The sequence below is a fragment of the Alteromonas sp. Cnat2-8 genome, from assembly GCF_022348355.1.
GTDB classification, from domain to species: Bacteria; Pseudomonadota; Gammaproteobacteria; order Enterobacterales; family Alteromonadaceae; genus Alteromonas; species Alteromonas macleodii.
In genome coordinates, this window is record NZ_JAKREX010000007.1 from 1 (window position 1) to 115,343 (window position 115,343).

A 115,343-nucleotide genomic window follows, 5' to 3' on the forward strand; every position below is an offset into this window, starting at 1 on the left:
CCAGCGTTCAATCTGAGCCATGATCAAACTCTTCAATTAAATATATCGAAATATGAATCGTCGTTGTGACACTCTTAACGAGTGCCCACACAGATTGTCTTGTCTAAATTTTTAAAGAACATTCACTTGAAGCCGCTGCTTCTTAGTGACTCACCCTGTTCGAGTGAGGTGCGCATTATACGCTGGAAGTTTTCGTTGTCAACACTTTCTGAAAATTTATTTTCTGAAGCGTTTCTTCTAAACTCCCGTCTTTACTGGCCTATAAAGGTAGTAGAGACTTACTTCAGGATGCTTGCTGTTTTGCTTTTCCCCCGAAGCGGATGCGCATTTTAGGGAAATGAACGCTCACGTCAACAAGTATTTTAAAAAAATCCTTATTTTTCGATCGTTTGCATAAACAATGCGCAATACGTTCATAAAAACCACTAATTCACCGCGCTTTTCACGATCTATAAGGTTAGTTAATTGGTAAGTCACGCTGTGTACTATAAATTAATAGAACAGTATTTGAACGTGTACGTGGATTATTGAGGGGTTTGCATGAAGGTTTCTGAATTTAAAACCGCTGGAAAACTCATAACGGGTCTTGGCGCTATTAAAGCCCTCACGGATGAAATGGCGAGATTACCCATAAAGGAATGTGCCATCGTTACTGACAAGGGCGTTTCTTCATCTGGTCTTCTTGATCAACTACTCACACTATTACCCTCTTCACCCTTACTTATTATTGATGACATTCCACCTGAGCCTAAAGTGAATATCATAGAAGATAAGTTAGCGATACTTCGTGAGAAGCAAGTAGACGGAATTATTGCTCTTGGTGGAGGTAGCGCTATTGATAGTGCAAAAGTACTTGCAGCTACATACGATCATACTGGCTCCCTCAGTGAACTCTTCGGTGAAAATACGCTTTCAAAACGGCGTTTGCCTCTTATTGTTATTCCCACTACTGCCGGTACAGGTTCAGAAGTTACCAATATTGCTATCTTGTCAGATCCGATAGCACAGATGAAAAAAGGAATTGTTAGTCCCTGCCTTCTACCCGATGTTGCGATCGTTGCACCTGAAATGACAAAAACCTGCCCCCCGTCCATTACAGCAGCGAGCGGTATAGACGCATTCGTTCACGCGCTTGAAGCTTATATAAGTGTAAATGCCAGCCCAATTACCGACGCATTAGCAGAGAAAGCACTGAAGCTTATCTTTAATTCATTACTTCACGCTTATAATAACGGTGAGAACTTATCAGCACGTGAAGATATGGCCACCGGCAGTTTAATGGCCGGTCTTGCGTTTGGAAACGCGGGCGTGGGGGCAGTACATGCCTTAGCTTATCCACTAGGGGGACGGTTTCATCTGTCACATGGCATGAGTAACGCGGTAATGCTACCTCATGTATTGAAAGTAAATGCGCCGTTCTGCCAAGACAAACTTTATTGTGTGGCTAAGCTTTTAAAGGTATGTGAGCGCCACCACTCAAAAGAGGAAGCAATTAAACTGTTATTAGTTGCTATAGAAAAACTGTGTCGCGACGTAGGCATTCCCGCTTCACTCACCCACTTTAATATTCCACCTTCTTGTGTAGGGGAGTTAGCAGAAGAGGCGAGTAAAGTAACTCGCCTTCTTCGCAATAATCCCAAGCAATTGAGTATTGAAGAGATTGAAGATATCTATCGGCTAGCTTTTTAAAGTGGTCTTACCCACATATTCTTAAAGCTTACTAAGTTGCCGTGATCTTGTAATTGAAGCGGTGCGCATCCGTGAGCTTTGTACTTAGGTGCACCGATCCATTCTGTTGTCCCTTGAATTTCAGTATGATTCTGAACCACTACGCCGTTATGTATTACCGTAACATAACCTTTCGTTGCTAGCGCTTCACCGTTAAAGGTAGGCGCTTTATATATGATGTCGTAAGTTTGCCATTCGCCAGGCGCCTTCATAGCGTTGACTAAAGGAATAGTTTGCTTATATACGCTTGCCGCTTGTCCATTGGGATAGGTCTTATTCTGATATGAGTCTAAGACTTGAATTTCATATCGCTGCTGCAGGAAGATACCACTGTTATTGCGCTGTTGTCCTTCCATACCTGCTTCTGGCTGTGGCGCTTTCCACTCTACGTGCAACTGAACATCACAGAACTCTGCTTTCGTTTTGATATCGCCTGTTCCCGGCTTCACTGTTAGAACACCGTTTTCCAGCGTCCACTTAGCATCACCTTCCTTTACTGAAGTCCAGTTAGATAGGTCATCACCAATTAAAGAGATGGCATCAGAGGGCACGCCTGCCTTATCAAAAGAAACCACTTCAGGAACAGGTTCCCAAACTTCTGTTTTAGCGGCCTGTTGTTCGCGGGTTAACCGCGATTCGCTTTTCTCAGTATCTGCATCTGTCGTTGCGCATGCAGAGAGTGGCATAAGTAAAGCCACAGTTGAAGCGACGAGTGTTTTATTCATAGTGTCAGCACCTTGTTTTATCCGTTGTATAACTGTGTTGTGTTTGGCAGCTCGATAGCGCAGGCTTAGGTTGCCCACGCTTTGTCGCCCTTTTTATAAGGGAATGCACCGTCGTAACGTCCAGGAATAGCCACATATCGAAGTACTTTAGTCGCGCCAACTTGAGACGTGAAAAAGCAATAAAGTGTTAGCTGTTTTAATAACGTAAAGTAGTGAGGGGTTGGCTCATCGGTGCCTGGCTCCCACTGACTTGGCTTTCCTGTTTCAACACCTTGATAAACACCGTTAGCAAGATTCGCCGCTTTCGCTTCTACATCCAGGTCGTTAAATAAAGCCTCTCGTTCTTGCTTGGTAAGCTGAACAAATTGCTTGTTGAAACGACTTTGACTTAACGAAGATATTTTCTTAATGCCATCAAGAAAGGTTTTCTGAAGCAAAGGTGTGTAGCAATCGGTTATCAACACAGCCATTGTCGCGCCAACGTTGGCCGCTTTTGCTCCAGGCGTGTCAGTTTGAGGAATGATCACCTCACCCATTTCATTCAGCAAGGCCACATCTTTTTCATTAAATAATGTGTCGCTAAGCGGTACAGCGGGCACATCTGTGTAGGCAAGTACATTACCTGCGAACAATGCTGTGCCTGTAGCAGTTGCGATGAGTTTAAGTAGTTCTCTGCGTTCCATTATAGATTTCCTCGCTTTAACTCTTCTACGGCAAAGTCTGCGGCTCTTGCCGTTAATGCCATATAGGTCAGTGAAGGGTTAACACAGCTGGCCGATGTCATTGCCGCACCATCGGTCACGAATACGTTCGGTGCATCCCATACTTGGTTATGCGCGTTAAGCACAGAGCTTTTAGGATCTCTTCCCATACGCGCCGTACCCATTTCATGAATGCCCATACCAGGTGCGTAGTCTGCATCCCAGCCTTGAACATTTTTAAGGCCAGCCGCTTCAAACATCTCAATAGCGTCTTGCTGCATGTCCTTACGCATCTTAAGCTCGTTTTCTTTAATCTCTACATCCATTGCGAGTACTGGTAAGCCCCATTTGTCGGTGACTTTTTTATTCAAGTACACTTTGTTTTCGTGATACGGAAGAATTTCACCGAAGGCTGTCATGCCTATTGTCCAAGGACCTGGCTCGGTTATCGCATCTTTAAGCCCAGCACCTATACCAAGTTCCGCTATGTCTTTGCTCCAACCTGAACGGCTTGCACCGCCTTGATAACCAAATCCACGCAAGTAATCTCGCTTATCACTTCCCCAGTTTCTAAACCTTGGCACATAGAAGCCACTCGGTCTGCGACCGTAGGTATATTTGTCGTCAAAGCCTTCTACGTCTGCCGAAGCACCTACTCTAAAGTGGTGATCCATAACGTTGTGACCCAACTCGCCGCTGCTGCTTCCTAAGCCACCGTCCCATACGTCTGTGGCAGAGTTCATCAGTACCCACGCCGAGTTAAGTGCTGACGCATTTACAAAGATGATCTTGCTTTTAAATACATAGGTCTCGTTGGTTTCAGCATCGATAATTTCAACGCCAGTCGCGCGTTTCTTGTCTTTGTCGAACAAGATCTCTTTTACTATCGAAAAAGGTCGAAGGGTTAAGTTACCTGTTTTAACCGCAGCTGGAAGCGTAGATGCTTGTGTACTGAAGTAGCCACCGAAAGGACAACCCAACCAGCACTTATTGCGGTATTGGCAATGAACACGTCCTTCTTCGGGCTTGCTTTGTGTCATGTTTGAAGTGCGGCCATGCACCATGTGCCGCGCGCCTTCATAGGCCTTTTTCACCCGCGCCGCGACACTTTCCTCTACAATGTTCATTGGCATTGGTGGCTGGTATACACCATCAGGCAATACATCTAAGCCATCGCGATTACCACTGATACCCGCGAATTTTTCTACGTAGTCATACCATGGTGCCAAATCGTCGTAGCGAATAGGCCAGTCGACTGCAATGCCTTCTTTAGCATTGGCTTCGAAATCTTCTTTGTTCAAACGGTAGCTTTGGCGTCCCCACAACAGTGAGCGTCCACCTACGTGGTAACCTCTGTACCAGTCGAAGCGCTTGTCTTCGGTATAAGGGTTTTCTTTTTCATTTGCCCACATACCGTACGTTTTTTCATTTAGCGGGTAGTCGCGCTTAAGCACGGGATAATCCACTTTCATTGCTTGAGTAGGCAAGTCTCGGTGAGGAAAATCCCAATCTTCTTTGTGCGCATTTTTATAATCTTTAATGTGCTCGATATTTTGGCCACGTTCTAACATGAGCACTTTTAGGCCCTTCTCAGTTAGCTCCTTAGCAGCCCAACCGCCACTGATACCAGATCCAATAACTATTGCATCATATTCGTTACTCGCCATAACACGTCCTTAAAACTTAATTCGTCGCTGTGCCTGTTCGCACGTTACACATCACAGATATGGATCGCTTGTTGTAGCGACGCTATTCTGTTGGCTTTGGTTTTCGGTGTGGGTATAAACTCTTGTGCTAAGTAGCCTTTAAATCCGGTCTCGACAATGGCTTTAGCAATTGCTTCGTAATTGAGTTCTTGTGAAGCATCTATTTCGTGACGCCCAGGTACGCCGGCCGTATGGTAATGGCCAAAGTACTGATAGTTATCTCGAATAGTTCGGATGATATCTCCCTCATTAATTTGCATGTGGTAGATATCGTAAAGCAGTGAGAAGTGCTTAGAACCTAGGCGTTTGCAAAGTTCTATCGCCCATGCAGAATTGTCGGCCATGTAATCAGGGTGGTCGACTTTGCTGTTAAACAGCTCCATGAAAATCACTACGTTGCGTTTTTCAGCATGAGGTAAAATGCGTTTTAACCCTTTAACCGCATTTTCCAGTCCATCTTCTCGTGACATGCCTCGGGCATTGCCGCTAAAGCAGATAAGGTTTGTATAACCTGCATCAGCGACCAAATCGATGTGCTTTATATAACGCGCTTCTAGTTCGTCGTGGAGCTCACTGTGAATGAAGCCGTCTTCAAGACTTATCTCGGCGCCGTTACACATAGAAGAGTCGATGCCGTACTGCTTTAGCACAGGCCAATCTTCAGGGCCTACCAAGTCAATGGCTCCAAATCCTAATTGCTTAACGGTTTGGCACAACTCTTCAATGCTTAAATCGCCGTAGGTCCATCGGCTTACCGAATGATTTACATTTCCTTTAAGCGGCGTATTCATGGTGTTGCTACCTTTCGTGCCGTTTGTACTCGCTATAGCAGGCATCGCAGTGGCTAAACCAGCTGCTGCTAACCCTGTTCCGGCAATGCCTGCCCCTGTCATAGCCATACTTTGAAGTAATTTTCTGCGGGTAATGTTATGCATCTGCGTTCACCTTTTCCTTTCTGAACAGAATGGCGAATAGCACTAACACAACCGCGGCAAACCCTGCTGGGAATAACCAGACCTGCTGCCAACTATGCGCACCGGTTTCCATCGTGTAGGTGTCGGTAATTGCGCCTGCCACTGCAAAGCCCACCAGCATACCTACCCCATATGTCGCTAAGGTAATTAGCCCCTGCGCTGCACTTTTTACGTTTTCTCCCGCCTTTGCATTGGTATAGATTTGCCCTGATACAAAGAAGAAGTCGTAACAAATACCGTGCAGTGCAATACCAACAATAAGCATGAACAAACCTTCGTCAGCGTTTCCGAATGCGAACAGTGCATAACGTACTACCCACGCCGCCATACCTATCACCAACGTGGCTTTAATACCGAAACGGTTCAAAAATACTGGCAGAGCCAACATGAACAACACTTCGGAAACTTGACCTAGTGTCATTTTGCCCGTTGCATTTTCAACGCCTATTTCAGTAAGGAAAGGGTTTGCATTCTGATAGTAAAACGCCAGCGGAATACAAATAAGTACAGATGAAAGAAAGAATACAAAGAAGTTTTTGTCTTTTAACAGTGCCAACGCGTCCAAGCCAAGAATGTCGCGAATAGTTACCGCTTTACCGCTAGATTGAGGTGGCGTGTTTGGCAGTGTAAAACTGAATACGCCCAACATTAGCGAGGCAACGCTGCACAATAAGAACGTGTTTTTGAGCATACCATCGGCAATAGACTGTGCAGAATCCCATGAGAAGACATAGCTAATCATAAGGCCTGCCACAATCCAGCCGATAGTGCCCCACACACGAACTTTTCCGAACTCTTTTGACGGGTCGACCATTTGTCCGAATGACACTGAGTTAACCAATGCAAGCGTAGGCATGTATGCAATCATGTATGCCAACACATAAGGGTAAAAGCTGGCAAAATCATTCGCTTGGTACATACAGTACATAAGCACGGCGCCAACAATGTGTAGTAATCCGAGGATCTTTTCTGCATTAAAGAACCGGTCAGCAATAAGGCCCACAATAAAGGGGGCAATGATGGCGCCCCAACTTTGGGTTGAGAAGGCCATGCCAATTTGCCCACCATTGGCAGACAGGGTATTCGATAGATACGTGCCTAATGTTACAAACCAGCCTCCCCAAATGAAGAACTGGAGGAACATCATCAAACTAAGGCGTAGGGTTATCATAGTTATTGTTATCCTATTGATGGCGCTTAGCGCTCAAGGCCTAAAATACGATTATTCTTCGCTTCGCTTACGTCTCCACCAGCAAAGTCGTCAAACGCATATTTGCTTGGCTCGATAATGTGTGAAGCGATAAACGGTGCGCCTTCTGCCGCGCCTTGCGCACTGTCTTTTAAGCAGCATTCCCACTCTAGTACTGCCCAACCTGTGAAGCCATACTGGGTAAGCTTGCTGAAAATACCTTTGAAGTCGACTTGGCCGTCGCCAAGGGAACGAAAACGTCCTGCGCGGTCTTGCCAGTCTTGATAGCCGCCGTACACACCGTTTCTACCGTTCGGATTGAACTCGGCGTCTTTGACGTGAAACATTTTGATCCGGCTGTGGTAGCGGTCAATGAAGTCAAGGTAGTCAAGCTGCTGTAAAACAAAGTGACTTGGATCGAAAAGAATATTTGCTCGTGGGTGGTTATCTACAGCTTTTAAAAACTGTTCGAACGAAGCGCCATCGTGCAGGTCTTCCCCAGGGTGAATTTCGTAGCATACGTCAACACCCGCATCGTCGAATGCATCGAGAATGGGTTTCCAACGCTTGGCTAATTCAGCAAAGCCTTGCTCAACCAAGCCAGCAGGACGCTGAGGCCACGGGTAAACCAAGTGCCACATTAGTGCACCAGAAAAGGTAGCGTGAGCTTTCAATCCCAAGCGCTTACTGGCAATAGCCGCACATTTGAGCTGATTAATTGCCCATTCGGTTCGCTCTTGTGGCTTGCCGTGTAAGTGTGCCGGCGCAAAGTTATCGAATAACTCGTCGTAAGCGGGGTGAACCGCCACTAGCTGACCTTGTAAGTGCGTAGAAAGCTCAGTGATTTCTACCCCTGCGTCTTTACAAATTTTAGCAATGTTGTCGCAGTACTCTTGGCTCTCGGCTGCTTTTTCTAAATCAAACAAGCTAGGATCAGTAGGCACCTGTATTCCCTTGTAACCAAGCGACGCTGCCCACTTCGCCATATTTTCAAGCGTATCGAACGGCGCTTCTTTTCCCATGAACTGAGCAAGGAAAATAGCCGGCCCTTTTATAGGTTGTTGATTAGTAGCCATAAACGCTCACCTTTTTCATTGTATGTTTTAATTGCATTACTGCGTTCCTTCCTGACTGACCGACTCCCATTTGGTGTCGCTGTCAGTACTGGCAAGCATGGCATCTATAAATACCATTCCGCGTATACCTGAATTTATTCCTGGAACGCCATCAGCTTTGCCTTTTTGATTCGCGCGTACCGCTTTAGCAAAATCGGTATACAGGTTTGCCATTGCTTCTAGGTAGCCCTCTGGGTGGCCAGCTGGAACGCGACAACGTGCAGATGCAGCATCACATAACCCTACTTGACCTTGGCCGGCTCTGTACACTTGATAAGGGGCATCAACAGGGCGATAGATAACGGAGTTTGGTTCCATTTGACGCCACTCTAAACCGCCCTTGTCACCGTAGACGCGGATCTTCAACGCGTTTTCTTCACCAGCACATACCTGCGAAGCAATCAGCACACCCGATGCGCCCTTTTTAGTTTTAATAAGCGCGGCGCCGTCGTCATCTAAACGACGTCCTTCAACATGGGTGTTTAACTCGCCACATAACGAGGTAACACTATCGTTTAATACAAACTCAACAAGTCCAAAGGCATGAGTGCCGATGTCGCCCATTGCGCCCGTTGCCCCAGAAATTGCTGGATCGGTACGCCACTGCGCTTGCTTATTGTGCGTTTCTTCTTCGCCAGACAACCAGCCTTGCGGATACTCAACATACACTTTTCGAATTTTGCCCAGCTTACCGCTTTCAACGAGATGACGTGCTTGCCAAACCATAGGATAACCAAGGTAGGTATGAGCCAAGCCGTATAGCGATTCACTGGCGTGAATAACATCTTGAAGCTCTTTTACTTCTGCAAAACTAACGCCTGCTGGTTTTTCACAGAAAACATGAAAGCCCGCCTTAATTGCGGCAAGTGAAATAGGTACGTGAAGATGATTAGGCGTTACGATAACCACAACCTGCATGCGCTGCTGCTCAGGTAGTTTGGCTTCTTCTTCTAACATTGACTGCCAGCTATCGTATGTACGCGATGTTGATACGTTCAATGCAGCAGCAGTACGCGTATTATTTTCTTCGTTGCGGCTAAATGCGCCACACACCAACTGGTAGTTCCCATCTAACCCTGCGGCATGACGATGCACGGCACCGATAAACGCGCCTTCCCCGCCTCCGATCATTCCCATTCGAATTGGTTGCATTGAAATTCCTCTGAGTGCAAACGCACTATTGGTGTTACTAATGCCACAAAATGTAACCCGTTACATTTTAATGGTCAATACAAAAAACAGCATTTTATTAATCTAAAGTTTACAAATGGCAAGGTAATACCGGGGCTTTACTACCTTTAACCGCCTATTCCTGCACCAAATTTGAACATAACACTAGCTCAAATTTACATAAATCCTACAAATAACCTTTGACGTTTTAATGAAAGTGCGTATTCTTTTGCTTAAAATGAAAACGGTTACATATTAATTTCGCGTAAATTTTGAATTCGCTACCATCGTATAGACCACACCTCTACTGGGTTAGGTTTACAATGCGCGAGTGAATTAACAAACAACAACAACGTACATGGCAAATATTAGAGATGTAGCAGATAGTGCCGGCGTGTCGGTCGCTACCGTATCAAGAACATTACAACAACCAGAGCGTGTTTCTCCCAAAACGCGCAATAAGGTAATGGCCGCTGTTCAAGCAGTTGGATATAAACCTAACTTAATGGCGGTAAAGTTTCGCTCGGGAAAAACGCACAATTTAGTAGTATTGGTGCCCACAGTAGCGAACGTATTTTTTGCCCGTGTTATTAGCGGTATGCAGGAAGCGGCAGCCGAACTGGGCTATTCCATTTTACTTGCCAATACGCTTGGTAATAGTGAAATAGAAAGCCATTATGCCAAGATGGTAAGCACTTCTCAGGCTGATGGGCTTATACAGTTACGTGCGCACAACCCATTTGATGCCACGATGATCAACGACAATGGCCTGCTTCCCATGGTGAATGCCTGTGAGGTGATTGACGATGGCCAATATCCTGTTGTGTCGTTAGACAACCGTGCTGCAGCCAAAGCAATGACCGAGCACTTAATTTCATTAGGTCATACCCGTATAGCCATGATCAAAGGACCTAATTCAAGTCCGCTTACCCAAGAACGCTTGGTTGGATATAAAGACGCATTAGCGCAAGCCAATATTGCCTTTGATGAGAGCTTGTTGTTCCCGGGGGATTTTACATTACAGGCCGGATACAACGCAGGGGAAACCATTAGTCACCTTGAAAATAGACCCACCGCCGTATTTTGTGAGAACGACGAAACGGCTATTGGTGCCATGCAAGCCTTCAAGCAAGCCAACCTACATGTTCCTAATGACATATCGGTGGCAGGTTTCGATGACATTGCGTTTTCAGCATTTGTCGACCCACCGCTAACCACTATTGCCCAACCTGCAGAAGAATTTGGTAGAACGGCGGTTACGCTACTGGTGGACCTTCTTAACGGAAAAATTCGCAAGGCCCCCAAAGTTATTATGCCGTTTGAACTTATTGTGCGAGAGAGCACGGGCAAAGCTTTGGGTTAATTGATGATAGCAATGCGTCATCACCAATGTACCACTACAGAAAAGGAGCAAGCAGTGAATTTAAGTAAAACAAACTTAAGTAAGACAGCAATTTTAGACGCGGCCAGTAATATTGGCTCTGGCGTTTCAAGACGACAGTTCATTAAATATTCATCTGGTTTACTGGCGGCTATGAGCGCTCCTGCTGTTTTGGCGCACGGGCATGGTAGTGATAAAGGAGCTATGATGAAGGGCATGCACAAAAGTGCTGTTGGTCTGCAGCTTTACACGCTTAGAGATATTATGAAAGTAAGTGTGCCGGCTACACTGAAACTGGTTGCAGATGTTGGTTATTCGGAAATGGAATTTGCAGGCTACTTTGACCATAGCGCAAAGGAAATTAAGCAACTGCTTGATGACAATGGCCTTACTGCGCCTTCGGCTCATATTCAGTTAGACGCGTTCGATACTAACCTGTCACAAATTTTAGATGACGCACAAACCGTTGGTCACAAGTACTTGGTAGTTCCTTGGCTTAGCGAAGCCCAACGTGGTACGGGCATTGCGCCATACCAAGCCCTTGCCGATAAGCTAAATACCATTGGTGAAGCCTGTAAGAAGGAAGGTATTACTCTTGCCTACCACAACCACGATTTTGAATTTGAAGTACGCGACGGTAAGACACCATTAGACGTGCTTATAACTCAGACCGACCCAGACCTTGTTGCCATGGAACTGGATTTATACTGGACGGTAAAAGCAGGTAAAAATCCCATTGATTACTTTAAGCAGTACCCAGGCCGCTTTAAACTTTGGCATGTAAAAGATTTGGCTGAAGACGGCAGTTTTGCTGATGTGGGCACAGGCACCATTAACTTTAAAGAGATATTCGCGCACGGCAAGTTAGCCGGTATTGAACATAAATTTGTAGAGCGCGATCAAACCACCGACCGCATTGCCACTATTGAGCAAGGCTTTAAAGCAGTAAGCGCACTTAATAAAGGCGTTAGCTAACGCTTTTGACCTTACCGTGGTTATAATGGGCACACAGTAAAAACGTCATAATAGTAGTAATTTTATGAGTGAACTTTTCAGTGCCCTTTCTCGCGCCCTAAGCCCCTATTACACCGAAATGAGCATTATGCTTATGGCCACTATTCTAGTGGTGTACGGCGACCTGATTAACGGCCATGTGAAACGCATACTGGCACCTTACCATTTCACCATTCGCGTTAGTTTGTTTGTAGTGCTGTGTGCCTTCGGCTATGGCGCACTAACCTTGTACGGCGCACCATTCCTAAAACACACCCTAGCCTACTTGCCCTGGCAGTACCAAGGCGCAGGCTATGTGGCATCATTTCTATTGATTGGTTTTTTGGCGGAGAGACGTAGGTATATTTAGTTCTTTTAGATACTACCTTTACGCTACTGTTTTATTGTATTGCTCCACAAACTTTTTGGGTGGTAAGCTCATAACCTTTTTAAAGGACGTCGAAAAATAAGCTGCGGTGCCGAAGCCAACGTCTAGGCAGGTATCTAGAATGCTATTTCCCTCTAACAGTAACGGAATAGACTTTTCGATTCTGAAGCGTGAAAGAAACTCGCTGAAGTTGTATTCAAACAACTCTGACATTCTTCGGTTCAAACTTCTAGGACTTATCAATAACTGCGAGGCAGCTTGGTCTCTATTGAATGATTCATTGTGGTAGTTCTTTTCCAATACTGCGATAAAGTTCAAAAAGAACGCCATATCCTTTTCGTTATCAAACTCGGGGATTTTCAGGCATCCAAATTTAAATGCAGGCTCTTCGCTTTCCTCTTCCTCGCGCTCTTTTGCCTCTCTAACCGACAATAAATGCTCAACCCTAAGAGTAATTTCCTCTTTTGATGCAGGTTTTGCCAAAAAGTAGTCCACTTTTTCTTCTAGCGCTGATTTTTCTAATTCAGTTCCGGTTTCCGCAGTTAACATCAATATGGGAATACTGGCATAGCTTACATTACCGCGAATTTCTCTTATTAAACTCAGCCCGTCCATTTCGTGCATCATTTGATCTGTGATAACTAGATCGACAAGGTAATGCTGCATAACGTCTAACGCCTGCACACCATTTCGCGCAACTAAACAGCGATATTTGCTAGAAAACAAATCAAATAGATAAGAGCGGAACTCTCTGCTGTCATCAACTATTAATAGTGATTTCTTGTTCGATTTGGCATTTGCGGGTGACAATTTTTCAGCATGCGAATTTACATACTCAATATCATCAATGGGTAACGTTACGGTAACTTTAGTTCCAATGCCTTTTTGACTCTCTAACGCAATGTCGCCCTGGTTCAGTTCAACTAAGGTTTTCACCATTGCTAAGCCAACACCATGACCTTCATGCTCACTGCTCCCTTTAGTGAATCGCTCGAATACTTTTTTGTGAAAGTGCTCATCAATTCCTTCTCCGTCATCACTAACGATAACTTTAAGTACTTTACTATCTTGTATAGCGGCTACTTTTATTGTGCCAAGTTCTGGTGTGAACTTAATTGCATTTTGAATTAGGTTTGCCAGGATTTTCTCTAAGCTGTCGTTAATGAGCGAAATTTCTTTTTTCCCTTTAATACGCAATTCTAAATTCTGCCGCTTCTGCTTGGCTAATGGCTCTAGCGATAAGACGATGAATTTTATGTTGTCTGGCGAGTAGGACCTGTAGTAGTCAGCAGCAGCCAAGGCTTTAGGGACATCTTGACTCATTTGATTAATCAACTGTTCGACCCTTTTCATATTGTCCTGAACACATATCAGTTCTTTGCTCGCTGCATGAGCTGTTTTGGATATACCTTCTAACGATCCATTGATGAGCTGAATTGGGGTGCGAAGTTCGTGGGTGATTTCGTTAATGAAACGCTCTTTGCTGCGAAGCATCTTTTCAAATTTAGAGTGCCCGTCGGTTATTTCGTAGCGGGTAAGATGGTTGTAGAGTTTAGTAGTTTTGAATTTGTTATATAGCCTGCCTAAAACCCCTATTCTCCACAAACCCAAAACCCCAGCCAATATAAATAAATATATAGTAAAGCCGATATAAGAAGCCCAAATAGGTGGATCTATATCAAAACTAATTGTCAGTTCATTTGTAGTACTTTTATCTGCTGGAACACGGACTCTAAGAGTATGCACACCAACGTTCATATCACTTAATGTTAAATTCATTACAGGTTTATTGTGAGAAACCCAAGCGTCATCATCTAATTTAAATTCAATACTGCTGCTTTCATTGTAGAAATCACTGACGATAAAGTTGAATGTTACTTCCTTAAAGCTACTTTTAAACTTGAAGTCAAAGTCCTCAGGAAAATATGTGATATGTCGTCCTTCTCCATCTCCCCATTGAACATAACTAAGAATAGTAGACATCTCCCCAACTGAATTTGCATTGAGACTCTCAATTAGCTTTTCTTCATCCAACAGGTAACTATATTTATCCCCCTTAACTAGCACTTTCTCACCAAGCGCTTCAAAGCTCTTATACTCAAAGTCTGTATCGAAGAGTCCATAACGAATACCCACTTTAGAAGCTGAGTTGCTTATATTGGGCTTAACAAACAGGCCCATGTTAGACGCTACCCAGAGATTTTTCCCTTCGGTAACCATGGCACCTCTAATGAACCTTAGTTTCTCTAGGCCCAATATCGTGGAAGAGCTAACTTTTCCATTTTTCTTGTTGATTTCTTTTAGTCCAGCACCTGATGTACATACCAAATAGTTTTCTTGGAACTCTATTAAACATTGAAGCCCGAACCAGCCACCTTCTTTAGAGGTAACAGTACGCCAGTTGAATTTGGACAATTGAAAATGAACGTCATCAAATTCATCAATCGCAACGATTTCTCCACCACTCAACAAAGAGCTGAAGACCACTTTTTTAGGGGCTTTAATTGTGTCACGTATGGTGTTGTTAGCGATATAGTAGTAATTGGCATCGAGTCCATCATCAAAGTAGAAATAAAAGGCATTTTTACCGGCTTCTATATAATGGGAAAACTCGCTATTGCAGAGAACAGAAGGGTCTATTTCATTGAGACGTATAAAAGCTCTTTCCTGCCAAGAGGTACAAAACTCTGCCTTGTCTTTATCCAAATGAGTATTGACTAACTCCCCACTCTTCTCGTTTAACTGAAAGAGACCTTTTTCAGTTCGAACTATAGTTCCGTTTTCATTTATTGATGTCTTTTGAATATTTTCCCTTACAACGCTCCCATTAAATGACACTAGGTTTGTCACTAGCTTTGTTTTAGGTAATGAAACTAAGCCTAATTGTGAGGAGGCGATGAGGATGGAATTGTAGGGGTCTACAGCTATTTTGGTTACTGACCTTATCGCTTCAGACGTCAATATAGGATTCATGAAAGGGGGAGCCGATAGTTTTTCATCTTCTAGCAGTAAAAGGCGACCGTCGGAAACCCAGATCACCCCATCTTCACCTTTAACCACATCTTGGATGTAGGTGCCACTAATTCCCTCGGTTGGAACGAAGCGCTCGTTACTTCCTAATATGTACACCCCTTGTGGACCGCCGATATATAATTCATCATCAATTACTTTAATAAAAGTTGCATTTGATAGTAATGGTAGCTTGCTACTCAATTTAAATTCTTGCAGATTATCTAATGCCCCTTCAATTGAAAGATAGCCCTTATTAGATGCTATATACGCATTGTGATTGTTTGCAAAAAGCGAGTAAGTGCCGTTTAACTTGAAAGATTCTAATTTGGAATTTAGGCTTGTCGATTGCCCTGTAGTTCTATCTACTGCAATGACATCGTCAATGACTGAGAAATATAAATGAGTAGATGTCATTGCCATAGTCCAAATAGAACTCGACCATTCACGATCACTAAATACTTGCTGCGAGTTTTTATTTTCTAGATTAACTTTAAAAACACCAACTCCATATTCAACAACCCATAGGTCCGTTCCATTCAGTTGAATATCAGAGATAACCCCTGTGGCGTGATTAGAAGTGTTGAAGTCTAATTTCTCAGACTCGTGTCCAATAACTTCAAACACCCCGTTTTCTGCCGCTACATAAACTACTTTGTTTGAAACCTCTAAGTCTCGAATTACACCTGATGGAATTCCATCAAATGATGTCCTCCCCTCTAAGTTAATACCGATAGCATGGCTCAATTTTGGAATAACCAAGAAAAAAATAAGAAATATTGGGACACAAGTATGGATTTTCTGTCGATAAGGACAAACTGTCTCAGTAAACATGTCTTACATCCCTGTTTAATTATTACTTTATGTGTGCTCATTCGAGCTTGAGAATCAAAAAACAAAAAGGAAAAGACATGAATATCGAACAAAAAACAAACATGCAAGAGCTTGCCGAGGCAGAGTATACTAAAGTATATGCTGGAACTAATGCACCAACGTTGGAAATAGACTTTTACGTGATATTACCAATTGGGCCTATCAAGCCAAAGAAACCAGATGTAAATAGTTAATACCTAAACCAAAAACCACTTCATCCCAGCATTCTCGGCGGCTTGCTGGTCATAAATAAAGTCGCCTACATACAGGCAGTCTTCAGGTTGAAGCTGCCATGTGTTCGCCACCATCAATAATGCGGTTGGGTCGGGCTTGGCTGGGGCATCTTCGCGGGTTAGCACGTAGTCGATGGGTATGCCGTTATTAGCTACCTTAATTGCGGTGGCTTGGCGGCAGTTGCGGGTAACTATTGCCATGGGGAGCTTGTGTGCTTGCACCTTTTCTACCATGGCTTTGCCAATGGGTAACCACTTCGCATTTTGCGCATCGTCTAGTTCGTGCTGCAAAATAGCTCGGTGTGCATTCGCTTTGGTTTTAGCGCAGCTTAGGGCATTAACAAAGGTGAGAATGTCTTCGTTTTGTGGGCAGCCTACGTCGGCGCGCATTTGCGTGAAGTTAAGGCTAGACTCTACCAAGGTGCCGTCTAAATCGAATATTACACCTTTAATGCCGGTTAAGTTCATCTGCTCTACGCTCACGCTTTTCTCGTCCTTTTACTTCACTGTTATTCTTAAAGTTTGGTTAACGCTTACTTAATTGAGCACAGCGCTTAACTTACTCATAAATCTTACCGCCAACATAATGCCACGAAAGCCATTAGCCTTCAGTTACGTTTGCTTAAGGCTTCAATATATTTAGTTAAAAACTACTGATGTGATTTAAGTTTACCCCGCCCACACCTTGCATTAGCATAGCCGCTCTTTTTGGCAAGCTACTTATTTGCCCCAGCGTTTTTGGGCAAAATTTTAACAGGTAATTTATGGGTGTTTTTGCTGCGCTAGGTACAGCGCTTTGTTGGGCAATTGCTGCGCGTTTATTCCGTGGAACGGGTAACGCATTTTCGCCGCTTACCATGAACTTTTGGAAGGGGCTTATTTCTATTGCCATTTTGGCAGTGGTTTTAGTGGTAGTTCAGCCTACGGGGTTTAGCACTCATGCAGTTTTGTGGTTATTGCTTAGCGGGCTTATTGGTATAGGCATTGGCGACACTTGCTTTTTTAAAGCCTTACAAAGCATTGGCGATAGCCAAGCGGTGCTGGTCGCCGAAACCCTTGCGCCTTTATTCACTGCCCTTTTTGCTATGGCGTTTATTGGCGAATGGATTACCTGGCAGCAGTGGGTTGGCGTTGCAGTAGTACTGTTTTCGGTAGATATGGTTATAAAGGTACGCAAACGCAGCACTACACACGTGTTTGCAACCAGTGGCTATTTGTATGGTGTGGGCGCGGCGTTATGTCAGGCGGTTGGTGCCGTAGTTAGCCGCGACATTTTAAGTGCCGGTGAAATTGACGCTGCCAGCGCTGCGTTCTTACGCTTAGTTGGCGGTATGATCTTTGTGGTGCCATTTATAGCCATAACCAAAACGCGCTACATGCCCGTTATTAACTATGAAAGCGACAGTGGAAAACGTGTATGGCCTGCTTTTGTGTTAGCCACGTTACTTGGCACTACTGCTGCTATTTACCTACAAATGTTTGCGTTTGCTTATGCGAAAGCGGCCGTGGTTCAAACCCTTATTGCTACAAGCGCATTAATGTCGCTAGGGGTTGCATGGGTACTTGGTGAGCGGGCGACTAAGGCAACTATTGTATGGTCTGCCGTTGCCTTGGTTGGAGTAGCTATATTAGTTAGTTTTGGGTCGCCTACCCACTAGCAGGCATTGCTAACGCGCTGCACGTACTTACCTAGCTTAACGATTGGAAAACAGTAGACGCATTAAGATACAAAAAATAGCTAACTTTTAGGTGCTCCGTGTAGTAGTTCGGGGTTCAAATCGATATTATGAAGAAAAAACAAAAACGTTATTTCTCATGGTTCAAAGGTTATCCTTAACAGTATTCTCTTTCTTGAGCGTTGCGCTAGCTTCTTTTGCCGCGTTGGCAAACGACAACATCGATGCCGTTATCGAAAAGGTACGCACGCCTTCGTATGATTGCCCCAATCAGTCTCTACTTCCAGAACTTGAAGACACACTTGCGCTTGAGTCGCTTACATCACAACAACGTTTTGCCTTAACCGTAGCCAAAGGGCAGTTTTTAATTTGCCGTGGTAAGTACGAAGAAGCTGAAACTATGCTGCTTAAAGCCATTATGCAAAGCAATATTGATGAAAGCTCTTATGCGTTTGCATCGGCTATTTATCAAATTGGCTTTTCTTATGACGCCAGAGAAAACCCTGCACGCTGTAAGTACTACCAACAAGCCCAAGAACTATCATCGCCCGAGCGCCACAGCGATATCTTTACCAGCTCTTCTTTAGGCCTAATTAATTACTGTTCAGAAACCACTTCACCTGAAATAAGATTAGGTAAGATGTTTGGTGTGCTTAAGCGTTATTCAAACGACGGCAGCCCCGGTGAGTTAGCGCATATTCACAACGCAATTGGTTTACTATATGGCGATTTAGAGCAACATGCCTTAGCAGCAGAGCAATATCTAAAAGCACATGAAATGGGCTTGCTTGTATATAAAGGCAGTAATAAGGTAAGTATTCTTATCAGCGCCATTGTGTCATTGCTAAGCAGCGGTCAAACTGAGCGCGCCTACCAAAGCATTCTAGAACTAGGTGTACTCAATAGCGAAATAGACACACCGCTAACCAACTTCTTGTATCAGTATGCACTGTCTATTTACTATAGAAAAACAGAAAACTACAACCGACTTACCTACACCCTTCCCGATTTAGAAAAAGCGTCTTCGAACATCTCGAGTTCGTTAGGCGAACTTCTTGTTAACTGGCACAAAGCTGAGATTTGCTTACATGACAACGATCTCACCTGTATTAAGCAGTATATATCAGGTATTGAAGCGTTAAATGATGACGCGATACCGCCGGTCTTTCGTTCAAATTTGGATTACCTTAGCTTCAACGTGTCTATGTATATCGCACTGCAGGACTTAGCTAAGGCGAAAGAAGCGCACGAGATTTATTCTAAAGAAGTGACTAAGCGCCGTGAAGTTACTCAAGACTCGGCCTTAATTATTGGTGCTGCTAACTTGTATACCCGTATTTATGATTTGGAATCTGCGATTGAACAAGCGGAACAGCAACGAAAGAACACGCTGTATACCGCTATTGTTATTTTCCTTCTGGTAAGCGGTATTACTGGCTACGTACTTCGTAGAAAACACCTTGCGCGCAAAGCCATCGATCCCGTTACTCTGCTACTTAATGCGAATTCTGCGATAGCCCGCATTAACAAGCTTGATGCGCCGAAAAAAGGCCGGGCCATTGCCATTGCTATATTCGACATTAGCAACCTGCGTGAAATAACGCGGAAAATGGGGTCAACAAAAGGTGATTTAGTATTACGACAGATTGCACAAACTCTTCAAAATGTTACCCGCGGTAACGATATTTTAGGGCGATTTGGTACCGAGCAATTTATTTTATGTCTGCACAATATTGAAGAACGAAGTGCGCGACAGTTTTTCGACCGCGTACAGAACGCGTTAGACAATACCTTTGAAAACGATGCGACTTCCGACCATATTGTGCTTGAATCGCAGATGAGCGTATTTATCGCTAACGAGAAAATTACGGGACTAAACGACATACTCGATGATATTGCCATGTCGATTGATATGGGTAACCGCTCAGGGAACAATTAATATCTACACTACCAAAAAACGCGCGGCCCGTTGTTACGGTACCGCGCGTTTTTGTTTTAACCGAAGCGTGTTTACTGGTTCAGATATGTCTGAAAACGGGTATACACGCCATTGGTCCACCCGAAACCTAGCTGTACGTCGTATTCACCGCCACCTGCTTTTATTTCCGGTTCGCACACATTGTACTTTTCAAGTAGCACACCGCTTGATGCAAAGTGACGCTCAATGGTTTTACAAAAGCGCAGCATGATGGTTTGAGCCTGCATTTCAAACCCATAGTTGCGCAGCCCTTCAACGGCAAACAGTTGAAGCGGTGCCCAGCCATTTGGCGCATCCCATTGTTGCGACGTAGCGTTTGAAGTGGTTACCACGCCACCTTCTTTTAACAAGGAGTTCATTACCGCAGCGCGCACTCCCTCTGCCTGTTGTTCATTTGCAATACCAACGAACAACGGCACACACATAGCCGCTGACACTACATCGGTTTGAGTTTTTGTGGGGAAGTGATAGTCAAAATAGCCCGCCTTTTCAGCATTAAACAAATAGGTGTTTATTGCCTTAATTCGTGCTGTAGATGCCGCACTATAGCGAGCTTGCTCGGCACCTTTAGTCACGCTTGCCAGAGTCTGTTCAAGCGTTACCAAAAGCGCATTTAAATCTACGGGAATAATTTCAGTTGTACGAATACTTGCTAGTGAATTGGGATTAGCTAGCCAGCGCGAACTAAAGTCCCAACCCGATTCGCAAGCCGCGCGAACATGCTGGTAAAACTGACTTTTGTCAGCGCCTATGTGCTCTGCTGTTTCTATGTCTTCTCGATAAGACTCAGGGCGAGGCGTAGGCTCGGTGTCGAAGTAACGATTAAGTGTAGCGCCACACGGCATGGTAACCGTGCGCAGTTGTGCTGCGCCCTTCTGTGACGCGTTCTCGCCCGCTTCATTCATCCAAAACTGGTATTCTTTCTTTAAGCCCCAGATAACGTATTCTTTTTGCTGGTCGCTTAGTGCGTCTTTAAGCAAATTATAAAACAACGCCAAAATAGGAGGCTGACTGCGAGAGTAGTAATAGGCGCGGTTGCCATTAGGAATGCAGCCTACTTCATTTAAAATATCTACAAAATTCACCAACATGTTAATTGCCATGTCGGTGCGCCCCGCGTCAATTAGACCTAACGCGGTAAAATATGTATCCCAGTAATAGATTTCGCGAAAGCGTCCACCCGGCACTATGTATGGGCGGGTAAGCGCTATTAAGCTGTCTTTCTGCTCAGTGTCGGGGGTACGCGTTAGCACCTGCCACATATGCTCAATATAATCGGCTACATTTTCAAACTTGGTTTGCGATGTTGCGCTAATCATTTCTGGAATATCGAAATGGGTATTAACAAACGTAGCTAAGTCTACTGCTTCACCGCTTTTCTCAGCATCTAAACACGCTTGTTCATAAGCCGCTAAAACGGTGTTGAGATCGGTTTTAACAATAGCGTCAGCGAAGGTTTTGCTGTCTGGGAATAGCTGTGCCATTTGCACATGTTTAAACAGGTCGCTGGCAAAAAACGACAAGCTGTCGCGCCAGTTGTGTGAAAAAGAACTCATAGTTACTGCGCACCTTTAGGCGATAGAGAAGAAGACGCTCGTTTAAAGAAGAATAGGGTTACCACTAATGCACCGATTGGAATAAGCGATAGATAAAATGCTTGTTGGCCCCCTACTGCGTCGAAAATAAATCCAGTCACGATAGAACCTGTGGTTCCCCCAAGAGCCGAAAATACAACAATTAGCCCTGTCATAGGTGCATGTTGATGTTGAGGGAGCGCGCTTAGCATTACCGAGTTTAATACAGGGTAAATAGGCGCCATCATCAATCCAATTAATGGAATAAGGAACGCAGCTATTGGTGCGTCAGCCCAGCTGGCTATTGTGCTGTCTGCCACGTTTTCGGCAAGCGGTAAGCTTAGTAGCATTACCGTAGCCATACCCGCCAAACAGATATTTAAGAAGGGATACCAGTTCATTCGCGTAAGTACTGCGCCCGCAGTTAAGCGCCCAACGGCCAGCGCTATCGCAAAGATACTGGTTATTTGAATGCTGACTTGAGTAGGTAAGCCCAGCACCTCTTTGTTAAAAGTTGGCAGCCACGAACCTATGCCCTGCTCTATTAACACGTATAAGAAAATAGAGAAGATAAACACCAGCACTAAAGGCTTATACGCCAGTTTCAGCATGCTGAAGAACTCGCTTGCAAGGCCTTCTGATTGCGCTTTTTCCACAGGCTTTATAGGAGCCAATGCCACAACGATTAACGTAAAACCAACCAGCGCAGCTAGTAAGTAGTAAACGTTCAGCCAAGATAAAGAAGCATCGTTATTGGGGTCGATAAACCCAGCAAACACCCAGTAGCCAGACAACACGCCCAACATAAAAATACCTTCAATGGTGTTCATTAACGATGAGTGCGCTTTAGTGGTAGACGACAGCTGCCCAATAATGGCGTACACCGACACTTTCACTAGCGCAAATGCAGTACCTATGCAGGCAAACAACACTTTAATGAACCAGAAACTTGCGATAGAAGGCGTCAGCGCACAGGCAACGGCCACTAATGCTAAACCAAGTAACATTGAAAGCTTGTAGCCAACTCTTGGAATGAAGCTGGCCACTAGGAACGAGACAACAGCAATAGAAAGGTCTTTAAAGCCTTCTAGTGCGCTTGCCTCTGGCTTACTAATGTCGAAGCTATTGATCGATTGCAGAATAACAGTACCCACACTGTTAAGTAGTATGGCAAATACGTAGTAGCTAATGGCAATGGCTGCAATGACCATGAATCGGGACATGTGTAAACACTCTGTTAACTGAATTATGCAGGAGTGTAGTCGTAAGAAAATAAAAATGCAAACGTTTGCAAAACGCTTTTATTTTTTCGTTAGAGCTTAATATCGTCACCCTGTTACCGTTAAATAATAGCGTTTATGCGTTAAAAAGCTGATAAAAAAGCGAAATATTAGTCGCTGTGCTGCGTAGAGCGACGGGCAATTAAGGTTGTTTCCACTACCTGGCTTTCTGTAGGTTTGTTTTCAAACTGGTTTAATAGCTGCGTAACCATCTCTATTGCGGCTTGCTGAGTATTCTGACGCACCGTTGTTAACGACGGGTGCATAAGTTCAGCTAAAGAAATATCGTCGTAACCCACAATGCCTACATCGCTTGGAATACCTACATAGCGCTCTTTTAACGCTTTTAACGCGCCTAATGCCACCATATCACTTACACAAACGATCCCGTCGAAATCTAACCCATTCGCCTTTATACGCTCGTTAATGTATTGGTATGCTGCTTTCGACGTAATATCGATGGCGCAGGTGCACTGCGTGTCTATTGGCACATTCGCATCGCGGTGGGCTTGCGAATATCCCTTGTGACGTTCCTGCATTTCCGCGTGTTCAGAGTCTCCAAGAAACAAGATGCGTTTGGCGCCGTGGCTCAGCAAATGCTGGGTTGCCGTATAGCCACCCAAATAGTTGTCGCCGCCGATAATGGGATATGGCGCGTCTGTTTTTGCATCGCCCCACACGACAATGGGAATGCCCGACTGTGCTGCTCGGTCGATTTTGGCCGTGGATTTGCCTTGCCCAATGACAATAATGCCGTCGGCGCGCTGGCTGCGAATAAAGTAGTTCGCCCAATCGTCAGATGCCATAAATGAATTAGACAGCAGTAGCTCGTAGCCTTTGGCATTTAGCGCCTGATTTAGCTCTCCCACCAGCTTAAGCAGGAATGGGTCTGTAGTGCTTTGTTCGGTGTTGTCGATTAGATTTAAAATCACCGCTATCACGTGAGTTTTCTGTGTTCTTAAGCGGCTAGCGGCCGCGTTAATACTAAAATTGTGCTCTTTAGCTAGTGCCTGAATTCTGTTTCGGGTTTCCTGCTTAATAAGCGGGTTGTCTTTCAGTGCCCGTGATGCTGTCGATGTTGATACACCAGCAATATCAGCCAGCTTCGCTAAGGTGAGTTTTGTTTCAGAAACCAATGTGACCATTCTCTAATAATTTTCGGTATATCGGGTTACCCGTGATAGCACTACAAAATATAAGCGTAAAACCGCTACCTAAACCGGATAAATCGTCGACTCTACAGCCGAATTCACAATATAGCGCGAATCGTCTTGGCGTAAAACCATGTTAACAACAATAAACAAAAAATTTGCAAACGATTGCATTTTATTCTTGCAATCGTTTGCAAACAGATCTATTTTGTTTCGCAATCGTGATGCGTATAACAATTTTTAAACCTGTTTAACGCATTCAGTTAACAACGCAATAGAACATTTTCGGGAGCACACACCATGAAAACGTTGTTTACAAAAGGAATGCTGGCGAGTGCAGTAGCGGTAGCACTAACGCAGCCTGCCATGGCACAAGAAGACGTAAAACAACAAGCGAAAGACAACGCAGAGATCATTGTTGTCAGCGGTACGCCAGGCGGCGCAGGGATTAGAAAGATTGACGCAAGCTTCGCGGTAACCAACATCGACGCTAGCGACATTGAAAAATTGGCACCTAAGTCTACGGCCGATTTGTTTAAGGCCATTCCAGGTGTTTGGGTTGAAAGCTCAGGCGGTGAGTCAGGCGCGAACGTATTTGTGCGTGGTTTTCCAGGTGGTGGCGATGCGCCGTTCTTAACGATTGCGCTTGAGAACTCTCCTATCTACCCTGCACCTACGCTATCTTTCCTTGAGAACTCTCAGCTGTTTCGCATAGACGATACCATTGAAATGGTTGAAGGTTTACGCGGTGGTCCAAACCCAGTAGTAAGCAACGGTCAACCAGGCCTTACAACAAACTTCCGCCTCAAACGTGGTGGCGAGTCGACAGAAGCGTCAGCGAAGTACACTATCTCTGACTACGGCCTAAACCGCATTGACGTGGTTGCAAGCGGCGCACTAGATGACGACTTGTACTACATGGTAGGTGGCTACATTAAGAGCTCAGAAGGTATTCGTGATGCCGGCTTTAACTCTGAGCAGGGTAACCAGTTCACCGTAAACATCACTAAAGTTTTCGAAAAAGGCGAGCTTAACCTTTATACCCGTCAAACTGACGATCGCGGTACTTGGTACTTACCTACACCTTTAAACGTTGAAGGTATCGACGCAAACTATACGCAAATTGGTCCATTGAATCGCCAAGGCACCATTACGTATGGCCCTAACGATACCACTGAGTCATTCGACTTTGGCGAAGGTCGTGGATGGGACGGACACGTAAGTGGCGGTAGCATTAAGCTTGACTTAGGCAACGACTGGCAGCTAGTTGACCGCTTTAACCTTACCAAAGGTGAAGCCAATACTTTTGGTCTTGTACCGAATGGTTCTGCAACTACCGTTGCAAATGTTGCCGACAATGGCGAATCAGCCACTGGTGCAGTAACTGGCACAGTGTATGACGGTGATACGCCTATTCAGCAAATCGGTCGTTGGGTAGTACTTAAAGATATTGAAGCTTTCACTAACGACCTTGCTGTGTCGAAAAGCTGGGAAGACTTCGATACATCATTTGGTATTTACAGTGCATCAACCAAAGCTAATGACTGGTGGAGCATTGGTAACACGGCTTACCACGTGTTGCAGCCAGGCGGCGAATTGTTAGACGGGATCGAATGTAACACTGACGCACAAGGCTGCGATTGGAACTACGACATCAGCTCTGTAGGTGATGCAAGCACGTTCGCACTTTATGCAACGGGTACGTGGTACGCAACCACAGACCTGAGTATCGACTTAGGGCTACGCCGTGAAAATCACGAAGTGAACTATTCAGTAGATGAAGATCTTGATGGCAAAATAACTAAAGCGCTTGAGTACGACGAAACCAAAACATCGTGGACAGTGGGCGCAAATTACGCGCTTAATGACACCAGCGGTGTATTCGTTCGCATGAACCGAGGCTATAAAATGCCTTACTTCGACGACTTCAGAGACAACTGGGGTGCCTACACTGGCGGTAACGACTTGATTCAAGAAGTTACTCAAGGCGAGCTTGGTTATAAGTTCATGAATGACAACATCCAGTTCTTTGCAACTGCATTCGCAAACGAAGTAAAAGGCGATACGTTTGTACGCCGTCCGGGCGCACCGGCTGAAATTCTTACTAACGAAGCTTACGGTATAGAACTTGACGGTCGCTATAGCCACGATTCAGGCTTCTCGTTAAGCGTGAACGGAACTATTCAGGAAACTGAAATTACTGCCAGCGCCAATAACGAAGGCAATGAATCTCAGCGTCAGCCTGGTTGGCAAGTACGTGTAACACCAAGCTACGGCTTCGATATCGGCGATATGTATGCCACGGTATACGGTACATTATCAGCGGTTGATGATCGCTTTGGTAACAACGAAAACACAGTTGTACTAGAAGGATACGAAAAGATTGATGTGGGTCTAACGCTAGAGCCAACTGAATCACTTCGTCTTCAGTTCTCTGTTGATAACCTGACCGACGAACAAGGTATTACCGAGGGTGACCCGCGTAATCCAGATTCACCAAACGGCCGCTACATTATGCCTCGTAGCATGAAGCTTAGCGTTTCTTATTTGTTCTTCTAAGAACAAAATGCGCAACACCTAAAAATAAAGCCGGCCTTAGTGCCGGCTTTTTGTTGTTCATTTTTCTCAATATATTTCGTTCAGGATTTATGAGGCTATTGCTGCCTTTTCTTGCACCCCTTTCTTGTTAGATTCTTCTTATATCCTGTCAGCGTTAATTCATCGACATTGGTCGTAATGTGCTTTAGCAAAACCAATTCTGTTTTACAGTGGTATAAGCAACGAACAAGCTAAAAACGAAACGTACCGTTTACTATCATCAACTATAGGAAGGTGAATCGTGACGCCAAAGGTTATTTTCTTCGATATTAATGAAACACTACTAGACATGCAGGCCATAAAAACAGGCTTAGCGTCGGTGCTAAACGGCGATGAGACACTGGTAGACTTATGGTTTGCTAACTTATTGCATCACAGTTTAGTGGATGTTGCGTCTGGACAGTTTCACGATTTCATTGATATTGGAGCCGCAGCGCTTACCATGGTAGCTCACAGTAAGGATATATCTGTTGATGAGGCTACCGCAAAAGATATCATCAAACAGCATATTACCCGATTGCCAGCGCACGACGATGTTGTTCCTACATTAAAGGCGCTTCAAAGTGCTGGTGTAACCTTGGTCGCCCTTTCAAACTCATCTAAAGCCGGACTAGACGCACAGCTTGAGTTTGCCAATATTAAGCCCTATTTTTCCCATATATTAAGTGTGGAAAGTGTACGTACCTACAAACCACATGCAGCGGTTTATCACTGGGCCTGTCAGCAGGCTAACGTAAAGAACGAAGATGCCATGATGGTGGCGGCTCATGGTTGGGATGTAAGTGGTGCTAAGGCGACAGGTATGCAAACCGCATTCGTAGAACGCTCGGGGAAAATGATGTACCCGTTAGGTCTTGCTCCCGATCACAGCATTGCTTCGCTTACTGCGCTTATCGAAATGATAAGTTCGTAACGTGTTCTGTGTGAGGGCACAACGACCTCACTGTGCCTGAACGCTATAAATCTAGCGTAGTTGCAAAATAGTTAGGCGCAAACAAAAAAGTCTTACCGAAGTAAGACTTTTTTCAAATCGAAATACAAAACAATTAAACTTTTGCTAGCTCGGGCTGGTTTGGCTTAAAACCTTGTGTGCTGCAAGAATTGCGTTTCGTTTCTAGTGCGCTTAATTGACGCTTAAGCCATGACTTCTGAATACCTGACTTAGCTGCGTCCATTTCAGTGCTTACGCGAGTGATTTCTTTTCCGACGTTCACGCATGCTTTCTTATTCGGTTCAAAGCCGCCATTAGCCAAAACAGAAGAAGAAAACATTAAAGCTGATACTGCTATAAGCGTTTGCTGTTTCATAAGAGTCCCCAACTACTCGTTATAATCCCGGGTTAGTGTCATACCGTAAGAATGAGCATATATTTGCTCTCAAATCTGTAAGGAATATAGCAGGCCTTTTATTCTAGTTAGGTACTACAAAACATACGCAGTAATAAAACTTTGCCTACCTTGTTCTTGCTAACGCACATAAGCCATTGTCTTTTATATTATTATGTCGACAATGATTTACCTTACCATTCCACTTACGTATCGATTTTTATATTTTTACGCACTAAATAGTGAGCCTATCCATAGTATCGGCTACAGCAACAGCATTCTGCAGCAGCATTACTCACTATTAAGCGTTGCTATTAAAACACCTTAGCTTTTCTGGAACAAGAAAAGTTATAACAATCCTTTTACAGGTTTTAGGACAGAAATTGCATTCTGTAAGTATTTACTCACTATACTTACAAGCGACTACCTGCCGAGAGCTTTTCTACGGTTTGCATAACACTTCTGCCCATATCATCTAGGCTTATTACGCGCTTAGCGGCGCCCTTTTCTATGGCTACTTTGGGCATACCAAAAACTATACAACTAGCTTCGTCCTGACAAAATGTTTCGCAGCCCGCGTTAAACATTTCGTGAAGGCCGCTTGCGCCGTCGCTACCCATGCCCGTAAGTAAAACGCCTAACGCATTGCTACCAGCACTTTTACAGATAGAATTAAATAACACATCCACCGAGGGCTTGTGACCCGATACGCGCGCGCCATCGGTCAATCTAATCCGGTAATCAGCCCCGCTTCTTTCAATTTCCATGTGTTTATCGCCAGGTGCAAGGTAGGCTTGGCCTGGTAGTAAACGTTCTCCGCCTTTCGCTTCTTTGACCTGCATTTGGCACACGGCATCTAGTCGTTTAGCGTAAGTCGAAGTAAACCCTGCTGGCATGTGTTGTGTGATCACGGTGGCAGGAGCGTTCGCCGGAAAGGTGCGTAACACCTCTTTTATGGCTTCTGTCCCACCGGTCGAGGCACCAATTGCAATGATTTTCTCAGTACCCGAATAATTGACTTTGCTCACGGTAGACACTTTCGAAGGCGCTGATTTTTTCACTTTAGAGCGCGCAGCTGTACGTATTTTCTCAACAATCAACTGGTGATAGTCTGCCATGCCTTGCGCCACACCTATTTTGGGCTTTGCAACAAAGTCGATAGCTCCTAACTCCAAGGACCTCAGCGTGGCATCAGCGCCTTTTTCAGTTAGCGTAGAAATCATGACTACGGGCGTTGGCCTCGCATTCATCAGCACTTCTAGAAAGCGTAATCCGTCCACTTTAGGCATTTCTATATCAAGCGTAATAACATCTGGCGACTTTTCTAGAACCAGCTTTTTTGCCACGAAAGCATCGGGAGCAGCACCCACTAATGCCATGTCTGGCTCACTTTTTATAATTTCACTTAGAATTTGCCGGATCAGTGCCGAGTCATCTACCACCAAAACTTTTATCGTCATTGTTAGTCCTCGAAGATATCTACGCTACCAGTAGGTGCACGTCTAGACAGTTCCCACCGATGCTGACTTTCTCTTTCAATAATAGTGGCGTTATTAAGCTCGTGAATTCGCTTCATAAAGACATTGCCGTTGCTTGGAAAAAAGTAAACCTTGCGCGCGTAAACATCACATAAGTCACTGGCCAATATCGGTATGCCTTCCGTGCTTAAAAAGTCTGTTACGAATTCTGCGTTGAACTTCCCAACATCGTGCTGCACGAAGGACGGCACCACTTTTCCACCACCAAACACTTTTGCTTTTATTCGGGCTTTATTGGCACCGGCTTTCACTAAGTCGTTGATAAGAATTTCCATGGCATGCACGCCGTATTTGGCAGCCATACCTTGTGTTTTTTCGAACTCACTGGCAGTTTTATTTACTGTAGGCAACATAAAGTGATTCATGCCGCCAATGCCCGTTTCAGGGTCGTATAAACATGCCGCCACACACGAGCCCAATACCGTAACCAACATTTTATCTTGTGTTGTTACGAAGTATTGTCCAGGTAATAGCTTTACTGCGTCGATAGAAAAACGTTTGTCGTAATAGCTAATAGGTACTTCGAAATTACAAGATTCCACACGTGCTCCTAATGAACCGGGCGATATATAGTTTTACCTACCGGTCTCACAAGATTAGTACACATATTGAAGTTTTCAGAATGCCCTGCCATATAAAGTCCTGCAGGCTTTAACATACCCACCATTCTTTGTAACACGTTTAATTGCGTGGGCTTGTCGAAGTAAATCATTACGTTTCGACAAAAAATGATATCGAGTGGACCTTTTACATCCCACTTTGCATCGGTAAGATTGAGTTTTTTGAACTGCACCATATGTCTTAGCTCATCCACTACTTTCACTTTTCCCTCGTTTGCACCTTTACCTTTATGGAAGAATTGTTTTTGTCTTTGGACGGGTATTTTCGCGATCGATGCTAAAGGATAAATACCCGCTTTGGCTTTTTGCAGTACCTTACTGTCTATGTCTGATGCAATGATTTTCACAGGCGTTTTGAAGCTTCCAAACGCCTCTGCGACGACCATGGCAATAGAGTAAGGCTCTTCTCCGGTGGAGCTGGCAGCACACCAGATAGTGGTTACTTCTGGATGTTGTTTTAAGTGCTCGGCCAGTGCAGTGAAGTGGTGTGGCTCGCGAAAAAACGACGTAAGATTGGTCGTCAATGCATTGATGAACTGCTCTAGCTCAGGTTCAGACTTATCAACTACGCCTAGATAATCGTTAAAGCTTGTGAGCTGAAGGGCTCTGATACGCCGAGCCAATCTGCTGTATACCATCGCTTCTTTAGCGTCTGACAACTTTATACCTGCTTTTTTGAAAAGCATGTTTTGCACTTTGTGGAAGTCCGCCTTTTCAAAGGCGAACTCCCGAGTGCTATCGCGTGATGAAAGAACCGTTGTCATTAGAACGACTCCCACTCGGCTTCATCAGGCAGTGCGGGTTTCAGTGCTTGTGCTTGAGGCGCGTTGTTAATCACTGAGGCTACGCGTGGCTGCTTGAAGTCGGTGTGAGAGAGCGCAGCGATGTGCTTTTGCTCCATTGACAAGCCCTTTCCAACTTCAAATACCGATACCCGTTCATTAAGTTGCAACGACTGCTGCTTCAAACTGTCCGCGGCGGCGGCAGCCTCTTCTACCAGTGCTGCATTTTGTTGGGTCATTTCATCCATTTGAATGACCGCTTTGCTCACCTCTTCAATGCCCGCCGCTTGCTCGGCAGACGCAGCGGCAATTTCAGACATAATGTCGTTTACGCGCTTAATGGAAGTTACTACCTCAGCCATGGTGTCACCCGATTTCACAACCAGCTCGTTACCGCTGGCTATTTTGGTTACAGAGTCAGAAATCAGTTCTTTGATGTCTTTCGCTGCTTCGGCTGAGCGCTGAGCTAAGTTTCTTACCTCTGAAGCAACTACCGCAAAGCCTCGCCCCTGTTCGCCCGCGCGAGCAGCTTCAACGGCTGCGTTTAAAGCAAGAATATTAGTTTGAAAAGCGATGCCGTCTATAACACCAATAATGTCAGAGATCTCTTGTGCCGAGTCGTTGATTTGGGTCATGGTTTTCACCACTTCACCTATAACCTGCCCCCCTTCTGAAGCAATTTTACTCGCCTGTGCGGCTAGGCCATTCGCTTGCTCTGCATTCTCTGCGTTGAGTTTTACGGTTCCCGTTAGCTCTTCCATACTCGATGCAGTTTCTTCCAGACTGGATGCCTGCTGCTCGGTGCGGCTTGATAAGTCAGCATTGCCCGTTGCAATCTCACCCGACGCCACATTAATGGTTTCTACTGCTTCGTTAATACTTGTGATGGTGCCTCGCATTTCGTTGATGAACTGATTAATGGCCTCGCCCAATACAGCAAAGTCACCGTCTAAAGCATGTTCAATGTTGACCGTTAAGTCGCCCTCAGTCAGCTTGGTCATTACGTGTTTAATTTCATCAACAGCTTGGGTTCTACCCGTAATATCGGTAGCAAACTTAACTACACGGAAAGGCTTACCGTTGTGGTCTAAAATAGGGTTATACGTGGCTTGAATAAATATCTCTTTGCCGTTTTTACCCAATCGACGATATTCACCTGAAGAAAAAGTGCCGCTGCGTAGCGCATCCCAAAACGCCGCGTATTCAGGGCTAGCTCGGTGAGCAGGGTCGACGAACATGCTGTGATGCTTACCTTTGATTTCATCTAAGGTGTAGCCCACCGTAGTTAGAAAGTTTTCATTGGCATGCTGAATAATGCCATCCATATTGAACTCTATGACGGCCTGAGACTTTCCTATTGCAGCTAACTGCCCTTCAAAGTAGGCATTTTTAACTTTCTGTTCGGTGATATTACTGGCGTACTTCACCACTTTAACTACATTCCCACTCATGTCTAAAATAGGATTGTAGGTCGCTTGAATCCAAATATCTGAGCCGTCTTTCGCAATTCTGTGAAATTCACCCGAGTAAAATTGGCCTTCTGCCAGTTTTTTCCAAAACGATTGGTACTGTTCAGATTCTCGCTCTTGTTTAGTGACAAAAATGCGGTGGTGTTTGCCCTCAATTTCATCTAGGGAATAGCCAACCGTTGCCAGAAAGTTATCGTTGGCGACGAGAATATTGCCCTTTGTATCAAACTCGATCACCGCTTGTGATTTACTTATTGCGTCTATTTGCCCTGTGTTAAACGCGTTTTGTAGCTTTTGTTCAGTCACATCAGAGGCATATTTCACCACTTTTATTGGCTGGCCGAACTCGTCAAAAATAGGGTTATAAGACGCTTGGATCCAAAGCTCACTGCCATCTTTTTTTACCCGTTTGAATTCGCCTGACTTAAAGTCACCTTTCTTTAAGTCACGCCAGAACGCTGCATACTCAGGGCTCATTTTATAGTTGGGTTCAACAAACATACTATGATGCTGACCTTTGATTTCGTTCAGCTCATATCCCGTTGTTGCGCAGAAGTTTGCGTTGGCGTTTTGAATAACGCCTTCAAGGTCGAACTCAATCACAGCAAGGGACTTGTCGATGGCATTTATTTGGCCTTCGTAGTCTGCATTTTTGCGTTTTTGCTCCGTTACATCGGTAGCAAATTTTACTACACGAACAATATTTCCGAGCTTGTCATAGATAGGGTTGTAAGAGGCTTGAATCCATACTTTGTCGCCGTTTTTCGCTACGCGGCAATATTCACCGCTGCTGTGCTCACCGTTTCGCAGCGATTCCCAGAATGATTTATATTCTTCAGACACGCCGTAGTCTGGCAATACAAAAAGGCGATGATGCTTACCAACAATGTCTTCTTTCGAATAGCCTGTAACCTTCAAAAAGTTTTCATTGGCGTCTTCTACTATTCCCTCCGGCGTAAAGGAAATAATGGCTTGGCAACGATCTAACCCTGCCAGTAAACCTGTTTTATATTGCAGCTCCTGATCATTAAGCCATTCCACCATGGTGCCGAGCTTGTCGCCTTCAACGCTTTTAATGGTAGATAACTTAAGGGTAAAGAGTAAGTCGCCCACAGGCAGTAAAAAGGTATCGCTGCTATCACAGCTTTTGTAACGCAAATTCAGGTCGCTATTGTTGGCGAAAAACGCGGCCATAGTAGAGCCCGTCAGGCCTTGAAAATTAATGCCTGGTAAAGCACGCTCGAACTGCGTTTGATGCTCGTTGGCTAAAGCATAAAATGCTTTGTTGGCGAAGGTGATCGTTCCCTCGGCATCGACCAACATCAAACATGCGGTACTTTCGCTTAGCGCTTGCTCTTGAAAGCGTGAAAGACTTTGTGCCGCTACTAACTCTTCATTATGAAATATATTAAATACGCCCATTATTCCATCCACCTGATTTGCGACGCTCTGTTCTAAAAGCGTCAAACTAAATGCCGTGTAATAAAAAAGGCGAATTCCTTTTCAAGAATTCGCCTTCGCTTTTTTAGAACGACTCCCAATCGTCACTGCTTGGTACTTTTGGAGCCAGTTTCTTTTGCGTTTTAATTGCTGTAACCGGTGCAACGTGTTTATTCTTGTTTACTGATGCAACCTTTATTGGCTTTTCTTCACTGACCGTCGCTTTATCACCGATGTTAAATGCTGATACGCGTTCAGATAAACTTCCCGCTTGCTGCTGCAAACTTTCTGCGGCAGCCGCAGCCTCTTCCACCAGCGCTGCATTTTGTTGCGTCATTTCATCCATTTGCACAACGGCTTTACTTACCTCTTCAATTCCAGAAGCTTGCTCAGAACTCGCCGCTGCAATTTCCGACATAATGTCGTTAACTCGCTTAATGGAAGTCACCACTTCTTCCATGGTGTCGCCTGACTGATTGACGAGTTTGTTACCGCCATCAATCTTGCTTACCGAGTCTGATATAAGCTCTTTGATTTCTTTTGCTGCTTCGGCAGAACGCTGAGCCAGGCTTCGTACCTCTGACGCAACTACCGCAAAGCCACGGCCCTGCTCACCTGCTCGTGCAGCTTCTACGGCAGCGTTTAATGCCAGAATATTAGTTTGGAATGCGATGCCGTCGATTACGCCGATGATGTCTGAAATTTCCTGCGCAGACTCGTTGATAGACGACATGGTGTCCACAACCTGACGGATTAGCTCACCGCCCCGCGACGCGATTTCACAGCTCTGAGACGCTAAGCTATTGGCTTGTTCCGCATTTTCAGCGTTGAGCTTGACGGTACCGGTAAGCTCTTCCATGCTCGACGCCGTTTCTTCAAGACTAGACGCCTGCTGTTCGGTACGACTTGATAGGTCTGAATTCCCCGTGGCAATTTCAGACGAGGCCGTATTGATTGTCTCTACTGCTTGGTAAATTGAACCGATAGTGCCAGACATTTCACTAACGAATTGATTGATAGCATCGCCTAGTACTTGGAACTCTCCCTCGAACTGTTCATCAAGCTCCGCCGTTAAATCACCGCCAGATAAGCGGGTCATCACATCACTGATAGAACCGATAATGCGACGCATATCGTCGATAAAGCGGTTTATTGACGTGCCAAGCTCTTTGAATTCACCCTCGAACTCATGCTCAATGCGGCAATCTAAATTACCCTGAACCAATTCATTCATGGCGGTTTTGATATCGCTAATGGCCTGTTTTCTACCAGTAATATCAATGGCATATTTCACCACACGGTGAGGTCTACCGTTTTGATCCAAAATAGGGTTATAAGACGCTTGGATCCAAACTTCTTTCCCACCTTTGCCCACGCGCTTAAATTCGTCAGTGAACTGCACGCCTTGGCGCAACTGTTCCCAAAACTGACTGTACTCAACACTGCGCTTATACTCATCTTCCACAAACATACTGTGATGCTTGCCTTTAATTTCATCTAGGCTGTAGCCAACCGTGTTTGTGAAATTCTCGTTGGCGTTTAAAATTTTGCCCTCAAGGTCAAATTCAATAACGGCCTGCGCTTTGTTTATTGCGTCTATTTGTCCTTCGAAATAGGCATTGCGTAACTTAGATGCAGTGATGTCGGTGGCGAATTTCACAACGCGAATAACTTTACCTTCGCCATCGAAAACCGGGTTGTAGGTGGCTTGGATCCAAATCTCTTTCCCCATTTTGTCGAATCGACAAAACTCGCCGTTTTGTGACTTGCCCTCTTTGAGGTCGCGCCAAAATTGGGCGTACTCTTCTGAGCGAATGTATTGTGCGTCACAGAACATTTTGTGATGGTTGCCAACAATTTCATTGAGGCTGTAGCCAAGCGCATTAAGGAAATTGTCGTTCGCATTTTGGATAACACCATCGGCGTTAAATTCGATAACAGCCTGGGCATTATTCAATACGTTTAGCATTGTGCTTTTGATGAGTAATTCTGACTGATCAACCCACTCAACCATGGTGCCTATATTGTTATTCTCTTGGTCAAAAAACGGCGTAAGGGTGAGTTTGAAGTTTAAGTCGCCAATGCTAATCGTAGAGGTCATTGTCGATTTCAATTCAGCAAGGATATTGCGCTGATGCGAAGGATTACGATGAAACTGGTCGATGTTTTGACCTTCCAAGTTGTCAGCAGAAAAACTGGGGAGGACAGCCTGAAGTTTCTTCTCGTTTTCTTTGAGCAGCGACTTTACAGACTGATTAGCATAGATAATATTTCTGTCAGCGTCGGCCATCATGATGCAACAGGTTGTAGCATCAAGTGCCTGTTTGTTTCTTAATGCTTGGTTAACGTCCGTTGCTTTTGTGAAGTCTTCTAACCACGTCATAATTCCCATTTTCTCAGCCCTCAACCACTTGTGCTTTTGTTTCAACTAAACCCAATTCGTTACTTGTAATTAAGCTTTCAATATTGACTAAAATAACCATGTGCTCATCGACATCGGCCAGTCCGTGAAGGTACTTGCTATCGAACGCCACACCGAACTCTGGTGGCGGCAGCATGTCTTCTTCGGAAAGGCGAATGACGTCAGACACGCCATCTACCACAATGCCAACGATCCGCTCGTGAACGTTAAGCATAATGACGATAGTAAAATCGTTATAAGTGGCTTCACCTACGTTGAACTTAATGCGTAAGTCGACGATAGGTACAATGTCGCCACGAAGGTTTATCACGCCTTTAATGAAGTTTGGCGCATTGGCAATTTTGGTAACCTGTTCGTAACCACGAATTTCCTTCACGGTTGTGATATCAAGGGCATAGTGCTCCTCGCCCAAGACAAAACTTAAGAACTCGTTCTCTTTCGATGCGCTAACGGCTTGTTGTAAGGCTGCTTCGCTCATAGTGAAACCTCTTCATTTGGAACATTTGTACAGTTAGTAGCCACCGAGTCTGCATCCAAAATCATGGCTACCTTGCCATCCCCCATAATGGTTGCACCTGCGATCCCTGCTACTTTTTTGTAATGTTGCTCAAGGCTCTTAATTACGACTTGTTGTTGACCCACAAGCGAATCCACCAGCACGCCATAGCGCTTCTTACTGCTTTCTAGTAGCACGACGATGCCTTTGGTTGGCTCAGTGATGCCGTCGTCTACCTGCATAAGTTGAGTAAGTGACACCAGCGGCCAGTACTGGTCTCTAATCCACAGTACTTTGTCATTGCCAAGGGTTTTCACTTGAGATGATGTGGGTTGAAATGATTCGATAACGTTAAGTAGTGGGATAACGAAAATTTGATCGCCAACCGATACACACATGCCGTCTACGATAGCGAGCGTGAGTGGTAAGTGAATATAAAACGCAGAGCCCTCACCCTGCGATGATTCAATTTCAATGCGCCCGCCAATAGACTCGATGTTTCTGCGAACCACATCCATGCCGACACCTCTGCCCGACACATCAGTAACTTCTGCAGCAGTCGAAAAGCCCGCTTGAAAGATAAGCTGCCAAATTTCACTGTCGGGCATATCTGGCGTAACCGTGAGGCCGTTTTGTGTGGCTTTCTCTACAATGCGTGCTTTGTTTAAACCGGCTCCATCGTCGATAATACCAATGATGATACTGCTACCTTTCTGCTCTGCACTTAAGATAACTGTGCCGTTTTCGGCTTTGCCAGCTTCAAGGCGTTTTTCAGGACTTTCTATACCGTGATCGATACTGTTCCTTACTAAATGCGTAAGCGGGTCGACCAGTTTTTCGATTAGGCTCTTATCTATTTCGGTGTTGCCACCTTGAATCACCAAATCCACTTTTTTGCCTAGCTTCGAAGACAAATCACGTACCACACGAGGGAAGCGATTAAACGTCATGTTTACCGGCAACATGCGCATAGACATGACTGATTCTTGAATTTCACGGGTATTGCGCTGCAACTCGTCTATAGCAAGCTGGAGGCGCTCTCCGACTTGCCCTTCAACTTCCTGCCCCACGTTTGAAAGCATGGATTGAGTAATCACCAGTTCGCCGACCAGATTAACCATCGCATCGATTTTGGTGGTATCGACACGAATTGATGCTGCCTCTTTCGTCGCTGCTTTTGGCTTGGTTTTAACGGGCTTCACAATAGGTTGTTTTGGTGTAACTTGTTGCGAAGAAGTTTCAGTAGCGTCTGTTTTTACAGGAAGGGGGTCGGGTTCGAAAAAGCCAAAGCCCTCATCAGCTATGCCGACCTTGGTATTCGCTTCACCTTTAGCCTGCGTCTCTTCTGATGCTGCTTCATCTTCGAAAAGTCCGAAGCCTTCAATGTCATCTGAGGTATTTTGACTTTGAGAACTTTCTAAATTGGTTTCTTGAGATTCAGTCTCGCCTTCATCAAAGAATCCAAATCCATCAATCTCGTTGTCTGTATTAGCTTCACCTTGAGCAGTTTGATCACATGTTTCTTCTGCGTTTTGTGGCATTTGTCCTGACGCACTTGCGAGGGTATCTTCAAGGACTTTTATGCTTGCATCAATTTGTTCTTGGGGAAGATCTGTTTGTTCTTTATATGCAGATAAGGTGTCTTTCAATACATCAAGGGTTTGCAAAAATATGTCGACGATGTCTGCCGTAACCTGAATTTCCTGGTTTCGGGCTTTGTCGAGCAAATTCTCCATTACGTGAGTCAGATTCATTAGTGCATCAAACCCGAAAATCCCACTGCCGCCTTTGATAGAGTGCGCCGCTCTAAAGATACTGTTCAGCTCTTCGGGGTCGGGCGCATCCACATCCAAGGTCATGAGCAACTGCTCCATATCTTGGAGATGCTCATCACTCTCGTCAAAAAACACACCGTGAAATTGGTTTACATCAATGGTCATGACTGACTCCCATTTACCCTATTCAAACCGACTCTGTTAACCTAGAACGCGCTTCATCACATCGAGCAGCTTATTGGGGTCGAAAGGTTTCACCATCCATCCGGTTGCTCCCGCGGCTTTGCCTTTGGCTTTCATGTCATCACCGGCTTCAGTGGTCAGCATGACAATTGGCGTCGACTTGAAGTTCGCTAAACCTCTGAGCGATTTGATAAGCGTTAATCCGTCCATGCGAGGCATGTTTTGATCGGTAAGCACGAAGTCAAAACGCGCGCCTTGGCATTTGTCCAGCGCATCTTGGCCGTCTTGTGCAGTAGTAACGTTGTAGTTCGCTGACTTAAGGGTCATTTCTACCATCTGGCGGATGGACACAGAGTCGTCCACAATCAGTATGCTTTTGCTCATAACTCAATCACCTATAAAAATGTCAGGGTTAATCACACATCGTTGTGTAACTATTTATTCTTGCTGTTAAAAAAGTTCTACGTCACCTGCGTCCATTGACGTTGACGAAACAGGGTTGTGATCTGCTTGCCCTTTTTCCGTCAACGAAATCTGGTAGTTAGCTAGGTTGTCTTTCACTTTTGTCGCAGACTCAGGGCTTAGTTCTGAAAGCTGCAACACAATGAAATCAATAATCTCGCGGGTGTAGGTAAGGTTTTGACCGTTTATATCGCCGAATTGTAAGCCGCGAATAGCGGCAGCAGTTGAGTCTGCAAGTTGTTGGCGAATAGCTTCAAGCTCACTTGCGCCCTGTATGTCGGCTTCGGCTTTTTTGATAATGCCTTTTAGCTGCTCGCTAATGGCGTCTTTCGCGTTGACCACGTGAGAAATGTCCTGAGAAGCAACCACTTCTGCAGTTTCCGTTAGTTTATCGATGAGCGATTTGATGTTTTCTATTTGCGTTTTTATAACGTCGCTAAACTGTGTAGAGCGGGTAGATAGCGCACGGACCTCATCGGCAACAACAGCAAAACCGCGTCCTGCTTCACCAGCACGCGCTGCTTCAATGGCAGCGTTTAGCGCCAAAAGATTGGTCTGAGAAGAAATATCATCAATACCACTTAACGCCTCAATGACAGTAGGCATGGCCTGCTGAATGGTTTGTACTTGGGTTTCTAACGCCCTTGTAGACTCGGTCATTTCAGTTGTTGAGGCGATGAATTGCGTTAGTGTGATGTCAGTATCAGAAGCAAATGTCCGCATTTTATCGGCATAGGCACAGTCGCTGTCGTCATCATCTGTCAGCAGATTATTGATGCTAGTTTCTTGTTGGCCTAGAAGGGTTTGTAGCGAAATAAACGAGTCGCTTAATGTGGCAACCGCGTCATTTTGTGTTGAGAATATGTCGGCCAGGTTTGATGAGGTGATCGTCAATATGCTGCTTGCTTCAGAGACAGCAACATCCATAGAGTCATTGGCTAACGAGTTTGTGTTTGAATATGAAAAATCTTGTGATGGCCTGCTTGTGCTATTGGCTGCAGAGTCCTGATTACCCTTTGTCACTTTGAGAAGTACGAAAAGCAAAAATAAAACGCAAACAGAGCTGATAGCAAGCCCCAAGTGCGCTATCGAGGTGAAAGCCAGACTCCAACTCGCCAACATCATAAGAAACGCGATAATAAACGCGTTGCTCTTATTAGAGAAAAAGTTATCCAGATAATTTGCTGCAATGGCGACCACAATCCCACCTCAATTGTTACTACCGCGTTAACGGATGTACAAAACACAATCAAATTATGGTCAAGTTTCCAGCCTCAACAATTATACTTTTGAATATTTTTGTTAACTTATTACTTTAGTGACATTTGCGACAACCAATCATCAACATTGCGCTAGACTAAAAAGCTCCAATAGTTCAGCACTGTGGGCATTGCCTTAAGATTAAAGGCGCGAGCCCGCGCCCAATGCTTCTAGCGTATCTAGAATTGCATCTGAGATATCTTCTAACGGCTTGATAAAACTAGCGGCTTTCATTTCTACAGCCACTTTAGGCATACCGTAAACAACGCAGGTTTTTTCATCCTGACAAAACGTAACAGAGCCTTTTGTGTGCATACTCTTAAGGCCTTTTGCTCCATCCCGTCCCATGCCTGTAAGCAGCACACCCACCGCGTTTGCGCCAGCATGCTCAGCCAGCGAGTCAAACATCACATCAACAGAGGGCTTGTGTCCTGATACCTTAGGGCCATCATCAAGGCTTAAACGATAGTCAGCGCCGCTACGCTCTACTTTTAAATGTTTATTACCTGGTGCCAAGTACGCAAATCCAGGCAATAAACGCTCCCCTCCGTGCGCTTCTCTCACGGTTATTTCACAAAGGCTATCGAGCCGCTTGGCGTAGGTGGTTGTGAACCCTGGAGGCATGTGTTGGGAAATAATGGTGGCCGGTGCATTGCGGGGAAAATGCATGATGACGTCTTTTATTGCTTCGGTTCCCCCAGTTGATGCGCCTATACCAATTAACTTTTCGGTTCCTGTGTAGCGCATAGAAGCATGTTTTGTGCAGCGTGTTTGCGTTGGTTGGCCTAACCTCGAATGCGCTGCTGCTTTTATCTTTTCAACAATAACCGCCGCATATTCAGCCATACCTTGCGCTACGCCGAGCTTTGGCTTTGCCATAAAATCCACAGCGCCTAGTTCGAGCGCACGCAGTGTTGCGTCGGCACCTCTTTCAGTCAGCGTAGATATCATCACAACTGGGGTCGGCATCGCCTTCATCATTACTTCTAAAAAACGTAACCCGTCTACCTTCGGCATTTCAATGTCCAGTGTAATAACGTCTGGCCTAAACTCTTGCACCATTCGCTTCGCCGCATAAGCATCCGGCGCTGCACCCACAAGCGTTAAACCTGGATCACGGGTTACTATTTCTGAAAGAATTTGGCGGATTAACGCAGAGTCATCAACTACGAGGACTTTTATAGGCATGTGACTGTTCCGAAAATGAGATTACACCCGTCTTAGCTTGTTCAGAAAGTAGAACCCGGTGGGTAGATTCGCGCTCGTAGAGGGTAGCATTGTTAAACTCGCGAATACGCTTCATATAAACATTACCGTCGGCAGGAAAGTAATAAATTTTGCGAGCATAAGTAGACATTAAATCACTACTTATTAACGGTATGTGCGCGTCATCCAAATACTCCAAGACAAATTCAGCGTTGACTCGTCCAATGTCTTGCTGCACAAACCCAGGAAGCACCTTTCCTCCCCCGAATGCTTTAGCCATCAACTTATTTCGCCGTGCGCCAAGGTGCACAAGCTGATCAATTAACATGTTCATCGCGTGTACACCGTACTTTGTGGCTAGGCAAGCGTCGAGATTGGTGGTGAAGTTGAGGTCGGGCAACATAAAGTGATTCATACCGCCAATCTTCTTTTCTTGATCGAAAATACACGCTGCTACGCAAGAACCAAGAATGGTTACCAGCGCTTTGTCTGAAGCAGTGGCATAGTACTGACCCGGCAATAGTTTAACGGCTTCTTTTTGAAGGCGGTTATCAAAGTATCGAATGGGGTTTTCGTCCTGACTCATACTGCAAATTCCTTTTAAACGACTGGCCGATAAATGGTTTTCCCCATGGGAGCGACCAGTTCAGGATACATCGTGAAGTTCTCAGAGTGCCCTGCGACATACATCCCGTCATTGCACATCATTTTAACCATTCGCGCTAAAATTTTGCGCTGCGTGGGTCGATCGAAATAAATCATGACGTTACGGCAAAAAATCACGTCCACTGGCGCATCTACACACCAGTTTGGCGACATCAAATTTAGTGGTTCGAACTGCACCATTTTTCTCAGCTCATCCACTACTCTTACTCTTCCGGTTTGTGCGCCTTTTCCCCTATAGAAAAATTGCGTTTTATAATCGTAAGACAGCTGGCTGATACTGTTTTGGGCATACACTCCTTCCCGAGCCTTTTGCAGTACTTTACTGTCGATATCAGTGGCAAGTATTTGTACATTGGGAGTAAAGGTGCCAAACACCGACGCCACTGTCATTGCAATACTATAAGGCTCTTCGCCAGTGCTGCTTGCGGCACACCAAATACGCTTGGTTTGAGGTCGCTTTGTCAGGTAATTGGCGAGTGCGTCAAAGTGATGTGGCTCTCTGAAAAATGCCGTGAGGTTAGTAGTGAGCGCATTAATGAAGTGTTCCATTTCATCTTTACAGCTTCCTACATACGCTAAGTACTCTTTAAAGCTGTGTATCTCTAGTGCACGCAGCCGCCTGGCAAGGCGGCTGTATACCATCGCATCTTTTGAATCAGCTAAGTTAATTCCGGCTTGTTTAAACAGCAAGCCTTTTACCCGTTCAAAATCTCTTCGGCTATATGGAAATTCCCTTTGCGCATCCGTGCTTTGTAGAGCGGTCATACACTAAAACGCCTCCCAATCTGACGCATCTGGTGCCGCTGGATTCAGCGCTTTCATTCGCTGCTTGGGCACTTCACGCTCTTTAGGTAATGCTTTGCTGCCGTTTAGCGACTGAATGTCAGCATTCTGAGTGGGCTTGCGACTACTTCCCACTTTGAACACAGACACCCGTTGGGCTAGTTCACCCGATTGCTGTCTCATACTGTCTGCAGCCGCTGCTGCTTGTTCAACTAACGCAGCATTTTGCTGAGTCATTTCGTCCATTTGAACCACCGCATTGCTCACTTCCTGTATTCCGGTGGCTTGCTCAGACGATGCCGCTGCAATTTCAGACATAATGTCGTTAACGCGTTTAATTGCAGTGACGATGTTGGCCATGGTTTCCCCAGACTTATTCACCAACACGTTGCCATCACCAATTTTATCGACCGACGCAGAAATTAGTGCCTTTATGTCTTTTGCCGCCTCGGCAGAACGCTGTGCCAGCGTTCTCACCTCAGAGGCAACAACGGCAAACCCGCGACCTTGCTCGCCCGCTCTTGCAGCTTCAACTGCTGCGTTCAGTGCGAGTATGTTCGTTTGGAAAGCAATGCCATCAATAACGCCGATGATGTCAGATATACGCTGGGCAGAGTCGTTAATTTCACCCATGGTATGCACTACTTGTTCAATGACCTTTCCGCCCTCTGATGCTACTTCTGATGCCTGGCTTGCCAAGCCTTTTGCTTGATCGGCATTCTCTGCATTTAGCTTCACTGTGCCCGTTAACTCTTCCATGGCTGACGCTGTTTCTTCTAAGCTAGACGCTTGCTGCTCGGTACGACTAGACAAATCGGCGTTGCCGGTGGCGATTTCATTTGAAGCCGTATCGATGGTTTCCACAGCGGTGTGAATTTTCACTATGGTGTCGCGCAGTTCACCAATAAAGTGATTAATAGATTCGCCAAGCACCTTGAAGTCACCTTCTAATGGCTCTTCTATCGTTTTCAGTAAATCACCGTCTGTCAGACTTGCCATAATAGACTTAATGCTTTCTACCGCTAAGGTTCTTCCTGTCACGTCCGTGGCATATTTCACGACTCTAAACGGCGTGCCGTTTTGGTCTAGGATTGGGTTGTAAGAGGCTTGAATGTAAACTGGTTTTCCTGACTTGTTGAAACGCTTGTATTCTCCGCTAGCATAAACGCCTTGGCGCAATTGCTCCCAGAATGCTGCGTATTCAGGGCTGTTTTTGAAAGCAGGGTCCACAAAAATACTGTGATGCTTTCCTTTCACTTCATCTAGGGTATATCCCATCGCGGCTAAGAAGTTGCTGTTTGCGTTTAAAATTACCCCCTCAAGGTCAAACTCAATGACAGCCTGTGACTTGCTAATGGCATTTAACTGACCTTCAAAGTAGGCGTTTTTCAACTTCTCTTCGGTAATGTTAGTCGCGTATTTGACCACCCTAAACGGGCTGCCATTCATGTCTTCTATAGGGTTGTAAGAAGCTTGGATCCAAACGGCTTTTCCTGCTTTGCTTACGCGCTTAAATTCTCCTGAGAAGAAATTACCTTCTTTAAGTTCAGACCAAAAACGCTGGTACGACTCTGACTGTCTGGTTTCTTCATCCACAAATAGTTGGTGATGTTTACCTTTGATTTCGTCTAGTCGGTAGCCCATGGTGTTGAGGAAGTTGTCGTTAGCAGTAATGATAGTGCCGTCGACATCAAACTCGATCACAGCCTGAGATTTACTGATAGCGTTAATTTGTCCTTCGAAATACGCATTTTTTAACTTGTCTTGCGTTACATCGGTGGCAAATTTAACGACTTTAAATGGCTTACCCGAGCTGTCGAAAATGGGGTTGTACGATGCGCGGATCCATATTTCCCTGCCACCTTTTGCAATGCGTTTATATTCACCCTCACTGTGCTCTCCGGCTTTTAAGCTTTGCCAAAAAGCAGCATATTCAGCGCTTAACTTATAGCTTGGGTCAACAAACATGCTGTGATGCTGACCTTTAATTTCAGACAGGCTGTAACCCATTGCGGCGAGGAAGTTTTCGTTGGCGTTAAGAATATTACCTTCTAGATCGAACTCAATAACGGCCTGTGACTTATTAATGGCAGTAATCTGTCCTTCGTAATCGGCATTTCTTTGTTTTTGCGCTGTAATATCAGAGGCAAACTTGATGATGTAATCTACGTCACCGTTGTCATCAAATACTGGGTTGTAGGTCGCTTGGATCCACACCTCTTCGCCTTGCTTGTTAATTCTGCAAAACTCGCCGCTGTGTACGTCGCCGCTTTTTAGTTTTTTCCAAAACTGCTGATATTCTTCGCTTTGAGCGTAATCACTGTCGACAAAAATGCGATGGTGCTTTCCCACCACCTCACTTTCGCTATAACCCATTGCGGATAAAAAGTTATCGTTGACCGACAAGATTTCTCCGTCTTTCGTAAACGATATCACCGCCTGGCTTCGCATAATGGCATCGACCATACCTTTGTTGCGTTTATTTTCAGTGTTGTCCTGCCACTCAGTGACATAAAGCTGAGTGCCATTCTCGTCTATCGTTATTGTAGATGCACTTACACAAAAGCCGTGCTCAGCAAGAGAAACGAGGTGCTTATCGCCCGAAGTATGGGTAAGTAAATAAGACAGGTTTTCTGAAGCGCTTGCCCCATTTGCAATGTCGTCTATGTGCTTTCCTGATAGTGAAGACTCACCATCGTTGACAGTAAAGTCCTTAGGGTAGGCCTTTGTCATTCGCAGGAATGCGGGAGTGTGGTAGTGAATAACCCCCGACTTGTCGATAACCAACAAGTTTGAGGCACTGGCCTTTAGAATATTCGACTTCAATAGCGAGTCGTGCTTCGCTATTTTTAACTCTTCGCCGTTCAGAAAATTAAATACGCCCATAACTAATATTTCCCAATGTCAGGTGTTTCCGTTTAGTGAAGGACCTTGTAACTACGCGTCGTCTTTTACGCTCTCAGGTGCGACTAAACCCAGCTCTTCGCTGGTTATTAAGCTTTCTATGTTCACCAGAATGACCATGTTTTCATCTACATCAGCTAAACCGTGTAGATACCTGCTGTCAAAAGCTACGCCAAACTCTGGTGGCGGAAGTACTTGTTCTTCAGACAAGCGAATAACATCGGATACACCATCTACCACGATGCCAACAATACGCTCTTGAATGTTCAGCATTATCACTATTGTGAAGTCGTTATATGTGGCCTCGCCTACGTTAAACTTAATGCGCAAGTCCACGATAGGAACGATGTCACCACGCAAATTAATCACGCCTTTTATGAAGGCTGGCGCATTCGCAATCTTAGTGACTTGTTCGTACCCTCTAATTTCTTTTACTGTGGTGATGTCCAAGGCGTAATGCTCATCGCCAAGCACAAAACTTAAATACTCTTTGTCCTGTCCGCCGGTAACCGCTTGATGCAAGGCAGTTTCACTCATGAAAGTAACTCCTCTATTTGACTGGAGGTATACGTTGTAGCAATGGAGTCTGCATCGATAATAAGTGCGACTTTTCCGTCGCCCATAATGGTTGCCCCCGCTATTCCAGCCACCTTACGGTAGTGCTCTTCTAAGCTTTTAATCACCACCTGCTGCTGACCGACGAGTGCATCAACCAAAACACCAAAGCGTTTTTTACTGCTTTCAAGCAACACCACAATGCCTTCTGTGGGAGAAAGCGCGGCATCCTCTACTTCCATGAAGTCGTAGAGGGGCACCAAAGGCCAGTATTGATCTCGTATATAGAGAACGGTGTCGTTGCCCAAGGTCTTCAGCTGCTGCTTAGTAGGCTGGAAGGATTCAATAATATTTAAAAGTGGGATCACGAAGATTTGCTTACCCACCGACACACACATGCCATCAACTATGGCTAGCGTAAGCGGCAGGTGAATGAAAAACGCTGAACCTTCACCGGCGCTAGACTCGATATCGATACGACCGCCAATCGATTCGATATTGCGGCGCACCACATCCATACCTACCCCTCTTCCCGATACATCGGTAATGGCTTCGGCAGTTGAAAACCCAGGTTGGAATATAAGCTGCCATACTTCTGAATCAGGCATGTCATCAGATACGGTGAGCCCGTTACTTCGCGCTTTATCGAGAATTTTGTCGCGGTGAAGACCACCGCCATCATCAATAATGCTGATAATAATGCTACCGCCTTTCTGCTCGGCACTTAGAATAACCGTGCCTTTCTCTGGTTTGCCAGCAGCGACGCGTTTGTCGGGCATTTCTATGCCGTGATCGATGCTGTTGCGAACGAGATGGGTAAGGGGGTCGACGATCTTTTCAATTAAACTTTTATCAATTTCCGTGCTGCCTCCCTGGAGCACCAGTTCTACCTGTTTACCTAACTTACCTGCCAAATCTCTTACTAAACGCGGAAAACGATTAAAGGTTGCGGTTAGCGGGAGCATGCGCATAGACATCACTGATTCTTGAATTTCCCGGGTGTTTCGCTGCAGCTCATCAATAGCTAGCTGCAACCGTTCGCCAACTTGCCCTTCAACGTCTTGCCCTATCATAGACAGCATAGACTGGGTGATAACCAGCTCTCCGACTAAGTTAACCATGGCATCAATTTTAGTGGTGTCTACACGAATAGAGGCCGATTCACGGGCGGTGCTCTTTTTCGCTGGCGGTTTTAGTGGCGTTTTGGCTTGTGTTGTCGTGGGGGCAACGCCAGTAGTTGGCGCTTTATCATTGTTAGATGTTGTTGCTGTATTTAATTGAGTACTCGCGCTTTGCGCGTTATTACTACTCGCAATTTCTAGGGAAGTATTGATATTGGTAGCTGACGGTGCGTCTTCAAAAAAACCAAAACCCTGCTCTACTTCAGCTGTTTCGGCTTTAGTCGTTTCAGTTTGTGCGTCGACGGTATTATTCGATATTTCATCATCGAAGAAGCCAAAGCCGTCATCGTCATTATTCTCACTTTTAGTGTTGTCGCCGTGAGAGAGCGCTTCGTTAACTGGTTCGTCGTCGAAAAAACCAAAACTGTCGTCAGCGGCTTCAATAGCACTATTAGGCTCATCGTCAAAGAAACCAAAGCTGTCGTCCTGAGCGCTTTCGTTTTGCGCATTCACGCTTACTTCTGAAGCATCGTCACCATCGCCTGAGGCTGCGTCTGTAGATTGACCGTTGATTACGCCATTTAGAATTTTAATGCGCTCGGCAATACTGTCTTCTGGTACGGGGGTCTCATCGCGGTAGGCGTTAAGCGTGTCTTTTAAAACATCGAGAGTTTCTAAAAGCACATTTACAATGTCAGCGGTAACACTAAGCTCATTGTTGCGGGCTTTATCTAACAAGTTTTCCATCACATGCGTTAAATTCATCAACGCATCAAAACCGAAAATACCGCTGCCACCTTTAATCGAATGGGCAGCGCGAAAAATGCTATTTAGCTCTTCAGGATCAGGGGATTCAACATCTAAACTCATCAATAGCTGTTCCATATCGTCGAGATGCTCATCGCTCTCGTCGAAAAACACGCCATGAAACTGTTCTATATCGATGCTCATTCCGAATCCTTCCAGATTTTAGGAGTGGGTGGGCGATTTAGCCCAGCACGCGCTTCGTTACATCAAGAAGCTTGTTTGGATCGAAAGGCTTTACCATCCAGCCTGTGGCGCCAGCGGCTTTACCTTTTGCTTTCATATCGTCGCCTGCTTCTGTAGTAAGCATAACAACAGGCGTTCTGCTGTAAGTCCCCAAGCCGCGCAAATTTTTTATAAGCGTAAGGCCATCCATTCGTGGCATATTCTGATCGGTTAAAACAAAATTAAATTGCTGACTTTTGCATTTATCTAACGCATCTTGCCCGTCTTGGGCTGTCGTAACGGTATAGCCCGCACCTTTTAGGGTCATTTCTACCATCTGACGAATGGACACTGAATCGTCAACAACTAGAATGTGTTTGCTCATATGCTCACTTCTCCAAAGTAGGTCATTACTGACTGTGCTTCCTGTTCCTTGCTTAGCTAGAACAATTCGACTTCCCCAGCGTCCATAGATGTTGCAGACACAGGGTTGTGGTCATTTTTCCCTTTCGCAGCGAGTCCTTTTTGGTACTCGTTTAATGCACTGACGAAACGCTCGATATTGTTGACATCTAACGTTGCCAACTGCTCTAAAATGAACTTGATCATATCTTGGGTATACTGAATGTGTTGGCCGTTGATATCGCCAAACTGCATACCCCGAATGGCCGCATTTATCGACTCGTCAAGCTGAGAGCCAATGTCTTCAATCTGTTTAGTGGTTACAAGGTCAGCCTCCGCTTTCTTGATAATCTCAGACAACTGCTCACTAATATGTGATTTAGCATTAACCACCTGAGAAATATCCTGAGACGCTACAAATTCAGCAGTGTCTGTGAGCTTATCTACCAGACTTCTTATGTTCTCGACCTGGGTTTTAATCACATCACTAAACTGAGTGGAGCGAGTTGAGAGCGCCCTGACTTCATCAGCAACAACAGCGAAGCCACGACCAGCCTCACCTGCTCGCGCCGCCTCTATAGCCGCATTCAAAGCAAGTAAATTAGTTTGTGCAGCGATGTCATCAATACCACTCAGTGCTTCAATTACCGTAGGCATGGCCTGTTGAATGGTTTGCACTTGCTCCATTAGGTGCTTTGTCGACGACGACATCTGTTCTGTAGAATCAATGAATTGCGTTAGTGTTCCATCGGTTTCGCGGGCGAAATTGCGCATTCGGTCGGAGTAAGACTGCGTATGCGCTTCGTCCACACTTAGCAGATCTTCAATACACTCAATTTGTTGAGAAACTAGTGATTTCAAACTGCTAAAGGCGTGAGACAAAGTTTCTACTGCGTCATCCTGCGTTGATTTGATGTCCGATAAATTGGCGTCACAAGTGCCAAGTGAAACACTTAACCCCTCACTGGCTTTTTCAATATCAGCATTTCTGCTTGTCGCCATATCCGCAGCACTATTCTCTGTCGGGTATATCTCGTCGCTTTCTCTGTTATTTTTTGAGTGAATGAGGGCACAAATCACCACTGCGCCGGTTAGCACAGCGAGAGCGGCTAACGCCGATACTGAAAAGTAGAGCACCCACGAAGCGATAACTCCAATACCTGAAATAGCAAATATGGTGTTTACTGCGCTCTGCTGATTTGAAGATGTGTTGTTAGCTGACAAAAAACTCTCCTTGAGAATTACGCGCGGCTTAGTTTCACCCTGAACATTCAACTGCCGGTTGCTTCTTTTAGACAAAGGCAGTTGAACGAAGCAGCTAGCTTCCTATCATTATTAACAGTTCGAAGTTTCTCACTCCGCTTAAAATCACAGGTGTTAAGCCAAAAACTATCTCTTTAAAACACAGAGCAATGGCGCGTTACCTCTTTTAAAAAGTAACAACGTTATATTTCGCTGCGTTTTTAACATATGAAGTAAGCGTAGTACCCATTTTGAAAAGTAGGCAAGAACATGCATAAGTTTTTTATTAAAAAAGCGTTTTTTGGCTTTAACTGCGCCTAAAAAGCGCAAACTAGTTCTTATCAGGCTTGTTTTCAGAGTATTTGGCGTAATTCCACTATGCGACAAGTGCGCGACTATGCAGGTTGCTCTTTCTGAAATCGAAACATTCATGTGCGACTATGGTGCACACCACTCCCTAGTAATTTATCCATACATGCCATTAATTATTTTTGATCTCGACAACTGCATAGCTCCGGGCAATAGTGTAGGTGAAGACATATTGCTACCTCTATTCGATGTCATCGAGTCAGATAAGAGTAACGATTTAACTCCCTCTATGAGACAAGAAATGCGTTTGGATTTTTGGCGTAAACCTTTGGACTATATTGTTGAAAAATATAAGTTCTCTGAGCATTCAAAATCTGCGAGTTATGCTTACTTTTCGCAGTTGAGTATTGCGCACCCTATAGAAGGCTATGAAGACACTCATTTAGTTAATGCGTTTGAAGGGGTGAAGCTACTTGTAACTTCTGGATTCCAAAAATTTCAACATTCGAAAATTCGCCAATTAGGCGTTGAAGATGCTTTTGAAGACATTTACTACGATGACCCAGGTAACCCGCCTAGAAAAGGCAAAGCATTCTACTTCGACATTATTGCCAAAAAATATAATACAGCTCCGAGTGAGGTATGGGTTATTGGAGACAGTGAGGAGTCAGAAATTAGTGCGGGTAATAGTTTAGGTATGAAAACGGTTCAAATACTTCGACCGGGCGTTAAAAAGTCACCAAAGGCACAATTCCATGTGTCTTCGCTTCAAGAGTTTTTAAGTTTGGTACAGATGTCTTAGCGCCTGTTGGACTAGGTCTGCGATTAGCGCTAGAAAAGACATAAAGCGGAAACAAAAAAGCCCCGCATTTCTGCAAGTGCTTAAATAATGGTGCCTCGACCCGGGATTGAACCAGGGACACGCGAATTTTCAATCCAAAATTGAAAGTAAAATCAAAATATTGATTTATATACACTTTAAATCATAAACCTTCCAAATAAATCCCTAATTAAATGCTCTGAAAACCGCATAACTTCATCTTCCTGTTATGCGTTATTGGAAAAAGTTTTAAGGGGAATTAATCGCATGAATTTTCACTGGGGCTAAAAAGCAAAAAACCGAGCTTCAAGTCGGGTTTTAGATATCAGTCAATTTTCGCAAGACGACCAATCAAATTTCAGTTTCATACTAGCTGAGGGGAATCCTTACATACGACTCAGAGTGCGACGCGCACCGCGACACTCTGAGTTCGCAATTCAGAGGCGCTTACACACTAGTGGGCAACGGGGAACCAACCACGGCCACCACATAAAAACGGCGCGGCAGTCTAGTCAACAGACGGGGGTTAAAGTAAGCGCAGTTCGTCATAGGTGTGTCTCTCCAACGCGTAAGGGGGGCAAGAACCTAGCAGGTTCTACCAATAGTGGAGAGCAATGCGGACTATCCTAAAATCTTTTGGTTGCAGGAGGTCGAGCCTATCTTGGAGCGCAGCGAAAAGATAGGCTTGACTGCTAATCCAAAGGAGTCTTAGCTTCGTAAAGCCGCATTGAAGACTATACTCCCTCTATGAAGCATCTTTAATATCATTCATTGCGGCTACAACGGTTTCAATCTTGAGGAACATCAGAGTCAATTCGAAGTCACCAACTGTCTGTTGGCCGATAGACACCATCCCGAGCTTTTGGTAAAAGCCTAAGGCTCTAGGGTGGGACCATAACGCTATGCCCGCTAAGCCAGCTTCTTCACTAATAATTGCTGCACTTTTAAATGCTTCTGCTAACAGATCTCTTCCAATACCCATCCCTTGATGCGAACTATCCGTAGCAATTTGATCTATCATCAATACGGGAACTTGGTTTGGATGGCTTCCCATTTGCACAAACCAGTCTTTTTCAAGGCTGTGTACTTGCAGAGTAATATACCCAACTACTTTACCGCTGTTTAAGGCAACATGGCCTCTAATTAAATTCTTCTGTACTTTTTTCGCACAACTCTTTTTTAAGAATTCGTTAAGGAATTTGTCACCGCAGTCAAATTCCTTCGTCATGCTTTTTTCAAGTTTTACTTTTGTTAGCGGCAAAATTGCCAACTGGCTTGCTTCGGGCATATTGTTATTACCTTCTTTTCATTAAGGCCCTCAGTTCAGCAGTTGGTTCGGCAGGTTTAGCCATAGCTCTATCTAATGCATCCCAGGAGTCACGCGTTAATCTAGTAACATGGCTAGATTCAATAACCTGTTGAGCTTTTTCTTGAGCAATTGACAACATAAACGCTGTCAGACTAATTCCTTTTAAATCTGCCGCCATTTCCAAAACTTGCTTTACTGTTGGCGTAGTTTTAAGTTCTATACGCGCTGGCTTCTCAGTACCAAACGGTTTCTCAAATTCTTTATTTGCTATTGCACTCATATTTACTAATCCTATTTACTTTTGATTTAAGTCATAAATACCTCCAAGGACTATGTACCCATTACAAGTACTTCTATTAAATTCATCATGGTTAATCTCCGCTTTTTAGTTAATTAAAATGATTTTTTTCAGTTAATTATGAATATTTTTAGTAATTTTCTATTATTTTTAAAATCCGTACAATTTACGGATTTTTAGATAATAATACAAACACCTACAACATGTCAACATTCCGTACTATGTACGTCTTAATCCACACTGAGACACTGATTACGTATAACTCGAGGGAATCCACATCTATGGGCGTTGGTAGATTCAACCAACAACCTCAAATCTATTGCTGGAGCACAGGCTGTCGAAAGAAATGACAATTTAAGTATCCTGTACTAGAATCGCCTAGTCGTTAGTTGCTCTAACTGCTGCGTTTATTTAATCCAGCATATTGTTGATGCTTCGGTAACCTTGCCATTAGGTAACTTTCTATATAACAGGCCCTCATCCGATACCAAACTGAAACATACAAGTATGCCTACGATGACTCTATCTACTTTTTTAAGGTGAATTGTGAGGGATAATTTAAAACCCTTTTTGTTTCTCTTACCCATGTCGGCTTTACTCCACTATTTGTTAACCGACTCCTATTGTACACACGTTTTTATACCCCCTTGTCCATTAGCCTCCCTAAATTTCTTTCTTAAATGCCTAATGACAGCATTAAATTATGTTACGGGAGGTCTTTATCAATAATTTCATGTTATTGCCACATCGCTACAAGTATTGAAGAAAAGTATTATCCCATTTGTGAACCTCAGCCCATTGAAATAATTCGCGTCAAAGTTGGGTAAGCAGGCATCGTACGGTGTGACTTAGTGCCTTAACAAGAAAGACTAGTCGTGCGAAGGCGTTTTTGAGAAGTTTTAAGAATCGAGTGTTTCTCTGTTCATTCAGAAGTCTGAAGTCAAAGCTGTTGAGAGGAAGTTGAAAGGATCCAAATGTACACTGGCGATGGATTTCACAGCATTTGGCATAATTGGATGGTGAAAGCGCTAGATAAAGAACTCTTATCGGAAAGGTTTCAAGAACGAGACATTCGTAAGAATACAGCAAGTGAAGTCGAGCTTGAGCATACACAATTGCTCTTGGGCCATGATAGTGTTAAGACAACTATCCGAAACTATAGATTGCTGCCCATTAAGGTAAAGCTTTCTAAATAGTTTTTGGAAAAACCGGATTTATTTGGAAACTAGGGACTGGCTGGCAGATACAAAAAAGCCCCGCATTTTCATGCAGGGCTTTCTGAATAATGGTGCCTCGACCCGGGATCGAACCAGGGACACGCGGATTTTCAATCCGCTGCTCTACCAACTGAGCTATCGAGGCTGAAACTTGTTAGCGTTCTAGGCATTTACTGCCTGTCCTGCTGTGGGTGCGTATTAAACGGTTTTCGCCTTCACAAGTCAACCGTTTTTCTCGCTTTTTTTGCGCTTTTATTACTGTTTGCGCATTGTTTGCTCAAAAAACGCTTTTTTGCTTATTTTTCAGGCGGAACGTAGCCTTCAATCGTAGGCTCTACGTCGTCAAACAAGTATGCCGACATCTTTTCTTCTAAAAACTTACGGGCATTCGGTTCCATCATATTCAACTTGTGTTCGTTAATTAGCATAGTTTGCTTTTTCTGCCATTCGGCCCATGCTTCTTTAGAAATGTTGTCGAAAATATGCTTACCCAGCTCCCCCGGGTAAAGTTGGAAATCTAAGCCGTCAGCTTCTTTTTGAAGCTTGCGACAAAATACCGTTCTTGCCATGTTATTTCCTTTCGTTCGCTATCTGCTTAGCAAAAAATATTGCGTTGGGCTTAGAACGCCTAACGCATTAACTGCTGAATAATCTTGGTTGTAGGTGCCGCCAAACCAACTTCAATAGGCTCGTTCAACGAAAACCAACGAAATGGCGTTTCGGCTACGCGCTTTGTTGGAGCAGAGTTTACCACGGCCACTACTGGGGTGATATCTAAATGAAAATGGCTAAAGGTATGACGGAACCCTTCAAGCGTTCGGGTTTCGTCGACACTGATACCTCGCTTGGCCAACTGCTCAATCCCCTCTTCTATTGAATACACCTCAATAAAACCATATAGGCCACCCCACAGCCCTGTTGAGGGACGCTGCTCTAAATACACTTGGCTGTTAAACTGTGCCACCATCATATAGGTGGATTTCTCCGGTAGCGCCTTTTTCGGCTTCTTACCCGGGTAGTCGGCTTGCGCGCCTTGGGCGTAGGCAATACAGTCGGCTTGAAGCGGGCACTCATCACACTTTGGCTTGCTTCGCGTACAGATCATCGCGCCCAAGTCCATCATCACCTGCGTATAGTTGGCACAACGTCCGCCTTCTGAATTGGTAGGCGTGTTTTTCTCGGCCACTTCCCAAAGCTGATTCTCTACCTTTTTCTGTCCCGGCCACCCGCCGATTGCATAGTATCGGGCCAACACACGCTTCACATTGCCATCTAATATAGGAAAGCGCATATTGCGAGATAGCGAAAGTATCGCCCCAGCGGTAGAGCGCCCTATGCCGGGCAAATCCATGACTTCTTCCAGACTATAGGGAAACTCGCCGTTGTATTTTTCTACCAGCGTATTCGCAGCTTTGTGAAGATTTCTTGCTCTTGCGTAGTAGCCAAGCCCAGTCCAATGATGAAGCACGTCGTCTTGAGAAGCCTTAGCCAAGTCGTGCACGGTGGGAAAAGACGCCATAAAGTGTTTAAAGTAGGGAATTACCGTGGTGACTTGAGTTTGCTGCAGCATTATTTCCGACACCCACACCTTATAAGGCGTAACGTCTTGTTGCCAAGGCAAATGCTTTCGCCCGTGTTTATCAAACCATGCGAGTGCTCGCTCTGCAAAGCTACCTGTATATTGTTGTTCTGTCATAATCGTCTGTATGGGCAGTTACTACCGCTTGGTCGTTTTCTACTTAGCGACCATTCATTAAAAAGCGCGCTATGGTAGCATGTAACTAGCCAGTTTATTGTTAAGGAGCACACGTGTCTGTGCAGCACCCTGTTTTATTTTTTCCCGGTACGCTCTGTGACGAGCGCGTATTTCTACCGCTTTGGCGCGAACTAAATATTGCACAACGTCGTTATGTACCGCTTCAATGGGCAGCATCGCTAGAAGAAATGCTGGCATTAAGTGAAGATCGTATTCTTGATAACGAAAAAGTGCACCTTGTGGGTTATTCGATGGGCGGGTTTATAGCTGCATTAGTAGCACAGCGCAACCCTGCCAATATTGCTTCGCTAACCTTAATCGGTTACAACCCAGAAGGGTTATCAAAAGAAGAAATTGCAAAGCGCAAGCAGCTTACTACTATGCTCAAGCAAGGTAACTTTAAGCCCGACAACGACGCTTATCTTTCGCGATTTATCCACCCTTCCCGCTTAGCGGATGAAAACGTGGCTGGTGTTGTAAAATCGATGGCGCAGGATTTAGGTAAAACAACGTTACTCAACCACACGCTAGCAACCACACCACGAGAAAGTACCGTTAAAGCGCTCGCAAAGATCAACGCGTCAGTAACGTTTATTACTGCCCAGCAAGACGCCATTGCACCAGCAGAAACAATTAAGCAGCTAAAAAATGTACTACCCAAAGCGACGTTCCACACCATTAGTGACGCCGGGCATATGGTAGTACTTGAGAAAACTGACGCCGTAGCGTCTATTATTGCGAAACAAATTGGCGTATAAAATTACAGCATTTTTGCCACGATAGCGTTGCATAAGCCGTGGGTAAGTGGATAATGCGCCACCATAAAATTGGGTAAGAAAGGCATTGCAAATGAGGCAATTCAAAAGTCAGGCGGAAGCAGAAGCCGCTGGAGTATACGTAAGCAAGGTAAAAAGCTTCGTGAAACGCGAAGGTAGACTTACTAAAGCACAAGAAAAAGCGCTAGAAGATCACTGGCCAACCAAGGGCATTGACTACGCTGAAACACCGTTATCGTTGTCAGAAATTTTTGGCCGAAGTGCGCCTGTTGTTGTAGAAATTGGCTTCGGTATGGGCAAGTCATTGGTTGAAATGGCCGCAAACGCACCTGAGAAAGACTTTATCGGCATTGAAGTTCACCGTCCAGGCGTTGGCGCATGCTTAGCTGAAGCAAGCGAACAAGGCGTCGAGAACTTGCGTGTAATGGACCATGATGCAGTAGAAGTGCTTAAGAATATGATCCCAGACGGTTCGTTGTCTCGCCTACAGCTATTTTTCCCAGACCCTTGGCACAAGAAGCGTCACCACAAACGCCGTATTGTTCAGCCTGAATTTGTTGAGCTGGTTCGCACCAAATTAGCTATTGGCGGTTGTTTTCATATGGCGACGGATTGGGAGCAATATGCTGAGCACATGTTAGACGTTATGATCAATGCCGACGGTTACACTAATACTGCACCTGACGGCGACTATGTACCTCGTCCAGACTACCGCCCAATTACTAAGTTTGAAACCCGTGGCCAAAAATTAGGTCATGGCGTTTGGGATCTAATTTTCGAGCGTACTAAGTAATGATTTTATCTCCTCAAAGCCAACTGTTAGAACGTAATATCGCGCTTTTCGACGAAGGTCAGTGGGCATTTATCAACCCTTCTGATGCGTATTTTCTGGACGGTCTTAAATCGCAAGAAGTCACGGTAATTCACCAATATTTCGATATTTTTTCAGAGTGCGTAAGAGTCGTACCCTCGGTATCGTTTGATAGCCGAGATATTACGCGCACAGGTTTTGAGGTGACGCAAAAAGTCGGAAATCATACTCATATATTTACGCCTTTCGTTGCACTAGAGAAATCTCACACTGACGTGATGATTTTCTTACCCAAAGCAAAAACCCATTTTCAGATGCTATTGCGAATGGCAGCCAGCATGGTGGGCCAAAATGGTCGTATTCACGTGGTGGGTGAAAATAAGGGCGGTATAAAAAGTGCTGCTAAGTTGATGGACCAATACGGCCCAACCCAAAAGGTTGATTCTGCTCGCCACTGCAGTCTTATCACCGTTTTAGTTGAAGAGCCACATCTTGCCTTTGAACCGGATGCATGGCTTGACATGAATACGTATCACGTTGAGGGCACGGCTTGGCAAGTGGCCTCTATGCCTGGCGTATTCAGCTACAAGGAACTGGATGCGGGAACTGAGCTTTTACTAGAAAAACTCTCAACATCATTGAGTGGTGAAATTCTGGATTTCGCATGCGGCGCTGGCGTGATTGCCAGTTATATAATGCTTAAGTATCCGCATTTGAAGCTTCATCTTACTGATGTTAGCGCACTTGCAGTTTACTGTAGTGCACTCACCCTAGCAGACAACGGATTATCAGCAACACTCTATGCTGCAGATGGATTGCACGGTTTTACCCAAAAAGTACAGCATATTGTCACCAACCCGCCATTTCATACTGGCATTAAAACTGACTACACCATCACTAAGCGCTTTATTTCTGACGCTAAAGCAAGCTTAAGTCGTGGCGGCACTATGCAGATGGTGGCAAACCGATTCTTACCCTACCCAGGTTTACTCGCTGAGCACTTCCAAACGGTCTATACCACAGCACAAACGTCGCAATTTTCTGTTTATCAAGCGGCTTTGTAATTAAAAAAACCATTAGCTTGTGCTAATTTAGCTTTTCTACCTGTTGCTCATGCCATTGCGTACTCCACGCAATGGCATACGGCGCTTTTTCCGTACACTATATTTAAGCATTACAAGTGCACTGCACGTTACGCTCTGGGGGATCACCTGTGAATATTGTATTTGCTATTTCAGAAGTTGAAGAATTGGTAAAAACCGGCGGCCTTGCAGACGTTGGAAAAGCACTCCCACTCGCGCTTGATACCTTGGGCGAAAGCATCACCATTGTTATGCCTTATTACCAAGTACTGGCTGAACAGTTGAACCTACCAACTGTAACCGAGCAACAAACCCTGTTTACTGAAGGTCAGGTGTACCATTTTGATATTCGCTACATGCAATGGCACGGTATTCCTATTTACTTTGTAGACTCGCCCGAATACTTTATGCGTGAAGGGCTATACGCCAACGCATTTGAGGCCTATGAAGACAATGGTGAGCGCTTTAGCTTTTTCAGTGGCGCCGTACTTCAAACGCTAAAAGCTATTGATAAAAAGCCTGACATTATTCACTGTCACGACTGGCATGCGGCCATGCTGCCGTTTTTACTTACCCACGACAAATCTGGGTATTTTGACGGTACTAAAACCATATTCACTATTCATAACGCGGCTTTTCAAGGCGTGCATAAGCTTGAGAGCATTCCCTTTCTTCGCCATCATCCAAACATTCTGGCGCAAGTGCACGGCGGTTACATCAATATGCTGCAAAGCGGAATTGAGTTTGCCACGAAAGTGACAACCGTAAGCCCTAACTATGCGAGCGAGTTACTTACTGACCTAGGTAGTCATGGCCTGCACGAGCGGCTTGTAAATCGTCAAGCCGACTTAAGCGGTATTCTTAACGGATGTGACTACACGCAGTGGAACCCCGAGACAGATACATTCCTACCTGAGAATTACAGTGTAGAGAATCTTCATCCAAAGACCGCATGTAAACGAGCATTACAGGAGAAGTCGGGATTACCTGAGAATGGCAACGTACCGCTTATTGGAATGGTGTGCCGGCTGACTGAACAAAAAGGCTTTGGCTACATACTGCCCATTTTGGACGATTTAATTAAGCACAATGTTCAAATGGTAATTGTGGGCACGGGCGACCCTAAAGTGTGTATGGACCTTGGCGAATTCGCTCAACAACACCCTGACCAATTCGCGTTTATAAATGGGTTTAGTTCCGAACATGCCCATTTGGTAGAAGCCGGCGCTGATTTCTTCCTAATGCCTTCTCAATTTGAGCCGTGCGGATTGAACCAGATGTACAGCTTAGCTTATGGAACCATCCCCATCGTACGTTCGGTAGGCGGACTCAAAGACACGGTTATCGATTACAGCAACGATAGCGAAGGTACGGGTTTTGTGTTTGATGATCCTACGCCATATGCACTGCTATCTTGCATTCGTCGAGCTCTGCTGGCGTTCTACGAAGATGCCGGAAAATTCAGGGCGATGCAGCAACGTGGAATGCGAACGCGATTCACATGGGAAGCAGCGGCGAAGAATTACCAGCAACTATACGTTTCAACCCTCAACTAAAGGGCTTTGCGTACATTAATTATTGTTTATGGGCGTCTTCCTTTTTGCGCATTTTTGCGCCACTATGAATATATGGAAGACGCGAATGGACAATACGCAAAACGGATATGACGGATAAAGTAGTCAAGCTTACGATTAAAAGCCTTTTCATTTGGGTGGTAATGTCAATTACTACGTTTTCGCTTGCAGTGTTATCCAGTCTTGCCGTCTACACGCAAATTAAAACCTACCGTCATGAACTTGAGTCTAACGCACTCATGTTGGCCAAGTTGGTCGCAAGCAGTTCAGCTATGTATCTTTATGACGAAACGCCAGAGCGCATTGAACTTGCCCTAAGTAACCTTGCTGCCGCCGACCATGTTTTAAATGCCCATGTTTACAAAGCGCAAAGCGGTAACCTAGAGCCCCAGATTTTCGCCTCTTATAACAAGGAAGGCCAGTTATTGTTAGGAGGCAAGGAAAATCAACTGGCGTCCATGTTTATGACACCTCAATTGGCCGACAATGGTCAATACCTTGAATTAAGTGCAAAAGTCTTCGACACTGAGACGAACATTCAGTTGGGCTGGATTTATTTACGAATTTCCTCAGAGAATTTTAACCAGCTTGTTGGAAAGTCGATTTGGCTTAATTTGGCAGTAGCCTTGGCGCTATTGGCTATTAGCTTTTACTTTGCAGTGCGTATGCAGCGTATTGTAACTGGCCCCGTTGAGGACATTGCCAACTTCTTGCAGCGTACTTCACGACAACGTGATTATTCAGCCCGTGCCAGCGGCTCCACCATTAGAGAACTCGATATCTTGGCTGACGCCGTGAATGTGATGCTGTTTCGCATGCAAGAGTACATGCAAAAGCAACGACAGGCGGAGGAGCAACATAGAAAGCTCAATGCCAGCCTAGAAGATATGGTAAGTCACCGAACCACCGCCCTTAAGGATGCAAACCAGGAACTTATTCAAACGTTAGAAAAGCTACATCAGTTCCAGCGTCAAATTGTACAGAATGAAAAAATGGCCTCGCTTGGTGATATGGTTGCGGGCGTTGCGCACGAGGTAAATACTCCGATAGGTTTAGGCGTTACTGCGTCGACAATGATGTTAGACAGGTTAGCGGTTATTCAAAAAGACTTTGAAAATAAGACGCTGAAAGCCAGTGCAATGAAACGCTTTTTGGATGAAAGTAACGAAAACCTCAACATTATTTACCGCAATTTGAACAGAGCTGCCGAACTTATTAGCAGTTTTAAGCAGGTTGCTGTAGATCAAACCTCAGAATCTAGCCGAAGTTTTTGCGTTGTACAGCTAGTTAATGAGATACTATTGTCATTGCAGCCTCGACTCAAAAAATTAAAACACAACATCAACGTAGATTGCGACCCTACCCTTAGCGTTGAAACGAAGGCTGGCCCAATAAATCAAATCTTGATTAATTTAATCATGAATTCGGTTATTCATGGGTTTGAAACCATGGATGAAGGCACTATTGATATTCGTGCCGAAATGGTGAGTAGCAATAAGCTCAAGCTTGTTTATACCGATAACGGAAAAGGCATTTCCCCAGAAATTCGCAAACGGATATTTGACCCCTTTGTCACTACGAAGCGTGGGCAAGGTGGTTCCGGATTGGGAATGCACTTGGTATACAACTTAGTAACGCAAGCCCTTAATGGTTCAATATCGATTACCAGTGAGGAAGGCAACGGCGTAGAATTTGTAATTATCTTCCCCGTTGTTAATGCGAAAACGTCAGAATAGTTGTATAAAGTATGAACTTTTCTTGATTTTTATTGGCTAACCCCAATACCTTAACAGTAAGAATATTCACAAGTTGCTTGCAATCAAGTACATGAATATTAAAATTTAACCAGTTAGTTGCTTAAATCGTATTTTAGAAAGAGTGTAGAACACCATGCAGACGCCAAATGTGTTAATTGTTGAAGATGAGGTGGTAACCCGTACCACGCTTAAGAGTTTATTTGAAGCGGAAGGGTATAATGTGTTTGAGGCCGAGAACGGTGATCAAATGCATGATTTCTTCGAGAATCACGCTATCAATTTGGTTATCATGGACATTAACCTACCGGGTAAAAATGGCCTTATTTTGGCACGTGAAGTACGTGACCGTAAAAACGTCGGGCTTATCTTCCTAACGGGTCGTGATAACGACGTTGACCGTATTCTAGGTCTTGAAATTGGCGCAGACGATTATCTGACTAAGCCATTCAACCCTCGTGAATTGACTATTCGCGCGCGCAACTTACTGTCTCGTACTACAAACTCTTCAGAAGACGACGATTTACCAAGCCGTGTAAGCTTCAACGGTTGGACGCTTGACGGTGATAGCCGTTCACTGATTTCGCCTAGCGGGAAAGAGTTCCGTCTACCACGCAGTGAATTCCGCGCTCTTCACCTTTTCCTAAGCAATCCAGGTAAGATCCTTACCCGTGAGCAGCTAATTATGGAAATGACGGGGCGTGAACTTCGTCCGAATGACCGTACGGTTGACGTAACGATTCGTCGTATTCGTAAGCACTTCGAATCAGATCCTTCAGATGAAGAATTGATTGTAACCATTCACGGTGAAGGTTACCGTTTCTGCGGTCAGGTTGACGGCTAAGACGTTGTCTGAACGAGTTTTGAATTAATGAAAAGCCGCTACTGTGTAGCGGCTTTTTTATATGTAGACACTTTATCCCAATGACGGCATAGCTTAGCTATGCCGCGAATTGTCACTTGAGATATCGAGTGCTAAATGATCGACTTCACACTGAGGATTAACTGTCAGCAGCGCTAAAGCAAACTGAGTAGCGGTATTGCTTCTCTTCCAACAAGAATGCTTTATGTGTACTTGGGCTCCATGAATCATCGCCGCCTACGCCCATGTGAGCATGATCAATGTACACAAACACACAATCTTGAGATGTTAAATCACAGGTGTGTTTTGCCTCGTCTAGCTGGGATTGACCATATTCGCTCACGTTAAAATAGAACTGTCCTTTTGCTTTCAGGCCGCTAACTTCAAGTTGTTTACAGCCACAGCGCAAGCCGTTGTCCGTTGGGAATATGTAGCACGTTTGCATCTCTTCTATAGGTAAGGTGTAGCGACCATAACGCGCTGCCGCTTTTCTGTCAGGATAGTTCTCAAATGGCCCTAGTCCTTGCCAGGTAATCGACGTTGGCTTATCGGCTACAGGTACCGCCGTTTGCATACCAATACGCGGCATAGGCGGTAAACCATCATCCAAAAGCACTTCAACGTCTACCGATAGCTTGGCCTGTACATTTATGGTGTAAACCCACTTTGTTGCCGCTACCAGCTTTTCTGAATGGTGATAATCGAATAACGATGTTATACGCACGTCTTGCGCGCCCTGCTCAACGGTTACGCCCGTGCAAGTGCGTGTCCACTTGCCAATTCCAGCACGACGCCAGCGAGACTCCCACGCATTTGGGTCTGGATTATCAACTTCGCTTACCCCAATGTCGTTATCTAGCGGCGCTCTGAAAAAGTTATCTTCTAGCGGCGCGCTAAGTGTTTCCTCCGCGCCTTGAAGCCACGAGGTTAATAGCCCGCTCTCACTATTAAAGCTAAATACGTTATTTTGCGCATGTACCAGCAACATCCCATCCTGAGCTTCAATTGATAGCTCACTTGTGCCGCTTGTTGTGTCGTTATCATTAAGAGAAAACGATACTATTCCACGCTTGTTGACTAGCGCTAACTGGGCGGTGTCCATAACATGCCCAGCTTTAGCCCACGAGCAGTCATTCGCTAGTACCACATCAATATTTAAGTGGTAGTCAGCGCCTGCTTTAAACGTAATATCTGGGCTAAGACTGAGCGTTTGTGCTTGTTGTGGCGCTATGTCGATTTCGCATTCGCCCTTCGCCTCAGCAATCGGTTGTCCATTTTCTAACACTTGCCAACGTAATAACTCGTTGTCTGTGCGTCTAAATAAGTAATCGCTGCTTACTGTAAGCTCAAACTTGTTGTCTTTCTCAACCAACGAAAAGCTTAAGTGCTGCTGACAATATTTAGCTTCTAATAAGTGCGGATGTGGCGTTCTGTCTGGAAATAACAGACCGTTTATACAGAATTGTCTGTCGTTTTCAGTATCGCCGAAGTCTCCGCCGTAAGCCCAGTATGCTTCGCCGCTATTAGTGTGCTTTACTAACCCTTGATCAACCCAGTCCCAAATAAAGCCACCTTGAAGGCGAGGATAAGCCTTAAACGCTTTCCAGTATTCATCAAAGCTACCCAAGCTATTACCCATAGCATGCGCATATTCGCATAGAATAACGGGGCGGTTTTCCCCCGGCATCGACAACCATTTTTTAATGGCCCACTTAGGGACTGCATCGTCTTTAATGTCGGTATCAACCCGTGCGTACATTGGCGCAATAATGTCGGTAGCCGAAGTATCAGCGCCGCCGCCTTCGTACTGTACAGGGCGCGATGGGTCAAATGACTTTGCCCAGCCATACATTGCATCGTGGGTAGGGCCATGACCAGACTCATTCCCCAACGACCAAATAATGATGCTGGGGTGGTTTTTGTCTCGCTCGACCATTTGCGTAAAGCGCGCCATGTAAGCGCCGGCCCAGAGCGGGTCGCGAGAAAGCCTTCCCATCGGGAACATACCGTGGGTTTCGATGTTGGCTTCATCTACCACATAAAGCCCGTATTCATCACAAAGCTCATACCAACGAGGGTGATTTGGATAATGAGCGGTACGCACAGCATTGAAGTTGTTTTGCTTTAACAACTTAATGTCTTCAAGCATGTCATTTTCATTGATTGCATGCCCTTTCGTTTGATGGTGTTCGTGACGGTTAACCCCACGAATTAGCACGGCTTTACCATTTACCAGTAATTGGCCGTTTTTGATTTCAATGTTTCTAAAGCCAACGTTATAGGCCTCAACATCAACGGCATTGCCATCCTCATCAATAAGCGAGACTACGATGCGGTACAGATTCGGTGTTTCAGCAGTCCAGTGTTTAGGTTCATTCACATGAAGCGTTTGAAAAACTACATCATCCCAACCGCCCTTTTCATCAATACGCTTATTGTTAGTGCCGGTAATGACTTGCTCGGTGACAGCGTTATCGCCATCAAAAAGCTGGATGCCCACTTTGTAAGTAGAAGGCGCATTGATGGCGGTACGTACGGTTACTGTTGCGTCGCGATAGCATGCGTCAAGGCTTGGCGTAACAAACACGTCCTGAATGTGATGCTGAGGTTTGGTGACTAGATTTACGTCGCGGAAGATACCGCTAAGCCACCACATGTCCTGATCTTCTAAGTAGCTGCCGTCTGACCATCGGATCACCATTACCGCTAGTCGGTTTTCACCTTCGACCAAGTAGCCAGACAAATCGAATTCAGCCGGTAGTCGACTGTCTTGGGAATAGCCTACATACTCGCCGTTGCACCACAAGTGAAACGCGCTATTTACCCCTTCAAAGACAATATGATTGCGCTGTTTTAACTCATCCTCGGTAACGTTGAACGTTGTTCGGTAGCAACCCGTTGGATTCTCGCTGGGTACCACTGGAGGGTTCACCGCGAAAGGATATTTAACGTTACAGTAAATCGGTTTGTCGTGACCTTGCAGCTGCCAATTAGAAGGTACCGCAATAGGCTGCCAATTAGCAGATTCATCATCACTTAATGTTTTAGAAAGCAGGCTTTCAGGTACTTTTGCTGGTGCTTCAAATAAACGGAAATCCCACTGACCGTTTAAACTACGTTTTTGCGCATTGGTATTTTGCAATGCGTCTTTTAGCGTTTTGTATCCGTGATGTGGACTGTGGGCATTGATGCGATTCCTCTGAAATACAACCGGGTTTTGCCAATCGTTTTGAGCCACTACTTGCGCAACATTAAGCATGTCATATCCTTTACTTTTTCGTTAAGCGCAATATAGCTAACTTTCATTAAATCCTTTATGCTCTAATCTTTCATATATTTATCCAAAACTATCATTTCACATTTATGCAACTTAGCTTTAGAGACATTGTAGACATAGGCCCTAAGTGCTTTGAACGCTTTATTGATAGTAGTAATACGCCTGAAATCAGCGACCTGGAGATTGAACTAGCAGGATGCTCTAACTTATCAGGTAACTATACGGTAGGTCGCGTTTCGCCTCCTAACCACACCTTGTTTTACAGCATTCATGGTCAAGGAAAATTTCGTGTCCCGTCAGGCGAGATGCAATTGGATGAAGGACAGCTAATTATTTTACCCGCTGGACAAAGTTTCGAAGTCACAATAGTCAGTGAGCAATGGGATATAATTTGGGTAAACTTGGCAGACTCCGAACGCTGGACACCATTTAATAAGCTAGGTGCTGTGATAGTGGATAATGCCATGCTGGAAGGACTGCATCATGCAATGGAACTTTTGTATTTAGAGCGTGACGTCGAGAATCGAAATTCGGCGATGCAAGTTGTGTCTCGCTACCTGTACCGTATTATTGATGCGCCTTTGAGTGACGTACATACTCACGATGAGAAAGAACGACGCCAAGTAAGCAGACTACACAGCCTCTTTTCTGCGGTTGAAAAACAGCTTCAGTTTGATTGGGATATGGAAAGCTTAAGTGAGAAAGCGCATTATTCTGCCCCTCACCTTCACAGGCTGTGCTTACAAGTATTTGGGAGAAGCCCCAAACAGCACGTTATCCATTTGCGTATGACACGAGCCAAAAGCTTATTACTAAGCACGCAGTGGCCCGTATCTTATATCGCCAGTTATGTAGGCTACGCAAATGTATTTACGTTCTCGAAACGCTTTAAGAAGTCCACCGGGCTGTCTCCTTCAGCGTTTCGAGAAAGCGTAAACTAGCTGCCTGCTATCTTCATTTGGTCAATAAGCACAGAACCGGTCTGTACACTACCGCGCACATCTTTTTCAGCGCCAATTGCCACAATGCCTTTAAACATATCTTTCAGATTGCCAGCAATAGTTACCTCGTGAACTGGGTATTGGATGATGCCATTTTCAACCCAGTATCCCGCTGCGCCGCGCGAGTAATCGCCCGTCACACCGTTAACGCCCTGCCCCATCAGTTCGGTTACGAACAAACCTGTGCCCATTTCTTTAAGCAGGTCGGCGTCGCTGTGACCCGTATCACCTACTAGCCAGTTATGAATACCACCGGCGTGGCCATTCGAGCGGGTGTTTAGCTTACGCGACGAGTAGGTAGTATAAAGGTATGTAGCCAATTTACCCGCATCGACAATGGTCATGTCAGAACATGCCACACCTTCGTTATCGAAGCTTGAGCTTGCCAGACCGCCTTTAATAAACGGACGCTCTTCAATATTAAGCCATTCTGGGAAAACTTGTTTACCCAAGCTATCTAGCAAGAAGCTAGAGCGACGGTAAAGGCTGCCACCACTAATGGCTCCTACGTAATGACCAAACAAACTAGATGCGATGTCACGGTGTAAAAGCACAGGCACGTTTGCCGTGTTGATTTTACGAGCCCCCAAACGGTCTACAGTAGCTTTAGCGGCATCAATACCCACTGCACTTGCTGATTGCAGCAAAGACGCTTTACGACTTACTGTGTAAGCGTAATCGCGCTGCATATCGTTATCTTGTGCGCCAATAACCATACAGCTTAGTGAATAACGGCTGCTAGGATAACCTGCATTGATACCGTGCGTGTTGCCGTAAACGCGCATACCTAGATTTGCGTTATACGACGCGCCATCTGAATTTGTAATGCGCGAGTCGTAATTCATTGCCGCCGTTTCGGCTTCAATAGCAGTTTTAATGGCCTTTTCAGTATCTAATTCTTCAGGGTGATACAGATCTAAATCAGGGAACTCGGTAGCAATAAGGTCGGCATCGGCCAAACCTGTACAAGGATCTTCACTGGTATAGCGAGCAATATCGACGGCTTTTTCTACCGCGAGTGTTAGCGCCGCTTTGCTCAGATCTGCGGTAGACGCACTCCCCTTTCGCTTGCCTACGTATACGCTTATACCTAAGCCACCGTCGTTGGTAAATTCAACGTTTTCAACTTCTTGCATACGTGAAGAAACGGCGATGCCCTGCACTTTAGACATGCTGGCTTCGGCTTGTGTTGCGCCTTTAGAAAGGGCTAATTTCAGTACATCATCTACGACATTTTGAATGTCGGCTAACTGCTGCTCAATTTGCATAGTAAGTTTCGCTGTCTTAATTCGACTGTGATAGTTACAATTTAGCTAAAGTGTAACACTAATGAGTTTGAAATGAGTGATCAGAAATACAATTCTCCTGAAGATCCTTACTTCGAAGATGCGCAAGCAGATGAGTTCGAAGAGGAAGAATTAATCAGTAAAACTGAGCTGAAGCGTCAAGCTAAAGAACTTCACAAACTAGGTGAAACGTTGGTTAACCTGACCGATGCTCACATAGCGACGATTCCAATGGATGAAGAGCTTGCTGACGCCGTAGCTATTGCCCGCAAAGTGAATAAGAAAAAAGACGGTTACCGCCGTCAGCTTCAGTTTATCGGCAAAGCTTTACGTCATAGAGATACCGCCCCTATTGAAGAGGCGTTGGCTAAAATTACACATCAGCATCAGGCAAGCAATGCGGCCTTTCATGCACTAGAAAAAGCCCGTGAAGCCGTGATTGAACAGGGCGACCCCGCTATTCAAAAGCTGATTGAAGCGCATCCTGAACTGGACCGCCAAAAGCTGCGCCAATTTCATCGCCAAGTTAAAAAAGAGCGTGAAAAAAATGCGCCGCCTAAAGCATTCAGAGAGCTGTTTCAGTATTTGAAAGACGTTATTCATGAGGATTAACGGTCTGCAATTAAAGTAATCTCAACATCAAAGTTTCGTTCACCAGCCAAAGGGGGATAGTGTGAAAATATTTTCTAACCCTAACGCAACACTGAAAAGCAAGTACGGTCAGTATCAAATTGCTGTGCTTGGTAGCATTGTTGGCGTGTCGGCTGAAGGTATTGCCGATGGTTCAGCCATTGAACGCTATGCGCGGGATATGATGGATGTGATTAATAGCTTTGGTGGGGATAGCTGGGCATTTTTAGGTTTTTTGCATGGTTCTGCCCTTCTCACTAAAGCAGGTGAGACAGAACTGCAGCGTTCGATAGAGTGGCGTGCGAAGCACGGAATGGCGCTTGGCGCGCTGGTTATCGGCGATACCACGGTGCAGCCCATTGTAAGAGCGCAATTTCAGAGAATTTACGACAATGCAGGCCTTGAGCTAGGTATTTTTACCAACGAAGAAGATGCTATTGAGTGGTTGAATGGAAAAGGATTTGAAAGTTAGCCACGACTTATACCAGTTTGCATACAAAAAAGGTTGGTGCCTAGGCCCAACCTTTTTTAATTTTCCAGTTTACGGGTTTGAGCTGAATTAAGCCGTACCACCCACCGTCAACTCGTCAATTTTAAGTGTGGGCTGACCTACACCCACCGGCACGCTTTGACCGTCTTTACCACATACACCCACGCCTTTATCTAGGGCAGTGTCGTTGCCAATCATTGAGATTTTTTGCATAACCTCTGGACCGTTACCAATTAAGGTAGCCCCTTTCACTGGTGCAGTAATTTTACCGTTTTCAATTAAGTAGGCTTCCGCGCTAGAAAATACAAATTTGCCTGACGTAATGTCTACCTGTCCGCCAGCAAAGTTCGGCGCGTAAATACCTTTGTCGATAGACGCGATAATTTCCTGCGGATCGTGTTGGCCTTCCAACATATAAGTATTCGTCATGCGGGGCATAGGCAAGTGCGCATAGGATTCACGACGACCGTTACCGGTAGGCGCAACGCCCATAAGCTTGGCGTTATGTTTATCCTGCATATAACCTTTCAAGATACCATCTTCAATAAGCACGTTGTGCGCTGTTGGTGTGCCTTCATCGTCTACCGACAACGAGCCACGACGGTCGTTTAATGTGCCATCGTCAACAACCGTCACGCCTTTTGCTGCAACGCGCTGACCAATACGGCCACTAAATGTTGATGCACCCTTACGGTTAAAGTCGCCTTCAAGACCGTGCCCTACCGCTTCGTGAAGTAATACACCGGGCCAACCGTTACCTAATACTACAGGCATAGCGCCTGCCGGCGATGCCACAGCTTGCATGTTAACCCGCGCCATGTGAAGGGCATCTTCTGCCAACGTCTCGTAATACGGTTTGCCGTTTTCGTCTTGTTTAAAGAACGAGTAGGCATAACGACCACCAGCTCCAGCTGAACCACGTTCACGTCTATCGCCTTGTTCTAGCAATACCGAGCAGTTCAAGCGCACCAGCGGGCGAATATCAGTAGCTAAAGTACCGTCACTGCCAGCAACTAAAATTTCTTCATACACACCGCTTAAGCTCACCACTACCTGATTGGCAGACGGCTCTTGTTTGCGGATATAGGCATCTACTGCTTTTAAAAGCGAAATTTTCTCAGCGTCTTGCATCGCAAGAATAGGGTTATTTTCGCTGTATCGCGCTTGCACTGGTTTTTGTCCAAGCGAAGCAACCTGTTGTGAACCGCCGCTTGGCGCAATGCCACGAGCCGCTTTACACGCTTTGGTCAACGCTTCTTCGCTTATTTCGTCTGAATAAGCGAACCCTGTTTTCTCGCCGCTAATTGCACGCACGCCTACGCCGCGCTCTATGTTATAGCTGCCTTCTTTAATAATGCCATCTTCCAACACCCAGCTTTCGTGCTGGCTTGACTGAAAATATAAATCGGCATAGTCGGTATCGTGACGATGAATAGTCGCTAAAGCACGCTCTAGCTTAGAGATATCTAGCCCTGAGTCAGATAATAAATGACGCTCAACAGATTTAGACAAAGTGACTCCTGAATCGGTTATGTTCGGCAACCGGCATATTCTGTTTAATGGTTTCTCTTTCTGCAATATCTACTTTTGCCGAGACTAACCCTACGTCGGTTTTGCGTTCGGCAAGGGTCTCCCCCCAAGGCGACAGTACAAGACTGTGACCGTATGTTTCACGGCCATTTGCATGCACACCACTTTGATTTGCAGCTACCACAAAGCACTGCTTTTCAATGGCTCTGGCTTGCAACAACGCATGCCAATGCGCTTCTCCGGTGCGCTGGGTAAAGGCCGCTGGCAACACCAAAATATCGATATCGCCCATTGCAGTAAATAATCCTGGAAAGCGTACATCATAGCACACCGCAAGACCAATGTTGCCTATTGGCGTTTCAACAGTAACCACCTTGCTGCCCGCTTCGGTTGTCGCCGATTCACGATAACTGCCCGTGTTGTCGTTAACTGATACATCGAACATGTGAATTTTGCGGTAGTCTGCCAACACATCACCATCGGGGCCAAACAGCATGCAGGCTGCGGAAAACTTCTCTGGGCTATTGGTTTTCACTGGAAACGTACCCGAAACCAGATAGCACTGATATTGTGCAGCAAGCGCTGACAAACGTCGCTGAATCTCACCTTCGCCCTTTGTTTCTGCCACAGCAAGTTGGCCTTTGTCTTTACCGCCGAAATAAGCAAAACACTCTGGAAGCACAACTAAACTGTTTTTCTCAATCTTTGCCGATGCCATTTCGTTTGCAACGGTGTCGAGATTTTCTTCCACGCTTGGCGCAGATGTCATTTGTAATGCAACTAAATTAACCATCGATCACCTCCATTTTAAGCCTGCGTACGTCATCTTCCGTTAATGGCCTGTCTTGCGGGTTGGCCGGTACAGGCGCATTTTGCGCAGGTAAGCTGATGTCTTTGCTGTTGCGCTCAACTTCGTCGAACTTAGGATCTTTTATGGTACCTGTAACGCGATAGTTCACATTTGAAATGACTTTCGCAGAGGTTAGCACCTGATCTATGGCAAGAGCAGCGAGTGCAGTAGGCGGCGTAGCCAAGAAATACACTAAAAACGGTAAGTTCCCAGTTACGTTCGGTGCGAACGATACGTTGTAATTTAATCCACCGGTATTGAGGTCTGTGAAGCCCGTGATCTCTATTTCACCAGCGCCGCCGTCAATTTCAGTATCGTCGGTATACGCTTTGCCATCAACAATACTTAACGTACCGCCCATATCGTCGTAGAAAAAACCCTTAGCAAAAACGTCTCGAAAATCGAGGCTGAGCTTCCGCACTAACGAGTTCAAGCTAAACAGGGTAAAGATACGTGACCCCTTATCACTCAACTCAGTTAGATACCCATCTGAGAGCGACCACTCAACATTACCGTTTAGCTGTTCAAACCCGAAATCCATCGGCGCATTTGGCCAGTTGATATCAAACACCACATTTGCGCTAGAATCTTTTATACCTGATTCAACACCGTACTCTTTTAGCATCTGCCCAACGTCGGGAGACGTTAATGTTCCGTTTAACGCGCTTTGAATCTCGCCTCCCATGTGCTTCCAATAACCCGTTGCGGTAACGTTAGTTTCATCAGATTTCACTAGAAGCTGGCGAATGGCTAAACCATTCTCTTCCTTCGCGATGTCTAAGGTAATTTCACCTAAATCGATGCCGTGCACGCCACAGGACTGACAATAAAAATAAATGGGCGGTAGCGTATTTGGGTCAATATTGTAGGGCGACTCGCCTTCCTCACTTGGCATAGCACTATTCGTAGCTAACTCAACGCCGCTCTCTGAACCGGTTTTTGTCGCTCCCCCGGCTTGAGCAGGCTTCTCTAGTGATAAATAGTCGGCATTTATCTCAATGCCCTGCTCGTCTAAATCACTATTAATACGAATAGTGGCTCTTGCCTGAGGCGACGCTAAGTCTAGGATCCAATCTTTATTGCGTTCTGTTGCACTGAGCTGCGCATCATTAATACTGTGGCCAGCAAAATTTAGCTTGTCGGCTTTGGCGAATATCCGCGAGGGAGTACCAAACAAATTCGCTTTTTTGCTTTCGTTTGATTGGATACTCGATTGAGCATTTGTTTTTGCAACGGCGGTGCTGGTGTCTTTCCCTTTACCGGAAAGTAACATATTTATAGTGGTAAACCATTCTTGCACATCAGCTTGAGCTAGATTAGCACTGATACTAAAACCTGTACCAATGTTGGCTATATCGCTTTCGCCAAGTGCCAAGTGCGCACGTGAAAACTGCATTTCTTTGTGCGGTAGTACGCCATCAAAACGAATGTTATCACCAAGTGACGCCTCCACATTTGATGCTTTGCCATCGCCTTTACTGGTAATAAGCAGCGGTAAACTGCTGCCCGCTGGCGTATCGAAGGGAGCAGGCAATACACTTTGTGTCGCCGTTAAATCTGCAGTTAAATTGGCAGTATAGTTAAACCCACTGTTTGAAAGCGACAGTTGAACTGTAGTGTTCCAATCACTTTCGCCGTCGATGTATTCGGTGAGGTCTGTATTCACATAGTTAGCCAGCGGGTGTACATGCCATCGCCCACCTAACTCTACATTTAGGTCGTATGTGTCGCCCTGTCTACCGGATAGCGACAAGTTCACCGGCTGTTTAAGAAACTGCGCCTGAAGCCCACTTGCGTCTATATCGCCATTAACAAATGACACCTTTCCCGATGCCTTATCAAATAGCATATTTGTGGTCGCAACAAAAACGGGATTATTCGACAAGTGCGCCGTTCCCGATGCCACCACATCTTTGCCTTTAAACGGGATATCAAGCTTTATATCGGCAGATAGAGGCCCGCCAATTTGCACGTCTTCGTTAAGTACTTTGCCTAAAGATTTTTTAAGGGACGAATCCATCATTAACGCGGTTAGCGCGTTACCAGTGCCAGTACCATTGGCATAAATAATCAGGCGAGCATCTGGACTAAAGCTTGGAATGGCAGCCGACATATCACTGATTTTCATACCAGCAAGCGTCGCACTAGGGCTCTCCATCACTAATGCATTATTCACAAAATACAAAGATAGGTCTAAGTTATTAAGTGCCGGCCAGTCTGGCGCAAAAAGAAAATCCCCCTGCTCAATATCGACATACGCCTGAAAAATGCCCGTGTTGTCGTCAAACGGAAAGTCACTCGTGCGACCGTGCCACAGCACGCGCGCATTTGCGATTTCACCTTCTCCTGTAAACGCACGAGTAAGGTATTTGTCGGTATTGGCCCCCATTAAAGAAGGGGGAAATAAACTGCTCACCTCATTTAGCGCCAATGGGCTTACATCCACATAAAGCGACATAAACCCTGTCGACGTATTCAGTTTAAACTGCGGATGAAGAGTAACGGCATCACTATCGAACAGCATATCGCTGCCTTTTACTACCCACTGCTTGTCTTCGCTATCTATCTGCTCTGGGTAAATATAAAACTGAGATTTAAACAGGTTTATATTGACGTCTTTCTTAATTACGCCGTTGGCACTTAGTAAGCTATCCGCACTCTCTAAGTAGATAGCGCCATTATTTTTATACCAGAAAAAGTCTGCATCTAGCGACGAAAGACCTGGTACCTTATCTGTTTTGTCCCACTGCAAATCTAGCACTTTAGCCGCTAAAGAAGGCTGGCCGTTGTGCCATTGAACCTGCAACGTGGCCAACTCGCCTTTTGGATTAAGCCCGCGTATTTCTTCTTCACTGGTATCATCCATGAAAAGCGGTAACAGCAGCAGAAAGGGGTTAATTTGCACCGGCTTTACGGTGTTTATCAGCGCATCACCATTTGCACTTATACTGCCAATTAGGTCTGTTGTAAGGGTCTCGTTGCTCGAATTAAGCACCAATTGATCCACTCGGACATTCCAGCCTCCCTGTCTGTTCTCGTCGTTAGGCAACGCCTGAAGACTACCACCGCTTATACCTGTTATTGTTTTCGCGCGGCCACTACCCCACTCTAGAAGACTCTCACTTAGCTCAGCTTGTACGCTAGTAACTTCACTTTGGGAAAAGTTAGTCCATACTTCAAAGTTTGCGCGGCTTTGCGCTAGTGGGCGCTTGGTTTTGATGAGATCGCTTACCCACGGAGAAATATCGAGCTCTTCTGCTTTGGCGTAAAACACGCCGTCAAAGTCTTCCCGCGTGCCCGTGATATCAATGATAAACGACGCCGAGTTAGCCGCTAAATCTGCAACCTTAAGCTGACCTAAACCTTGGTGTCGCTCTTCATGGTTGTTCCACGATAAACTTTCAATATCAAATGAATTGGTTTCATTAAGGTGAGTGACAGATACCACCCCGTCTTCTAACGAGAAGCTTTGAAGCTGCTCTAAAAACAGACGCTCTAGTGCATTTACTACAGGGAAGTTATTCTTATCGCCTCCAGAAAGGCGATCGGCGTCAATATCAAGCTTAAGACCACGCAGCTCAAAACGGGTAGATGAGATAAGTTGGTGGCGTAGCGATTCCCAAAAATCTAGCTCGACGTAGATTTGCCTGATATCCAATGCAACAGGGGAAGCATCGTTTTTAGCCAACGACACCGAATTGAGCACAATACTTGGACCATTGCGCTGCCAAACAGCATGCACACTTTGGATGGATAGGTTTACGCCATACTGCTCATTAATATAATTTTCCAACAGGTGTTTGTTGTGCTCAATATGCGGCAGAGCATAGCGTGCAGCGCTTAAAACAAGCGCGAAAAGTACAAGCAATACGGCGAGTAGCAGCCAAAACTTCTTAAGTAGATAAGCGGCTACCGACGAAAAATTTGTCACATTTTGCCTTTGTATACGTTAATGCGTTACATCATGACGACGTCGTACTTATCCTGATTGTACAATGTTTCTGTTTGAACCTTGATTTGTTTAGACACAAATACTTCCAGTTCTGCCAGCATATGAGACTCTTCACCCATTAAGGCTTCCGCCACTTTTGGTGAAGCGTAAACCACAAACTTGTCTGCGTCGTAGGCGCGATTCACCCGTACAATTTCACGCATAATTTCAAAGCAAATGGTTTCAATGGTTTTTACCGTGCCTCGCCCTTTACACACCGGGCATTCTCCGCACAATATATGCTCAATGCTTTCACGGGTGCGTTTACGGGTCATTTCAATTAGCCCTAGCGCAGTAAAACCGTGAATATTTATCTTGGCTCTGTCCTTGTTCGTCGCCACCTCTAGTGAGTGTAAGACACGTCGTTTGTGGTCTGGTTCAATCATATCGATGAAGTCGATAAGGATCATCCCACCCAAGTTGCGCAATCTTAACTGACGGGCAATTGCCTGCGTCGCCTCAATATTGGTGTTAAAAATTGTTTCTTCTAAGTTCCGGTGGCCAACAAAAGCGCCCGTATTAATATCGATTGTGGTCATCGCTTCGGTCTGATCAATGATCAAGTAGCCGCCAGATTTTAAATCGACACGGCGTTCCAAGGCTCGCTGCGCCTCATTTTCCACATCGTATAAATCAAAAATAGGTCTATCACCCGGGTAGTATTCGAGCTTGCCGTTCATTTCAGGCACATACTCTTTGGTGAACTGGTGAAGTTCATTGAATGATAGTTTCGAGTCGATACGAATTCTGTCGAGCTCTGTACCAACAAAGTCGCGTAGCACTCGTCGTGCTAGCGGTAAGTCTTCGTAAAGCACGTTCGACTTACGCTTTTTCATACGCGACTGAATTTTATCCCACAGCCTTCGCAAAAATGCTGCGTCGGACTGCAGTTCGTTTTTGCCCACGCCTTCCGCCGCAGTACGCAGAATGAAGCCACCGTTTTCATCACAAAACTCTTGCACCAGCGACTTTAAGCGCTCTCTTTCTGCTTCTTCTTCAATGCGTTGAGATACGCCTACGTGAGTTACCGAAGGCATAAATACAAGATAACGGCTGGGGATAGTAATGTCTGTGGTAAGGCGTGCGCCTTTGGTACCGATAGGATCTTTCACCACCTGAACCACAATATCTTGACCGTCTCGCACCAACTCGCGAATGTCTTGCTTTTGAATATGGCTTGCCGAGACTTCTTCAGCAATTTCATTGTGAATGACAATGTCAGATGCATGTAAGAAGGCGGCCTTTTCTAAACCGATATCAACAAATGCTGCCTGCATTCCCGGTAATACACGGCTAACTTTACCGCGATAGATATTGCCAACCAAACCGCGTTTGGTATGACGCTCTACGTGAATTTCTTGCAGTATTCCGTTTTCAATAAGCGCCACCCGTGACTCTGACGGGGTAACGTTAATAAGCAGTTCAGCACTCACGACACAACTCCAAATGCATTAAGTAATTGGCGGGTTTCGTACAGTGGTAGGCCTATTACGGCACTTGCACTGCCGTTAATGGAAACTACAAACTCACCACCAATACCTTGAATAGCGTAACTCCCTGCTTTGTCGGCAGGTTCTCCTGTTTCCCAGTATGCGTCAATTTGCTCATCCGTCAATGCTGCAAAAGTCACAGATGTGGTAATTACTTGAGTCTGTTGCTGAGCGTTATCAAGCACACAAATAGCGGTAAGGACGTCATGAGTTTTACCAGAAAGCATAGTGAGGATGCGCTTAGAATCTGCTTTATCTTCTGGCTTGCCAACACTTTGTCCGTTAAACGATATTAGGGTGTCGCTGGCCAGAATAACCTTGTCGTCGGTCATTGCCTGCTGATCCTCAAGGTATGCTTTCACCGCTTGGGCTTTTTCACTGGCTAGCCTTGCGACAAGCTCCATCGGTGGCTCGTTGTCACGGGGCGACTCGTCAATATCGGCAGGCTGTATTGTATGGGCTATGTTCATTTGCTTGAGCAAAGCGGTGCGTCGTGGAGAGGCTGACGCTAACACTACCGATTTTGTCATTGGCTTACCTTTGGTTTAATCGAGAACGTGTTCGGGTTACGAAATTGAAAACTGTCTGCGCGTGCGTCGAAGCAGCCAAAATACCCACGGCCACAACACCATTGACGTTATCACCGGCCACAGGTAATCGACTTGGAAATAAATATCAGTCAGTAGATGCTGCACCCAAAATGTAAGTAAGTGGTATAGCGCTGATAGTAGACCGATAATAATGGCTTGCTGCCAAACGGAGTAATTTCTTAGTCTTTGGTAATTAGCCGCTAATATATAAACACAAATACTTAAGCCGAAACTATGAATGCCCAAGGTTGTGCCTACAAGCACATCCATGGCTACGCCCGTTAAGAAGGCTACACCCACATTCACTCTGTGGGGCAACGCCATGCTCCAATATGCTAATACAACCAGCACCCAGTCAGGCCGGTACACATCTACTTGAGTGGGCAGTGGAACAATTTGCAGTACCAGAGCAACTAACAGACTAATCCATATAACGAGGTTACGTTTACGCATCTGAAGATTCTTCCTCGTTTACAGCTGGCTTATCAGTGTCGTCAGTTGAGTTAGCATCAGACTCATTTTCTGACTCAGGCGTGTGCCATAACAGCAATAGGTGTCGAAGCCTGTCTAGGTTTGCTAAAGGTGTGACAATAACACGAGCAAAAGGGCGGCTTTCATCTCGGACGACTTGTGACACTCTTGCCACAGGGTAACCTTCTGGAAAGACTTTTCCTAAGCCAGACGAAATTAATGTATCACCTTCTTGAATATCGACACTATGAGGAACATGCTCTAGATACAGCTCGTTTAGTGCGCCGCTTCCGGTTGCGATAAAGCGAATATCGTTTCGAAGAGATCGCACAGGAATAGCGTGGGTAACATCGGCAATCAGCAATACACGGCTGTTTGTAGACCCAACTTCCATTACCTGACCCACTATGCCCTTATCATCAATAACTGGCTGAGACAGATATACGCCGTCTATCGCACCCTTGTTGATAACCACCTGCTGGCTATACGGGTTTTTATCCACCGCCATTAACTCAGCAACCATTTTTCGAGAAGAAACCCGAATAGGTGCCTGCAGTAACTCTCGTAATTGTGCATTTTCTTTTGCAATGACATCGAACTGCTGGAGCTTTTCGCTCATTAGCAACAGCTGATTATTAAGTTTCTGGTTTTCGGCCAGCAATTGTTCTTGAGAGGTAAGACGCTGGGCACTTTCATTTAGCATTAAACCGGGAAGGTTTGCTAAATACTGAAGTGGGCTCATTAATGAGTTGAGATAAACCCGCGTTGATTTGAAACCGTCTAGCTTATGGTCGACAAATATCAGAATCACCGACAGCACAAGCGCCAGTGTAAGCCTGTTATTTAACGAAGGGCCGCGGGTAAAAATAGTATCCATGATACAAATAAGGCAACCTTACGGTTGCCTTTCCTGTTTATTCGTAGCTAAACAGGTCGCCACCGTGAAGGTCAATCATATCGAATGCCTTACCACCGCCGCGTGCTACACAAGTAAGCGGATCATCAGCAATAACAACTGGAATGCCCGTTTCTTCCATTAGCAATCTATCTAAGTCTTTAAGTAACGCGCCACCACCGGTAAGTACCATACCGCGCTCAGAAATGTCTGAAGCAAGCTCTGGCGGAGACTGTTCAAGCGCCACCATAACGGCTGAAACAATGCCGGTTAGTGGTTCTTGAAGCGCTTCAAGAATTTCGTTTGAGTTTAGCGTGAACCCGCGAGGGACGCCTTCTGCTAGGTTGCGACCGCGCACTTCAATTTCGCGCACTTCTTCACCTGGGTAGGCAGCACCTATTTCATGCTTAATGCGTTCAGCGGTTGCTTCACCAATTAGTGAACCGAAGTTACGACGAATGTAGTTGATAATAGCTTCATCAAACTTGTCACCACCAATACGAACAGATGATGAATAAACTACGCCGTTAAGTGAGATAATGGCAACTTCTGTTGTACCACCACCAATATCGACCACCATTGAACCTGTTGCTTCTGATACAGGTAAACCCGCACCAATAGCAGCCGCCATTGGCTCGTCGATAAGATAAACTTCGCGGGCACCTGCACCCAGTGCAGATTCTTTAATTGCGCGGCGCTCAACTTGTGTTGAGCCACAAGGAACACACACTAATACACGAGGACTTGGGCGCAAGAAATTATTGTCATGCACTTGTTTAATAAAGTGCTGAAGCATTTTTTCAGTGACGTAAAAGTCGGCAATAACACCGTCTTTCATCGGACGAATTGCACGTATATTACCCGGCGTACGACCAAGCATTCGCTTAGCTTCTGCACCTACCGCTGCAACACTTTTTGGTCCTGCTGCGCGCTCTTGACGAATAGCTACTACTGAAGGCTCGTTCAGAACAATACCTTGGTCTTTTACATAAATCAGCGTATTAGCTGTTCCGAGGTCGATGGACAGATCGTTAGAGAACATGCCTCGAAGCTTTTTAAACATGAAGAGTGTATTCCTGTTTCTGTGTTAACGCGTATTTGCAAAGGTGAGATGGCGACGCTTTAACGTGAAGTCGATATTTATTCGCACACTTTAACAATGGGGGCTATTTTGGGCAAGTAATGCTGTAATTAAGTGACGAAATAACTGCATTTTTGCTTAGTAGTTTTAGCGCTTTACCCATGAAGGGATACCACACACGCGTTTCCAAATAATTTTAAAACTAGACCCACATAGTGACCCTGTGAAAATTAGAAGGTTCAAAAACAATTTGCTAATAATTTACATCTCTTTATGTTGGCGCCACTACGGTGTGCTACGCAACCAGCATTACAATCAAGCGGGATAACCTTCTTTGCTAATTATTGATTTGCTCGCGCTTGTAAATGATATTGTCGTTTCCTCGATACACACCATACGTGAGCGTTGCGTTTGGAGGGTTATCAGCTTCGCCATCTCCATCCCAATCCCACAATAGCCAAGCATCAGGCGTATAACTAACAGGATAATTGCCAGCACCGTTTGGTGATGACAGGCGTATTCCGTCACTATTTCTATAGGCTCCTTCACTTAACGACTCTTCCCCCGAAGAAACCAATTCACCAGATTCGTCATTCACGTTGTCGTGATCATAAGCCGTACAACTGTCATACTTATTAATTCGCCAATTATTTCCGTCCCAATATTGAGTGCGAAGCGGTAACAAAAGCGCTTCGTCGGCTGCACCGTAGTTATTTATCAACGTTGCACGACCGTAGGCAAAGCTGATTGAATCACCAAAATCGTCAACGCACTGACCGGAACAAGAAAGTCCATTGAAGTTTGCGCCCTCAATTTGTGCTTGGTCTGCCACCAGTACGACAGCAGCATCGATATATGCCCCATCCTGCGTTGCGCTACCTAAGCGGCTAAATGCAATGTCATTATCAGAGAAAGTAATTTGTCCTGTCGCTCCGCTTTGAGGCCAGCCTATCGAGTTGATATTTTCCAAACGGTTTAGCAAATTACCGTCATGCTCAACCTGCAAACCGAGACTGGTTAGCTTATTAAAACCATCGTAGTAGTTTGTGGTGCGGCTGCCATTTTGGTTAAGTGCGGTTAGCGAGAAGCTTACTTCACTAATAGGTTGTTCAAAGTAATTAAATGCACCATTGACGTTACATGCTGCTTCAACACTTCCGCTCAAGGCAAAATTAGAAGGTGCGAAACGCCCAACGTTTTGCACCAGCCCTTGCACGTTGGTATCTGACAAATAAGTACTCTGTGCAGCAATGGAAATTGTACCTACCTCATCGTAATTAACACCAACGTTAACTTTACCTTCGTCGCTAAATAAAACACTGGGCACGCTCAATGTACCCGTTGCGCCGCCACTAGGAAGTATATTTAAGGGTGTTAACAACGCGCTACCTGAAAAATGCTCCGCGGTATTATTGTTTTCCAGTGCTGCAAAGTTATCTGGTATTCCATCGTCGTTACTGTCTTCACCATCGACCCACTGTACTGTTCGCAAGCCTAAGACAAAGTCTTCCCCTGTCAGTTTGAGCAGCGAACCATTCGCACTATTCGCGTAACCGTTAAGATTGGAGCTCGTGCCGCTATCATTTAAGATATTCATAGCAAAGCCGAATGGACGCACTTTAAAAGTATTAGAAGAACCTGCAATACCGCTTCGATTAGTTATGTCTGCTGACAACGACAACTCTCCCGCATCTGGGTATTGAATTGTAAATGCAGCTCGCGAGTCAGCATCAAATTGGATAGGAAAGGTGCGTGGGGTTAGCCCCAGTTGATGTTCATTACCGTTATTGATAAGCAGTAGGGTGTTAGAACAATTGCTCGAACTAGCACAGTTATAATTTAATTCAACATCGACAATTTGATTTTTTAGCGTGTCAGAATTCCCACATGCTTCGATTGCATAGGTCTTGCTGTTAAAGCCAGTGTCTGAAGGCTTACCAGAAAGCTGAGTAACGATGGTTTCTGAATCATCAGTGATATTCTTAAACACCAGCCCGTCGGATTCATACTTTATTTTACAGCTACCTAAATTCACTTCTTTACCACCGATAAAGCAACGCAATTGAGAAGATGGATTTTCTCCCGAAGTAGCAAGTTCAGGATCTGCGCCTCTAAGGCTATCGAGTGTTAGCGAGGTCTGCCCGATAAACGTTACGCTGTCGTCAGGCGACCATCGATAGTTACCGCTATTAACGGGCACTAAGTTGACTGTAGATGGCTGAGAGTAGAGTAAATCACAGTTGACGTCTGCACAGGCTTTTAGGGTAACTTCTTTCGCGGCGCAGCTGCTACCCTTGTTATCAGCCAGTTCAAAACGATAGTGATTCAGTACTTCAATGACTTCCCGACCGCAGATGCCAGGAATATTGTTTGGCACGTCATTAGCCGTTACCCTCAGAGTAGCAGGTGAGCCAACGCCTCCTCCCGCGGTAAAGCGGCCTCTCAATGTGCCTTCAGACACATTGGCAAAGCTTATTTCACCTTTTGCTAAAACCAATGCGTTGGGGTTTGAGCCATCGATGACCACATCTCCATCGACATAAATAGCGAGATAAGCCCCTTCAGCGACAGTGATATTTGCGTTCACCATGGTGAACTTTGTAGCCACACCACCTATATTGTCCCCTGGGTCAGAAACATAAATTCGCGTGGGTGCAATTACGTTGTAGTTACCCGCCGCCATGGTTACCAGTTGACGGTTAAAATAATAATCCCCTGCTAAATCCCCTTCTGCTATCTCTGGGCCGCTATCGTCAATGGTAATTGTTGGTATCGCTCTCGCTTGTGAGTCGGTAAGCGCATCTGTGTTGTTCACGGTACAGTCGACAGGGTTCTGTCCGCATTTTGGGTAGTCTGCAGATCCACTTGTAGCGTCGGTGATAAACTGCTGTGCTGACAACACACCTGCATTTTCATCAATCATTCGGCTACCGGCTGCGAGTGAAATTGCGGAACCACCAAAAGCGGCAACCGCGCCAGGAAAGGCGTCATCACAACTAGGAACTTCGCCACTAAACACAAACTCTGAAGTCATAGCCAGAATGCTAGCGTCTTCTTCAGTGTGGTTGCGCTCAGAGTCTAAGCTCCTATCCTCATCTACACGAAGTCCAAGCCTATTTTTGTTTACGCCGCAGCTGCGAAGCCAACCGCCATCGCCGCCGTTTCTACTTATTTTACTGGCTGCAACCAAAGGAGTTTGCGTATAGTTGTTTTTAAAGTCATTTCGAAAGCAACCATCGTCCCACCCCTGTATGCGTACGTCGGCAAAATCGGCTTCCCAAACCACTTCAATACCATTGTCATCGAAAAATCTACGATTGAATCCCTCTGTTGTCGCCATGTAAGCTACCGTTTCATTGTGTGTAACTGGCGCATAATCTGTTTCAGACGCTTCCAACGCCATAAAATAAGACGGTGCTTCATACTTTGCTGCAATAGTTAGAAACGGCAACAAATGTTCGTTGGGTGGCTTCTTTCCATTAACGTCAACTTGGTTGTTTAACGTTTGAATAGAGTGAAAGAAAACAGGCTGTTCACCAAAATCAGTTTCAAGTGAAACGCGAGCATATCTCGCATTTTCTTCGCCCACCTTCAAGGGGCCGTCAGGTTCATACCAAGGAGAGCTTGTCGATGCCTGAATAGTCCCCCCTCCGAGCTCCATCTTACCGACTTCAACAATATCACCGTCAGGGAATTCATGAACGCCATACGCAATCGCTAAGTAATGTGCTCCCATCGTGATATGCGGACCATCTTCTCCAGAAGGCTCAAGGGGCAAAGCTTCAAAACCTGTGCGGGTAACGTTGCGAATTTTGACAATCGCTGGGTTGCTACCTTGATTAGTAGAGAGCATAAACACCGCTGGCGGCTCGTCGTATACCTGTGAAAAGCTAATGGTCGTCCACTCTGCTTTATTGTAGGTGTTTTGAAGCTCGATGAACCTGCCTTCGATTTGAGGGACGGCTTGCACGGGCAGTGCAACACATAACGTGAGAAACAAACAAAACAGCGAAATAGACTTTAAGTTCATTATTGTTCCTGCCTTACTTCCACAGTTACACTTCTAGAGGTATCAATTTGCCCGCTTCTACAACTTGCCGTTGCAGTAAATTCGTAGACATCTATCTTTCCGGACGTGACATCAGGCTCAATTACGTCGTCTGGTGTCTCAACGCATTCAACGCGAATAACACAATTAGGGAAAGAGACCGTACTTTGCGGCATAAGCTCATATTCGTCTGGACACAGCGGGTCCTCAAGTTCGACAAGTCTAGATACCAACATCTCAACACCGCTCTGCGCTGCTAAATAGGCGCGAGCGCCATAATACTCAATGGATTGCTGACGTATGTTTGACGAAATCTGATTAGACAACGCAATGCCAAGTCCTAGAAGTACAATGCTAATAATGATAGCCACAATGGTGGTAGAGCCACGTTGTTTTGATAGAGTGCGAGAAGGCGATAAAGTATATTGTCTATTAGGGAACATTGGGGAAATGTACCTCGTGCGAGAAAGCCAACGCCTCGTCATCATTACCGATGAGCGTTAAGTCTAATTTGACCAAAGCATTTTGGCGCAAACTTACCGTTATTACGTCTGCACTCCAACTACTTACATTCGTTGCGATAATACCTGTAATCGTTCCATCTCTTCGCACCAAGGCCTCACCTTGCGGCCTTGTTTCCTTACACACTGACACTGGATTTTCGTTAAACACAAAAAAACGCTTCCCTGGGGAGGATTGAGTGTTTACGGCTCCTAACTCAATTATGTATTGGTGATCTAAAACATTTCCTTCGTTATCGGTCGCGGCGGTATATCCATTATAGTCTACGCTGTTATCAATCGCACTTTGCGGACTCGTTGGGTAGATAACTAATTTATCTCCAGATGCGGGGGCTTTCATTTTAAAAACGACAGAATGTAGCTCATCATCAAAAGGGTCTGCGGTATATGTACCGCTCATAACGATTGGATAGTAGGTTAAGCACCCTAAACTAGCGTCAAAAGAGACCGAGTTAGGCACAATATTTCGAAGTTCTTTTTCCAATCGCAAAATAATAAAGCGCGCATCTGAAACAAGTCGGGTACGCTCTGCGCCAGTTATATAGATTTGTGCGCTTAAAGAAATAACCTGTGCCACGGATACGCTAATCACGCCTAAAATAGTGATCACTAAGATAAGCTCTATAAGTGTAAAACCGCGTTGGCGTCTTGCTTTTGGTAGGGACATTAATAGCTCCCTCGATAAGCACTGAAGTTGTAAACTTGGCCGTCTGGAGCTGTGACCGCGATATCGATACGCTTGTATTGTTTATTTTCGGGAACCACGCAGGCATTAATTGCCTCTTCTGGGTCTGGGCAATATACAACTGCTTGAGGATCAGAAGTCACATCTATTGAAGAGTCATACGTAACATCTACTTTGTATGCAAAGCCATTATAATTGCCGCCAACATTGCTAATAGCATAACCATTATAATCATCTACATCGTCATAAGCTTCTTCAGAGGTTTCACCAGCGTCGGGACCTAGAAGGTCGGAACACAAGTTATCATTGGCATCAGACGGATCAGGTTTATCGACGCAGGTGACAAATGGCGGGCTTCTGTCACTATTTTCATCATAAGAGCGACTAAGAATGTCATTCATTAAAGACTGCCCTAATTTCGCCGCTTTCACCTGACGAAATGGCTCTGCGGTTTGTTCAGCTTGCGGGACAATAAGCGACAGTACTACGGTTAGGCTAATCGTAAATACAACAATGCCAATCACCAGCTCTAGCAGGGTAAAGCCGTTCTCGCATTTTCTATGTACAGGCAACACAACCCTAGCACGCATAAACTGCCCCTTCGCTTTGTAAACACATGGCAAAGGTACTTATTTGAATTCTACAATTCGTTGAACACGCTATATTTCGCGGCCTGCCAAACCCGTCAAACTGAATTTGAGAAAAGCTATCGCCATTTTCATCGGCAGTTTGAAAAGTAAAGTCGGTGCTTGATGCATCGACTACCTGATCGGCATCAAAAGCGGTAGAAAGGGCGTTTGTACAATCGTGGCCAGCGGGAGGGGCAATGATTGTGGCGGTTATTTTCACACAGCTAGTGTCTTGCACATTTTGCATAGCACGAAACTGCATGTTACGAACGACTTGAAGCGTGCGATCGCGAAGGGCGATAGCTTCTTCCGTATCGTTACCAAGAAAGCGAGGTGCGGCGGTTACCGCCAGCACCCCAATAACCAATATGGTTATGATAAGTTCTACTAATGTAAAACCGGTTTTCTTCACATTACTGAACGCAAGTTTCAACGTTAATAGAGGGTCTCTCACCAATAGCAGAAGGAGCTGTGTAGGTGATAGCACAATTTGAGTCTGCGTCAGTAGGAGCTGTAGTGTAGCCAGTGTAACCTTTATAATAAATTAGGATTTGAGCTGGATCCGAATTCGGTACAGGATTAGTTAGATAATCGTTGCCAATATCTGAGTCTAATAGATCATTCAAATTATCAAGTGTTGCATCTGGATAACCGTACACTGTTTCCACAGTGATGTTATTACCAATGTCTACCGTACCTGTTTCGGCATTGGCTTGGCCATTGATCAATGCTTTGCCATAGACCACTGACGAAGCAGATTCCAAAGCTCCGGCAATTCCCTGTAATACAGAATCACGCGCATCATCTTGAAGGTTCAAAAACTTAGGTGCTGCGGTTACCGCTAGAATACCCAGCAGTACAATAACAATGATTAACTCGATTAGGGTAAAACCCTGTTGTGTTGATACTTTTTGCATAATTAAACTTCCTAGGTATTAATTAAAAAACAGTAACCTGGCCAGTGGCTGGGTTGTAAGTGAAACCGTCGTACGTTGTGCCGTCTGGCGTTCCGTCTGCCGGTGCTGAACTATTAGGTAAACCCATAGATTCAACTAAGTAGTAAACACAAAGTGTATTTGCACCTGAGTCGTCCTCACGAACGGCATATCTGAAATCAGCAACAACGGTGTCGTTCGTCGACGTTGTGTTTGTTGGTGCTGACTGAAGAATTAGGTCAAATACGTTTTTGCATTCAGTGTCGTTAACGGTAGAAATAAGTGTGTTGCCTGTAGAGCTTCCCGTTGGGTAACCAATGGTGCCGTCTACCCCTACTTGCGTTTGATCGTAAGTGATTACAGTGCCGTTCCCATTTCCATTGTTTCCGCTCGGACGGCCTTCAACTTCCCACTGCGCTCTTACAAGACCTACCGCGGCTGCAAAACCGCCGGCAACACCTTCAACACTTGCTTCACGAGCTTCATCAGTAACATCAATAAAGCGTGGTAATGCTGTGGCCGCAAGCAACCCTAGAATGATTACAACAATTATCAGCTCGATTAGCGTAAAGCCTTGTTGTTTGGTGTTCATAACATCTCCTTGATGACGATAAAGGCGAATTGTGCCGCCGTTTAATCAACTGTTTCTTTGCCTGACAACGCCGCTACCAGCGTTATATTCAAACCAAATCTCTCTTCCCCAAAAGAATGCACATTGTAAGTGACCGTTTGCATACTGGTCGCTTACAGTCACTGTTGACAGCGCTTCACCTTCTCTTAAGGTTGCAAGTGTCAGCATGTATTCGCACGCATTCCCCTGTTCTTTTTCAAGCCCTTCGGGCCAGCCTTTTTCATTAATGTATAGCTCTGCCGCCACATCTTTGCGCTGTTTAACTTTGCCACCAGCGTCAAACTCAGTTTCGTAAATAAGCACAGTATCTTGCTTAGTCTTTATCCATTGTGCCCTGGCTAACATCACCACTCGCTGAAACTGTGCAACCGCGTTCTCTTTGTTAACCTTTTCCGCTTCATCAATAATTGGTGTCGCGTAAAACACGTATGTTGTCCCAATAACAGCAAGCAATACGCCTATAACAACAAAATTAAGTAACCCCGTTTTGGTGCTTGCCACGCTTTTCCCCAGTTATAAAGCGCTTTATCAGCCGCCTTTCACCGCCGACATCATGTTCCACATTGGCGTAAATATGCCAAGCGCCAGGATCAATACCATTACCGCAACAAAACCAATCAAAATAGGTTCGATTTTGGCCGTTAAACTTTTCAAGTCGAAGTCGACTTCACGTTCGTAATAGTCAGCACTTTCTTCTAACAATGGTTCTAGTCGCCCCGTCTCCTCACCTACTGCAATCATCTGTAGTACAAGTGTAGAAAACAGTTCGCTATTTTTCGAAACTCTAAGCAAACTTTCGCCTTTTTCGATCCCTTGCCGCATTTCTTTGATGCGCTTTTGCATGTGCGCGTTGTCAACGGCGTCGGCAGTAAGTGAAAGCCCTGCGGTTAACGGCACGCCTGCACGTAAGATCATTGAAAAACTTCGGCTATATCTTGAAAGTAATGATCGCTCAATAATGCTGCCCACGATAGGCAACTTTAGTTTAAATTTGTCCCATTTGAGTCGTCCATTAGTCGAACTAACGTATTGTTTAACAGCGAAAATCCCTCCCACAATCACAATAATTAGCAGCCACCAATAGTTCACAAAGAAATTGGAAGTTCCAATTAACACGCGGGTCATAATTGGAAGTTCAGTGTCAAAGCGCTCAAACATTTGGGTGAACACTGGCACAACAAATAGATTCAAAATAAACATGGCAATTGCTAGCGCAATTAACACAAAAGTGGGATAGCGCAGCGCCGATTTGATGCGCTTGCGGGTTTCTTGCTCGCGTTCGAAATAGAGGGCAAGCTGTAGGAATACGTCGTCTAATTTACCGGTATTTTCACCTACCACCACCACGGATATGGTAAGTCTCGTAAACACTTTTTCATATTTAGCCATGGAAGAAGACAGACTTCGTCCCTGCTCTAACTGGTCTGCAATATCTTTCAAAATCTCTTGAAAGCGTTTATGCGATGCATTTTCGCTTAGGCCTTTAATGGCGCGAATAATGGGAATACCGGCCTTTAGCAATGAGTACATTTGGCGGGAGAATATGATCATTTCATCCAGTCCCACCTTTTGTTGAAATAAACGCGTGATATCGAAGCCGTCTCCTTCATTTTCTGCACTGCGTTTTTTTGATTCAACAATGGTAAGAGGCACAATGTTTTGTGACAGCAAGGCTTGTGCTGCGGCTTGCGATGACGCGGCTTCAATAACCCCTTTTTGAGGCCCGCCTTGCGTTGACTTACCTGCGTACTTGAACTGTGGCATTAGTGATTCACCACTTCAGGAACAAATTCAGCGACTTTGAACACTTCATCTAAAGAAGTTTTGCCCTGAGCTGCGTAGTCCAGTGCCATGTGAGATAAAGGAACAAAGTCTTTATTCGCCTTAGTCGCATCTACGAAGCCCTGCGTGTCGTCTTCACGCAAGGCCTCCATCATGTCCTCGTTCATTTCCAGAAATTCAAAAACACCTATCCGGCCTTTGTATCCTGTGTGATTACAACTGTTGCACCCGCGCCCTTTATAGAAGGTGGCAGTGGCTAATTCAGGTTTCAAGAAGCCAACCCACGCTTGTTCTTGGGCGGTTGCAGGCTTTTCTTCTTTACAGTTTTCACACACCCTACGAACCAGACGCTGTGCAAGCACTCCTCGTAATGAAGTAGCAACCAAATACGGCGCCGCGCCCATATCGATAAGGCGAATAGCGCTGGTTACTGAGTCGTTGGTGTGAAGCGTACTTAATACCAAATGGCCGGTTAATGCACCTCGAAGACCAATCTCTACGGTTTCTTGGTCACGCATTTCCCCCACCATTATAATGTCAGGGTCTTGACGTAACGTAGTGCGAAGAATGGCGGCAAAGTCCAGCCCAATTTTGGCATTAACCTGAACTTGGTTGATTCGCGGTAGACGGTATTCAATGGGGTCTTCAGCCGTTATGATTTTAAGGTCAGGCTTATTGAGTTCGCTAAGTGCCCCATACAGAGTCGTAGTTTTACCGGAACCCGTAGGCCCCGTTACCAGGATCATACCGTGGGGACGATTAATGGCAGCTCTAAATTTCTCTGCCATAGCATCGGGCATACCGGTTTGGTCTAGCGTTAGTAGGCCAGCAGACTGGTCTAACAAACGCATAACAACCGCTTCTCCATTGGCTACCGGCATGGTCGACACACGCACATCTAAGGTGTGTCCTTTCACTTTAATATTAAATCGTCCGTCTTGTGGAATACGCTTTTCAGATATATCCAAGCCAGACATGAGTTTGAGTCGTAGTACCAGCGCCGACGCTATTTTCACTTGGTTGAGCGTGTTTTCTTGCAAAACGCCGTCGACACGTTGACGAATACGCAGGATTTTTTCATCGGGCTCGATGTGAATATCTGATGCCCTAACTTGAACGGCATCTTCAAATATGGAGTGAAGTAGCTTAACGACCGTGGCATCCGAGGTGGTGTCATCAAGGGCTGACAACTCAAAATCAGCCTCGTCTGCATACTCTTCACCTAGTTTTTCAGCAAACGACGCAATGTCCTGGGTACGGCGGTAAACAGAATCAAATGCCTCTAGCATTTGGTTCTCTTGTACAATAGCCAGCTCAATGGTTCGAGGAGCGACTAACGGGCCCAGCTGGTCTAAGCCTCCCAAGTCCGTTGGGTCGCTCATGCCCAGCAGCACTTCATCGTCGTCCGCCTCTAACACCAAGGCACGGTAGCGACGTGCGTAAGTCTCTGGGATTAGCTGAGCTTGCTCTGGATCTATACGGCGCTGTGTTATATCCAAGAAAGGAATATTTAGCTGCTGTGCCAAGAAGCGGAGAAGCTGAGGTTCGCCGATAAAGCCCAAATCGATAAGTGTATCCCCCAGTTTGCGCCCTGACGTTCGCTGCGCCGCAAGCGCATTGTCAAGCTGCTCACTGGAGATAATGTTTTCGTGAACGAGTAAGTCGCCAAGGCGCATCTTTAATCGAGGTCGCATTAAGGCTGCTCCTGTAAATCAGTTAGACGCGAGTTTGCATATTGTGCAGATGCAGAGGAAAGCCCGCCAATGGCGAGTGCCCTGGAATAAGATGATATCGCCAGGCGCTCATCTGCCAATGCGTCATAATTCACCCCTAGTGCCAACCACCATTTCGCATTATTAGGCTGTAGCGATGTCATAGCGCTGAATGCTGATATCGCTTGCTCTGACTTATTGATGGTTTGAGCAGAGGTGCCCTTTAAAATTAGATAGTCGGCACGGCCTTCGGCTAACGCTTTAGCATCCAAGCTATCAGGCATCAAATTCAATACTTCTTCGAAGCGGCTTTCCTGCACCAGAATTTTGGCCATTAGCTCTCGCCAAATTAATTCGCTAGGCGAGATCACAATGCCCTCTGAAAGTACCTGCAGTGCCTGTAAATTATTGTTTTGTCCAAAATAAAGTGCAGCTAGCTGCTTGCGCGCCTCGTCATTTTGCGGAAAGGTTGCCAGTGCTAGCGTGAAGCTTTTTTGAGCCTCATTAAAAATGCCAAAGTTATACGCTTTAAGTCCTGCTTCTAAATGCATTGCACTTTGTCGTTCAGGTGACTTAGGTGCTACCTCAACTACAGGCTCTCTGGTTATGATATTTGTGGGTTTAGGCTCTACGGCCTTCGAGCTTGAGGGTTGTGTTTTGCTAACCGCAGACAGTTCTGATTGAGGGCTACTGGCGTTTGCGCTGTTATTGACGCTTGACGCATTCACATCATCAGCTGTGCTGGTTGCTGATACCGTAGTTGTAACCCTTTTTCTGTATTGAGCTTCATCATCTTCTAATGACTCATCAACGGTATTGAAAACCAACTCAGCCACATCTGACGCACGGTTTTGTAGCGCCATATCACTTTCAGATAACGGGGTCGATTGCATTCCTTGTGACGGCGCATTTATATCTGCTGTGCTATCGGCAACGCGCTCTGATATTGTACTTTCAGCAGGCGGGTTGTTAACGCTCGGGGCACTTGAAACGGCCGTTGTGCTTAATTCATCTTCATTTTTTTCGCGATGGGAAGTACCAGATAAAAGTGTAATTACTAACCATACTACAAACACCAAAACGGCGATGATCATGAGCGCTTTTGGCCAAACTGGACGTTGACTGACTTCAACGGTTGGCGGCAAACCAAAGTCTTCACTTTTATTGCGTTCATCCAGTGACTTTAAGGTGTCATTCAAAATACTCATATGCCACCTGCGCCGTATACATGTAGTACACTTGCAACTGCCACCACAGCAAGCGACAAAATAACAAGACTCTGCCTTGGGACAAGTCTGCGTTTACAGTCATGTGTATCGAAAACGGCGCTTAGTGTATGTGACCAGGTCGCCGACGCCTTGCCCTGACCATATGCGCGCAAAAGAATCTTATGACAAACTATGTTAACCAAGCGAGGCGTACCCTTGGTAACCAACGCTATAAATGCGCGCAGTCCTCTAGATATCAACTGCTCGTTACCACCTGCTGTCGTCAACCGGTGACCAATGTAGTAATCGACTTCGGCTGACGTCATTGTGCGTAAAGTGTAAGAAAAACTTATTCGCTGGCGGATTTGTCTTACTTTAGGGTTTGCCAGGTTGTCATCAAGTTCAGGCTGTCCAAACAAGACAATTTGAAGCAGCTTACTTTTTTCCGTTTCCAAATTGCTAAAAAGACGCAGCATCTCAAGAGCATCCCAACTCAGCGACTGCGCTTCGTCAATGATTAATACCGCTTGTCGCCCCTCTTTTTTAAGGGCTAATAGCTTTGTCTCTATTGCATTATGCAAGCCTTGATTATCACTATTTCCTTCCGTAACAATACCTAACTCTTTCGCAAATGCTTGGCGTAATTCATCAGGCGAAAGGTATGGATTGGGTAAATAGCAGGCTACAAATTTATCAGACAGATGATTAATTAATTTACGGCATAACAATGTCTTACCTGTACCGACTTCACCGGTTACTTTTATAAAGCCTTCAGACATACTTAATGCTGATAAAATGACTTTTAACGCTTCATTGTGTGGCGCAAGCGCACAAAAGAAATCCGTATTCGGGGTAAGCGAAAACGGCATATCTGTGAAGTGAAAAAAGCCCTGATACATAATTAGTTTCTATACCACTGATCAAGTAATGACTGAGTGCGAAGACGTTGTTTTTCCCACGTGTCCGGTTGCACAACTGATGGGCGTATCAAGATCACCAGCTCGCGCTTACTTTGCGTTTTGGCTTTGTTTTTAAACGCGTTACCAATGAATGGAATGTCGCCCAACAAAGGCGTTTTTGATTCTTGCTCACTGGTAACGGTTTCCATCAAACCGCCAATCACGACAATTTCTCCATCGCGGGCACGAATTACCGTATCTGACTCTCGGATATTACTTTGTGCCAGTGGCAGCAAGATTTGCTGATCGCCCACCTGAATGACTTTAGTCTGCTCTGCCGTTTCCGTTACTGATGGGTGAACGTGCAATATAACCGAGCCGCTTCTGTCAATTTGAGGGGTAACATCTAAGGCAATACCTGAAAAAAACGGGGTAAGTTCGATGTCATTTTCGTTTTCGGTTTGTGTCGCGCTTTGATCTTCACTGGTCGACACATCGGTGACAAAGTATTCGTCCTGACCGACTTTAATCACTGCTTTCTGGTTGTTAGTGACGGTCACTCTGGGGTTACTCAACATCTGAACATCACCTTGGGTTTGCAGCATATTGATAACGCCGTCAAAGTCACCTCGGGAAATTCTCAATGTAGAAACGCCGCCAATATCTGTAGATATTGAGTTCCCTATGCCGTTAACTGCATTAATGGCTGGATCTATACCTGCAGCGGTATTTGCAGCAAAGTTTGACGCTATAGCTCCGCCGCTGAAGCCAAAGTTCACACTGCCCGTCAAGCCGCTTGCAATGCGATCCCAGCGCACGCCTTGCTGATAGCCATCGTTTAGCGTGACTTCAATAATGCGCGCTTCTAATACCACCTGTCGCTGTAAGCTCTCTTGGCTTTGGTTTAAAAAGTCTTTCACCACTGCGATTTCGCTGGGCAATGCTCGAACGGTCACTAAGCCTGCTTGGGGTGAAACCACAACTTGGCGACCTTCTGTTGGAGAGACCAGTACTTTTAGTGCCTCCTTTAAATCGCTCCAAAAGTCGTTTTCACTGGTAGTCTGAATGTTTGAGCCATTGAGCTGTTGGATGTTATTGCCGCCAAGTCCGCCTTGGCCTCCAAAACCACCCTGACCACCTAGCGCGTTCCCGCTAATGTTATTATTGCCGTTAATTCCACCGTTGTTGCCACCATTGTTTTGGTCTTGCTCACTTACCCCACCGGCAATAACGCTTACGTTAGATACACCGAAGCGCTTGATCATAAGAAAGTTAACCGGGATAGATTCCGTCTTTAGTTGAGAAGGCATAACCTGAATTACCTTCCCTTCTAAAAACACGTCTAACGGATACATTCTCGAAATAATGGTTAACACATCTTCTAACGCCACTTCTTTGAGCGTTAAGCTAATTTGCCCTGACACGGCTGGATGAACGGCGACACTGTAAGGTGTGTCTTCAATTAACGCGTCGAAAAACGGACGCACGTCTACATTGTTAGCAGAAACTGCGAACATTTTCTGTGATGTTGGCGCAGGTAACGCTTGATAACGGGCAACCTCTGCCAGCAGTTCTTGATTAAGCTGAGGGGGCGGTGTTGGTTTACTTGATGTCGTATTCTGAGAACGTGCTAGTTCATCGCGAATATGAGGTTTTACTTCCTCGCCAACACCATAAGATTGGCAACCTGCCACAACTAACGCTGCAGACAAAACCAATGTGTTAACAATGAGGCTATTTTTTAATTTCATATGCATACATTCTTAGTATTTTCTGCTGACGTCCGTCAGTGATAACCACGTTCTTGGGGTTAATTTTTGATACGGTGTATTCGTTCAGTGTGTCGCCCACGCGGTAAGATTTACCCGATATGATCGCGCTATAACCTGTACTGCGTTTAAAGATAGATTGAAGTGCTAGCTCTCCTGCTACCGCTTCATCATTGCTAGACACTGATGCACTGGCGATTGCAGGCCTAGTCGGGTCGACAGACGCAACTGCAGGTAAGCATGTTGCTATCGCTAAAGCTGTGACCACAATTCTTAACCGTTTCACACTCTCTCCTTACAGCGAGATAAAGGTTTCATTATTGCTTACCGTTGCTAACCCCAGTGCTAACGTGGCACTTGGGTAAGCTTCAACGTTGTAAGCAAAATCTGTTACTACGACTTTTTCAGGGGCGGCTTGAAGGCGCGCTAGGTAGCTACGCAGGTCAAAGTAACTTCCCTCAATAATTAAGCGCATGTTATGACGGTAAAACGGTGTGCTTTGAGACTCACCGTCACCAAAGCGTACTGTTTCGGTAGGCTCGACCTTAAAATTCACTAAACGTACGTTGTCTTCTTCGTTTAGAAGCGTCATAAGCAGCTCGGGCATTCGATCGGCTGCGACAAACCCTTCATTAAGTGAAAGTAGTGCCTCATCAATTGATAGTAGGTCTTTTCTGGCCTTATCGAGTTCTAGCTGCGTGCGCTTTGTATAATCGATGGTTAGCGCTTCTTGAATAGCATCTCTTTGAATGACCAATGCTTTGTGCTCGCTCTCCTTTCTGATGACTGCTTTATCGGTTGCAGACAAGTCATCAAGTGCAGGCGAAACACCGAACCAGAAGAATAGATAGATAATGAGAGCAAAACTCACCCATGTAATTAGCTGTTTTTCTCTGCTTTCAAGAGCGGAGAATTTCTCAGAGAGCTGCTGGTACTGATTCATCAGCGTCTCCTTCAAAATCTGTGGATATCAAGAATTGTTTCACGTTTTCTTTGCCGTCTACTTCATCAAACTGCACTGAAGAAAATGACTTACCTTGGAAAAACGGAGACTGCTGCAACTTTTTAAGCCACACAGGTATAGATGAAGGCGCCAAGGTTTGGCCTGACAGGCGAATGGTTTGTGTATCGATATCAATACTCGTCAGCCATAGGTTCTGATTGTGGAAATTAGCCAAGTCGTCCATCACCTCGCCGTACTTTGTTGCGTCAAATGACAACTCTCCGCTATCAAGATACGCTAACAGACGTCTTCGGTTTTCAATTTTGGCGTTCACCTTTTCAAGCTGTTGCTGAAGCGACTGGGTGTCTCGTTTCTTCTCGAGTGCAGCGCTTAAGGTTTTAATTTCGCTATTCAGTTGGCTAATCGCGTTTGTTTTTTCATTTAACTTTTTCTGCTTCGCCCCCAACGTAATATTGAGCGCGATTACCACCACCAACATGACACCTATTGCCGCGCCATTAAGCCAAAGTACCTTCGAGAATGGTAACCGCTCTTTCTTTGGTTTAAGAGAGTCCTGATAGAGGTTTATCGTTCTTTTCATGCCACCTCTCTCGCTGCAACAAGTGCACTTGCTAACGCAAAGTGGCAGGCAGGTTCAACTACATCGGCTAAATTAAGCTGTGAAGTAAAGACATTCATGGCAACGGGCTGAAACGGCTTCAGCCGTTCGATCACTGGCACACAGTCAAATTGAGTTTTAAACAGAATTTCTTTTAAAGGCGGCTGCTTAAGTTGCGACTCATAGAAATCCATTGAGCGTTGAATTTCTAATCCCAAAGTATCACTTAGCTGTGACAGGTCTGTTTGCTCATTAACTTTGCTTACAAATCCACGTAAGCGACGTGCCAACCAAATAGCCTGAGAGCGCACTATCATTAAAAACGGTTCACTGTTGGGCTCTTGGATGATGAGTAGTCGCGCATAGTCATCATTTGGCACCATTTCAGTTGCTAACACTTCTTTGGTGTGGATATGTGTAAGCTGCTTGTCTTTCTTTTTTGCCATGCTCGCTGCGACGGCAGCAAGTGAGGACCTTTCGGCAGCGAATACATTTATCTTTTGGCCGCCACTCCGACTTTTAACCGGGTAGTCGACATAGTCTAAAACCATGTTGCTGGAGTCATAGGGAACCAGCTCTCCGAGAGTCCACGGTAACGCTGTTGTAATATCCTCTTCTGCCATTTCTGGCTTATCAACCTGTACCATGTGGTACATATGCTGTGAAAGCACTATAGAAACATTACAGGTCGACTTAGCAAACGGGCTTAACGCCGCCGATAGCTGTTGCTTGAGAGGCTGATGCTGATCATAGGGAATTGAAGAAACAGAATTAAGTGAAACAGCGTCGCCACTGCGCTCTATAGCCACAATGTGTAGCTCAGAAGCACAGACCGATACGCCTACAGTGACGCTAGTTTTTTTACTTTTCGAAGAAAATAAGCGTGAAAGCATATATCTACTTAATTCGTTAATGCCGAGTATTATCTTATAATCAACAATACCTTATGGCGCCAATAAGTAACATGGCATTAACTCAAAAGTAGACTAATTATCTAAATAGAACAAATACCTATATAAGCATAGGCCTATATTGTGCACCCTCGTTTATGTGGCCAGTTTAATCGCTTAAATTTGTTACTGTTCCATTTGCAGGAAAATAGTCGAAATACGCGCCGCTACTTAAGCTGAAGCGACACCAATAGTTGTCTTCGTTCTCTTCAAGTTCAGCATAGTAGTCTGCATGGATCTTAAAGCCGTCCACGCGCAGTGGTGTCGCCATTAGCGACGTCCATATTTTTTCACACCCTTCACTAGAAAGCTCTGCGGTCGGCCATCCGTTGTGATTCATTCGCACCGGAGTACGATTCGTTTCTTTGCCCGACTCGTTGTAGTGAATCAGCATTATCATAGTGGTGGGTTGGCGGACTCGCCATTGCCAGTGAGACGAGACGACGTGACGCTTAAACGTATCTAGATTTAGTGCAAATGCGGTGATTGTGGTGTCTTGCTCGTCGGTATGAAGAAAGTTGATAGTGACGCCAAAGGTAATTGCAAAAATAGCTGCAATAGCCGCTTTAAAAACATTAGACGTGGAAGGTTTCTTTTTGTTGGTTTTATTCATTGTCGATTCCCCATGCCTTTGTTCAAGTCGTTAGCGCTTGTTAGGCATTGTTCTATTTTATCGACATTTTGAAGAAAAAATGAAGTAGGTATAAATAAACCTTAAGAATTTCTGGTTAAAAACGAAGGCTCAGCATTATGGCAACGGCTTGTGCAATATCGTAATTCCCCAAAAATCACCGTCTTTTTGCTTTAATTGCCAGCCATTTTTTATGAGTAATTTTCGGGTGTAATAGTTAGTCATACCATGCCCGAATAGCACTATCCGCTCGTGTTTCTCACACAGTTTTTCAATACGCTCGGAAACAAGATTAACCCTTTGCTTGGCAGCTTTGAAACTTTCAAATCGACCTTTAAATCCTATAAACCATAATGCACGGCTTAAGACGACCCAGTGCCAACTGCGCAAGGTGAACGGAAGTTTGTAGTAAGGAATATCCATTTCTTTAAGATGGGGCAACTCTTCATCAATTTGAGTCGCGCCGTAATAAGCCGCAGACAATTTAGCCCTTAGTAACGGGCTAACCACAATGTAGCTGTCGTCGATATGGGTCTTCTGCTTTGGGTGACTTGTTGGATCGAGTATCGATTTATCATAGTTACGCACCCACTGAGCATATTGAGCTGAGTTTACTTTGTCATTATGCGCCGAGAGAGGCTTACCGTGTCTAATAAGTACGACTTCCTTGACGGAAGTATTGTTTATCACGTCCATGTTCATTTTAAGTCGTCTACTTTATCCTGCTGGGCTAGCTAATCAATGGCGATTGAGCCACCTTATTGCTTTTCAAGCAAAGATGGCTCCTTCTAATGCGTAACTTTCACGGGTTATGCGCTTGCCAATACAGCATCCACAGGCTCATCCGATTGAGCTGCGCCAGAAACTTTCATTGAGATATAAGAAGACAGCGCTTCCTGTTGTGCTTTGTCCAAGCGTAATCCATGTTTTGTTCTGCGCCAAATCACGTCTTCTAGACAACAAGCCCACTCGCACTCTATAAGGTAATCAACTTCTGCCTGATACATACCAGCCCCGAAATGAGTCCCCATAGCATCGACTGACACTTTACCTTTAAGAAACTTATAACATAGCAAACCATACTGTCTTGCGTAGCGTTCAGCGATAGCGTTGTCCAGCCAAGAAAACTCGGAAGTTAGTTGAGCAACTAACGATTCTTGACTCTCAAATGCACCACCTGGTAGCGGTACTTCTTTGGTCCACGCTTTTTTCGCTTTCGGGAAACATGAGACAAGTTTATCTACCGCGTGCTCTGAAAGCTTTCGATAGGTTGTAATCTTGCCGCCGAAGATATTAAGTAATACGGGCTTTCCAGCCTCACCCTTAAGCTCTACTTTATAGTCCCGAGTAAGTTCTTGTGCTGACGCGTTTTTCTCTTCTAAGAGTGGGCGCACGCCACTGTAAGTATGGACTATATCTTCGCGTGTTATCTTGGACTTGAAGTAGTTGTTTACGACGTCAATTAAGTAATCAGTCTCTTCGTTTGAAATTGCAGCGTCAGACGGATTACCTTTAAAGTCTTCGTCTGTTGTGCCCACAAGTGAGAAATCACCTTCGTAAGGGATCACAAATACAATACGCCCGTCTTTATTTTGCAGAATGTACGCTTCATCAGAGTTATATAGCTTGGGAACGACAAAGTGGCTTCCCTTCACCATGCGCATCGCATTGGGGTTGTGAATATTTACCAAGCGATCTAGAAACGATACTGCCCACGGCCCAGCCGCATTGACAATTGATCTGGCCTCAACTGAAAACGTTTTCCCTTGAGACGTTTTAAGCTCCACATTCCACAAATTATCTAACTTTTCAGCTTTAACGCATTCAGTACGCGTATATATCTTCGCCCCCTGATCTCGGGCAGCTAGCGCATTTAGAACCACTAAGCGTGCGTCATCTACCCAACCATCTGAGTATTCAAAACACGTTGAAATATCGCTAACCAGCGGGCTTTCACTGGTGGTCGTTAGCTTACGTGAGCGCGGTAACATATTGCGCTTAGCCAGTGAGTCATAGAGGAATAAACCAATTCGTATCATCCACGCAGGGCGTAAATGCTTTTGGTGAGGCAAACGAAAACGTAGCGGCCACATGATGTGAGGCGCTTTCTTCAACAACACTTCACGTTCTGCCAGCGCTTCTTTCACTAAGCGAAATTCATAATGTTCTAAATACCTAAGTCCACCATGAATTAATTTGCTGCTAGAAGAAGACGTTGCGCCTGCGAGGTCACCTTTCTCGCACAAAGCAACCGAAAGCCCGCGTCCCGCAGCGTCAAGCGCGACGCCTACGCCGTTAACACCGCCGCCAACGACTAAAACGTCGACTGTCTGTTCAGTTTGATTGCTTTGACTCATACATTGCCTCTAGTGGTATTTATATGGATATCCTCATATGGTTGTCTATTTGACAAGCAAAAAGAAAACATGTCAACACAAAACGAACATTTACGAACATTAAAGAAAGTTAAAATTCGTAGTTAAAAGGAATGAACAAATCCAATCGCAACAATATTTGACTGATTTACATTGAAAAATACGTGGTGTGTAAAAGCGCTTGCGGCAACAGTGCGTAATGTTTAAAGAAGGCTGCCAAAAAGTACAATGCGAGCAAAACCGAGAACAGGTTTAAAAGTAGTGGAAAACTATAGCAAATAGATGGTCACGCTTTGACAAAGGTGATGTTATTTTCTTCGATTATCTTGCTTATGCTGGGCGGCGGCGTTTTATCACAAACTAAGCAATCAACCTGTGAAATGTGCCCCTGCTCCACCATTGCGCGGCGTTCAAACTTACTGTAGTCGGCAGCTAATATAACGTGTTGAGTATGTTCCAAAATAGCTTGGGACACTTTCACTTCTCTGAAATCAAAGTCAAGTAGTGCACCGTCCGAACTAATGCCACTGATACCGATTATGCCGTAATCCATGCGGAACTGGCTTATAAAATCGCAGGTTGCCTCGCCAATGATTCCGCCATCGCGATAGCGAACTTCACCGGCAGCAATTATGACGGAGAAATCCTCTTTAGCCGAAAGAATGGTAGCAACGTGAATATTGTTGGTTACCACGTGAAGGTTTTTGTGGTTGAGCAACTTAGTTGCAATCATTTCCGTCGTCGTACCGATATTAATGAACAACGATGCGCCGTCGGGGATCATCGCAGCCACTGCTTCAGCAATTTTCTCTTTGACTTCGCTGTTTTGGGTTTTCCTTTCCTGATATGGCGTGTTTTCCCAACTTCTGTTAAGGCCAGCACCACCATGATAGCGGCTAACCACACCATTTTCAGCAAGCTGGTTAAGGTCTCGGCGGATTGTTTGCGGCGTAACTTCGCAAGCACTGACCAAATCGTCAATAGACATAAAACCATGTAGCTTTATAAGCCCAACAATTTTTTCGTGTCTTTGCGTTTGATTCATCGTGAGTCCTCAGAATTAGAAAATTACATCAATTATACGTGCTTAACTTCAATGTTCCCATAACAAAACGAAACGCCAATGTTCGTTTTCGAAAATATAGCATTGTTAATCCTGTGTAAATGATGCAAACTCTATTAAAACTATCTTCAGGAGTGACCTTATGGGACAACATATCCTTGCCATTGACCAAGGCACAACAAGCTCTCGCAGCATCATTTTTTCTCCAAAGGGCAGTATAGACGCTATTGCACAGCAGGAATTCTCTCAAAAATATCCGAAAGATGGCTGGGTTGAGCATGATCCAGAGGAAATTTGGGAAAGCGTTGTCTCTACCCTCAAAGATGTTTTCAAGAAATGTTCATTAACACCATCAGATATCGCAGCCGTTGGTATCACTAACCAGCGCGAAACAACCTTAGTGTGGAATAAAAACACTGGCGAGCCTGTCTACCCGGCTATCGTTTGGCAAGACAGACGCACAGCCCAGCTTTGTCGTGATTTAAGTGAAGACGAAGAGCTCGTCTCACACATTACTGAATCGACAGGGCTTCTGTTAGACCCTTATTTCTCTGCCACAAAAGTAGCTTGGATATTAGACAATGTAGAAGGTGCAAGACAGCAAGCCGAGGATGGAGAGCTGCTGTTTGGAACCGTAGACACGTTCCTTATATGGCGCTTAACGGGTGGTGAGTCACACAAAACTGATGCCACCAATGCCTCGCGTACAATGCTGTTCGACATCAATAACCAATGCTGGGATGAGAAGTTACTAGATAAATTCAATATCCCACGCTCAATGCTACCCGAGGTGATGGACTGTGCGGCTGACTTTGGTGTAATGAAAGAAGACATCATAGGTAGAGCTATTCCTATCCAAGGCGTAGCAGGCGACCAGCAAGCAGCATTAGTAGGCCAAGCGTGCTTTGAAAAAGGCATGGCCAAGAGCACCTACGGTACCGGCTGTTTTATGATATTGAACACTGGTGACGCCCCTTTGCAATCGAAAAACCGATTACTCACCACCGTTGGGTATCGTTTAAACGGCAAAACGACTTATGCGCTTGAAGGCAGTATTTTTATGGCCGGCGCAACCGTTCAATGGCTCAGAGATGGTCTGAAGCTTATCGACGATGCCGCCGAATCTGAGGCACTTGCACAGCGAGCAAGACAAGATAACGGCGTCTTCCTTGTCCCGGCATTTACTGGTTTAGGCGCACCTTATTGGGATCCAGATGCCCGTGGCGCAATTTTAGGTTTAACCCGCGACACAGGCATTAGCGAAATCGTTGCTGCGGGACTTCAGTCTGTTTGCTACCAGACGAAGGACCTGCAAAAAGCAATGGAAAGCGATGGTGCTCGCCCCACAACTATTCGTGTAGATGGCGGTATGTCGCGTAATGATTGGGTTATGGGCTTTCTTTCAGACATATTGGGCGCTGAAGTAGAGCGCCCTGAGATCACGGAAACCACCGCTCTTGGTGCTGCCTTCTTAGCAGGATTACAATCTGGTGTCTTCAATTCAATCGACGATTTAACCCATTGTTGGAAGAGTGATAGCGTTTTCACTCCAAGATTGACCAAGCAAGAACGTGATCAAGCCTATGATGGTTGGAAAGCCGCCGTCGACCGTATCCGCTGCAGCTAATTTTCCTTTATTTTTCTGATTGTTAATAAAGTGCGGCTATAGGCCGCACTTTTTTTATACAAAAAAATTTTTTATAACATTGTAATTACATTGTCATTTTGTGCTAGTATTGGATCCAAGGTAAACGTTTCACCTTTTACCTTAAATCAGAAACGCTATATTTTTCATAAAGTTACAAATAATAATCACGAAAATATAACGTTAAATGTGTAAAAATATTGTTAATAATCTTGATCCGCACATACTAAAAACGTAATTTAAGTGCAAAGTACGTTAAAACGTAGCCTACTCACGGAGAAAACACAGTGACACATAAAATTAACACATCACAGTTAGGCCCTATCGCGAAACGCTCACTTTTAGGTGTTGCTATCGCCTCTGCCCTACACGCCCCTATTTCACTGGCACAGGAAGCAACTACTGCTACTGATAAAGAAGTGGAAGTTATCGAAGTTAAAGGTTTTACCAGCTCTCTGAAAGCATCAATGCTAGATAAGAAAGCATCTGATGTTGTTTACGACGGTATTACGGCTGAAGACCTAGGTAAATTTCCAGACCAAAACGTAGCTGAATCACTACAAAGAATTACTGGTGTTGCCATTGATCGTTCAGGTGGTGAAGGTCAATTTATTACTGTGCGTGGTTTCGGCCCAGATTTTAACACCGTACTTGTTAACGGCCGCCAGATTGCTACAGAAAACCAAGGTCGTGCTTTTAGTTTCGATACGCTTCCAGCTGAACTAATCAGCGGTGCAAAAGTTTACAAGAGCCCTCTCGCTTCTATGCAAGAAGGTGGTATCGGTTCAACCGTAGAAATCACAACTGCTCGCCCATTCGCATTTGACGGCTTCAAGGCCGTTGCAAGTGTAAAAGGCATGTACGAAGACATTTCTGAAGAAACAACGCCACAAATGTCGGGCTTAATTACCAATACCTTTATGGATGGTAAACTAGGTGTGTTAGCTGCTGCATCATTCCAACAGCGTAAGCTACAAACAAACATGCTAGAAACGCGTTACTGGCGTCCTGAAGTAAGCCTAACCAATCGTTCTGAGCTAGATAACCCTGATTACGCTGACAATGCTCAGTTCAACGGTGTGTACATTCCGCAGAACTTTGACCAAATCGTTGATTTAGTCGATCGTGAAAGAACATCTGGTAACCTTGTTGTTCAGTATGCTCCTAACGATGACATGACGCTTACTTTAGATGGTCTTTACTCTAAATTTGAAGTTGACTCAGACGCACACAGTGTTGGCCATTGGTTCTCTGATAGCAACCTCGACAACATGTCTTTTACTGACAACGGTAGTCTATCAGGTGTAACAAGCACCGTTGTAGACGGTGTTGGTGGTGCGACTGACTTTATTCGCCGCCGCTACGGCCGAGATGTTGAAATCCAAGCATTCGGTGCAAACTTTGAGTGGTTAGTAAACGACAACTTGACTGCAAACATTGATATCTCAACTTCAACTGCCGAAGACAGCAGTGGCGGTGACAACTTCTTCACTGTTGTGGGTTATAACAATGAATACAGTGTAGATTTCACAGGTGCTACCCCATCATTGACTGTTGCCGGTGGTGATGCCGCTTTGCAAACACCTTCACTAGGTCGTATGCACTACAATGAGCGTAACGGTTTTGACACGGAAGATACCATCAGTGAATACCGTGCAGACTTCTCTTGGGTACCTGATTCAGACAATGCGTTCTATAAAGCAGATTTCGGTATCTATTTCCAAGATCGTGAAAAATCTAACACTCGCTTGTTCGCTTCTGGTTGTGACATTTATTGTGGCTACACATTCGATCTTCCTGACGAGCTTCTAAGTGTATTTACTGCACAAAACTACTTCGGTGGTGTGCCTAATCAGTGGCTAACTTACGACCCTGAAGCGTTCTTTGACTACGCAACGTCTGATGCAGCAGTACAGCAAATTGCAGACGCTACAGGTGAATCATTCGATGATGTTCGCGCAGCGATTGATGCAACAAATATTGGCAACCCACAGCCAAGCAATGACTCATTCGTAGTGAGCGAAGAAGTATTAAGTGCGTACGCACAATTCTACTTCACTACTGAAATCTCAGAGATGCCACTTGATGTGAATTTTGGCTTCCGCTACAGCGAAACTGACACTTCAGTAGACGGGACAAGTCAGATTGTAAGAGATCTTCAGCCAATCCCTAACGATCCGTCAGACCTTAATGTAGTTTATGAAACAGAAGTAGGTGCGCCGGTTAACGAGAAAAACAGCTACTCTTCGCTGCTTCCTAACTTAAACGTTAAGCTACAGTTAACAGACGATTTATACCTACGTTATGCGTTTTCTGAAACGCTAACGCGTCCAATGATGGATGACTTAGTGCCTGTATTTAATGTTACTGTGAGCCGTCCGGGTAACTTGCAAGCACAAGCGGGTAACACTGAACTTAAGCCATATAAAGCGACCAGCTGGGATGTATCTTTAGAATGGTACTACGATGATACTAGCTACTTCTCAGCAGCAGCCTTTAACAAAGAAGTGGAAGACTTCATTGCAGGTGATGTTGCTGATGAGTCTCTTTTCTTAGAAAGTGGCGAGTATGTATTTAGCGTTCTGCGCCCTCGTAACGGCGATACGCTTGAAGTTGAAGGTTTAGAGCTTGCTTGGTTGCACACGCTTGAAAGCGGCTTCGGTATCCAAGCTAATGCTACTATCGTTAACTCAGATGCAGAATTTAGCCTACCAGGTTTAGGTAACTCACAAAACATTACATTGTTCTACGAAAAAGATGCGTTCCAAGCGCGTGTTGCACTGAACAATCGTGAAACCTTTATGCAAGAAGCGGTAAGTACTCTTGGTGGTACTGAGCCTCGTTTCACTGAGACTTACACCCAAGTTGATATGAGTGTAAGTTACGATGTAACTGAGTCTCTTACGGTATTCTTCGAAGGAATTAATATTACTGACGAAGAGCTAACGCGTCGCGGTCGCTTATCAGAACATTTCGTTCAACAAGTTGCTGACGGTGCTCGTTACGCTGTTGGTGTTCGTGCTAGCTTCTAATAACAACTAGTCTATCAAGGGGGCGCTGTTGCCCCCTTTTGTCTTTATTCTGCTGAGGAGTTTTTCGTGTCAGGCAGCTTAACCCAACTTGTCGTTTTTATTTTCATCACCGCACTTATCGGGCTTCTTACCTATTTAAAGTGTCGCGGTCATGGGCATAGTAAAGCCAACGAAAACAAAGAATATTTCTTAGCTGGCGGCGGACTAACATGGATATACGTCGCGGGCTCAATAACGTTAACTAATTTAAGTACCGATCAACTTGTAGGGATGAACGGTAACCAAATGGCACTGCTTGCGTGGTGGGAATTTGCCGCGGTGGCGGGCCTAATCATTCTCGCGCGAGTTTTTCTTCCCGTCTATTATCATTATCAGTGCACCACAACCACCGAATTACTGGAAATGCGCTATAACAACAAGCATATAAGAGCACTAATAGGCCTTCTTTTCTTCCTAGGTAGCAGCCTTATTTTCATGCCTGCCGTAATCTACACCGGCTCGCTTTTCATGATTAACATGTTCAATGTAGACATTCCACTTATGTATGTTGCCACCGCTTTTGCATTGATTGGTGCCTTCTACGCTATCTTTGGTGGGCTTCGCGCGGTTGCAGTTTCAGATACCTATTCTGGCGTATTGCTTTTGACTATGGCGATTGTTGTTGTCGTTCTTGCACTATTCGCAATCGATTTTGATTTCTCGGGCATACCTGCCGAACGCTTAACCCTAATTGGTGATAATGATTCACCTCTACCATGGCACACGTTATTAACCGGTATGGTGTTTATCCAGACTTTCTACTGGAGTACGAATCAGGTAATCACTCAGCGCGCCATGGCTGCACCTAATTTAAAAGAAGCACAGAAAGGCGTATACGCTGCAGCGATCATCCGCTTTATCGTTGTTCCTACCATTATCGTAGTTCCAGGTATCATTTCGTATAAGCTGTACGGCGATATCAACGATGCCGCTTACGGTACGTTGGTAGGTGATGTTTTACCTAGCTGGCTATCAGGTGTATTTGCAGCGGCCCTCGCTGCAGCAGTACTCACTACTTACAACAGTAACCTCAACTCTGCGACTGCACTTTATGTCTGCGATATACACGAGGCGTATTTTCAGAAGAAGCCAAACGTTGCGCGCTTAAGCGGCTTTGTGACCGCGGCGCTTACTATTGTATCGCTAGTTATGGTTCCTGTGTATGCGCAAGCAGAAAGCATCATCAACCTGCTTCAACAACTTTTCGGGTTGTTAAGTATGCCTATTCTTTCCATCTTTATTGTTGGATTACTATTTAATAACGTAAACGCCAACGCGGGAATAGCGGCAGTTGTCTTTGGTGTGGGTCTATACGCTTTCTTTAGCTTTGTACACGCTCCTTTCGGCCTGCACTACATTCACCTGATGTTGGTCACATTGGTTTGCTGTATTGCCCTCGCCCTTGTCTTAAATCGGGTTGTATTTAAGCAAAAGGCAGAGTGGCGTGGTCGTTTGATAGAGAGCGAAGAAGCACACGGCTAATAAGGTCAGCCATATATTGGCTGGTTCAGATAACTAGGATTACTACGGTTGTGGCGGAGCAAAAGTACGGTTTGTTGCTTACTTTTGTTCCGCCACACGCTGTGAAGTAGATGAAAGCAGAGAGAAGACTCTGTAAGCGTGATTGAAACAGATTTAATTACTCGACGACCGTGCAAGAAAGCAGGTATTAAGCTCGATAAACCGTTGTAAAACCATAAAACCGTACGGATGTTCCTTCTGTACTTTTCAGTCATCTTTTCTTTTAACAACATGCGCTATAAACATCTAGGCATGTAAAATGAGGTTTTTATGTCGTCACTCACATCATTCGTTCGTTTGTCGAACGAGAAAGCCACATTAATATTCGACTGCCAGGGTCGTATGCCCAAAGTCATTTACTATGGTGCGCCATTAAGTGACAGTACAACACCAGAAATGCTGAGCGTTTTAAACACCCGTCAAGAAGCCAAATGCGCACCCGTAATTGAACCGCCGATTACGTTGGTACCGACTCACGGTGACGGCTGGACGGGTCAGCCAGGTCTTGAAGTGTCGGGCGATGCCGACCAGTGGTCAGCAGGCTTTAGCCTGACCGAAATAAATGAAGATGCACAGTCTGTTGCTTTCGTAAGCGAAGACGCTCGCCGCGGTATGCGTCTTATCACAACTGTTGAGCTCGATAACAAAACAAGCGTAGTAAAATACGTTTCTCGTCTCGAAAACAGTGGCGAAACACCGCTCAATTTAGGCTATTTGAATGCCGCTAGCCTGCCCTTGCCTACTTCCGTAAGTAAAATTAAAACATTTGAAGGCCGCTGGTCAGCAGAGTTTCAAACCAAAGATCACGATCTCTTCTTTGGAAGTTATGTACGTGAAAATCGCCGAGGCAAAACATCTCACGACACCTTCCCTGGCCTGATTGCATTCCCTCAAGGCACGGGTGAACTTAACGGTGAGTGCTATGGCTATCACCTTGGCGCTTCTGCAAACCACAAGCTTCGCGCCGAGCTTATGGCTGATGGCAGAAGCTATGTGCAGTTTGGTGAGTTATTATTTCCAGGTGAATTGGTACTTAACGCTGGCGAAAGCTATACATCCCCCGTGCTTTACACAGGCTATGGCTGTGAAGGTTTCTCTTCGCTATCACAACAGTTCCATAACTTCATTCGCAGCAACGTGCTAAACCACAGTGCTGAATCGAAGCCTCGCCCAGTGCACTACAACACATGGGAAGGAATTTATTTCGATCATAACGAAGATGAACTTAAAGCCTTAGCCGATAAAGTTGCACCACTGGGCATTGAGCGCTTTGTGTTAGATGATGGTTGGTTTAAAGGGCGCAGAAACGACAAGGCAGGGCTTGGCGACTGGTTTGTTGATGAAGCTATCTATCCTGAAGGACTAGACGGGCTAATTGACCATGTTACTGGCCTTGGCATGGAATTCGGTATTTGGTTTGAGCCAGAGATGGTAAACCCTGACAGCGACCTTTACCGCGCACATCCTGAGTGGGCGCTGCAAACCGAGAATAACCCTCACGTTCCTTTTAGAAATCAGTACGTATTGGATTTAACCAACCCTGAAGTGGTTGAGTACCTTTATAAAGTGATTACTGATGTACTGAAGACGTACCCCAAAATCAGCTACATCAAATGGGACATGAACCGCGACGTAAACCACCCCGGCAACCTTCACGGTAAACCTGCGATGCATGGTCAAATGGCTGCGCTTTACAGCTTAATAGACCGCGTTAAGGCAGCGAAGCCAGGCATTGAGATAGAAAGCTGTTGTTCAGGAGGCGGCCGTGTAGATTTAGGTATTTTGCCACACACAGATCGTTTCTGGACGTCGGATTCTAACGACGCACTAGACCGTTTGTATGTTCAGCGTGGTTGTTCTTATTTCTTCCCGGCTGAAGTAATGGGCGCACACGTTGGCCCGCGCGACTGCCATATAACGGGTAGACACTTACCTGTTGAGATACGTTCGGCAGTAGCCTTGTTTGGCCATATGGGTATAGAGATGGACCCACGTGAACTTACTGACCACGAGCAAAGAGTGCTTACTGATGCTATTTCACTTTACAAAAAGTATCGTCATATCACCCACGGCGGCGACCTATTCCGCATGGACGATGACGGCATGAACGTAAAATTTGGTTATGTATCTAAAGACAAGCAAGAAGGTATTTTTGCATATAACAGCGTTTTGGAAACTGTTCGCACTACGCCAAACCGCTTCTACTTTGCAGGTCTTGATGCTAACAAACAATACACCATTGAGCGTGTATGGCCTGAAAAGCTAAAAGAATACACCCCGTCTATTTTGCAACAAACTGAAGGGCAAGTATTCTCTGGCGAAGTATTGATGAAATACGGTATGCAGCTGCCGGTGCTCTTCCCACAAACTGCATTGATTTATACCGTTAAAGCGGTATAGAGCTGAAGACTCGACTCGAAAGCTAGAAGCTAAAGCGAGCTAAGCGGTGTTACGCCGCTGCTCGCTTTTTTGTGGTGCTTACTTGCTTTGCATCTCCAAGCCTAACGCCCAGCGATCGTCAAACCCTTTCCAAGGCTCTGGCTTTTTGCCGTTAACAGGGACTTGTGCACTGCTGCCATCTACATTTAGGTAGCCGCAATACTCAGGTAAGGCTTTCACATGGCAGTTCATAAGCGCAAGCGCAAAATGCTCGTTAATGGCATTAAGCTTTTGCACTTCCCATGCCGGCTCAATGTAACTTCCCAAATCAAATTCACTGCCATAAGCTTCTTTAGGTGCAGGGTGAGGTGCAACATTGTGGCGTGCATTCTTAATGGTTAGTAACTTAGATTCTTTACTGCCGGTATTATCGAATAACCACTTTATACCGTCGTAGCCAGAAATATCGTCGTTATCCCCAGCAACATAAAGAACAGGAACTTTAATATTGTTTAGCGATTGCACATCAAATAGCTGATGTTGCCCGCCCCATGGCGCAAGTGCTAGCGCCGCTTTCCAGGCTGGTAATGCTTCTTCGCTACTGGCCTTGCCACCTGCGCAGGTGTTAAGCGCTTCTTTAATTAACGCCGCCGTTTTAGGATCTTGTGTACCAGTGAAGGTTGCAGCGGTTTGGTCGTTAAAAGCATAGCATCCTCCTACCGTGCTAACTGCGCCGTAGCCCCCCATTGAATAGCCAATCACTCCCGCTTTGCTTGCATCTACACTCTCTTTAAAAAAGGTATTTTCGCTGATGCTGTTCAATGTAAGAACTTGGTCTCGTGAACGATTTAATAACGTACTTGGAAAACCTGAATACGGATTTTCTGCAAAATTAACATCTTTGTTTGTGGAATCTGTGTGGTCGATTGCCGCTACTACATAACCGTGAGACGCGAGGTGTTCGCCTAAATAAAACATAAGGGTGCGGTAACCGGTATAACCATGAGAGATAACAATTACCGGAAAATCAGTGTCAGCAGCGGCAATAGGCGCATCACGGCTTGCATCAGCTTGTACCTCAAACACCTGACCACTTCTTGTTTCATTAATGTACGTGGCCTTTTGAGCCGAGCTTGCTGCAGGATACCAAACCTCCAAAGTAAGTGATCGCTCGACTTCATTACCAGCAATGTCTTTTACTTTAGCAGGATAAGCCGCTTCGATTGTCTTTACGCCAACATCATAGTTACCTTTCTCACTTAACGATGGCATTACGTCGGCTGGAAACGGCTTATAAAGCGTTTGAGCAGCTGATACCGAAGGAGATATGGCCGCGGTCGCTGAAACCAGAACAGCACCGCCAAAAAGCAGGGATAACGTTTTCATAATTTGGGGAATTTTCTCGTTATTAACAGGCAAATTTATAATACCTCGTCACGGGTATCACACAAGCCAAACACTATTATTATTGTTGATTAGGAAGAATAAGGGGAGGTAATAAAATAGGCTGCTTTACGTATGAATTGTCGTGAAAGTAATGGTAAAACGTAAAACCTTGAAAGCCTTCAGTTTGAAAGGTATTGCTTCCACCTTTCATCAAAAAGTGGTTTAAGAAATAAAGGGTATCCATCTGCCACAAAGTTAATGTCTCTTAAGGTTTGGCTTTTCATAGGCGTAGATGTAATGTGAGTTAGCGCGCTGTCTAGATCACTCGTTACCGCTTGTCCTAGCTCACTCTTAGAACACAGTAAGCGCTTTGTTCCTCTTAGCTGCTGTGACAGTTCACTGATTTGATAAACATTAAGCGCATCGAGTTCTTCTTCTGGTAATGCTGAAAGCTCGCGGTGCCCTACATAGCCAAAGTCTATTCTTCCACTTTCCAGAAGGGCAATGGTATGCATGCCTAAGTCTTTGCTTAACCCATTTAAACGAACCACATTGTTTTTTGTAGCCCATTGCTCAACAGTATCGGCGTATACGTTATTCACATCGTTGTAGAGTACCGTTCTCAAATTTTGCTGAAGCAGAGCACGTAAAGAAATGGACTCAAAATATCCCTGTGTTGGCTGAGACTGCGCGGTATCTAATTCATTTTTCAGTGAAGGCTGAAGCGCTTTTCTTGCAACAATGAGTAGCGGTAAGTTTATAGAGGTTGGCTGAGAGTAATATCCCCACTCAGCGCGTTCTTCTTGGTAAGCGGCGCCATAAAAACAATACACTTTTTGTGCGGATTGTTGATGCTGTACCAACGACCATGCGCGTTTAACCGGATAAGCTTCAAATTGGTGGTCGTAGTTATGCAGGTGTGTAGAGAGGTACGCCATGACGTCATAGATCGGCCCTGAAGTGATACTGACACCACTGCCTTCAATTCCAAGCTCGGGTGGTCGCAACCATACTACTGTAGGCTTTTTGGAGACGCAGCTTTCCCCTTCACATTCGCCGTCTGTTTGCGCAAACAGCACGCTGCTTTTAAGACACAACAAAACAAAAGCCACCAAGGTTACTACTACTGACACTGCAAAAACCCAACCTTTTACACGTAATTCTTAAAGCTCACTCATCGCGTTTATGGGAAAACAACAATGGGAATATGATGAAATTATTTTAAGGTAATCGGGGGAAGAAAGGCGGGCACCAATCTCATAATTGGGCGAACTTAGCTCAAAAAAAGAGCCGCTATTAAAGCGGCTCTTAGAATATTTTCAACACATGAACTGTTTTTGCTTAGAACGGAATGTCATCGTCGAAGTCAAAATCTGGCTCAGCCATTGGTGGGTTCTTTGGCTGACCTTGATTGCCACCTTGAGGCGCTTGATTGTAGCCGCCACCTTGGTTTGAGTTGTAGCCGCCCTGCTGACCACCACCTTGCTGTGGCGCTTGGTTATAACCGCCTTGTGCAGGCGCCTGGTTGTAACCACCTTGGTTGTTCTGAGGACGTTGGTAACCACCGTTACCACCACCGCCTTCACCGCCGCGACCGCCAAGCATTTGCATTTGGTCTACGATAATTTCAGTGGTGTATTTATCTTGGCCTTGCTGATCTTGCCACTTACGTGTTTGCAATTTACCTTCAACATAAATTTGCGAGCCCTTTTTCAGGTACTCTCCGGCAATTTCTGCTAAGCGACGGTACATTGTAAGGCGGTGCCACTCAGTGCGCTCTTGAACCTGACCCTGTTGGTCTTTCCAGCTTTCGCTAGTTGCTAGGCTTAAGTTCGCAACGGCGTTTCCGTTAGGCATGTATCTAACTTCAGGATCATTGCCAAGGTTTCCAACAAGAATAACCTTATTAACGCCTTTCGTTGCCATTGATGTCTCCTGTAACGTTTTTAGTGGCTTGCTGTATAACTCTTCTTAGTAAGACATCAGCAAGCGCGAAAGTTCATCGAATATTAGCCGGTTAGTATACCGCATTTTATGAGGGAAAATTGAAGTTTTTCACCACAGGTTTACGTTACTAACTGCAACACGTTCTAGAACTTAACAAAATTTATTGTCAGCGTCTTCTGAACTTTCGCGTTGTTTTTAGCTAATTTTAGCAAGGGCGTTGCGATTAAAAACGCCCTTCCTTGTCTGCTACCACCACGTAATGTAAAACGCTGCTGTAAGGATAACTACAGCGATAGATGCTACATTAAATCCGCTTGTGGTTTTGAACTGCACTTCGTTTAGGTCGACAGCGTTTTCACTGACACCTTTTTTCTCTAGCAGAGAAACAACCACAGCTAAAGCGACACAAAGCAGGAACACAAGACCAACACGGTCAATAAACGGCAGTTCAGGCCAGAATTGTCTAAATACAATGCTTAAAACAAATGAGCCTAATGCGGCCAATAGACCACCGTTTGCTGTGGTTTTCTTCCAGAACATACCTAAAACGAACAATGCGCAGATACCTGGTGTAAAGAAGCCCGTGAATTCCTGGATATACTGGAATGCTTGATCGAAATTACCCAACAGCGGCTTGGCCACCACCATAGCAATGATTAGCGCGACCAAGCTAACGATACGACCCACTTTCACATAATGCTGCTGCGACTCGTTTGGACGCTTATCTTTATAAAGGTCCATGGTAAAAATAGTAGAAACGCTATTTGTCATCGACGCTAGCGAGGACACAATCGCCGCCACCAAGGCTGCGAAGATAATACCTTTAAGGCCAACAGGCATCAGCGTCATTAGGCTTGGGTATGCTTGGTCCGGTTTAGCTAAGTCTGGCACAATTAGCACTGCTGCAATCCCTGGCAATACCACAATTAGCGGCATTAGCAGTTTTAGGAAAGCCGCAAACGCAATACCTTTTTGCGCTTCTTGAACGCTCTTTGCCGCCAACGTGCGCTGAATGATGTACTGGTTAAAGCCCCAATACGATAGGTTCATGATCCACATACCGCCAATCAATACAGAAATGCCCGGCAAGTCCATATAGTGCGGGTTGTCTTCTGACAATATCATGTCGAATTTCTCAGGGAGCTTGTTAGTAAGGTCAACAAAACCTTGGATGGCACCATTGCCGTCGCTGATTAGGTTTAACGCCGTATACGACAGGAACAAGCCACCAATAACCAACAACACGACTTGAATAATGTCGGTGAGTGCTACCGCTTTCAAGCCGCCGTAAAGTGAATAGGTTAACGAGAAAAGGCCTAAGAACATCATGCCGTAAACCATATCAACACCCGCGATGGTATTGATGGCCAATGCACCTAACCACAGCACAGCAGTTAGGTTTACAAAAACATAAACACCTAGCCAGAATATTGCCATTACCTTGCGAACGCGATGATCATATCGCTGCTCAAGAAATTGAGGCATGGTGTAAATTTTATGCTTAAGAAAGATAGGTAAGAAGAACTTGCCGACAATAAGCAGCGTAATGGCGGCCATCCACTCATAAGACGCAATGGCAAGCCCCAACTGGTAACCTGACCCCGACATGCCGATGATTTGTTCGGCAGAGATATTGGCAGCGATGAGTGATGCGCCAATTGCCCACCATGGCAAGCTTGAGCCCGCTAGAAAGTAATCATTTGTATCTTTTTGATGACCCTGCTTTTCGCGAGAAACCCACCACGCAATTCCGACAAGCGCGACGACGTATACCACGAACAA

93 protein-coding genes and 1 tRNA gene (1 of these 94 running past the window's edge) are annotated in these 115,343 nt (G+C 45.1%); 24 read left to right on the top strand and 70 right to left on the bottom strand.

From position 1 onward, the window contains the following. Positions 1 to 540: 540 nt before the first annotated feature. Entirely contained in the window at positions 541 to 1,689 is a 1,149-nt protein-coding gene (locus MHN00_RS17795; RefSeq protein ID WP_239301989.1) for an iron-containing alcohol dehydrogenase, read from the top strand. Here the strand turns inward: MHN00_RS17795 and MHN00_RS17800 are convergent. The 7 genes from MHN00_RS17800 to MHN00_RS17830 form a co-directional block, all read right to left on the bottom strand. Next, positions 1,686 to 2,453, bottom strand: a complete 768-nt coding sequence (locus MHN00_RS17800; RefSeq protein ID WP_075177568.1) for a DUF1080 domain-containing protein — start codon at positions 2,451 to 2,453, stop codon at positions 1,686 to 1,688. The genes MHN00_RS17795 and MHN00_RS17800 overlap by 4 nt on opposite strands. 65 nt (positions 2,454 to 2,518) lie before the next feature. Beyond that, on the bottom strand, positions 2,519 to 3,136 hold the full coding sequence (locus MHN00_RS17805; RefSeq protein WP_039225776.1) for a gluconate 2-dehydrogenase subunit 3 family protein: 618 nt from the start codon (positions 3,134 to 3,136) through the stop codon (positions 2,519 to 2,521). Further along, positions 3,136 to 4,821 carry a GMC family oxidoreductase gene (locus MHN00_RS17810; protein WP_075177569.1) on the bottom strand — a complete coding sequence of 562 codons (1,686 nt, stop codon included), beginning with the start codon at positions 4,819 to 4,821 and terminating at the stop codon, positions 3,136 to 3,138. The genes MHN00_RS17805 and MHN00_RS17810 overlap by 1 nt, the downstream gene beginning before the upstream one ends. Before the next feature lie 44 nt (positions 4,822 to 4,865). Further along, positions 4,866 to 5,795, bottom strand: coding sequence for a TIM barrel protein (locus tag MHN00_RS17815; RefSeq protein WP_015066065.1), 930 nt, complete (start codon positions 5,793 to 5,795; stop codon positions 4,866 to 4,868). Beyond that, a complete protein-coding gene (locus MHN00_RS17820) occupies positions 5,788 to 7,005 on the bottom strand; it encodes a nucleoside permease (RefSeq protein WP_020745223.1) in 1,218 nt (405 codons plus the stop codon). The genes MHN00_RS17815 and MHN00_RS17820 overlap by 8 nt, the downstream gene beginning before the upstream one ends. Before the next feature lie 26 nt (positions 7,006 to 7,031). Next, complete coding sequence (locus MHN00_RS17825) at positions 7,032 to 8,099, bottom strand: sugar phosphate isomerase/epimerase (RefSeq protein ID WP_014997052.1); 1,068 nt, start codon at positions 8,097 to 8,099, stop codon at positions 7,032 to 7,034. A gap of 36 nt (positions 8,100 to 8,135) precedes the next feature. Beyond that, a complete protein-coding gene (locus MHN00_RS17830; RefSeq protein WP_239301990.1) occupies positions 8,136 to 9,290 on the bottom strand; it encodes a Gfo/Idh/MocA family oxidoreductase in 1,155 nt (384 codons plus the stop codon). A 376-nt stretch (positions 9,291 to 9,666) separates the two neighbouring features. On the opposite strand from MHN00_RS17830, the gene MHN00_RS17835 reads away from it, so the two are divergent. From MHN00_RS17835 to MHN00_RS17845, 3 genes are all read left to right on the top strand, one after another. Beyond that, positions 9,667 to 10,671, top strand: coding sequence for a LacI family DNA-binding transcriptional regulator (locus MHN00_RS17835; RefSeq protein WP_039234725.1), 1,005 nt, complete (start codon positions 9,667 to 9,669; stop codon positions 10,669 to 10,671). 54 nt (positions 10,672 to 10,725) lie between these two features. Continuing rightward, complete coding sequence (locus MHN00_RS17840; RefSeq protein ID WP_075177571.1) at positions 10,726 to 11,664, top strand: sugar phosphate isomerase/epimerase; 939 nt, start codon at positions 10,726 to 10,728, stop codon at positions 11,662 to 11,664. Between the two features lie 64 nt (positions 11,665 to 11,728). Next, positions 11,729 to 12,052, top strand: coding sequence for a DUF3392 family protein (locus MHN00_RS17845; protein ID WP_014947959.1), 324 nt, complete (start codon positions 11,729 to 11,731; stop codon positions 12,050 to 12,052). An 18-nt stretch (positions 12,053 to 12,070) separates the two neighbouring features. Here the strand turns inward: MHN00_RS17845 and MHN00_RS17850 are convergent, their stop codons facing one another. Next, positions 12,071 to 15,913 (bottom strand): ATP-binding protein, encoded by a 3,843-nt coding sequence (locus MHN00_RS17850; protein ID WP_239301991.1) that lies wholly within the window; start codon positions 15,911 to 15,913, stop codon positions 12,071 to 12,073. Between the two features lie 77 nt (positions 15,914 to 15,990). Here MHN00_RS17850 and MHN00_RS17855 point away from each other — a divergent pair, with 77 nt between their 5' ends. Then, the gene (locus MHN00_RS17855) at positions 15,991 to 16,146 is read left to right on the top strand and encodes a hypothetical protein (RefSeq protein ID WP_014947958.1); all 156 of its coding nucleotides are present in this window, start codon (positions 15,991 to 15,993) and stop codon (positions 16,144 to 16,146) included. Between the two features lie 3 nt (positions 16,147 to 16,149). Here MHN00_RS17855 and MHN00_RS17860 read toward each other — a convergent pair whose 3' ends face one another. Further along, a complete protein-coding gene (locus MHN00_RS17860) occupies positions 16,150 to 16,668 on the bottom strand; it encodes an HAD-IA family hydrolase (protein ID WP_239301992.1) in 519 nt (172 codons plus the stop codon). 281 nt (positions 16,669 to 16,949) lie between these two features. On the opposite strand from MHN00_RS17860, the gene MHN00_RS17865 reads away from it, so the two are divergent. Together MHN00_RS17865 and MHN00_RS17870 are read left to right on the top strand one after the other, a co-directional pair. Then, a complete protein-coding gene (locus MHN00_RS17865) occupies positions 16,950 to 17,843 on the top strand; it encodes a DMT family transporter (RefSeq protein ID WP_239301993.1) in 894 nt (297 codons plus the stop codon). 157 nt (positions 17,844 to 18,000) lie between these two features. Then, positions 18,001 to 19,800 carry a GGDEF domain-containing protein gene (locus MHN00_RS17870; RefSeq protein WP_239301994.1) on the top strand — a complete coding sequence of 600 codons (1,800 nt, stop codon included), beginning with the start codon at positions 18,001 to 18,003 and terminating at the stop codon, positions 19,798 to 19,800. 71 nt (positions 19,801 to 19,871) lie between these two features. Here the strand turns inward: MHN00_RS17870 and MHN00_RS17875 are convergent, their stop codons facing one another. From MHN00_RS17875 to MHN00_RS17885, 3 genes are all read right to left on the bottom strand, one after another. Beyond that, a complete protein-coding gene (locus MHN00_RS17875; protein WP_239301995.1) occupies positions 19,872 to 21,395 on the bottom strand; it encodes a trehalase family glycosidase in 1,524 nt (507 codons plus the stop codon). A 2-nt stretch (positions 21,396 to 21,397) separates the two neighbouring features. After that, positions 21,398 to 22,636 (bottom strand): MFS transporter, encoded by a 1,239-nt coding sequence (locus MHN00_RS17880; RefSeq protein WP_239301996.1) that lies wholly within the window; start codon positions 22,634 to 22,636, stop codon positions 21,398 to 21,400. A gap of 167 nt (positions 22,637 to 22,803) precedes the next feature. Then, positions 22,804 to 23,838, bottom strand: a complete 1,035-nt coding sequence (locus tag MHN00_RS17885; protein WP_101563321.1) for a LacI family DNA-binding transcriptional regulator — start codon at positions 23,836 to 23,838, stop codon at positions 22,804 to 22,806. Between the two features lie 306 nt (positions 23,839 to 24,144). On the opposite strand from MHN00_RS17885, the gene MHN00_RS17890 reads away from it, so the two are divergent. Then, the gene (locus tag MHN00_RS17890; RefSeq protein WP_239301997.1) at positions 24,145 to 26,403 is read left to right on the top strand and encodes a TonB-dependent receptor; all 2,259 of its coding nucleotides are present in this window, start codon (positions 24,145 to 24,147) and stop codon (positions 26,401 to 26,403) included. A gap of 280 nt (positions 26,404 to 26,683) precedes the next feature. Then, a complete protein-coding gene (locus MHN00_RS17895) occupies positions 26,684 to 27,355 on the top strand; it encodes a haloacid dehalogenase type II (protein ID WP_239301998.1) in 672 nt (223 codons plus the stop codon). A gap of 133 nt (positions 27,356 to 27,488) precedes the next feature. Here MHN00_RS17895 and MHN00_RS17900 read toward each other — a convergent pair whose 3' ends face one another. From MHN00_RS17900 to MHN00_RS17995, 18 genes are all read right to left on the bottom strand, one after another. Further along, entirely contained in the window at positions 27,489 to 27,749 is a 261-nt protein-coding gene (locus MHN00_RS17900) for a hypothetical protein (protein WP_014947949.1), read from the bottom strand. 431 nt (positions 27,750 to 28,180) lie between these two features. After that, positions 28,181 to 29,227 (bottom strand): chemotaxis response regulator protein-glutamate methylesterase, encoded by a 1,047-nt coding sequence (locus MHN00_RS17905; protein ID WP_014947948.1) that lies wholly within the window; start codon positions 29,225 to 29,227, stop codon positions 28,181 to 28,183. Positions 29,228 to 29,229: 2 nt separating this feature from the next. Continuing rightward, a complete protein-coding gene (cheD, locus tag MHN00_RS17910) occupies positions 29,230 to 29,847 on the bottom strand; it encodes a chemoreceptor glutamine deamidase CheD (protein WP_014947947.1) in 618 nt (205 codons plus the stop codon). A gap of 8 nt (positions 29,848 to 29,855) precedes the next feature. Then, a complete protein-coding gene (locus tag MHN00_RS17915) occupies positions 29,856 to 30,689 on the bottom strand; it encodes a CheR family methyltransferase (RefSeq protein WP_014947946.1) in 834 nt (277 codons plus the stop codon). Next, entirely contained in the window at positions 30,689 to 33,598 is a 2,910-nt protein-coding gene (locus MHN00_RS20505) for a methyl-accepting chemotaxis protein (protein WP_014947945.1), read from the bottom strand. Before MHN00_RS20505 ends, MHN00_RS17915 begins: the two co-directional genes overlap by 1 nt. Positions 33,599 to 33,701: 103 nt before the next feature. After that, the gene (locus MHN00_RS17930) at positions 33,702 to 36,008 is read right to left on the bottom strand and encodes a methyl-accepting chemotaxis protein (RefSeq protein ID WP_014947944.1); all 2,307 of its coding nucleotides are present in this window, start codon (positions 36,006 to 36,008) and stop codon (positions 33,702 to 33,704) included. A 4-nt stretch (positions 36,009 to 36,012) separates the two neighbouring features. After that, positions 36,013 to 36,516, bottom strand: coding sequence for a chemotaxis protein CheW (locus MHN00_RS17935; RefSeq protein WP_014947943.1), 504 nt, complete (start codon positions 36,514 to 36,516; stop codon positions 36,013 to 36,015). Beyond that, positions 36,513 to 38,474 (bottom strand): chemotaxis protein CheW, encoded by a 1,962-nt coding sequence (locus MHN00_RS17940; RefSeq protein WP_239302000.1) that lies wholly within the window; start codon positions 38,472 to 38,474, stop codon positions 36,513 to 36,515. The genes MHN00_RS17935 and MHN00_RS17940 overlap by 4 nt, the downstream gene beginning before the upstream one ends. Before the next feature lie 36 nt (positions 38,475 to 38,510). After that, on the bottom strand, positions 38,511 to 38,876 hold the full coding sequence (locus MHN00_RS17945; RefSeq protein WP_014947941.1) for a response regulator: 366 nt from the start codon (positions 38,874 to 38,876) through the stop codon (positions 38,511 to 38,513). A 66-nt stretch (positions 38,877 to 38,942) separates the two neighbouring features. Beyond that, positions 38,943 to 40,154 carry a methyl-accepting chemotaxis protein gene (locus MHN00_RS17950; RefSeq protein ID WP_101563316.1) on the bottom strand — a complete coding sequence of 404 codons (1,212 nt, stop codon included), beginning with the start codon at positions 40,152 to 40,154 and terminating at the stop codon, positions 38,943 to 38,945. Positions 40,155 to 40,355: 201 nt separating this feature from the next. After that, the gene (locus MHN00_RS17955; RefSeq protein ID WP_061439165.1) at positions 40,356 to 41,402 is read right to left on the bottom strand and encodes a chemotaxis response regulator protein-glutamate methylesterase; all 1,047 of its coding nucleotides are present in this window, start codon (positions 41,400 to 41,402) and stop codon (positions 40,356 to 40,358) included. Beyond that, complete coding sequence (gene cheD, locus MHN00_RS17960) at positions 41,377 to 42,006, bottom strand: chemoreceptor glutamine deamidase CheD (protein ID WP_061439163.1); 630 nt, start codon at positions 42,004 to 42,006, stop codon at positions 41,377 to 41,379. The genes MHN00_RS17955 and cheD (MHN00_RS17960) overlap by 26 nt, the downstream gene beginning before the upstream one ends. A gap of 14 nt (positions 42,007 to 42,020) precedes the next feature. Continuing rightward, the gene (locus MHN00_RS17965) at positions 42,021 to 42,851 is read right to left on the bottom strand and encodes a CheR family methyltransferase (protein WP_061439160.1); all 831 of its coding nucleotides are present in this window, start codon (positions 42,849 to 42,851) and stop codon (positions 42,021 to 42,023) included. A 3-nt stretch (positions 42,852 to 42,854) separates the two neighbouring features. Beyond that, complete coding sequence (locus MHN00_RS20510) at positions 42,855 to 45,755, bottom strand: methyl-accepting chemotaxis protein (protein ID WP_061439158.1); 2,901 nt, start codon at positions 45,753 to 45,755, stop codon at positions 42,855 to 42,857. Positions 45,756 to 45,806: 51 nt separating this feature from the next. Continuing rightward, positions 45,807 to 46,310 (bottom strand): chemotaxis protein CheW, encoded by a 504-nt coding sequence (locus MHN00_RS17980; RefSeq protein ID WP_014947935.1) that lies wholly within the window; start codon positions 46,308 to 46,310, stop codon positions 45,807 to 45,809. Then, positions 46,307 to 48,400 carry a chemotaxis protein CheW gene (locus MHN00_RS17985; protein ID WP_061439156.1) on the bottom strand — a complete coding sequence of 698 codons (2,094 nt, stop codon included), beginning with the start codon at positions 48,398 to 48,400 and terminating at the stop codon, positions 46,307 to 46,309. The genes MHN00_RS17980 and MHN00_RS17985 overlap by 4 nt, the downstream gene beginning before the upstream one ends. A gap of 37 nt (positions 48,401 to 48,437) precedes the next feature. After that, positions 48,438 to 48,803 (bottom strand): response regulator, encoded by a 366-nt coding sequence (locus MHN00_RS17990; RefSeq protein ID WP_014947933.1) that lies wholly within the window; start codon positions 48,801 to 48,803, stop codon positions 48,438 to 48,440. A gap of 56 nt (positions 48,804 to 48,859) precedes the next feature. Beyond that, a complete protein-coding gene (locus MHN00_RS17995; RefSeq protein ID WP_061439154.1) occupies positions 48,860 to 50,044 on the bottom strand; it encodes a methyl-accepting chemotaxis protein in 1,185 nt (394 codons plus the stop codon). Between the two features lie 415 nt (positions 50,045 to 50,459). On the opposite strand from MHN00_RS17995, the gene MHN00_RS18000 reads away from it, so the two are divergent. Beyond that, positions 50,460 to 51,173: an HAD family hydrolase gene (locus tag MHN00_RS18000; protein ID WP_239302002.1), complete on the top strand. Its 714-nt coding sequence runs from the start codon at positions 50,460 to 50,462 to the stop codon at positions 51,171 to 51,173. A gap of 763 nt (positions 51,174 to 51,936) precedes the next feature. Here the strand turns inward: MHN00_RS18000 and MHN00_RS18005 are convergent. Together MHN00_RS18005 and MHN00_RS18010 are read right to left on the bottom strand one after the other, a co-directional pair. Next, positions 51,937 to 52,479, bottom strand: a complete 543-nt coding sequence (locus MHN00_RS18005; protein ID WP_171336915.1) for a GNAT family N-acetyltransferase — start codon at positions 52,477 to 52,479, stop codon at positions 51,937 to 51,939. 7 nt (positions 52,480 to 52,486) lie between these two features. After that, positions 52,487 to 52,780: a DUF1778 domain-containing protein gene (locus tag MHN00_RS18010; protein WP_014996979.1), complete on the bottom strand. Its 294-nt coding sequence runs from the start codon at positions 52,778 to 52,780 to the stop codon at positions 52,487 to 52,489. Between the two features lie 992 nt (positions 52,781 to 53,772). On the opposite strand from MHN00_RS18010, the gene MHN00_RS18015 reads away from it, so the two are divergent. Further along, positions 53,773 to 53,994: a hypothetical protein gene (locus MHN00_RS18015; protein WP_239302004.1), complete on the top strand. Its 222-nt coding sequence runs from the start codon at positions 53,773 to 53,775 to the stop codon at positions 53,992 to 53,994. Positions 53,995 to 54,084: 90 nt separating this feature from the next. On the opposite strand, the gene MHN00_RS18020 is transcribed toward MHN00_RS18015, so the two are convergent. From MHN00_RS18020 to mutY, 3 genes are all read right to left on the bottom strand, one after another. Beyond that, positions 54,085 to 54,160: transfer RNA gene (locus MHN00_RS18020), tRNA-Phe, on the bottom strand. A 151-nt stretch (positions 54,161 to 54,311) separates the two neighbouring features. Next, positions 54,312 to 54,584, bottom strand: a complete 273-nt coding sequence (locus MHN00_RS18025; RefSeq protein ID WP_171336916.1) for an oxidative damage protection protein — start codon at positions 54,582 to 54,584, stop codon at positions 54,312 to 54,314. Between the two features lie 59 nt (positions 54,585 to 54,643). After that, positions 54,644 to 55,711: an A/G-specific adenine glycosylase gene (gene mutY, locus MHN00_RS18030; protein WP_239302006.1), complete on the bottom strand. Its 1,068-nt coding sequence runs from the start codon at positions 55,709 to 55,711 to the stop codon at positions 54,644 to 54,646. Between the two features lie 113 nt (positions 55,712 to 55,824). On the opposite strand from mutY, the gene MHN00_RS18035 reads away from it, so the two are divergent. The 6 genes from MHN00_RS18035 to arcA all read left to right on the top strand — a co-directional run bounded on the left by MHN00_RS18035 (position 55,825) and on the right by arcA (position 62,612). Further along, on the top strand, positions 55,825 to 56,529 hold the full coding sequence (locus MHN00_RS18035) for an alpha/beta fold hydrolase (protein ID WP_239302008.1): 705 nt from the start codon (positions 55,825 to 55,827) through the stop codon (positions 56,527 to 56,529). Positions 56,530 to 56,620: 91 nt separating this feature from the next. Then, positions 56,621 to 57,340 (top strand): tRNA (guanosine(46)-N7)-methyltransferase TrmB, encoded by a 720-nt coding sequence (gene trmB / locus MHN00_RS18040; protein WP_239302009.1) that lies wholly within the window; start codon positions 56,621 to 56,623, stop codon positions 57,338 to 57,340. Continuing rightward, complete coding sequence (locus tag MHN00_RS18045; protein WP_014947925.1) at positions 57,340 to 58,422, top strand: methyltransferase; 1,083 nt, start codon at positions 57,340 to 57,342, stop codon at positions 58,420 to 58,422. Before trmB ends, MHN00_RS18045 begins: the two co-directional genes overlap by 1 nt. A gap of 149 nt (positions 58,423 to 58,571) precedes the next feature. Continuing rightward, positions 58,572 to 59,996, top strand: coding sequence for a glycogen synthase GlgA (glgA, locus tag MHN00_RS18050; protein ID WP_156077761.1), 1,425 nt, complete (start codon positions 58,572 to 58,574; stop codon positions 59,994 to 59,996). Between the two features lie 107 nt (positions 59,997 to 60,103). Beyond that, the gene (locus MHN00_RS18055; protein WP_039236941.1) at positions 60,104 to 61,750 is read left to right on the top strand and encodes a HAMP domain-containing sensor histidine kinase; all 1,647 of its coding nucleotides are present in this window, start codon (positions 60,104 to 60,106) and stop codon (positions 61,748 to 61,750) included. Between the two features lie 154 nt (positions 61,751 to 61,904). Next, positions 61,905 to 62,612: a two-component system response regulator ArcA gene (arcA, locus tag MHN00_RS18060; RefSeq protein ID WP_014947922.1), complete on the top strand. Its 708-nt coding sequence runs from the start codon at positions 61,905 to 61,907 to the stop codon at positions 62,610 to 62,612. 157 nt (positions 62,613 to 62,769) lie between these two features. Here the strand turns inward: arcA and MHN00_RS18065 are convergent, their stop codons facing one another. Continuing rightward, complete coding sequence (locus MHN00_RS18065) at positions 62,770 to 65,889, bottom strand: beta-galactosidase (protein WP_239302010.1); 3,120 nt, start codon at positions 65,887 to 65,889, stop codon at positions 62,770 to 62,772. Between the two features lie 104 nt (positions 65,890 to 65,993). Here MHN00_RS18065 and MHN00_RS18070 point away from each other — a divergent pair, with 104 nt between their 5' ends. Then, on the top strand, positions 65,994 to 66,848 hold the full coding sequence (locus MHN00_RS18070; protein WP_069943554.1) for an AraC family transcriptional regulator: 855 nt from the start codon (positions 65,994 to 65,996) through the stop codon (positions 66,846 to 66,848). On the opposite strand, the gene pmbA is transcribed toward MHN00_RS18070, so the two are convergent. Continuing rightward, positions 66,845 to 68,176, bottom strand: a complete 1,332-nt coding sequence (gene pmbA / locus MHN00_RS18075; protein ID WP_039236933.1) for a metalloprotease PmbA — start codon at positions 68,174 to 68,176, stop codon at positions 66,845 to 66,847. The two genes, MHN00_RS18070 and pmbA, sit on opposite strands and share 4 nt — an antisense overlap. 72 nt (positions 68,177 to 68,248) lie before the next feature. Here pmbA and yjgA point away from each other — a divergent pair, with 72 nt between their 5' ends. Together yjgA and MHN00_RS18085 are read left to right on the top strand one after the other, a co-directional pair. Continuing rightward, positions 68,249 to 68,806: a ribosome biogenesis factor YjgA gene (yjgA, locus tag MHN00_RS18080; RefSeq protein ID WP_014975398.1), complete on the top strand. Its 558-nt coding sequence runs from the start codon at positions 68,249 to 68,251 to the stop codon at positions 68,804 to 68,806. A gap of 61 nt (positions 68,807 to 68,867) precedes the next feature. Then, complete coding sequence (locus MHN00_RS18085; protein WP_156085774.1) at positions 68,868 to 69,296, top strand: hypothetical protein; 429 nt, start codon at positions 68,868 to 68,870, stop codon at positions 69,294 to 69,296. Positions 69,297 to 69,383: 87 nt separating this feature from the next. On the opposite strand, the gene tldD is transcribed toward MHN00_RS18085, so the two are convergent. The 29 genes from tldD to MHN00_RS18230 all read right to left on the bottom strand — a co-directional run bounded on the left by tldD (position 69,384) and on the right by MHN00_RS18230 (position 101,594). Then, positions 69,384 to 70,826, bottom strand: a complete 1,443-nt coding sequence (tldD, locus tag MHN00_RS18090; RefSeq protein ID WP_039217280.1) for a metalloprotease TldD — start codon at positions 70,824 to 70,826, stop codon at positions 69,384 to 69,386. Next, on the bottom strand, positions 70,819 to 71,637 hold the full coding sequence (locus MHN00_RS18095) for a carbon-nitrogen hydrolase family protein (protein WP_171336922.1): 819 nt from the start codon (positions 71,635 to 71,637) through the stop codon (positions 70,819 to 70,821). The genes tldD and MHN00_RS18095 overlap by 8 nt, the downstream gene beginning before the upstream one ends. Beyond that, positions 71,630 to 75,625 carry a YhdP family protein gene (locus MHN00_RS18100; RefSeq protein ID WP_239302011.1) on the bottom strand — a complete coding sequence of 1,332 codons (3,996 nt, stop codon included), beginning with the start codon at positions 75,623 to 75,625 and terminating at the stop codon, positions 71,630 to 71,632. Before MHN00_RS18100 ends, MHN00_RS18095 begins: the two co-directional genes overlap by 8 nt. 26 nt (positions 75,626 to 75,651) lie before the next feature. Continuing rightward, positions 75,652 to 77,118 (bottom strand): ribonuclease G, encoded by a 1,467-nt coding sequence (gene rng / locus MHN00_RS18105; protein ID WP_014947913.1) that lies wholly within the window; start codon positions 77,116 to 77,118, stop codon positions 75,652 to 75,654. Further along, positions 77,115 to 77,705: a Maf family protein gene (locus MHN00_RS18110; protein ID WP_039236916.1), complete on the bottom strand. Its 591-nt coding sequence runs from the start codon at positions 77,703 to 77,705 to the stop codon at positions 77,115 to 77,117. The genes rng and MHN00_RS18110 overlap by 4 nt, the downstream gene beginning before the upstream one ends. Positions 77,706 to 77,741: 36 nt before the next feature. After that, entirely contained in the window at positions 77,742 to 78,218 is a 477-nt protein-coding gene (gene mreD, locus MHN00_RS18115) for a rod shape-determining protein MreD (RefSeq protein ID WP_061093985.1), read from the bottom strand. Beyond that, positions 78,211 to 79,113, bottom strand: a complete 903-nt coding sequence (gene mreC, locus MHN00_RS18120) for a rod shape-determining protein MreC (RefSeq protein ID WP_014978010.1) — start codon at positions 79,111 to 79,113, stop codon at positions 78,211 to 78,213. The genes mreD and mreC overlap by 8 nt, the downstream gene beginning before the upstream one ends. Before the next feature lie 37 nt (positions 79,114 to 79,150). Continuing rightward, positions 79,151 to 80,194 carry a rod shape-determining protein gene (locus MHN00_RS18125; protein ID WP_014947909.1) on the bottom strand — a complete coding sequence of 348 codons (1,044 nt, stop codon included), beginning with the start codon at positions 80,192 to 80,194 and terminating at the stop codon, positions 79,151 to 79,153. A 355-nt stretch (positions 80,195 to 80,549) separates the two neighbouring features. Then, on the bottom strand, positions 80,550 to 84,242 hold the full coding sequence (locus MHN00_RS18130; RefSeq protein ID WP_171336924.1) for an H-type lectin domain-containing protein: 3,693 nt from the start codon (positions 84,240 to 84,242) through the stop codon (positions 80,550 to 80,552). Then, the gene (locus MHN00_RS18135) at positions 84,242 to 84,703 is read right to left on the bottom strand and encodes an agglutinin biogenesis protein MshP (protein WP_171336925.1); all 462 of its coding nucleotides are present in this window, start codon (positions 84,701 to 84,703) and stop codon (positions 84,242 to 84,244) included. Before MHN00_RS18135 ends, MHN00_RS18130 begins: the two co-directional genes overlap by 1 nt. Beyond that, complete coding sequence (locus MHN00_RS18140; protein WP_171336926.1) at positions 84,693 to 85,448, bottom strand: type II secretion system protein; 756 nt, start codon at positions 85,446 to 85,448, stop codon at positions 84,693 to 84,695. Before MHN00_RS18140 ends, MHN00_RS18135 begins: the two co-directional genes overlap by 11 nt. Then, complete coding sequence (locus MHN00_RS18145) at positions 85,448 to 86,056, bottom strand: type II secretion system protein (RefSeq protein ID WP_171336927.1); 609 nt, start codon at positions 86,054 to 86,056, stop codon at positions 85,448 to 85,450. Before MHN00_RS18145 ends, MHN00_RS18140 begins: the two co-directional genes overlap by 1 nt. Further along, on the bottom strand, positions 86,046 to 86,507 hold the full coding sequence (locus MHN00_RS18150) for a type II secretion system protein (RefSeq protein WP_171336928.1): 462 nt from the start codon (positions 86,505 to 86,507) through the stop codon (positions 86,046 to 86,048). The genes MHN00_RS18145 and MHN00_RS18150 overlap by 11 nt, the downstream gene beginning before the upstream one ends. Position 86,508: 1 nt before the next feature. Further along, the gene (locus tag MHN00_RS18155) at positions 86,509 to 87,012 is read right to left on the bottom strand and encodes a type II secretion system protein (protein ID WP_075177603.1); all 504 of its coding nucleotides are present in this window, start codon (positions 87,010 to 87,012) and stop codon (positions 86,509 to 86,511) included. A gap of 22 nt (positions 87,013 to 87,034) precedes the next feature. Further along, the gene (locus MHN00_RS18160; RefSeq protein ID WP_014978004.1) at positions 87,035 to 87,622 is read right to left on the bottom strand and encodes a prepilin-type N-terminal cleavage/methylation domain-containing protein; all 588 of its coding nucleotides are present in this window, start codon (positions 87,620 to 87,622) and stop codon (positions 87,035 to 87,037) included. A gap of 45 nt (positions 87,623 to 87,667) precedes the next feature. Further along, on the bottom strand, positions 87,668 to 88,162 hold the full coding sequence (locus tag MHN00_RS18165; RefSeq protein ID WP_171336929.1) for a hypothetical protein: 495 nt from the start codon (positions 88,160 to 88,162) through the stop codon (positions 87,668 to 87,670). Between the two features lie 27 nt (positions 88,163 to 88,189). Next, positions 88,190 to 89,425, bottom strand: coding sequence for a type II secretion system F family protein (locus MHN00_RS18170; protein WP_171336930.1), 1,236 nt, complete (start codon positions 89,423 to 89,425; stop codon positions 88,190 to 88,192). After that, positions 89,425 to 91,137 carry a GspE/PulE family protein gene (locus tag MHN00_RS18175; RefSeq protein WP_039236887.1) on the bottom strand — a complete coding sequence of 571 codons (1,713 nt, stop codon included), beginning with the start codon at positions 91,135 to 91,137 and terminating at the stop codon, positions 89,425 to 89,427. Before MHN00_RS18175 ends, MHN00_RS18170 begins: the two co-directional genes overlap by 1 nt. Continuing rightward, positions 91,137 to 92,363, bottom strand: a complete 1,227-nt coding sequence (locus tag MHN00_RS18180; protein ID WP_239302012.1) for a tetratricopeptide repeat protein — start codon at positions 92,361 to 92,363, stop codon at positions 91,137 to 91,139. The genes MHN00_RS18175 and MHN00_RS18180 overlap by 1 nt, the downstream gene beginning before the upstream one ends. Next, positions 92,360 to 93,262: an AAA family ATPase gene (locus MHN00_RS18185; RefSeq protein WP_061439063.1), complete on the bottom strand. Its 903-nt coding sequence runs from the start codon at positions 93,260 to 93,262 to the stop codon at positions 92,360 to 92,362. Before MHN00_RS18185 ends, MHN00_RS18180 begins: the two co-directional genes overlap by 4 nt. Before the next feature lie 2 nt (positions 93,263 to 93,264). Further along, complete coding sequence (gene mshL, locus MHN00_RS18190) at positions 93,265 to 95,013, bottom strand: pilus (MSHA type) biogenesis protein MshL (protein WP_061439061.1); 1,749 nt, start codon at positions 95,011 to 95,013, stop codon at positions 93,265 to 93,267. After that, positions 94,997 to 95,317, bottom strand: coding sequence for an agglutinin biogenesis protein MshK (locus MHN00_RS18195; protein ID WP_014947895.1), 321 nt, complete (start codon positions 95,315 to 95,317; stop codon positions 94,997 to 94,999). The genes mshL and MHN00_RS18195 overlap by 17 nt, the downstream gene beginning before the upstream one ends. Before the next feature lie 9 nt (positions 95,318 to 95,326). Then, positions 95,327 to 95,974 carry a type II secretion system protein M gene (locus MHN00_RS18200; protein ID WP_061439059.1) on the bottom strand — a complete coding sequence of 216 codons (648 nt, stop codon included), beginning with the start codon at positions 95,972 to 95,974 and terminating at the stop codon, positions 95,327 to 95,329. Continuing rightward, positions 95,949 to 96,575 carry a PilN domain-containing protein gene (locus MHN00_RS18205; protein ID WP_061439056.1) on the bottom strand — a complete coding sequence of 209 codons (627 nt, stop codon included), beginning with the start codon at positions 96,573 to 96,575 and terminating at the stop codon, positions 95,949 to 95,951. Before MHN00_RS18205 ends, MHN00_RS18200 begins: the two co-directional genes overlap by 26 nt. Next, entirely contained in the window at positions 96,572 to 97,486 is a 915-nt protein-coding gene (locus MHN00_RS18210; protein ID WP_156085765.1) for an agglutinin biogenesis protein MshI, read from the bottom strand. The genes MHN00_RS18205 and MHN00_RS18210 overlap by 4 nt, the downstream gene beginning before the upstream one ends. 166 nt (positions 97,487 to 97,652) lie before the next feature. Further along, positions 97,653 to 98,156, bottom strand: coding sequence for a hypothetical protein (locus tag MHN00_RS18215; RefSeq protein WP_239240361.1), 504 nt, complete (start codon positions 98,154 to 98,156; stop codon positions 97,653 to 97,655). A 135-nt stretch (positions 98,157 to 98,291) separates the two neighbouring features. Next, positions 98,292 to 98,876: a phosphoglycerate mutase family protein gene (locus tag MHN00_RS18220; RefSeq protein ID WP_168462950.1), complete on the bottom strand. Its 585-nt coding sequence runs from the start codon at positions 98,874 to 98,876 to the stop codon at positions 98,292 to 98,294. A 107-nt stretch (positions 98,877 to 98,983) separates the two neighbouring features. After that, entirely contained in the window at positions 98,984 to 100,531 is a 1,548-nt protein-coding gene (gene glpD, locus MHN00_RS18225; RefSeq protein WP_239302013.1) for a glycerol-3-phosphate dehydrogenase, read from the bottom strand. Between the two features lie 304 nt (positions 100,532 to 100,835). Further along, positions 100,836 to 101,594, bottom strand: a complete 759-nt coding sequence (locus MHN00_RS18230) for a DeoR/GlpR family transcriptional regulator (RefSeq protein ID WP_014947888.1) — start codon at positions 101,592 to 101,594, stop codon at positions 100,836 to 100,838. Between the two features lie 160 nt (positions 101,595 to 101,754). Between MHN00_RS18230 and glpK the strand changes: the two genes are divergently transcribed. From glpK to MHN00_RS18250, 4 genes are all read left to right on the top strand, one after another. Next, complete coding sequence (glpK, locus tag MHN00_RS18235; RefSeq protein ID WP_061439046.1) at positions 101,755 to 103,239, top strand: glycerol kinase GlpK; 1,485 nt, start codon at positions 101,755 to 101,757, stop codon at positions 103,237 to 103,239. 305 nt (positions 103,240 to 103,544) lie between these two features. Further along, a complete protein-coding gene (locus MHN00_RS18240; RefSeq protein WP_014947886.1) occupies positions 103,545 to 106,289 on the top strand; it encodes a TonB-dependent receptor in 2,745 nt (914 codons plus the stop codon). Positions 106,290 to 106,355: 66 nt separating this feature from the next. Then, positions 106,356 to 107,810, top strand: coding sequence for an SLC5 family protein (locus MHN00_RS18245; RefSeq protein ID WP_039217377.1), 1,455 nt, complete (start codon positions 106,356 to 106,358; stop codon positions 107,808 to 107,810). A gap of 309 nt (positions 107,811 to 108,119) precedes the next feature. Further along, positions 108,120 to 110,249, top strand: a complete 2,130-nt coding sequence (locus tag MHN00_RS18250) for an alpha-galactosidase (protein ID WP_239302014.1) — start codon at positions 108,120 to 108,122, stop codon at positions 110,247 to 110,249. Positions 110,250 to 110,327: 78 nt separating this feature from the next. Here MHN00_RS18250 and MHN00_RS18255 read toward each other — a convergent pair whose 3' ends face one another. The 4 genes from MHN00_RS18255 to MHN00_RS18270 form a co-directional block, all read right to left on the bottom strand. Beyond that, on the bottom strand, positions 110,328 to 111,614 hold the full coding sequence (locus MHN00_RS18255) for a dienelactone hydrolase family protein (RefSeq protein ID WP_239302015.1): 1,287 nt from the start codon (positions 111,612 to 111,614) through the stop codon (positions 110,328 to 110,330). A 179-nt stretch (positions 111,615 to 111,793) separates the two neighbouring features. Further along, a complete protein-coding gene (locus MHN00_RS18260) occupies positions 111,794 to 112,747 on the bottom strand; it encodes a hypothetical protein (RefSeq protein WP_061439040.1) in 954 nt (317 codons plus the stop codon). Between the two features lie 208 nt (positions 112,748 to 112,955). Next, positions 112,956 to 113,540, bottom strand: coding sequence for a single-stranded DNA-binding protein (locus MHN00_RS18265; RefSeq protein ID WP_014947881.1), 585 nt, complete (start codon positions 113,538 to 113,540; stop codon positions 112,956 to 112,958). A 267-nt stretch (positions 113,541 to 113,807) separates the two neighbouring features. After that, positions 113,808 to 115,343, bottom strand: the 3' portion of a protein-coding gene (locus MHN00_RS18270) for a sodium/sugar symporter (RefSeq protein WP_014975374.1). The gene runs 27 nt beyond the window's last position; only the last 1,536 of its 1,563 coding nucleotides appear in the window; the start codon falls outside the window, past its right edge — the gene reads right to left on this strand; its stop codon occupies positions 113,808 to 113,810.

Bases quoted from the DNA above. Each gene is read 5' to 3' on its own strand.
- MHN00_RS17795 (WP_239301989.1), top strand. From the start codon at position 541: ATGAAGGTTTCTGAATTTAAAACCGCTGGAAAACTCATAACGGGTCTT.
- MHN00_RS17800 (WP_075177568.1), bottom strand. From the start codon at position 2,453: ATGAATAAAACACTCGTCGCTTCAACTGTGGCTTTACTTATGCCACTC.
- MHN00_RS17805 (WP_039225776.1), bottom strand. From the start codon at position 3,136: ATGGAACGCAGAGAACTACTTAAACTCATCGCAACTGCTACAGGCACA.
- MHN00_RS17810 (WP_075177569.1), bottom strand. From the start codon at position 4,821: ATGGCGAGTAACGAATATGATGCAATAGTTATTGGATCTGGTATCAGT.
- MHN00_RS17815 (WP_015066065.1), bottom strand. From the start codon at position 5,795: ATGCATAACATTACCCGCAGAAAATTACTTCAAAGTATGGCTATGACA.
- MHN00_RS17820 (WP_020745223.1), bottom strand. From the start codon at position 7,005: ATGATAACCCTACGCCTTAGTTTGATGATGTTCCTCCAGTTCTTCATT.
- MHN00_RS17825 (WP_014997052.1), bottom strand. From the start codon at position 8,099: ATGGCTACTAATCAACAACCTATAAAAGGGCCGGCTATTTTCCTTGCT.
- MHN00_RS17830 (WP_239301990.1), bottom strand. From the start codon at position 9,290: ATGCAACCAATTCGAATGGGAATGATCGGAGGCGGGGAAGGCGCGTTT.
- MHN00_RS17835 (WP_039234725.1), top strand. From the start codon at position 9,667: ATGGCAAATATTAGAGATGTAGCAGATAGTGCCGGCGTGTCGGTCGCT.
- MHN00_RS17845 (WP_014947959.1), top strand. From the start codon at position 11,729: ATGAGTGAACTTTTCAGTGCCCTTTCTCGCGCCCTAAGCCCCTATTAC.
- MHN00_RS17850 (WP_239301991.1), bottom strand. From the start codon at position 15,913: ATGTTTACTGAGACAGTTTGTCCTTATCGACAGAAAATCCATACTTGT.
- MHN00_RS17855 (WP_014947958.1), top strand. From the start codon at position 15,991: ATGAATATCGAACAAAAAACAAACATGCAAGAGCTTGCCGAGGCAGAG.
- MHN00_RS17865 (WP_239301993.1), top strand. From the start codon at position 16,950: ATGGGTGTTTTTGCTGCGCTAGGTACAGCGCTTTGTTGGGCAATTGCT.
- MHN00_RS17870 (WP_239301994.1), top strand. From the start codon at position 18,001: ATGGTTCAAAGGTTATCCTTAACAGTATTCTCTTTCTTGAGCGTTGCG.
- MHN00_RS17875 (WP_239301995.1), bottom strand. From the start codon at position 21,395: ATGAGTTCTTTTTCACACAACTGGCGCGACAGCTTGTCGTTTTTTGCC.
- MHN00_RS17880 (WP_239301996.1), bottom strand. From the start codon at position 22,636: ATGTCCCGATTCATGGTCATTGCAGCCATTGCCATTAGCTACTACGTA.
- MHN00_RS17885 (WP_101563321.1), bottom strand. From the start codon at position 23,838: ATGGTCACATTGGTTTCTGAAACAAAACTCACCTTAGCGAAGCTGGCT.
- MHN00_RS17890 (WP_239301997.1), top strand. From the start codon at position 24,145: ATGAAAACGTTGTTTACAAAAGGAATGCTGGCGAGTGCAGTAGCGGTA.
- MHN00_RS17900 (WP_014947949.1), bottom strand. From the start codon at position 27,749: ATGAAACAGCAAACGCTTATAGCAGTATCAGCTTTAATGTTTTCTTCT.
- MHN00_RS17905 (WP_014947948.1), bottom strand. From the start codon at position 29,227: ATGACGATAAAAGTTTTGGTGGTAGATGACTCGGCACTGATCCGGCAA.
- MHN00_RS17915 (WP_014947946.1), bottom strand. From the start codon at position 30,689: ATGACAACGGTTCTTTCATCACGCGATAGCACTCGGGAGTTCGCCTTT.
- MHN00_RS20505 (WP_014947945.1), bottom strand. From the start codon at position 33,598: ATGGGCGTATTTAATATATTTCATAATGAAGAGTTAGTAGCGGCACAA.
- MHN00_RS17930 (WP_014947944.1), bottom strand. From the start codon at position 36,008: ATGGGAATTATGACGTGGTTAGAAGACTTCACAAAAGCAACGGACGTT.
- MHN00_RS17935 (WP_014947943.1), bottom strand. From the start codon at position 36,516: ATGAGCGAAGCAGCCTTACAACAAGCCGTTAGCGCATCGAAAGAGAAC.
- MHN00_RS17940 (WP_239302000.1), bottom strand. From the start codon at position 38,474: ATGACCATTGATGTAAACCAATTTCACGGTGTGTTTTTTGACGAGAGT.
- MHN00_RS17945 (WP_014947941.1), bottom strand. From the start codon at position 38,876: ATGAGCAAAAGCATACTGATTGTGGACGACTCTGTGTCCATCCGCCAG.
- MHN00_RS17955 (WP_061439165.1), bottom strand. From the start codon at position 41,402: ATGCCTATAAAAGTCCTCGTAGTTGATGACTCTGCGTTAATCCGCCAA.
- cheD (WP_061439163.1), bottom strand. From the start codon at position 42,006: ATGAGTCAGGACGAAAACCCCATTCGATACTTTGATAACCGCCTTCAA.
- MHN00_RS17965 (WP_061439160.1), bottom strand. From the start codon at position 42,851: ATGACCGCTCTACAAAGCACGGATGCGCAAAGGGAATTTCCATATAGC.
- MHN00_RS20510 (WP_061439158.1), bottom strand. From the start codon at position 45,755: ATGGGCGTATTTAATTTTCTGAACGGCGAAGAGTTAAAAATAGCGAAG.
- MHN00_RS17980 (WP_014947935.1), bottom strand. From the start codon at position 46,310: ATGAGTGAAACTGCCTTGCATCAAGCGGTTACCGGCGGACAGGACAAA.
- MHN00_RS17985 (WP_061439156.1), bottom strand. From the start codon at position 48,400: ATGAGCATCGATATAGAACAGTTTCATGGCGTGTTTTTCGACGAGAGC.
- MHN00_RS17990 (WP_014947933.1), bottom strand. From the start codon at position 48,803: ATGAGCAAACACATTCTAGTTGTTGACGATTCAGTGTCCATTCGTCAG.
- MHN00_RS18000 (WP_239302002.1), top strand. From the start codon at position 50,460: ATGCAGGTTGCTCTTTCTGAAATCGAAACATTCATGTGCGACTATGGT.
- MHN00_RS18005 (WP_171336915.1), bottom strand. From the start codon at position 52,479: ATGCCCGAAGCAAGCCAGTTGGCAATTTTGCCGCTAACAAAAGTAAAA.
- MHN00_RS18010 (WP_014996979.1), bottom strand. From the start codon at position 52,780: ATGAGTGCAATAGCAAATAAAGAATTTGAGAAACCGTTTGGTACTGAG.
- MHN00_RS18015 (WP_239302004.1), top strand. From the start codon at position 53,773: ATGTACACTGGCGATGGATTTCACAGCATTTGGCATAATTGGATGGTG.
- MHN00_RS18025 (WP_171336916.1), bottom strand. From the start codon at position 54,584: ATGGCAAGAACGGTATTTTGTCGCAAGCTTCAAAAAGAAGCTGACGGC.
- mutY (WP_239302006.1), bottom strand. From the start codon at position 55,711: ATGACAGAACAACAATATACAGGTAGCTTTGCAGAGCGAGCACTCGCA.
- trmB (WP_239302009.1), top strand. From the start codon at position 56,621: ATGAGGCAATTCAAAAGTCAGGCGGAAGCAGAAGCCGCTGGAGTATAC.
- MHN00_RS18045 (WP_014947925.1), top strand. From the start codon at position 57,340: ATGATTTTATCTCCTCAAAGCCAACTGTTAGAACGTAATATCGCGCTT.
- MHN00_RS18055 (WP_039236941.1), top strand. From the start codon at position 60,104: ATGACGGATAAAGTAGTCAAGCTTACGATTAAAAGCCTTTTCATTTGG.
- arcA (WP_014947922.1), top strand. From the start codon at position 61,905: ATGCAGACGCCAAATGTGTTAATTGTTGAAGATGAGGTGGTAACCCGT.
- MHN00_RS18065 (WP_239302010.1), bottom strand. From the start codon at position 65,889: ATGCTTAATGTTGCGCAAGTAGTGGCTCAAAACGATTGGCAAAACCCG.
- MHN00_RS18070 (WP_069943554.1), top strand. From the start codon at position 65,994: ATGCAACTTAGCTTTAGAGACATTGTAGACATAGGCCCTAAGTGCTTT.
- pmbA (WP_039236933.1), bottom strand. From the start codon at position 68,176: ATGCAAATTGAGCAGCAGTTAGCCGACATTCAAAATGTCGTAGATGAT.
- yjgA (WP_014975398.1), top strand. From the start codon at position 68,249: ATGAGTGATCAGAAATACAATTCTCCTGAAGATCCTTACTTCGAAGAT.
- MHN00_RS18095 (WP_171336922.1), bottom strand. From the start codon at position 71,637: ATGGTTAATTTAGTTGCATTACAAATGACATCTGCGCCAAGCGTGGAA.
- MHN00_RS18110 (WP_039236916.1), bottom strand. From the start codon at position 77,705: ATGACAAAATCGGTAGTGTTAGCGTCAGCCTCTCCACGACGCACCGCT.
- mreD (WP_061093985.1), bottom strand. From the start codon at position 78,218: ATGCGTAAACGTAACCTCGTTATATGGATTAGTCTGTTAGTTGCTCTG.
- mreC (WP_014978010.1), bottom strand. From the start codon at position 79,113: ATGGATACTATTTTTACCCGCGGCCCTTCGTTAAATAACAGGCTTACA.
- MHN00_RS18125 (WP_014947909.1), bottom strand. From the start codon at position 80,194: ATGTTTAAAAAGCTTCGAGGCATGTTCTCTAACGATCTGTCCATCGAC.
- MHN00_RS18130 (WP_171336924.1), bottom strand. From the start codon at position 84,242: ATGAACTTAAAGTCTATTTCGCTGTTTTGTTTGTTTCTCACGTTATGT.
- MHN00_RS18135 (WP_171336925.1), bottom strand. From the start codon at position 84,703: ATGTTCCCTAATAGACAATATACTTTATCGCCTTCTCGCACTCTATCA.
- MHN00_RS18140 (WP_171336926.1), bottom strand. From the start codon at position 85,448: ATGTCCCTACCAAAAGCAAGACGCCAACGCGGTTTTACACTTATAGAG.
- MHN00_RS18145 (WP_171336927.1), bottom strand. From the start codon at position 86,056: ATGCGTGCTAGGGTTGTGTTGCCTGTACATAGAAAATGCGAGAACGGC.
- MHN00_RS18155 (WP_075177603.1), bottom strand. From the start codon at position 87,012: ATGCAAAAAGTATCAACACAACAGGGTTTTACCCTAATCGAGTTAATC.
- MHN00_RS18160 (WP_014978004.1), bottom strand. From the start codon at position 87,622: ATGAACACCAAACAACAAGGCTTTACGCTAATCGAGCTGATAATTGTT.
- MHN00_RS18170 (WP_171336930.1), bottom strand. From the start codon at position 89,425: ATGCCACAGTTCAAGTACGCAGGTAAGTCAACGCAAGGCGGGCCTCAA.
- MHN00_RS18175 (WP_039236887.1), bottom strand. From the start codon at position 91,137: ATGCGACCTCGATTAAAGATGCGCCTTGGCGACTTACTCGTTCACGAA.
- MHN00_RS18180 (WP_239302012.1), bottom strand. From the start codon at position 92,363: ATGAGTATTTTGAATGACACCTTAAAGTCACTGGATGAACGCAATAAA.
- MHN00_RS18185 (WP_061439063.1), bottom strand. From the start codon at position 93,262: ATGTATCAGGGCTTTTTTCACTTCACAGATATGCCGTTTTCGCTTACC.
- mshL (WP_061439061.1), bottom strand. From the start codon at position 95,013: ATGAAATTAAAAAATAGCCTCATTGTTAACACATTGGTTTTGTCTGCA.
- MHN00_RS18200 (WP_061439059.1), bottom strand. From the start codon at position 95,974: ATGAATCAGTACCAGCAGCTCTCTGAGAAATTCTCCGCTCTTGAAAGC.
- MHN00_RS18205 (WP_061439056.1), bottom strand. From the start codon at position 96,575: ATGAAAAGAACGATAAACCTCTATCAGGACTCTCTTAAACCAAAGAAA.
- MHN00_RS18210 (WP_156085765.1), bottom strand. From the start codon at position 97,486: ATGCTTTCACGCTTATTTTCTTCGAAAAGTAAAAAAACTAGCGTCACT.
- MHN00_RS18215 (WP_239240361.1), bottom strand. From the start codon at position 98,156: ATGAATAAAACCAACAAAAAGAAACCTTCCACGTCTAATGTTTTTAAA.
- MHN00_RS18220 (WP_168462950.1), bottom strand. From the start codon at position 98,876: ATGAACATGGACGTGATAAACAATACTTCCGTCAAGGAAGTCGTACTT.
- glpD (WP_239302013.1), bottom strand. From the start codon at position 100,531: ATGAGTCAAAGCAATCAAACTGAACAGACAGTCGACGTTTTAGTCGTT.
- MHN00_RS18230 (WP_014947888.1), bottom strand. From the start codon at position 101,594: ATGAATCAAACGCAAAGACACGAAAAAATTGTTGGGCTTATAAAGCTA.
- glpK (WP_061439046.1), top strand. From the start codon at position 101,755: ATGGGACAACATATCCTTGCCATTGACCAAGGCACAACAAGCTCTCGC.
- MHN00_RS18250 (WP_239302014.1), top strand. From the start codon at position 108,120: ATGTCGTCACTCACATCATTCGTTCGTTTGTCGAACGAGAAAGCCACA.
- MHN00_RS18255 (WP_239302015.1), bottom strand. From the start codon at position 111,614: ATGAAAACGTTATCCCTGCTTTTTGGCGGTGCTGTTCTGGTTTCAGCG.
- MHN00_RS18265 (WP_014947881.1), bottom strand. From the start codon at position 113,540: ATGGCAACGAAAGGCGTTAATAAGGTTATTCTTGTTGGAAACCTTGGC.